This window comes from Spirillospora albida (assembly GCF_000718255.1).
Lineage (GTDB): Bacteria > Actinomycetota > Actinomycetes > Streptosporangiales > Streptosporangiaceae > Spirillospora > Spirillospora albida.
On record NZ_JOFJ01000004.1, the window covers coordinates 114,704 to 230,046 of the forward strand.

Below are 115,343 nucleotides of genomic sequence, written 5' to 3' on the forward strand. Positions count from 1 at the left end.
TGACGTTGCCGTTGCCGCCCGCACCGCCGCGGTAGGCGATGTCGACCCGGTTCGGCGCCACCGTGACCGTCTGCGACCGGGTGGCGGTGCCGCCGCGGTCGTCCGTGACGGTGAGCTTCACGGTGTACGTCCCGGCCGCCGTGTAGGCGTGCTCCGGTGCGACGCCCGTGCCGTTCCGGCCGTCGCCGAAGTCCCACGCGTACGAGGCGATCGTGCCGTCCGGGTCGGTCGAGCCCTCGGCGTTGAACGTGCAGGACAGGTCCTCGCACTGGCTGGTGAACGCGGCCGCCGGCTGCTTGTTCGGCACGTCGGCGTACAGGAACACCGCCCGGCCGCGCCAGTCGCCGGAGGCGACGAGGGTCGGGGTGCCGGACGGGACGCCCGACGCGGAGAACGCCACCCGGTACAGCCGCCCGTCGGAGTTGTTCACGTAGTAGAGCTCGTCGCCGTCGACGAACATGCCGCCGACCTGGCTCCAGCTCATGCCGGGCAGGTTCCCGACCGCCGTGAACTCCTGCGCGCCGACGACATTGTTCTCCGGCGTGAACCCGCGGTAGTACAGCGCGGACTGCCCGCGCGTGTAGTAGACGCGGCCGTTGGCGAAGAACATGCCGGTGATGCTCTGCACCTGGCTGTGCCAGGTGGACATCGTGACGAGCCGATCGCCGGTGTCGATCGCCTTCGGCTCGCCGAGCGTGGTGCCGTTGAAGGAGCGGCGGGAGAAGGCGCCGCTGGAGGAACCGTGGAACAGCTCGCCGTTGATCATGAACGCGCCGCGCACCGTCCGCCAGTCCAGGCCGGCGGTGTCGCCGTCGGCGACGGTGCCGGCGGTGGTGCCGTCGAACGAGCGGTTCCGCAGGTAGTTCTGCCCGAGCGCGGTGGTGGCCCCGCCCGAGTAGATCTTGCCGGGCAGGGCGCCGGTGTCGTTCGCGGCGACCTCGGTGCCGCCGGCGAGCGGGAACATCGCGAGCTTCATGTGCTGCTCGCCGCCCGCGATGTCGGTGTCGCTGCCCATCCACAGGCCCTCGCTGGTGGCGAGGAGGTCGAACACGCCGACGCCGCGGGTGCGGCCGGGGTTCCAGGAGTACGGCAGGCCGCTGGCGGGGTCGAGCGCGACGATGCCCTCGCGGGACACCGCGCCCTGGCCCGCCCGGTCGCCGGCGAACGGGTTGTTCGCCCAGCGGAAGTGGCCGCCGGCGTAGACGGCGGTGTCGGTGATCTCTACGGCGTAGCTGGTGTCGCCGCCCGTGACGTTGACCCAGGTGGGCTGCTGGCCGCCGCCGGTCTGGGCGGTCTCGAACCGGGCGTGCGTGTCGCACAGCTTGGTCGCGCCGCCGTAGGCGCCGGTCGTCGTGACGACGAAGAACCTGCCGTTCGGCGAGAAGTCGACGTCGCGCATGTAGGTGTCGAACGACTGCGAGCACTGGTCCGCGTAGCGGACGGTGTCCCAGTTGGCGAGCTGCGCGGACGTGCCGCTGATGTCCAGCATGACGATCTGGCGCCGGGTGGCGCCCGCGACCGAGCTGAAGTTCCCGATGCCGACGAGCTGCGAGCCGTCGGGGGTGACATCCATCTTGTAGACCTGGGTGACGCCGTCACCGGTCTGCGTGCCGGCGAAGGCGAGGTCGAGGAAGTCGTCGCGGGCGCCGGTCTGCGGGTCGATGGTCGCCAGGGCCGGCCGGGCCGCCCCGCCGACCGTCGCGAACGTCCCGGCGACGTACAGCCGGCCGCCGGCCAGGCGCAGGTCGCGGACGCGGGCGTCGAACTGCGGTTTGAACGACGTGATCGGGGCGCCGGTGTCGGCGTTCACCCGCGCCAGCACGAAGGTGCGGACGCCGTTGATGTACCCGAAGTTGCCGCCGGCGTACAGGGACTTGCCGTCGGGGGCGGGCAGCAGGACGCTGACCTCGTTCTTGTCGACGTTCGGCGTGAAGGCCGGGTCGATGGCGCCGGTGGCGGCGTCGAAGGCGAACATCCGGTTGCGGGTGAGGACCGGCTTGTTCGAGCCGGCCTCCTTCACCTGGGTGAAGGACCCGCCGATGTAGATCTTTCCGCCGATCTTGACGATCGACTTGACCTCGCCGTCCTGGATCTGGGGCGTGTGGTCCACGGGGTCCGCGCTCACCACGCGGCCGTGATCGGTCTGGGATCCCGTCTGGTCGGCGAGCGCCGGGGCCGCGACGGCCAGGCCCGTCACCGTGCCCAGTGTCAGCGCCGCCCCCGCGACCAGAGCCCCCAGCATGCGTCCGCGCATCGCGCCTCCGTGCGAAGTAGAGTTAAAACCGCCGCCATGTGCACACCAAGGCCTCCGGCACCACGCAAGCGTAGCCAGCTTCCCGAGTGGGCCGACGATTGGATCACTAACTTTTCGATTTCAACTGCGAAATAGCCGCAGGTAGTCGGTCCGACCGCAACGTATCGCAGCTCACCGGCACGTCTACCGCTTTTCGCGGGGTACGCTGCGCCATCGGGAAAGACGCATGGGCGACATCGCCGGACGACCCGTTCAGATGGCCGTATCCGGACACTGTAGAGCGTCAACGGAAAGGGCGGCCGGACGTCCGGCGGGCATCGGGGAACGGAGCGGCGAGTGACCGGGATGCGAGCGAACGCGGGCCGCGCGCCCCTCGCCACGCCGCGGCTCCTCACCGGGCGCCTGCCCGCCGGCTGGCCGCTCACCGTCGCGCTGCTCGGCTTCCCGCTCTGGTGGATCCTCGGCCTCGCCAACCTCATGCTGATCTTCATGACGGTGCCCATGGCGATGACGCTGTGGCGCCGGCGGAGCACCCTGGTGGCCCCGAACGGGTTCGGCGTCTGGCTGTTCTTCCTCGTGTGGGTCCTGCTCGGCGCCCTGACGCTGTGGGCGGACGCCCCGCTCGCCGACCCCGGCGGCGGATTCAGCCGCGTCCTGGTCTACGGCTACCGGGTGGCCTGGTACGCCGCGTTCACCGTCGTCCTGCTCTACATCGGCAACATGAGCGAGCGGGAGCTGCCGTCCGGGAAGATCGGCAGGCTGCTCGGCTTCATGTTCGTCGTGACCGCCGCGGGCGGCTTCCTCGGCCTGCTCCTGCCGTCGGTCCAGCTGACCTCGCCGATGGAGATGCTGCTGCCGGGCGGGCTGGCGAACAACGCGTTCATCCGCGACATCATCCATCCGCGCACCGCGGCGATCGAGACGATCCTCGGGTTCGAGCAGGCCCGGCCGATGGCGCCGTTCGCCTACGCCAACACCTGGGGCGCCGCGTACGCGTTCTTCCTGCCGTACTTCCTGCTGACCTGGATCATCCGCGCGCGCCGGGGCCGCCGGATCATGGGGATGGCGATCTTCGTCCTGTCGCTGTGGCCCGCGGTCTACTCGCTGAACCGGGGCCTGTGGCTGGCGCTCGGCACGATCGGGCTGTTCGGCGTCGTCAAGCTCGCCCAGGTCGGCGGGCCGCGCGTGATCGCCTGGACGGCCGGCGCGGTCGCCGCCGGGGCGATCGTGGTCGCGCTGTCGCCGCTGCCCGGCCTCGTCCAGGACCGGCTCGACAACCCGCACAGCAACAACCGCCGGGCGATGCTCGCCGAGGAGACCACCCGCAGCGCGCTGACCGGTTCCCCGCTGGTCGGGTTCGGCTCCACCCGCAACGTCCAGGGCGACCTCGGCACGGTCGCGGGCGGCGACAAGGCCGGCTGCAAGGCCTGCGGCTCCCCGCCGCTCGGCACGCAGGGCCACCTCTGGCTGCTGCTGTTCGCCAACGGCGTCGTCGGGACGATCGCGTTCTGCGCGTTCTTCGCCGTCCGGTTCCTCCGGCACTGGCGGGACCGGGGCGCCTACTCCCTCGCGGGCTGCTGCGTCCTGATCTCCTGCACACTGTTCATGATCACGTACGACATGGTGGAGGTACCCCTGTACACGGTGATGATCGCGGTGGCCCTGATGTGGCGGGCCGAGCGGGACAAGCGGGGCGAGCAGCCCCGGCGCGTCGCCGCCCGCGCCCTCACCCCCCGCGCCCTGCACGAGGCGGAGGCGCGATGAGCGCGCCGGACACCGGGCGCGCGGACGACCGGCACGCCTGGGTGGAGGCCGTCGAGGCGCTGTGGCCGGGCGCGAAGGTCGAGCCGGCCGAGCCGGGCTCCTCGGCGGGCGCGCGCCGCGAACTCGCGTTCCTGCCGAACGCCGCCCACCCGCGGCTGCTGGTCCCGGCCGGGCTGCCGGGCGCCGCCGCGTCCGCGCTGCGCCGCTACAGCCACGACCTCGGGGTCAAGGCCCGCGCGTCGCGCGGGCTCACCGCGGCCGCCGTCCGCACCGGGCTGCCGGAGCGGACGCTCCGCGACCGGCTGCGCGTCACCGGGGGCGACGCGTCGATCGAGGACCACCTCGGCGGGCTGCTCGGCCGGCCGGTCGTGGTCAGCATCGGGCTGGGCAGCGCCCGCGCCAACCGCAAGCCGATCCTGCACGTCCTGTCCCGGCAGGGCGAGCCGGTCGCGTTCGTCAAGGTCGGCGACTCCGGGACGACGCGGGGCCTGCTCACCGGCGAGGCCGAGGCCCTCACCTACCTGGGGGCGCACCGCCCCGAGGGGCTGCACGTCCCCCGGCTCCTGCACCACGGCACGTGGCACGACCTCGACCTGCTCGTCCTGGAGCCGCTGCCGACGAGCGCGCTCGGCTGGCGGCCCCGCGGCCGGGCCCCGGTCGCCCAGATGCGCGCCCTGTTCGAGGTCGGCGGCGTGGAGCGCGTCCCGCTGCGCGGCAGCGCCTTCCTGGCGGGGCTGCGCGAGGCGCCCGCCGCCCTCCTGGACGACCGGCCGCGCGCCCTGTTCGGCGAGGTCGTCGAGGCCGCCGCGCGGGCGCACGGCGGCCTCGAACTCGACTTCGGCGCCTGGCACGGCGACTGGACGCCCTGGAACATGGCCTGGCACCGGGGCGTCCTGCGCCTGTGGGACTGGGAGCGGTTCGCCCGGGGCGTCCCGAACGGCTTCGACCTGCTGCACTACCGGCTGCAGGAGGCGCTGCGCACCGCGCCCGGACCGCCCTACGCGACCTGGCCGGACGGCGCGGCCGCGCTGCTCGCCCCGATCGGGCTCACCGGCGCCGCCGCGTCGGCGACCGTCCGGCTGTACCTGCTGGAGCTGTGCCGCCGCTACCTGCTCGCCGCCCAGGAGCCCATCGGCGGGCCGCTGCGCGCCGACGCCGACCGGCTGCTCGGCCTGCTGCACGCCGCCCCGCCCCGCCCCGACACCGGGAGGACCCCGTGATCTCGCGCCGCGACGCCCCCCAGTGGGTCAAGGAGGCCGGCCGGGCCGCGACCCGCACCGGCGGCCGGCTCACCGCCGGCGCCCGCCTGCTGCCCGCCTTCCTCATGGTCGGGACGCAGCGCGGCGGCACCACCTCGCTGTTTCGCGCCCTCGCGCAGCACCCCGCGGTGGTCCAGCCGAACTTCCACAAGGGCGTGCACTTCTTCGACGTCAACTACCCGCGCGGCCTCGACTGGTACCGAGGGCACTTCCCGGTCCGGGCGCTCGCCGAGCGGAAGACGGCGCCGGCGGCGCCGATGGCGTTCGAGTCCGCCGGGTACTACATGCACCACCCGCTGGCGCCCGAGCGGATCGCCCGGGACCTGCCGGACGTGAAGCTGATCGCGCTGCTGCGCGACCCGGTGGAGCGGGCCTACTCGGCCCACAAGCACGAGCTGGCCCGCGGGTTCGAGACCGAGCCGTTCGAGCGGGCGCTGGAGCTGGAGCCGGAGCGGCTGGCCGGCGAGATCGAGAAGATCAAGGCCGACCCCGGCTATGTCAGCCACGCCCACCGGCACCACTCCTACCTCGACCGCGGCCGGTACGCCGACCAGATCGAGCGGCTGTTCGCGCTGTTCGGGCGGGACCGGGTGCTGGTGCTGTTCGCCGAGGACTTCTTCACCGAGCCGGAGCCCTGCTACGACCGGATCCTCGACTTCCTCGGCCTGCCGCAGTGGCGGCCGCCGTCGTTCGAGCGGCACAACGCCCGGCCCGGGTCGCCGCTGCCGGACGCCCTGCTGCGCCGGCTGACCGACCAATACACCCCCTGGGACGACAAGCTCGCCGCGCTGCTCGGCGAGGAACCGGCCTGGCGGCGATGAAGCGGCGCGCCCTCGGGCCGTCCAGCGTGCAGGCGGAGCCGCCGCTCGCGCCGGACTCGATACCGGTCACCCGATACGCGGCGGCGGTGCGGCGGCACCTGCCCGCGCTGCTGGTCGCGGTGCTGCTCGGCTGCGTCCTGGGCGTCGGCAAGGTCGTCCTGACCCCGGCGTCGTACACCGCCAGCGTGTCGGTCCTCGCACCGCCGGTCTCCCTGCACCCGGGCGTGCGGGCGGGCTCGGCGGAGACGGAGGCCCGCCGGCCCCGGGACGCCACGATGGACACCGAGGCGCAGCTCGTCTGGTCGGACGAGGTCCTGCGGCGGCTCTCGACGTTCCCTGGGTACCGGGGGGTGCCGCGGGACGAGCTGCGCGACCGCATCGGGCTGGCGGTGCCGAACCAGACGAAGGTCCTCACGATCAGCGTCCGGGCGCCGTCCCCGGCCACGGCGCAGAACGGCGCCCAGGTCGTCGCCGAGGCGTATCTGGAGCTGCGCCAGCAGATCCTGGGCGGTGTGCAGCAGCGCAACCGGGAGGGGCTGGAACGGCAGCTCGACCAGCTGAACCAGCGGCTCAAGGCGCTGCCGGGGGACGACTCCGTGCGCCTGACCGTCCGCACCCGCCGCCAAGCGATCATGAAGCAGATCGGCACGGTGCAAAAGGAGCTGTCCGCGCAGGACAGCAAGCAGGTCCAGCCGGGCGAGGTGCTCCGCACGGCGCAGCGGCCCACCGGCCGCGACGATCCCGGCCGCGACGTCGCGGTCGCCGGGGGCATCGGCGTCGGGCTGCTGCTGTGGGTCGCCTTCGTGCTGCTGCGCGACCGGCGGCCGCGGCGCATCCGGCGGCCCGCCGACGTCCGGCTGCACGCCCGGCTGCCGATCATGGTGGAGGCGCCCGCGTACGACGGCGGCCACCGCGAGGTGTGCCGCCGGCTCCGCAACCTGGTCTTCGACGCCGAGGCGACGACCGTCCTGGTGGCGGGGGTGCCGGGCAGCGCGGGCACCGAACTGGCCTACGAGCTGGCGGAGTTGTGCACCGAGGGCGGGTCCCCGGCGACCGTCCTGCAGGTGCGCGGGGACGGCGACGACGGCGATCCGGTCCCGGAGGGGACGCGGCGGCCGCGGAGCTTCACGGTGCGGGTCGTCCGCAGCGACGACGACCGGCAGCTGGCCCGCGCCGTCGACAAGGCGGGCCGCGAGTCCCGGATCGTCGTGATCACCACGCCCGACATCAACGGCGCCGACACGATCAGCGCCGCCGTCGCCAGCGACATGACGCTCGTCGTCGTGCAGCGGGGCCTCGCCCTCGACCGCGACGTCGCCCGGGGCGTCCTCGCCCTCGACCAGGCCGCGACACCCGCCCGCGGCATCGTCCTCACCGCCCCCGGCCGCGGCTGATCATGCCGCCCACCTCGCAGGTGATCCGCCGTGCCGCACCCGCCCGCCCTATCACACGGGATCTTCAGGAACGAAACCGGCACTTGCCACACGCAGATAAAGTCTTGACGGACACTTCGGTGCCGAATACTTGGACAATTCCGACCTGCAACGATGAGGGGGACCGTCGTGGGAGCTGACCGGCCGGCCGACCCGCAGGGTCAGCTGCTCACCACGCTGCGCCGCTACATGGTCGCGCTGCTCGCGCTGGCCCTGCTCGGCGGCGGCGCCGGGGCGGCCGCGGCGATCACCCTGCCCGCGCCCTTCAAGGCGACCGCCACCGTGCTGGTCAGCCCCCTGGAGGGCAACCCGTACTCCCCCGAGGGGCGCGGCGACGACCTCGTCAACCTGGAGACCGAGGCGCAGCTCGTCGGCACCGACACGGTCGCCAAGATCGCCCGGGACCGGCTGAAGCGGGACCTGCCCGGCGAGGTCGCCGTCACGGTGCCGCCGAACACCCAGGTGCTCAACCTGTCCTACACCGCGAGCAGCGCCGCGGAAGCCCGCTCGGGCGCGCAGGCGTTCGCCGACGCCTACCTGGAGTACCGCAGGCAGCGGGCCCAGAACGTGGTGAACAACCGGCTCGCGAAGCTGAAGGCCCAGTCCCAGCGGGTCGAGCGGGCGCTCCTGCAGACGAACCGGGAGCTCGCCACGGCGACCGGCGCCCGGCGCTCCTACCTGGCTCAGCGCGTCACCGCCTACACCAACCAGCTCGGTGTCATCGACGAGCAGTCCAACGACATCGGCAGCACCCCGATCAACCCCGGCCAGGTCATCACCCCGGCCGGGGCGCCGAGCGGTCCCGGCCAGATGCGCACCATCGTGTTCGGCGGCGCGGGCCTGGTCGGCGGCGTGCTGCTCGGCCTGGTGATCATGCTGCTGCGGGAGCGGCTGAACCAGCGGCTGCGCGACGCCGACGAGATCGAGGCCCTCGGCGTCCGGACGCTCGCCACGATCCCCGCGGGCGGTCCGGGCGGCGACACCCTCGCCGTCGTCGCCGCGCCGAAGAGCCCCGCCGGGGAGGCGTACCGGCGGCTGCGCGCCGCCGTCGTCGCGACCGCGCCGCAGACCCCGGTGGCCCTGCTCGTGACGAGCGCCACCCCGGGCGGCAGCGCCCGGCTGGCGGGCGCCAACCTGGCGGTCTCGCTCGCGTTCGCGGGCGCCAAGACCATCATGATCGACGCGAACACCGACGACGCCGACATGACCGCGCTGTTCGGCGCCCGGCCCGGCAAGGGCCTGTCGGACACGCTGCTGAGCGGCGCCGACCCCGCCACGCTGCTGATCCACACCGACTCGCAGCTCCGGCTGCTGCCGCGCGGCCCGCGCGCCAGGGAGGCCGCGCACCGGTTCAGCGGACCCCGGATGCGAGAGGCCGTGAAGGTGCTGCGCCGGCGCAGCGAGTTCCTCATCGTCAACGCGCCGAGTCTGCACGACGCGGACGCGCAGGCGCTCTGCACCTTCGTGGACGCCGTCGTCCTCGTCGTGAACCAGGGCGTCACCACCCGCGAGGAACTCCGGCAGGCGTACGTGGAGGCGGAGCGCTCCGGCGTCACCGTGCTCGGCGCGCTGCTGGAGCCGGCGGAGCCGCACGGGCAGCGGCCGCGCCAGGGCCCGTCCCGGCAGGGCTCGCCGCGCCGCCCGCAGGACGGCCGCGACGCGCGGGGCCCCGCTGTCCCGCGCGAGCACCCCGGCGAGGCGGACCTGGGCTGGGCGGAGGACGAGCCGCCGGCGGCGCCCGACGCGCGGGCCGGCGAACAGGAGTACTGGCCGGGCACGGCGCGGGGCGAGGAGGACGTCCCGGACGAGACGGCCGGCTCCACCCTGACCACCCAGGCGCTGCCGAAGGTGCCGGAACCGCCCGCCGAGCCGGGACGGCATGTCGCGCCGCGGCCGGCCATCCCGGGGCGGCTCGAGGGGCCGCGCCCGGCGCAGCCTCCGGTGCGCCCCGCGCTCGACCCGCCGGCGAAGCACGACCCACTGGCGAAGCACGACCCACTGGCGCCGCCCGACGTCGCGGACGCCGAGTCCGCCGCCCGGGACCAGAGCGACACCCTGCGGACCCAGGAGGACGTGCGGAGGTTCATCGAGGAGCCCCCGGACGCCCCCGCCGAGGACGGCGACGGCGAGATCCTGCCCCGCTACGGCAAGCAGCCGCGCAAGGCCGCACGGCATGGCGGTTCCTGAACCGGGCGCGGCCCGAGCGGCCGCCGCCGGGGCCGGCGGGACCGAGGGCACGGGCGAGGCCGGTGGATCAGGTGGATCCGGTGGGGCCAACCTGAACCGGCTGGCGCGCGGCGGTGCCCTCAACCTCGTGGGCGCCGCCGTCGCGGGCGTCCAGGGCCTCGCGCTGGTCTTCCTGATCGCCCATCTGTACTCGCAGAAGATCGCCGGGACGTTCTTCGCCGCCACGTCGCTGTTCCTCATCCTGGCGGCGGTCGCGGGGCTCGGCACCGACGCGGGGCTGCTGCGCTGGCTGCCCCGGCATCTCGCGCTCGGCGACCGGGCGGCCGCCCTGCGGACGGTGCCGGTCGCGCTCGTCCCGGTGCTGGCGACGGCCGCGGCCGGCGCGCTGCTCCTCGCCCTCACCGCGTCATGGACGGCGGGCCACATCGGCGTGGACGACCCCGGCCAGGCCGCCGGCATGGTGCGGGTGCTGGCGGTGTTCCTGCCGCTCGCGGCGGCGCAGGACGCGCTGCTGGCCGCCACCCGCGGCTACGGGTCGATGCGCCCGACCGTCCTCGTCGACAAGATCATCCGGCAGGCCGCGCAGGTCGCCGGGGTCATCGCGGCCGCCCTGTGGACCGAGGACGCCACCGCGCTGGCGCTGGCCTGGGCGGCGCCCTACCTGCCGTGCGTGATCATCGCCGCGCTCTGGTACCGGCGGATCAGGCGGGCGCACCACGCCACTTCGCCGCCCGTCCCGGCGGAACCGGTCGAGCCGATGTCGCCGCGGGCCCTCGCGGGCGGGTTCTGGCGGTTCACCGCGCCCCGCGCGGTCGCGCAGATCTGCCAGACCGCCTTCCAGCGCGCCGACATCGTGCTCGTCGCGGCGCTCAGCTCGCCCCGCGAGGCCGCGATCTACACCGCCGCCACCCGGTTCATCGTGATCAGCCAGCTGGCGACGCAGGCCGTGCAGAACGTCATGCAGCCCGCGGTGAGCCGGCTGATGGCGCTCGGCGACCGGGCCGGCGCGGGCCGCGTGTTCGCGGTGTGCGCGTCGTGGAACCTCGCCCTGGCCTGGCCGGTGCATCTCGCCGTCGCCGTCGGGGCGCCCGTCTACATCGGGGCGTTCGGCGGCGGCTACCGAGGGGACGGCGAGTTCGTCACGGTGATCCTCGCCGGCGCCATGCTGGTCGCGACCGCGACCGGCGCCCGCGACGTGATGCTGCTCATGGCCGGCCGCAGCGGGCTCAGCCTCGTGAACCAGAGCACCGCGCTCGGCGTGACGATCATGCTGAACGTCCTGCTGATCCCCCCGTTCGGGATCGTCGGGGCGGCGCTGGCGCGGGCGTGCGGGCTGCTCGTCCGGACGCTGATGGCGCTCGTCCAGGTCCGCAGGATCCTCGGCATGAGCCCGGCGGGCGCGGGGCTGGCCTGGGCGGCGGCGGCCGCGCTGACCTCTTTCGGGGCGCTGCCGCTCGCGCTGCGGCTCGCCTTCGGCTCCTCCGCCGGCACCCTGGTCTTCGCCCTGATCCCCGGAAGCATCCTCTACCTTGCCCTACTCTGGGTCGGCCGGGAACGGCTGGCCCTGACCGCCTTCGCGGCACTGCTGCCGGGACGGCGCGGCCGCGGCGCCCGCACTCCGGCGCCCGGCTCCACCGCCGGGAGCGCGGCCGACACCACAGCCGATCCGGCACCCGCCACGACATCTGCCAGGAGCGTCCATGTCCACGGGAATTGACCAAGTCCGCCGAAAGTCCCGCGCGGTGCTGCGCAAGACCGGCCTCGCACCGAGCGGGCCGGTGTACGGGCGCCTGGTGGACGCCGGCCGCTCCCTGCCGATCCCGGCCGGCGCGCGCGTCGCGGTGTCCACCGCCGTGCTGCGCCGCCCGTGGCGGGTGCCCGTCCGCTTCGACCGGCTGCTGGTCGGGGCGCAGGGCGGCTGGACGGCCCGCGAGTTCGCCGACCGCACCGGGGACCTCCTCTGGCCGTCCACCCCGTTCCTGGAGGGCCCGCACGTCGGGCTCCTGCGGCTCGCCGACGAGTACGGCGAGCTGTCGGACGAGCAGATCCTCGACAGCGGCTACGGGCGGCTCGGGCTGCGCTGCATCGAGGCCGGCGGCAACTACTTCGGCGGCACCGACGAGGCCGGCGTCCTCGCCGCCGCCCGCGCGTTCATCGCCCGCTACCGGGGCGAGGCCGCCCCGGACGGCGCCCCCCGCCCGCAGCAGAGCGGCCCGCAGGACCCGGTGCTCGTCGCGCCCGTCCGCGGCTCCGACCGGTTCCAGATCCTGGACGGCCACCACCGGCTCGCGATCGCCGCGATGGGCGGCGCCACCGGCGCGCACGTCGTGGCGAAATGGCTGCCGGTCACCACCCCCCTCCAGGACCTCCTGCTCAAGATGAGCTGGCTGGACGGCACCCACGAGCTCTACCAGCCGATCGACGCGCCCGAGCTGCGGTCCGGCTGGACGACCGTGCGGCGGTGCACCGACCGGCTCGACAAGATCACCGCGTTCCTCGGCGAGCGCGGCCTCACCGGCGGCCGCTACCTGGACGTCGCCAGCTGCTACGGCTGGTTCGTCGCGCAGATGGCCGCGCGGGGCTTCACCGCCGAGGGCATCGAGCGCGACCCGCTCGCCGTCCCGCTCGGCCGGGCCGTGTACGGCCTCCCGGACGGGGTGATCACGTCCGGCGACTGCGTCGACTTCCTGAACGGCCATGACGCGGGCCGCTGGGACGTGGTGTCGTGCTTCAGCCTGCTGCACCACTTCGTCCTCGGACGGGGCGCCGTCAGCGCCGAGGAGCTGATCCGCCTCCTCGACCGCGCCACCGGCCGGGTGCTGTTCTTCGACACCGGCCAGGACAACGAGGCCTGGTTCGCCGAGTCGCTGCGCGGCTGGAGCCCCGCCCGGGTCGAGGCGTTCCTCCGCGAGAACACGACGTTCGACGAGATCATCGACCTCGGCCCGGACGACGACGCGCGACCGCCCTACGAGGACAACTACGGGCGGCACCTGTTCGCCTGCGTCCGCTCCGCATGATCGCCGCACGCCGTTCCATCGTCGCGCTCCTGGTCCCCTCCCTGGTCCTGACAGCGGCGGCGTGCGATCGAGGCAAGATCGAAGAGCAGCGGGTCGCGCCGCCGCCGTCCGCGCCCCCCGCGGGCTCGGCCGGCGGCCAGAGCGGCATCGTGTGGTCGAGCGGCCTGAACGGAAACGGCCAGCTCGGCCGTAAGGCCGCCGACCTCGACCCCTCCCTCGCCCCGGTCACGGGGCCGGACGGCAAGACGCCGCTCGGCGGCGTCGTGGCGATCGCCGGCGGCGGCCGGCACTCCATCGCCGTGCTGTCCGACGGCAATGTCGTCGCGTGGGGCGCCAACGACCGCGGCCAGCTCGGCAACGGCACCACCCGCGACAGCGCGGTGCCCGTCCCGGTCCGCGCCCCGGCGGGCGAGCCCGGACGCCTCGGCCAGGTCGTCGCCATCAGCGCCAACAGCGACTTCTCCATGGCGCTGCGCCGCGACGGCACGGTCGTCGCCTGGGGCGAGGGCGGCTCCGGGCAGCGCGGCGACGGCCGGATGAAGACCACCCCGCTGCCGAACCTCGTCCGCACACCGGACGCCAGGCGGCCGCTCACCGGCATCACCGCGATCGCCGCCGACGGCCGCACGGAGCTCGCGCTGCGCCGCGACGGCCGCGTCTTCGCCTGGGGCGCCAACAAGTTCGGCATGGTCGGCGACGGCACGGTCAAGACCCGCCCGCTGCCGGTACCGGTGCGCGGCCAGGGAGGCACGGCCCCGCTCGGCGGGGTCGCGCGGATCGCGATCGGCGGCCAGCACGGCCTCGCCCTCCTGCGCGACGGCCGCGTCCTGGCCTGGGGCCGCAACGAGAAGGGCCAGCTCGGCGACGGCTCCGGCACCGACCGGCGGCTTCCCGGGCCCGTCAAGGGCGTCCGGGGCGCCGGGCGGCTGTCCGGCGTCATCGCCATCTCGGCGGCCGAGAAGCACAACTACGCCCTGCGCAAGGACGGCACGGCCGTCGCGTGGGGCAACAACACCGCCGGGCAGCTCGGCGACGGCACCCTCACCCAGCGCGGCGTCCCCGTCGTGATGGTCAGCGGGCACGGCCCGACGCTGCGCGGCGTCCAGCAGGTGCACGCGGGCGAGGCGTACGGGGCCGCGATCTTATCGGACGGGACCCCGATGACCTGGGGCGCCGGCGGCCGCGGCCAGCTCGGCTCGGGGAACCGGGTGGCGCGCAGCCGGCCGGGCCCGCTGGTGATGACCCACGGCGCCACACCCGAGAAGGTGCTGACGGCGGCCGTGGGCGAACGTCACCTGCTGCTGCTGATGCGGCCCTAGCTCTTCTCGCCGTCCTGCCCCGGGGTTCCGGGCGCCTGCGGGGCGTCCGGCTTCGGGGCGTCCGGGGCGGGGGCCGCCGGGGCGGGAGCGCCCGGCCGGGGCGCCTCGGCGCCGGGGCCGGCGGGCGGTCCCGCCGGGGCGCCCGCGGGAACGGCCTGCGCCGGTGCGGGCGCGGCCTGCTTGCGGCGCCGCATCAGCAGGAAGCCGCCGCCCGCGCCCGCGAGGACCACCACGGCACCGCCGGCGAGGAGGTAGCCGATCGGGAGGCCGTCGTCCTTCTTCGCCTCCTTCTCGGCCTTCGAACCGGTCGCGGGACCGGTCGGCTGCGACTCGGCGAGGGTGCGCTCGATCGGCTCCTCCTCCGGCGCGGGCTTGCCGTCGTTGCTCCGCTTGGTGGCCTGCGGCGGGGCGTTCTTCGAGACCGGCAGCGTCCGGATGAAGGCGATCAGCGCGTGGTCGGGCTTGCCCGGGTACGCCTTCACCGCCTTGCCGTAGGCGGTGTTCACCTGGGTCTTCGGCAGCGTGGTGGACGCCACCCGCAGCTGGTCCCCGGCGAGGACGGCGTAGGTGCCCTTGCGCTCCAGCCGGCCCGGGAGCTGCGCCAGGATCCGCGCGGCGTCGTTCCCCGCGGGGACCACCACGACGAACACCGGCACGGCCCGGCCCTGCGCGGTGCGGAGCAGGTCGAGCGCCCGGTCCGTCCGCAGGTACCTGGCCTTGGAGTCGACGTGGTAGCCGCTCTCGGTGACGTCCTCGACGATCGCGTCGAGGTCGACCTCCGCCTGAGCGGGGCCCGCGGCGAGGCCGAGCGTCGCCGTACCGACGGCCAGGGCGAGGGTCCCGGACGCGGCGATGCGGCGGGGAGTGGATTTCACGGGCTGGGCTCCTTTGACACGCGTGCGGAAGGCGGAGGGTCGGGCGGGGCGGGGGCGGGCGTCAGATGCCGCGCCCCCGGGTGTGGAGGGCGAGCAGGACCCGTTTGCCCGAGACCGCGCCGGAGGCGACGGCGAGAGCGAACGGGACGCGCCGCTCGGCGGGGTTGGCCCTGAGGGCGCGGGCGGACCAGCGGAGGGCGTCCCGGCGGCGGCCGACGGTGGCGCAGCCGAACGCGAGCTGGCCGTAGACGCGGGCGGCGGCGCCGGGGACGCGGGCGATCTCCGGGTAGTGCTCCAGGAACCACTCCAGGGCGGCGACCTTCGTCTCCCACGCCTGCGCGTAGTAGGAGGTCAGGCCCCACAGGACGCGGACGTACGGCTCGTCGACGTTCAGGACGGGGTGGCGGCGGGCGGCGCGGAGGGCGAGGTCCCAGTCCTCACCCTGGGCGCCGGGGATCGACTCGTCCACCATGCCGATCTCGATCAGCGGCGCGCGGCGCGCGACGTAGGTGGAGGAGTGGACGCTCATCATCCGGTCGCGGATCAGGGCGTCGTAGGTGACGCGGCCGGTTCCGGCCAGCCGGGGCAGCTCCCGGCCATCGAAGTCGATCATGATTCCAGTGCTGCACAGCACGGCGTCCGGCTCGGCCTCCAGGGCCGCGACCTGGGCGGTCAGCTTGCCGGGCAGCCACTGGTCGTCGTCGTCGCAGAACGCCACGAGGTCGGTGTCGAGGGCCTGGATGCCGCTGTTGCGGGCGCCGGCGAGGCCAGGACCGCGGGTGTTGGCGATCACCGTGACCCGGTCGGACGCGAGCCCCGGGTCGGGCTCGGCCCGGTCGAACACGACGACGGCCCGCAGGTCGCCCGCGTATTCCTGGGCCAGGACGGACTCCAGCGCACGGCGGAGCAGCTCCGGGCGGTCGTGCGTGGGGAGCACCACTCCGACGGATGGTGGCATGACACCTTCCCTGCTGTTGATCGCGTCCTGGGGGCTGCGCGCCGCCTGTGGCATTGTCGCGCGTCCGGAGCCCCCGGACATCAAAGGTACCTATTCGTTAGGTACGCCCCGTCCATGGCGACCTGCGGTGATCACCCGCTTCGGCCGTCGTCCTCGGCGCGCTTCTTCAGCGGCTCCCACCAGGTGCGGTTCGCCGCGTACCAGCGGATGGTCTCGGCGAGGCCGTCCTCGAACGCCACCTCCGGGACGTACCCGAGCGCCCGGACCCCGGCGTCGGACAGCGAGTAGCGGCGGTCGTGGCCCTTGCGGTCCGGGACGCGCTCCACCATGTCCCATCCGGCGCCGAGCGCGTCGAGGATCCGCCCGGTCAGCTCCAGGTTCGTCAGCTCCGCCGTCCCGGCGATGTGGTAGATCCCGCCCGGTGCGCCCCGCTCCGCGACCGCCTGGACGCCCCGGCAGTGATCGGCGACGTGGATCCAGTCCCGGACGTTGCCGCCGTCCCCGTACAGCGGGACGGCCCGGCCGTCCAGCAGATGCGTGACGAACAGCGAGATGATCTTCTCGGGGTACTGGTGGGGCCCGTAGTTGTTGCCGCAGCGCGTGATGCTGACCGGCAGGCCGTGCGTGCGGGCGTAGGCGCGGGCCATCAGGTCGCCGCCCGCCTTGGACGCCGCGTACGGCGAGTTCGGAGCGAGCGGGGCGTCCTCGCCCCAGGAGCCCTTCTCTATGCTGCCGTAGACCTCGTCGGTGGACACCTGGACGACCCGCGGGGTCCCCGCCTCCAGGCATGCCTGCAGGAGCGTCTGCGTCCCCAGGACGTTCGTCCGGGTGAACGCCCCGGCGCTCTCGATCGACCGGTCGACGTGCGACTCCGCCGCGAAGTTCAGCACCGCGTCGTGGCCCGGCACGATTTCGGCCAGCAGCCCCGCGTCGCATACGTCGCCGTGCACGAACGCGTACCGGCCCTCGGCCGGCTCCAGGTTCGCGAGGTTCCCCGCGTACGTCAGCGCGTCCAGGACGGTGATCTCGGCGCCGGCCCATGCGGGGTACTCCCCCGCCGCGAGTGCCCGGACGTACTGTGAGCCGATGAAACCGGCGCCGCCCGCCACCAGCACGCGCGGGACGGAACGCCTGCTCACGGGGCCTCCAGAGGTGCCGATGCCGGGTTTACCCAGACATTACCGGCACCTACCGGAGGCTCCGTCCCGTCCCGTCAGCGCGCGCCGGTGATCATCCCCGCCGCGACCGTGTTGTTCGTGGTCTCGTCGATCAGGACGAACCCGCCGGTCAGCCGGTTGCGGCCGTAGTCGTCCACGAACAGCGGCTGCGTCACCCGCAGCGAGATCCGCCCGATCTCGTTCAGGCCCAGCTCCACAGCGTCCTCGTCGCGGTGCAGGGTGTTCACGTCGAGGCGGTAGTGCAGGTCCTTGACCAACGCCTTCGCCGTCCGCGTCGTGTGCTTGATGATCAGCTTGGAGCGCGGTGTGAGCGTGCGGTCCGGCGTCATCCAGCAGACCATCGCGTCCAGGTCCTGCGCGACCTCCGGCCGGTTGTTCGGCCGGGCGATCATGTCGCCGCGGGAGATGTCGATGTCGTCGGCCAGCCGCAGCGTCACCGACATCGGCGCGTACGCCTCCGCCACCGGCCCGCCCGGACCGTCGATGTGCGTGATCGTCGTCGTCAGCCCGGACGGCAGGTGCACCACCTCGTCGCCCGGCTTCAGCACACCGCCCGCGACCTGCCCCGCGTAGCCCCGGTAGTCGTGCAGCTCCGGGTCCGTCGACTTGTGCGGCCGGATCACGTACTGCACCGGGAACCGCACATCGATCAGGTTCCGGTCGGACGCGATGTGCACGTGCTCCAGATGGTGCAGCAGCGACGATCCCTCGTACCAGGGCATGTTCACGCTGCGCTCCACCACGTTGTCGCCGTGCAGCGCCGACAGCGGGATGAACGTCAGGTCCGACACGTCCAGCTTCGACGCGAACGCCGTGAACTCGTCCACGATCCGCTCGTAGACCTCGCGGTCGTAGTCGACCAGGTCCATCTTGTTGATCGCCACGACAAGGTGCGGCACCTGCAGCAGCGTCGTCAGGAACGCGTGCCGCCGCGACTGCTCCAGGATCCCCTTGCGGGCGTCCACCAGGATGATCGCCAGGTCGGCCGTGGACGCGCCCGTCACCATGTTCCGCGTGTACTGGATGTGGCCGGGCGTGTCGGCGATGATGAACTTGCGGCGCGGCGTCGCGAAGTACCGGTACGCCACGTCGATCGTGATGCCCTGCTCCCGCTCGGCCCGCAGGCCGTCGGTCAGCAGCGCCAGGTTCGTGTACTCCTCGCCCCGGTCGGCGCTGGTGCGCTCCACCGACTCCAGCTGATCCTCGAAGATCGACTTGGAGTCGAACAGCAGCCGCCCGATCAGCGTCGACTTGCCGTCGTCCACCGAGCCCGCCGTGGCGAACCTGAGGATGTCCATCTGCTTGCCGTGCCCGGCATCGTGCGAGGCCATCAGAAGTAGCCCTCCTTCTTGCGGTCCTCCATGGCGGCCTCGCTGGCCCGGTCGTCGGCGCGGGTCTGCCCCCGCTCGGTGATCCGCGTCGCCGCGATCTCCTCCATGACCTCGTCCAGCGTCACCGCGTTCGACTTCACCGCCCCCGTGCAGGACGCGTCGCCGACCGTCCGGTACCGGACCGTCGCCTCGAACTCGGGCTCGTCGTCGCCGCGGTTCGCGAACCCGGTCTGCGCGTCCAGCAGCATCCCGTCCCGCTCGAACACCCGGCGGGTGTGCGCGAAGTAGATCGACGGAAGCTCGATCCCCTCACGCCGGATGTAGTCCCAGATGTCCAGCTCGGTCCAGTTGGACAGCGGGAACACCCGGACGTGCTCCCCCTGGTGGATCCTGGTGTTGAACAGGTTCCACAGCTCCGGACGCTGGTTCTTCGGATCCCACTGCCCGAACTCGTCCCGGAACGACACGACCCGCTCCTTGGCGCGGGCCTTCTCCTCGTCCCGCCGGGCCCCGCCGAACGCGGCGTCGAACCGGTGCTCCTCCAGCGCGTCCAGCAGCGCCGTCGTCTGCAGCCGGTTCCGGGACGCGCGGCGCCCCTTCTCCTCCACGACCCGGCCCTTGTCGATCGCCTCCTGGACGGACGCCACCACGAGCCGCACCCCCGCGTCCGCGACCTTCCGGTCGCGGTACTCGATCACCTCGGGGAAGTTGTGGCCGGTGTCGACGTGCATCACCGGGAACGGGATCGGCGCCGGCCAGAACGCCTTCTTGGCCAGGTGCAGCATCACGATGCTGTCCTTGCCCCCCGAGAACAGCAGGACCGGCCGCTCGAACTCGGCCGCCACCTCCCGGAAGATGTGGATGGACTCGGCCTCGAGGACGTCTAGCTGGGACAGCAGGTAATCACAACGCTGCATGGTCTCGGACTCTCTCCACGCTGGTCTGGCAGATGCACCGATGGCTCGCGACGAGTCCGCACAGGGTACGGCCCCTCCACCGGTAGGAACGTCGGCACCCGGGTGTTCCATCCCACCCGGGCGGGGCGGGGATCACGCCGGCAGGGCGTCGGACACATCCCGGATGCCGGTCAGCAGCGTCGACGCCGACACGGGATGGCACACCAGGATATCCGGCAACCGGGGATCCTCACGGTTGTAGGCCAGCACCGACCCGTCGATCCGGGTCGCGTGCGCCCCCGCCGCGAGCGCCACCGCCGCCGGCGCCGCGGAATCCCACTCGTACTGGCCGCCCGCGTGCACGTACGCGTCGACCTCGCCGAGCAGCACCGCGGAGATCTTCGCCCCCGCCGAACCGATCGGCACCAGCTCGACCTCCAGGTCGAGCCTCTCCGCGAGCCGCTGCACGAACGCCGGCGGCCTGGTCCGGCTCACCGCGATCCGCAGCTTCCCCGCGTCCGGCGCCGGCGCGTGCAGCGGCACCTCGCCCGGCTGGTCCGCCGGGTCGTCCCGGACGAGCAGCGCCCCGCCCGTCGCGGACGTCCGCAGCGTCAGGCCCTGCGCCGGCAGCGCCACGGCCCCCGCGGCGAGCCGGCCCGCGCCGGTCTCGTCCCGCGTCCACAGCGCCACATGGACCGCCCAGTCGCGGCGGCCCGCCTCGGAGAACTCGCGCGTCCCGTCGAGCGGATCGATGATCCACACCCGGCCGGCGGACCGCCGGTCGGCGTCGGAGGAGTTCGCGGTCGGCGCCCGGTCGTCGCCGTCCGACCGCTTCGCCGCCACCGACGAGCGGCCCTCCTCGGAGAGGACGGCGTCACCGGGACAGCGCTCGCGCAGGGCGGCCATGAGGTACTCGTGCGACCGCAGGTCGCCGGTGTCCTTGAGGTTCCGCGCGTCGGCGAAACCCACCTCGGCCCGCACGCCCAGCAGCAGCCCGCCCGCGACCATGGCGAGCTCGGCCGCCAGGGCGTGGTCGTCCGCCGTCTTCTCCGTCATATGCGCATTTCCCTACTCGACTGGTCTGCTCGGTCTACTTTCTCACGATGACCAGCGCCGCCGCAGGATCAGGTCCCACCGGGGGTGTGATTCTTTCCTCCGGCACGACCCCGGTCAGTACGCTCCCGAACCCCGGAACACCGCCGACCACGTCTTCCAGATGATCTGCAGGTCGAGCGCCAGTGTCCAGTTGTCCACATAGCGCAGGTCCAGCCGGACCGACTCCTCCCACGACAGGTCCGAGCGGCCGCTCACCTGCCACAGCCCCGTCAGCCCCGGCCTCACCACCAGCCGCCGGTACACGTCGCCGCCGTACTGCGCGACCTCCTCCGGCAGCGGCGGACGCGGCCCCACCAGCGACATCTCGCCCCGCACCACGTTGAACAGCTGGGGCAGCTCGTCCAGCGAGTACCGGCGCAGCGTCCGCCCCACCCGCGTCACCCGCGGGTCCCGGCGGATCTTGAACAGCACACCGTCGGTGTCGCTCGCCTGCAGCAGCTCCACCTTGCGGAGCTCCGCGTCCTGCACCATCGTCCGGAACTTGAAGACCGTGAACTCCCGGCCCCCGCGCCCCACCCGCGTCTGCCGGAACAGCACCGGCCCGTCGCGCCCCACCTTGATCAGCACCGCGATCAGCAGCAGCAGCGGGCTCAGCACCAGGATCGCGCTGAGCGCGGCCACCCGGTCGAACAAGCCCTTCACGAGCTTGCGGCCGCCGTCCAGCTCCGGATGCTCCACGTGCAGCAGCGGCAGCCCCGACACCGGACGGATCGAGATCCGCGGACCCGTCACATCCATCAGGGCCGGCGCCACCACCAGCTCGATATCGTCCCGCTCGATCTGCCACGCCAGCCGCCGCAGCGCCACCCCGTCCATCTCCGGACAGGCCAGCACCGCCACCGAGTCCGCGCCGATCCGCTCCGCGACCGCCGCCGCCTGCCCGAAGTCGCCCAGCACCGGGACGCCCTCCACCTCCGCGACCGCGTCGTCACCCGACACCAGCGCCGACGGCAGGCACACGGCCGCGATGTCCATCCCGTGGTACTTCTTGCGCCGCAGCAACCGGATCAGATCCGACACCGACGTCCGGTGGCCCACCGCGACGACCCGCCGCATGTACACCCCGTCCCAGCGGCGCCGGTGCAGCCACTTGCGCAACCGGTACCGCGCCACCACCGCGAGGAACGTCCCGAGCGGCAGCGCCATCACCACGTACCCGCGCGCCACCTCGGTCTTCGTCGCGTACGCCACGATCGCCACCGACGCGGTCAGGATGAACCCCGCCCGCAGCACCCGGTGAAACTCCTCGTACCCCACCCCGATGTACCGCGGCTGGTACGCCCGGCAGGTCATCAGCACCGCCAGCCACAGCAGCGGCAGCGCCACCGTCAGCACCACGTACGGAACGTTGCCCTCCTGGGGCACACCCGGGAACCGCAGCACGAACGCCACACCGCCGGCCAGCAGCATCGCGAGGAAGTCGAGCGTCCCGGCCATCCGCCGATACCGCACCGTCCACTGCTGTGGCTGCGACCGGCGCGGCGCGAGACCGATCGAAGACTCGGCTTGAACCTGGTCGACGACGGCCATGAACCCACCCATCCCCTGTAACACGGGCTCCGTAATGCACGATTCACACCGAAGACGGCTGAAGGTCGCTCCAGGTTCACACGCCGCTTGAACCTCTTCGGGCCTGCATCTTACGTGCAGTTTGCCGTCGTCACGGCCATACCGCACGCATCGCCCGTACCTCCCTCGCGCGCCGCTCCCGCACCGGCCGAATCACCGCGACCGACCACGAAAACGCCCCCGGCGCCACCACGCCACCCATTGGCCGGATCGGGCCACATCCAGCCCCATGTCCCACCGGCCCGTCACGGAGCGTGGAAACGGTTCTGGGCGGGCTCCAGCCCCTCCGTCAGCAGAACCTCCACCGCGTCCGCCGCCCGATCCAGCTCGAGCGGCAGATCCCTCCGCTCCACCGCCGCGAAGTCCTTCAGAACGAACGCCGCCGCGTCCATCCGGCCCGGCGGACGCCCCACCCCGAACCGCACCCGCGGATACTCCTTCGACCCCAGCGACTTCGTGATCGACCGCAACCCGTTGTGGCCGCCGTCGCCGCCCCCCACCTTCAGCCGCACCGCGCCGAACGGGATGTCCAGCTCGTCGTGCACCACCACCACCCGCTCCAGCGGAACCTTGTAGAAGTCCCGCAACCCCTTCACCGGCCCACCCGACTCGTTCATGAACGACCGCGGCTTCGCCAGCACCACCCGCACCCCCGCCAGCCGCCCCTCCACGACCTCCGCCCGCGCCCGATGCGCCTTGAACCGCGCCCCGGCCCGCCCCGCCAGCTCGTCCAGCACCATGAACCCCGCGTTGTGCCGATTCCCCGCATACCCCGGCCCCGGATTCCCGAGCCCCACCACCAGCCACAGATCCCCGCTCACCACACCCTCCTCCGCCTCGGAGAACAACGACGGCCCCCGCCGGTGCGCACACCGGCGGGGGCCGTACCAAGAACAACGCGATCGGACGGCCGGGCTACTCGCCCTCGGCCTCGCCCTCACCCTCGGCGGCCTCCGCCGCACCCTCAGCCTCACCGGCCGGCTCCGTCGACACCGTCGCGTCCACGATCTGGACGATCAGCGTCTCCTCGTCGGCCTGCAGCGTCGCGCCCGACGGCAGCTTCAGGTCCTTCGCCAGAACCTGCGTGTCGACGGCCAGACCCGTCACATCGACATCGACCGACTCCGGAATGTGCGTCGCCTCGGCCTCGATCGACACCTGAACCTCGGCCTGCACGATCCGGCCGCCCGGGACCACGTCGCCGACCACGTTCACCGGCAGGTCGACGACGACCTTCTCGCCCCGCTTCACCAGCAGCAGGTCGACGTGCTCCAGGAACCCCTTCACCGGGTCCCGCTGCACGTCCTTCGGCAGCGCCAGCTCCGTGCCCGAACCGAGGCCGTCCAGCGTCAGCAGCACGTTCGGCGTCTTCAGCGCGAGCATCAGCTCGTGCCCCGGCAGCGCGATGTGCTGCGGGTCGGTGCCGTGACCATAGAGGACGGCGGGCACCTTGCCGGCCCGGCGGGTCCGCCGCGCGGCCCCCTTACCGAACTCGGTGCGCGGTTCGGCGGCGATGCGTACCTCGGACACGGCGAAAACTCCTCGTTGTTGCGATCCACGGCCGTCCGGCATTGGACGTCCGCTACGGACAAGCGAATCAGGCGATGCTCGATGCGTCGGGCGCCTCGAAGATTCTTTTGCGTTCCCCGGGGAGCACGAGACCTGTGCCGGAACCGCACTGAACGACCCGGGGCATACGCTGATTCGCCAAGTCTAGCCGATCGCCGCAACGCCCGACGCCAGCGGGGGCGGACGCGCACGTGCCCGGCACCACCCCGCGGCGGCACCGGGCACGTGAACGGACGGCGAACCTCAGCTGTGCCCGCCGAACAGGCTCGTCACCGACCCGTCGCTGAACACCTCGTGGATGGCCCGCGCCACCAGCGGCGCGATCGACAGCACCGTCAGCTTGTCGAACTGCTTCTCCTCCGGGATCGGCAGCGTGTCCGTCAGGACCACCTCCGAGACCCGCGAGTTCTTCAGCCGGTCCACCGCCGGGCCCGACAGGACCCCGTGCGTCGCCGCCACCACGACCTTCGCCGCGCCCTGGTCGAACAGCGCGTCCGCCGCCTTCACGATCGTCCCGCCGGTGTCGATCATGTCGTCGACCACCACGCAGGTCCGGCCCTTCACCTCGCCCACGACGTCGAAGACCTTCACCTCGTTCGCCACGTCCGGGTCGCGCTTCTTGTGGATGATCGCCATCGGCACACCGCCGAGCCGGTCGCTCCACCGCTCCGTCACCCGCACCCGGCCCGCGTCCGGCGCCACCACCGTCACCCGCGAGGTGTCCAGCCGGCTCTCGAAGTGCTGCGCCAGCAGGTCCAGCGCGAACAGATGATCCACCGGCCCGTCGAAGAACCCCTGGATCTGCGCCGTGTGCAGATCCACCGTGATCAGCCGGTCCGCCCCCGCCGTCTTGAACAGGTCGGCCATCAGCCGCGCCGAGATCGGCTCCCGCCCGCGGTGCTTCTTGTCCTGCCGGGCGTAGCCGAAGAACGGCGCCACCACCGTGATCCGCTCCGCCGACGCGCGCTTCAGCGCGTCCACCATGATCAGCTGCTCCATGATCCACTGATTGATGGGCGCGGTGTGGCTCTGGATCACGAACGCGTCGGAGCCGCGCACCGACTCCAGGAAGCGCACGAACGTCTCACCGTTCGCGAAGTCGTACGCGGACGTCGGCGTCAGGTCGACGTGAAGCTCGTCGGCCACCGCCTTCGCCAGGTCCGGGTGGGCTCGGCCGCTGAAGAGCATCATCTTCTTCTGGCCACTCGCCTTGATCCCACTCACCTCTGACAACTCCCCCTCAATGGAACGGTGTTACACACGTGGGCCGAATGTCCCCACTCCCCGGGCAGCACGAGAATCGTCTCCACCGCACGGGACGTCTGTTGTCAATGGGGGACGCCGGTGTCCCGCCACACCCCGCCGAACGGCGGGGAGATCTCGATGGCGGGCGCACCCGCCCGCCGCGCCGCCCTCAGGCCCCACCCGGGGCGCCGTCGCCCGGCGTGTCCTCACCCGCGGCGCGCGCCCGGCGCGCCGCCTCCGCCGCCGGCGACCCCGGCCGCTTCCGCTCCACCCAGCCCTCGATGTTCCGCTGCCGCGCCCGCGCCACGCCCATCGCCCCCGGCGGGACGTCCTGGACGATCACCGAGCCGGCCGCGGTGTACGCGCCGTCCCCGATCTCCACCGGCGCGACGATCATGTTGTCGCTGCCCACCTTCACATGCGACCCGATCACCGACTGGTGCTTCTCCACACCGTCGTAGTTCACGAACACCGAACTCGCGCCGATGTTCGAGTACTCCCCGATCTCGGCGTCCCCGACGTACGTGAGGTGCGGCACCTTCGTGCCCTCGCCGATCTCGGCGGCCTTCGTCTCCACGTACGTGCCGACCTTGGCCTTGCGCCCGAGACGCGTCCCAGGTCGAAGATAGGCGAACGGGCCGACCGAGGCGTCCGGCCCGATCTCCGCCTGGACGCACACCGCGTTGATCACCACCGCGCCCGCGCCGACCCGCGTATCGGTCAGCGTGCAGTTCGGGCCGACCCTCGCGCCCGCCTCGACGCGCGTCGCCCCGTGCAGCTGCGTGCCGGGCAGGATCTCCGCATCCGCCTCCAGCGTCACCTGCGCGTCCACCCATGTGGACGAGGGATCCACGACCGTCACCCCGGCCCGCATGTGGGCCTCCAGGATCCGGTCGTTCAGCTGCCGCCGCGCCTGTGCCAGCTGCACCTTGTCGTTCACGCCCTGGGTCTCGACCCAGTCGGCCACGAGGTGCGCCCCGGCGCGATGTCCGTCACCCCGGACGATCGCCACCACGTCGGTGAGATACTCCTCACCGTTCGCGTTATCCGTGGTCACCCGCTTGAGGGCGTCGGCCAGCAGCGCCCCGTCGAACGCGTACATCCCGACGTTGATCTCGCGGATGGCCCGCTGCGCCTCGTCGGCGTCCTTGTGCTCCACGATCGCCTGCACGGACCCGTCGGCCCCGCGCACCATGCGCCCGTACCCGGTCGCGTCCGGCATCTCCGTGGTCAGGACGGTCGCCGCGTTCCCCTCGGCCTCATGCGTCCGGACGAGGTCGGCGAGGGTCTCCCCCCGCAGCAGCGGATGGTCGCCGTTGGTGACCACGACGGTCCCCCGCAGGGCGCCGACCTGCTCCAGGACCATCCGGACCGCGTGCCCCGTACCGCCCTGCCGCTCCTGGACGACGGTCTCCGCGTCCGGCGCGTGCTGCGCCAGATGCTCGACGACCTGCTCGCGCCGGTGCCCGACGACCACGAGCGTCCGCTCGGGCTCGAGCCCGGCCGCGGCGGCCAGCACGTGCCCGAGCATCGACCGCCCGCACAGCTCGTGCAGGACCTTCGAGGTACGGGACTTCATCCGGGTGCCCTCGCCGGCGGCGAGGACGATGACGGCAGCCGGGCGGCTAGCGCTCACTAGGAGGCTCCTCGGCATCGCGAACGGGATCGTCGGAAGGGCGCCCACCTGCCACGTCGGGGCACGACAGGCCCGGCACACCCACACCGGAAGGATACCGCCCGCCCCCACCCCCGCATCCCCCGCCCCAGGAAGGGGCAAATCGGGCAGCTCCGACGCCAGGACTCGAACCTGGAATATGGGGACCAAAACCCCAAGTGTTGCCAATTACACCACGTCGGACTAAACGGACATCTCCGGTGAGTCCCTGACACGCCGGAGCGCCCGGGCGTTCGCCCGGGCGCTCTCCAACATACCGAACAGACGTCACGGCCCTGCACTGGTTTCCGGCAGGCGGTGACGGCGGGCGGCCATCGCACGGATGGTCTCATCGGACCTGCTGTCGAGACGCGCGTGAGCCGCATCCGCGCCAAGCATCGTGCCGTAGGCCCAGCCCTCGATGCGCCTGTAGAGCTCGGCGCTCCGACGGACGCTGATCTGCAGGCACCCCCGGTACCCGTCGACGAGGTTCTTCCGAGTGGTTCGAGGGTTGTGCCGCTTGATGGTCGGCTTCCGGAACCTCTCGACCGGAGCATTGACCAACTCCGCCCAGAACCTGGTCGCGCCCTCGATATCGGCCGTCACGTGAATACTGACCCGGAAGTCGATGTCATCGGGCGGCACACCTGCGGCCGCAAGGAAGCGCAGGAAGAAGATCACCAGAGCCGGATCGCTGTTGATGAACTTCACGACCTCGGTTCGGCGGTAGATCTTGTCTTTCGTTCCTTCGCACCAGTACACCAGCGCACCGATGATGTGGATCTGCTAGGGCTCCCACCGTCCTCTCCATGCGTTGGCCACGCGCTCCTGGGAGTAGCCCTTGCGCGGCGGGGCGGGGATGTCCCGGAGCCACAGCGAGCAGGTGCTGATGGAGATGTCGAGGGAGCCCGCGATCTCGCGGTAGGTCCAGCCCTGGCGGCGGAGTTCGATGGCCTTCGGCTTGAGTTCGTCCCGGACTTCGTCCGGCATTGGTCCCGTCATGAGTCGCACACCAGTGCGAATCTTGACTCACCGCTGTTGTTTCATTACTCAATGCAATTTGCCCTGATTCGTCGGAGATTTCCGCGCGTCCCTGGGTAGTGCTCTGCCAGGACGTCCATGACCCCGCCGGCATCGCGAAGCGAACTCTGGACGGTGGAGACGTTCGTTCCGAATTTACCTGGGTACGGGTACTAACCTACGCGACCGTAGGTTACGGTGGCGTAGGTATGACCCCCTAGTCGCAGGAAGCGGTGACCTATGACGACAGCCCCTACCGTCGAGTCCGCGAGACCACAGAAACGTCCGGAGATCGAGGCCGAGAAGCGCGGCAACGCCGAGCGCGTGCTGATCGGCGTGTTCACGGGTGTGCCGTTCCTGGCGCTGTTCGCGGTGGTGCCGCTGGCGTGGGGCTCGTTCCTCGGCTGGACGGACGTGGTGCTCACGGCAGTGTTCTATCTGCTGTCGGCGGGCGGGATCACGGTGGGGTACCACCGGTATTTCACGCACGGGTCGTTCAAGGCGAAGCGGCCGCTGAAGATCTTCATGGCGCTGGCGGGGGGCCTCGCGATGGAGGGGCCGGTCATCACGTGGGTGGCCGATCACCGGCGGCACCACAAGCACTCCGACAAGGAGATGGACCCGCATTCGCCGTGGCGGTTCGGGGACGACTGGAAGGGCCTCGCGAAGGGCCTGGCGTGGGCGCACTACGGATGGCTGTTCGACGCGAACCGGACGTCGAAGGAGCGGTTCGCCAAGGACCTGCTGAATGACAGGGACCTCGTCCGGATCCATAAGGCGTTCCCGTGGCTGGTGGCGGTGTCGTTCCTGCTTCCGGCGGCGATCGGCGGGCTGGTGACGATGTCGTGGGCCGGGTTCCTGACCGCGCTCTTCTGGGCGGGGTTCGTCCGCATCACGCTGGTCCACCATGTGACGTGGTCGATCAACTCGATCTGCCACACGTTCGGCGAGGAGCACTTCTCGGTGCGGGACAGGTCGCGGAACGTGTGGTGGCTGGCGATCCCGTCGCTGGGCGAGTCGTGGCACAACCTGCACCACTGCGATCCGACGTGCGCGCGGCACGGGGTGCTGAAGGGGCAGGTCGACATCAGCGCCCGGATCATCTGGGCGTTCGAGAAGGCGGGCTGGGCGTCGGACGTCCGGTGGCCGGACCCGGAGCGGCTCGCCGCGCGACGGACCGAGCGCGCCGCTTGACCGTCACAATTGATGGCGTGACAGAACCCGCGCCCCGGACCCGCAGGAAGCGGATGACCGGCAAGGAACGCCGCGAGCAGCTGCTGGACATCGGGCGGACGCTCTTCGCCGAGCGTGGCCTGGACGGGACCTCGGTGGAGGAGATCGCGTCGGCGGCCGGGGTGTCGAAGCCCGTGGTGTACGAGCACTTCGGCGGTAAAGAGGGCTTGTACGCGGTCGTGGTGGACCGGGAGTTCGAGCGGCTGCTGGCCCTGGTCACGGAGTCGCTGACCTCGGCGCGGCATTACCGGGGGAAGCTGGAGAAGGCCGCTCTGGGGCTCCTGGAGTACATCGAGGTGCATCCGGACGGGTTCCGGATCCTGGTGCGCGACTCGCACGGCGGGACGGGGACGGGCAGCTACGCGAGCCTGCTGAGCGAGATCGCCGGCGAGGTGGAGTACATCCTCGCGCAGGAGTTCGACCGGCACGACTATGACGACAAGTTCGCGCCGATGTACGCGCAGATGCTGGTCGGGATGGTGGCGCTGACCGGGCAGTGGTGGCTGGACGTGCGCAAGCCGAAGCGCGAGGAGGTGGCGGCGCACGTGGTGAATCTGGCGTGGAACGGGCTTTCCGGATTGGAGCCGCGTCCGTCGCTGGATCCGCGCCGGCGGCGCAAGGAGCGGGAGCGGCTGAAGCAGCGGGCGGAGAAGGCGGCGGGCAAGGCGCTGAAGGCCGAGGAGAAGGCGGCGGCGCGGGCGGAGAGGGCGCAGCGGAAGAGGGGCCCGGAGGTGGAGCCGTTCCTCGGCGAGGCGGGGCCGGTTCTCGGGAGCGGGGCGGATCCGTCGGTGTGACCCGGAAACCGGTGGCCGTCCGGAGTTCGTCCGGGCCGGCCACCGGCCGGGGTCGCCGGTCTCGGGTCGCGAGCCGGGGTCGTACGGGAAGGCCGCCCGCCTTCGGAATCGCGCACCGCAGGGGAACGAGTCGCTTCCTCCGGCGGGCGGGCGGCCCCCCGGTCTAGGGGCTCTTCCGGCGGGCGATGACGAAGACGCGCCGGAAGGGGAACACGGTGCCGTGGTCGGTCGGGGGGTAGGCCGCGCGGAGGCGGTCGCGGTAGTCGTCGACGAATTCCCGGGCCTCGGCGGGGTCGAGGGCGGTGAGGATGGGGCGCAGTGCGGTGCCCTTGGCCCATGCGAGGACGGGGTCGTCGCCGGTGAGGAGCTGGGTGTAGGTCGTTTCCCAGGTGTCCACGGTGCAGCCGTGGCGGTGGAGGATGTCGAGGTACTCGGCGGGTTCGAGGACGGTCTGTGCGCCGATGCCGCTGAGCCTGGCCCGCCATCGCGGGGATTCGCAGAGGTCGCGGAGGGCGGTGTGGCTGGGGGCGTTCTGGTTGCCGGGGACCTGGAAGGCCAGGTGGCCGCCGGGCGCCAGGGCTGCGGCCCAGTGCGGGAGCAGGGCGGGGTGGCCGGGGATCCAGTGCAGGACGGCGTTGGAGACGATGAGGTCGACCGGCTGGTGCGGACGCCAGGTCGTGACGTCCGCGACGCGGAAGGCGAGCCGGCCGGGGATCTCGTGGGCCCTGGCCTTGGCGATCATCTCGGGTGCGGAGTCGATCGCGTCGATGACGGCGTCCGGCCACCGCTCGGTCAGGGTGGCGGTGAGGGCGCCGGTGCCGCAGCCGAGGTCGGTGATGCGGCGCGGGTCGGCGGCGCGGATCCGTTCGACCAGGTCGGTGAACGGCCGGGCGCGCTCCGCACTGAAGATCCCGTACTGCGCGGGATCCCACCGGGGCTCGGCTTGTCTCGACATCAAGAGAGAGCATGCCCCGCTTCTCTCTTGATGTCAAGAATCTTGAGATCAAGCTGCCGAACGTCCGGCACGCCCGGCCGGCCCAGGAGTCTCGATATCAAGACATGTAAGGTGTGCGCATGAAGGATGAGGTCGACCGGCTGGTCGAGGCCTGGAACGCGGAGCGCCCGGACCTCGACGTCCGGCCGCTGCACGTCCTCAGCCGGGTCTCGCGGCTGGCGCGGCACCTCGACCGCGCGCGGCGGTCCGTGTTCGTCGACCACGACCTGGAGTCGTGGGAGTTCGACGTCCTGACGGCGCTGCGCCGCGCGGGCGCGCCCTACGAGCTGAGCCCGGGGCGGCTGCTGCGGGCGACGCTCGTCACGTCGGGGACGATGACGAACCGCATCGACCGGCTCGCCGCCGCCGGGCTGGTGGAGCGGCACCCGGACCCGCAGGACAAGCGGGGCGTGCTGGTGCGGCTCACGCGGGCGGGGCTGACGCTGGTCGACGCGGCGTTCGCCGACCTGCTCGACCGGGAGTACGCGATCCTGGACGCCCTGAGCCCGGACGAGCGGGACGTGCTGGCGAACCTGCTGCGGACGCTGCTGATCCCGTTCGACACGGAGTCGAGCCCGCCCGTCTAGCCCGGTCCCGGCGGGTGGTCAGTCCACGTCCTCGGCGAGCATCAGCCACTGCTCCTCGACCTCGGCGGCCTCCGCCTGGAGTTCCCTGAGGCGCCCGTCCAGCTCCTGCAGCCGCCCGTAGTCGGTGGCGTGCTCGGCGAGCCGCTCGTGCAGTTCGGCCTGCTGCGCGGCGAGCTTCTCCAGGCGGCGTTCGAGGCGGTCGAGTTCCTTGCGGGCCTTCCAGTCCTGGCCGCCCTTGGGTTTGGCGGCGGGTGCCGCCGGTCGCGCCGCCGCGGAGCCGCGCGTGGGCGCGGCGGCGGCGCGGATGGACGCGGTACCCGCGGCGCGGCGCTCGAGGTACTCGTCGACGCCGCGCGGCAGGTGGGTGACCTTGCCGTCGCCGAGGAGGGCGACGACGTTGTCGGTGATGCGCTCCAGGAAGTACCGGTCGTGGCTGACGACGATGAGGGTTCCGGGCCAGCCGTCGAGGAGGTCTTCCAGTTCGGTGAGGGTCTCGATGTCGAGGTCGTTGGTGGGCTCGTCGAGGAGCATGACGTTGGGTTCGCCCATGAGGAGGCGGAGCATCTGGAGGCGGCGGCGCTCGCCGCCGGACAGGTCGCCGACCGGCGTCCACTGCCGGTCGCCGGCGAAGCCGAGGCGTTCGAGGAGCTGGCTCGCGGTCCACTCGCGCTTGCCGACGGTGATGCGGCGCTGGATCTCCTCCACCGACTCCAGGACCCGGCGGGCGGGGTCGAGTTCCTCCAGGTTCTGCGACAGGTGCGCGAGCTGGACCGTCCTGCCCTGGACGACCTCGCCCGACACGGCGCCGACGGTGCCGTCGAGGAGGCGGAGCAGGGTGCTCTTGCCGCTGCCGTTGACGCCCACCAGGCCGACGCGGTCGCCGGGGCCGATCCGCCAGGTCATGCGCTCGAACAGGGCGCGGCCGCCGACCTCGACGGTGACGTCCTCGATGTCGTAGACGGTCTTGCCGAGGCGCGCCGCGGCGAACCGGGTCAGTTCGACGGAGTCGCGCAGCGGCGGCTCGTCCGCGATCAGGGCCTGGGCGGCGTCGACGCGGAACTTGGGCTTGGACGTGCGGGCCTGGGGGCCGCGGCGCAGCCAGGCGAGTTCCTTGCGCAGGAGGTTCTGGCGCTTCGCCTCGGTCGCGGCGGCGATCCGGGCGCGTTCGGCCTTCGCGAGGACGTAGGCGGAGTAGCCGCCCTCGTAGCGTTCGACGCGGCCGTCCACGACCTCCCAGGTGCGGTCGGTGACCTCGTCGAGGAACCAGCGGTCGTGGGTGACGACGAGGAGCGCGACGCGGCGGCCCCGCAGGTGGCGGGCGAGCCAGTCGATGGCCTCGATGTCGAGGTGGTTGGTGGGCTCGTCCAGGATCAGGAGGTCGGACTCGGGGACGAGGAGGCACGCGAGCGCGACGCGGCGCCGCTCGCCGCCGGACATGCCCTCGATGGGCGCGTCGAGGTCGAGGTCGCCGAGCAGCCCCGCGAGGACGTCGCGGACGCGCGTGTCGCCCGCCCATTCGTGTTCGGGCCGGTCGCCGATCACGACGGACCGGACGGTGGCGTCCGGGGGGAACTCGTCGCGCTGGGTCAGGTGGCCGAGCCGGACGCCGCGGGCGTGCGTGACCCGTCCGCCGTCGGGTTCGGTGCGGCGGGCGAGGAGGGACGCGAGCGTGCTCTTGCCACCGCCGTTGCGGCCGACGACGCCGACGCGGTCGCCCTCGTCGATCCCGAGGGACACCGCGTCGAGGAGCGGCTTCGGGCCGTAGGCCTTGGTGACGTTCTCAACATTGATCAGGTTCACGACGCCTCCAAGGTTAGGGCCACCCGTGAACACCTCGGACACCGCCCGGACGGCCGCCGCCCCGTCCGCCCGGGAATGCGCGGGAGATCAGAGCGGGGTCGCGCCCGGGACCGGCCCGGTGGCCCGGAGGACCTGCGCCGCGACGTCCGCCGCGTCCAGGGCCGCCGCGACGTCGTCGGCGTCCTCCCCGGAGCCCGCGAGGAACGCGCAGGTCGGCCCGGAGCCCGACACGAGGGCGCCGAGCGCGCCCGCGTCCCGGCCGGCGGCGAGCGTCCGGGCCAGGGACGGGCGCAGCGACAGCGCGGCGGGCTGCAGGTCGTTCGCGAGGGCCGCGCCGAGGGCCTTCGCGTCGCCGGTCGCCAGCGCCGCCATCAGCGCGTCCGACACCGCCGGGTCGGGGGCGGGCTCCCCCGCCGCGTCGCGGAGCCGGTCGCACTCGCCGTAGACGGCGGGCGTGGACAGGCCCCCGTCGGCCGTCGCGAACACCCAGTGGAACGGGCCGCGCGCGAGCGCCGGAGTGAGCCGCTCGCCGCGCCCGACGCCGACCGCGGTCCCGCCGAGCAGCGCGAACGGGACGTCGCTGCCGAGCTCGGCGCCGAGGGCGAGGAGGTCGTCGCGGGTGAGGGCGGGGGCGTCCCGGTCGTCCCAGAGCCGGGCGCAGGCGACGAGCGCGGCGGCGGCGTCGGCGCTGCCGCCCGCCATGCCGCCCGCGACGGGGATCGCCTTCCGGATCAACAGCGACACGTGCGGTTCGACGCCCAGCCGCGCCGCGACGAGCCGCGCGGCGCGGGCCGCGAGGTTGCCGTCGCCCACGGGGACGCCGCCGATGTCGACGCGGGACCGCGGCGCCGCCCGGACGGTGATCTCCAGCCGGTCGGCGGGCGCGGCGGTCACCTCGTCGAACAGCGACACGGCGTGGAACACGTTGACGAGGTCGTGGTACCCGTCGCCGCGCAGCGGCCCCACCGCGAGCTGCAGATTGACCTTGGCGGGGACGCGAACGCTCACTGCGGAAGTCACGTGCAGCAACCCTAGGGCAGGTCCGGCACCGCTCCGGGCGGCGCCCCCCGGAGGCCGGTCAGCCGCTCGTCACCGGCAGGTTGCGGGGGTTGAAGTACGGGGTGGTGGCGAACTCGCGGAGGGCGGAGACCGCCTGCGCGTCGCCCGTCACCGCGTACATGCGGCGCTTGTCGCGGGGCTCCTCGGCCTGTTCGTCGGAGTTGAAGTAGACGACGGCCTTCACCTGCGGGTCCTGGAGGGTCCGGGCGGCGGCGCGGAGCCATTCGGCGCGGCGGCGGTCGTAGGACTTCGGGACGCCGAACTCGGCGATCATGATGGGCTTGGGGCGTTCCCGGGCCCATTCCAGGAACAGCTTCATCGCCTCGGACAGGTCACGGTAGTCGTAGTTGCCGCCGGGCTGGGCGTCGGCGCAGATCCAGTCGACCTCGCCGTCGCCCGGGTAGTAGGCGGGGGCGTTGCGGGAGCCGAAGCCGCCGGCGCTGGGGCACCAGACCCACGCGACGTTGTCGACCCGCTCCGCCTTGAAGATCGCGCGCATGTGCTTCCAGGCGGCGACGAACGCGGCCGGGGAGTGGACGCGCTTTTCCTGGCTCTCCTTGTCCATGTCGCGGGACCAGCGCAGGAACACCGGCTTGCCGGTGGCCTTGATCGCGCGTGCCCGCTCCCGGATCAGGCCGTCGTGGGCGCCCCGGACGATCTCCTCGGTATCGGCACCCGCCCAGGTCAGCAGCAGGTACCGGTCGCTCGCGAGGACGGACGCGTCGAACCGGGACGGGAACGACGACTTCCAGCCCCGGTAGCTCTGCGCGATGTCGAGGCGCCGTCCGAGCTCGCCCTCGAAGGCGGTGAGCGGCGCCATGCCGGGCCTGCCGGCCTCCTCGCCGTCCCGGCCGCCGGAGGGGCTCGCCGACGGGCTCTCCGCCGGCCCGTCCTCGCGCGGGGCGTCCGCCGGCGGCACCCAGGCGCCGAAGTAGGCGCCCTGGACGGGCGGGGTCGGCGCCACGCCCGCGCGGGCCGTCGTGGTGATCTTCGGTGTGGCGCCCGCGCCGCTGCCGCAGCCCGCCGCGGCCGTCGCCACGGCGACCAGCGCCCCGGCCGCGAGCAGCGCCACCGTGACGATCGGTGCCCTGCCGGGCCGCACCGTCCGCGCACGCGCCTTCAGCATCGTTCTCCGCATCTTCGGGATTTCCGCAATCGTCGGGAGTGGGGAGGCGGCCGCCGCGCGCGGCCGCCGGGGATCATCGCCCTCGGCCTGCCCGACCATACTCGGCGATGCGCGCGAAGGCGGCCACGTCGAGGGCTTCGCCTCTGGCGCGCGGGTCGACGCCCGCCGTGCGGAGGGCGTTCTCGGCCTCCGGAGCCGACCCGGCCCAGCCTGCCAGCGCGGCGCGCAGCGTCTTGCGGCGCTGCGCGAACGCGGCGTCCACGACGGCGAACACCGCCTCCCTCGTCGCGGAGGTGGCGGGCGGTTCGCGGCGGGTGAACGCGACGAGACCGGAGTCGACGTTCGGGGCGGGCCAGAACACGGCGCGTCCGACGGGACCGGCCCGGCGGGCGTCGCCGTACCAGGCGAGCTTCACCGACGGCACCCCGTAGATCTTCGAGCCGGGCGCGGCGGTCATCCGGTCGGCGACCTCGGCCTGCACCATGACGAGCGCCGTCCGCAGCGACGGCAGCGCGGCGAGCAGGTTCAGGACGACGGGGACGGCGACGTTGTAGGGCAGGTTCGCGACGAGGGCCGTCGGCGCCGGGCCCGGCACGTCCGTGATCCGCATCGCGTCGGCGTGGACGACCTCCAGGCGCCCCGCCAGGTCGGGCTCGCGCGCGGCGGCCGTGGCGGGCAGTTCGGCGGCGAGCACCGGGTCGATCTCGACCGCGACGACCCGCCGCGCCTCCGGCAGCAGCGCCAGGGTGAGGGAGCCGAGCCCCGGGCCGACCTCGATGACGACGTCGTCGGGTGCGAGGCCGGCGGACCGGACGATCCGCCGGACGGTGTTCGCGTCGATGACGAAGTTCTGCCCGAGCGCCTTCGTCGGCCGGACGCCGAGCCGCGCCGCGAGTTCGCGCACGTCGGCCGGCCCGAGCAGCCCCTTGGAGTCCCCCACGGACCCGATTGTCTCAGCCGGAACCGGCCCGAGGGGGGACGACCCCCCACACACGCCAGTGTCTGCATGGAGAACTGTTGAAGTGCTCTCCCGCGTGAACCGCGGGAGATTCCGGCCTACCTTGCGGTGGTCGGCTTGACGCGTCTGGCGTGCCTTGCGACTGCCCCTCCGGCAGCCGGGACGAGCGCGTGGCCCGTCCGGTACAGGTGCAAGACGTTGCGGGCGGCGTTGAGGTCGGCGTTGCCGTCCCAGCCGCACACGGTGTTCTTGCACACGAACCTGGCCTGATCCTGTCGGCTGCCCGGCGTGGTCACCCCGCAGGCGTGGCAGGCCAGGGAAGTGCCAGGAGCGGGTACCTTGTGCAGCCGGCCGCCGCGCTGGGCGGTCTTGTAGGCCAGCATTGCCGCCGTGCGGCCCCAGGCCTCTTGGCTGATGGAGCGGTTCAGCCCTGCCTTGGCCGCGACGTTCTTGCCCGGCTCGTCGATGGTTCCGCGGGCGGATCTGACCATGTTCTCGATGTTCAACTGCTCCACCACGATTACGCCGTAGGTGCGGGCGAGGGCTGTGGTGGTCTTGTGCTGCCAGTCGGTCGCCCTGCGCTTGGCTCTCGCACGAAGGCTCGCGATCTGGTCATACGTTCGCCGCAGCCGGTTGGAGGTCCTCTCCCCGGGCTTGCGGAAGCTCTTGCGGTGCGCGGCCCGGCGTTCCAGCCGCAGCAGCGTGGCCTTCTCGTCAGCGTTCAGCCACTTGTCCCGGTCGGCCTTCCCGTCCGGGAGCCGGGCCGGACGGCCGTGATCCTGGTGGTTGCCGTCCGACAGGGCGAGCGGGATGGTCACCCCGGCGTCGATCCCGACCTCGGGCCCGGGGTGCGGCGCAGGCTGTGGTTCCAGGGTCTGGATCCGGAAGGCGATATGCCAGCCCAGCGGGTCCTTGACCAGCCGCGCCCCGGTGATCCGATTCTGCTCGTTCGCCCGCTTGCCGACGGGGAGGTTCTTGGTCCAGCGGAACCTGACCCGCCCGAGCTTGGGGATGTTCACCATCCCCCACCGGCGATGCACCCGCTTGACGTGCAGGTGGCCGCCTTGCGGGATGTCCACCGCCATGGCCGACCGAAACCGGGTCTTGAAGTTCGGCGCGCCGGCGCGGCCTTCCCAGCAGTTGATCCACGCCCGGTGATAGGTCTTCAGCACCGATTGGGCAGCCTGCGCGGGCAGCACGGCCAGCCAGTCGACCTCCTTGCGGGCCTGACGGATTGCCGCATCGGCGGCCTGGAGGGAACGGTGCCCCTGCGGCATCATCGTCCACCACTCGTGCAGCAGGTTCCACATCGCCCTCGCTGCGTGCGCTTGGGCGTCCAGCACGGCGACCTGGCCGGGCGACAACCAAAGCCGGGCACGATGCCCGGACCGCCCCTCGACTACGGTGTCGCCGCTCATGCCCCCGAGCATGTCATGCGATCCATGTCACCAAGGGTGGTTTCCGAAATGCGAAGTGCGCACCAACTATTGCGTTGGCTCCACGTTGTACGGGCCGTCCGGCGAGCCGTTCCTGCTCGTGGACCTCGACATCCGCCGGACGTTCGAACCCGACTACGTGCTGACGGACACGTCGGGGGCGAAGCGGCTCCTGATCCGGCGAACGAGCCCGCATCCCCGCGTGTACGAACTGCTCCCTCCGGACGGCCCGAAATATCCGGCCGGCCGGACGCATTGACCGGCCTGGCCGGCGTGGTGCCGGGGCGCGAGCCGGGGTACTGGAGGTCCGAGACGCCGACGGCGGGTTCGCGGCGACCATGGCGTCCCGGGGGCGGTCGTGGGTGCTGCGGGTTGAGCCCGGCGCAGCGCCCCCGCTGCGGGACGCCGCGCTCGTCATCGCCTTTCTCCAGCACCGCCTCGGCGACTGAGGCGGTCGCTCACCAGGGGCCGAAGAGGCGTTTGCCGTTCTCGGCGATCGCCGTGCAGAGGTCGGCGACGTCCACGCCCTTGATGTCCGCCATCGCGCGCACGGTGTACGGGATCAGGTAGGACGCGTTCGGCTTGCCCCGGTGCGGGACGGGGGTGAGGAACGGCGCGTCCGTCTCGACCAGGACCAGGTCGAGGGGCGCGGCGCGGAGGGCCTCGCGGAGGGGCTCGGCGTTCTTGAACGTGACGTTCCCGGCGAAGCTCATCGCGTAGCCGCGTTCGGCGCAGACCTCCGCCATCGCCGCGTCGCCGGAGAAGCAGTGGAAGACGACCTTCTCCGGCGCGCCCTCCTCCAGCAGGATCGCGAGGACGTCGTCGTGCGCCTCGCGGTCGTGGATGACCAGGGCCTTCCCGGTGCGCTTCGCGATGCCGACATGGGCGCGGAACGAGCGGTGCTGGTCGCTCTTCGGCGCCCAGTCGCGGTAGTAGTCGAGCCCGGTCTCCCCGATCGCGACGACCTTCGGGTGGGCGGCGAGGGCCTCGACGTCGTCCAGGACGGCGTCGGAGATCCCCGTCGTGTCGTTCGGGTGGATCGCGACGCCCGCGTACACGTCGTCGAACTCGGAGGCGGTCTCCACCGCGACGCGCGACGACGGCAGATCGGTGCCGATCGTGACGATCCGGGCGATCCCCGCCGCCTTCGCGGAACGGAGCTGCTCGTCGACGGGCGTCTCGACGATGTCGAGATGGCAGTGGCTGTCGAAGACGTCGACGGGCAGCCGGTCCGGCAGCGACGGGAACGCGCGCGGCGCCACGCCGCTCACGGCCGCTCCAGGCGGGCGAGCTCCTCGTCCACGACCGAGGTGTCGAGCTTCTTGAACAGCGGCGTCGGCTTGGCGAGCGGGACGCCCGGCCGGATCGGCGCCGACTCCCAGCGCGCCCGGGTGTCGTAGTCGCCGGTCAGGACGCTGTAGTCGGGGCCGCCGTCCTCCGAGACCTCCTGGATCTCCGGCATGCCGCTCCACACGCCCTCGCCGCCGAGCATCTCGTACACCTTCTGCGAGGAGTTCGGCAGGAACGGGGTGAGGAGCGTCTTCGCGTCGTCCACGACCTGGAGCGCGGTGTAGAGGATCGAGCGGACGCGGTCGGGGTCGTCCTTCAGCTTCCAGGGGGCCTGGTCCGACAGGTACCGGTTCGCGTCCCGGACGACGTCGAGCGCCTCGGTCGTCGCGTTCTTGAAGCGGGACCGGCCGAGCTCCGCGCCGACGGCCGCGAACGCGTTCCGGCTGCGCTCCATGAGGGCGCGGTCGGCGTCGGTGAGGTCGCCCGGCTCCGGGATCGCGCCGTAGTTCTTCGCGGCCATGTTCACCGACCGGTTGACGAGGTTGCCCCACGCGGCGACGAGCTCGTCGTTGTTGCGGCGGACGAACTCCGACCAGGTGAAGTCGGTGTCCTGGTTCTCCGGCCCGGCGACCGCGACGTAGTACCGCAGCGCGTCGACGTCGTAGCGCTCCAGGAAGTCCTTCACGTAGATGACGACGTTGCGGGACGAGGAGAACTTCCTGCCCTCCATCGTCAGGAACTCCGACGACACGACCTCGGTCGGGGTGTTCAGCGCGCCCAGCGAGCCGGGCGTCCCGCCCTTGTCGCCCTGGCCGCTGTAGCCCAGCAGCATCGCCGGCCAGATCTCGGCGTGGAAGACGATGTTGTCCTTGCCCATGAAGTAGTACGACAGGGCGTCCGGGTCCTGCCACCAGGCGCGCCACGCCTCCGGGTCGCCCGACCGGCGGGCCCACTCCACGGACGCGGAGAAGTAGCCGACGACCGCGTCGAACCACACGTACAGCTTCTTCGCCGGGTTGTCGCGCCACCCGTCGAGCGGGATCGGGACGCCCCAGTCGAGGTCGCGGCTGATCGCGCGGGGCTGCATGTCGTCCAGCAGGTTCAGCGCGAACTTCACCACGTTCGGCCGCCACTCGCCCTGCCTGCCGCGCAGGTACCGGCCGAGGACCTCGGTGAACGCGGGCAGGTCGAGCATGAAGTGCTCGGTCTCGACGAACTTCGGCGTCTCGCCGTTGATCCGTGATACCGGGTTGACCAGCTCGACCGGGTCGAGCTGGTTGCCGCAGTTGTCGCACTGGTCGCCGCGCGCCCCGTCGTATCCGCAGATGGGGCAGGTGCCCTCGATGTAGCGGTCGGGGAGGGTCCGGCCGGTGGACGGCGAGATCGCGCCCATCGTCGTCTTGGGGAAGATGTAGCCGTTGTCGTACAGGCCCTTGAAGATCTCCTGGACGACCGCGTAGTGGTTGCGCGTCGTCGTCCGGGTGAACAGGTCGTACGACATGCCGAGGCCGTGCAGGTCCTCCGCGATGACGCGGTTGTAGCGGTCGGCCAGCTCGCGGGCCGTCAGGCCCTCCTTGTCGGCCTGCACCTGGATGGGCGTGCCGTGCTCGTCGGTGCCGCTGACCATCAGGACCTGGTTGCCCGCCATCCGCTGGTAGCGGCTGAACATGTCGGCGGGCAGCGCGAACCCGGAGACGTGCCCGATATGGCGGGGCCCGTTGGCGTACGGCCAGGCGGGCGCGGTCAGGATGTGTCGGCTCGACGAGGACATGCCCTCAAGGGTAGAGGCCCCGGCCTCCCCCGAGCGCATCCATTACCCGGGCCATCACGCGGCAGGGCTCCCACCCTGGCATGATCTGTGCCGATGGACCACTCACCCTTCGCCGCCCTGCTGCTCGCGTGCGGTCTCGCGCTCGCCGTGCTGGCCCAGCGCCGCCACTGGCGGCCGTCGCCGGCCGTGACGCTCGCCGTCGCCCTCGGCTTCCGGGCGGTCCTGCTGATCATCGCGGCGGGCAGCGGCTGGCAGCCCGTCGACTTCGAACAGGGCTTCCAGCCCGCCGGCGAGGCGATCCTGGACGGCCGCGACCCCGTGCTGAGCACGAACGGGTCCTGGCACTTCCTGCCGTTCGTCCCCTACTTCTACGCGCTCGGCCTCGCGGTCGGCCTGCCGTGGGAGATCGCCGGGCGCATCTGGACGGTCCTCGCCGACCTGGTGCTGGTCGCCCTGGTGGGGCGGCTCGCCGGGCCGCGCACCGCGGCGCTGCGCCGCTTCCAGTACGCGTGCAACCCGGTCGCGCTGATGGTCGCGGTGATCCACGCCCAGGTCGAGCCGATCTCCCTCGTCTTCCTCGTCGCCGCCTACCTGGTGGCGCGGAAGGCCGCGGAGGAGACCGGCCGCCGCGCGGCGGGGTCCGCCGTGGCGGCGGGCGCGCTGTTCGGGCTGGCGCTGTCGGCGAAGAGCTGGCCCATCATCCTGCTCCCCGTCGTCCTGGCGATGCTGCCGGGGTGGCGCGTCCGGTTCTACGGCCTCGTCGCCGCCGGCGCGGTGCCGCTGGCGTTCCTCGTCACGCTGCCGCTGGTCGTGGACACCGACTGGGAGGCCATCACGAACGTGTTCGGCTACCTCGGCGGCGTCCGGCCCATCGTCGGGGAATGGGGCTGGACGGCCCTGCTGACCGGTGGCGACTGGGCGCTCGTGCCCGCGTACTCGCGGATCGGGCAGATCATCCTCTACACGACGCTGGGCGTCGTGGCGTGGCTGTGGCGGCGCGCCGACAAGGTCGACATGACGACGGCGATGCTGCTGGCGTTCCTCGTCGTCACGCCCCGGATGGGGGCCCAGTACCTGATGTGGTTCATGCCGTTCCTGGTGGCGCGCCCGACGCGCTGGGCGACCGGGGCCATCACGGCGGCGGCCCTGTGGGCGGGCAGCGGCTACCTGCTGCTCACGCAGTTCGACGAGAGCACCTGGTGGACGATGCACTCCTGGTGGTCGCGGGCCTCGATCCTCGTCATCCCGTGGCTGGTGCTGGCGATGCCGTGGGAGCGGCGGACGCCCGCGGCCACGGCTCCGTCGCCGGCCCCGGAGTCGTCCACCACGCCGGTCTGACCCGGAAGGCGGGGCCTGATCCGGAAGGCGGGTCCCGACCCGCGAAGCGGATGGGCCCGGCAAGCGGCCAGGCCCGGAGGACACGAGCCCGGAAAGCAGATGAGCCCGGACCCTCCGCGGGTCCGGGCTCGCTCCGTCTGGACGGGATCAGTCGGTGCCGACCGCCGCCGCGTCCTTGTCGGCGGCCTCGGCGGCCTGCGCCTTGCGCTCGTCCGCGACCTTCTCGGCGGCCGCGTCGACGACGCCCGCGGCCTCCTCCGCCACGTCCGTGATCGGCGGGTGCTGGCGGCGGCGGATGCCGAGGATGCTGACGAACAGCGACGCGAAGATCGCCTGGAAGCTCATCACCAGCGCGGTCGCCGCCGGGACGACCATGCGCAGCGAGTGCCGGGGGTCGAGCTCGCCGAAGCTGTTCACGCGCCAGTGCATGAGCGAGGCGACCAGGCCGGCGAGACCGGCCGCGGCCAGCAGCCCGCCGAGCAGCAGGCCCCGCTCCAGGCTCCACCAGTCGATGATCTTCTGCACCCTGCGGTCGTGCGGCAGGAAGCCCTCCTGCATCGCGTAGACCTTCGTGAGCAGCGCGAACAGCACCGCCTGGAAGCCGATCACGAGCGCGGCACCGGCGCCGACGAGGGTGTCGACGTCGAACGCCACCTTCCCGACCGTGACCGGACCGGTCGACAGTGCGATCCCGGCGACCAGTCCGAGCGTCATGAAGACGAGACCCGGGATCAGGAAGAGCCAGCGGGGGCTGTAGAGCATGAGGAAGCGCAGATGACGCCATCCGTCGCGCCAGGTGTTCAGGTGCGGGGCGCGCGTCCGGCCGTCCGGCGACAGCGTGGTCGGGACCTCGCGGATGTCGTACTTCTGCAGGGTCGCCTTCACGACCATCTCGCTCGCGAACTCCATGCCGCCCGTCTGCAGCCCGAGCCGCAGGATCGACTCCTTGTTGAAGGCCCGCAGCCCGCAGTGGAAGTCGCCGATCTTGCTGCCGAAGAACAGCCGGCCCACGAAGCTCAGCACCGGGTTGCCGAGGTAGCGGTGCAGCGGCGGCATCGCGCCCGGCGCGATCCCGCCCTTGAACCGGTTGCCCATCACGAGGTCGGCGCCGTCGCGCAGTTCGTCCAGGAACGGGCCGAGGGTGGTGAAGTCGTAGGAGTCGTCGGCGTCGCCCATCGCCACGTACCGGCCGCGCGCGGCGCGGATGCCGCCCATGAGCGCGTTGCCGTAGCCCTTGTCGGCGACCGGCACGACCCGCGCGCCGGCGTCCCTGGCGAGCTGCTGGCTGCCGTCGGTGCTGCCGTTGTCGGCGATGACGACCTCGCCGTCGATGCCCTTCTCCTCGAAGAAGCCGATGGTCTTGCGGACGCAGGTCTCGACCGTCTCGGCCTCGTTCAGGCACGGCATCACTACGGAGAGTTCCACGCGATCTCCTTTGTCACTGCTGGTGACCGTCTGCGGTATTTTCCACTACTCTCGTCGTGTTCCGCCGACCGGCCCGTCGTAGCTCATGATGCCTGCCGGGGACGGGCGATGTCGGCCGCTCCCGAGAAGAGCCGCCGTATCGTGTTGCGGACTCGCAACCGAAACGCCCTCTCGGGCACGGTCGCGCGCGGCAGGCTGAGCACGACAAGCATAGGGGCACTGCGGCCCGGAAAGGCAGGGTCGCGGTGACGCGTGCCGGAGCAGGACGGGTGCCGGGCACCGAAAGGGGAGGTTCGGTAGTGGCTGACGACACGTCCGGGGCGGCGGCCGTCGCACGGGTCCGGGAGAGGGGCGCCGCGCTGTGGGCACTGGCCCGCCGGCACCCCGTGTTCACTGTGATCATTGTCATGGCGGCGGTGCTGCGCGGCCTGGCGATGGCCGGCTACCGGCCGGTGATGTTCTTCAACGACAGCTTCGACTACCTGCACGTCGCGATGGACCCGTTCCCGCACCCGCTGCGGCCGGACGGCTACTCGTTCCTGCTGATCCTGCTGAAGCCGTTCCACAGCTTCGCGCTCGTCGCGGCCGTCCAGCACCTCATGGGCCTGGCCATGGGCGTGATGATCTACGCGCTGCTGCGGCGGAAGTTCCGGCTGCCGGGCTGGGGCGCGGCGCTCGCTGCGGCGCCGGTGCTGCTGGACGCCTACCAGATCCAGCTGGAGCACCTCGTCCTGTCGGACACGATGTTCACGTTCCTGGTGATGTCGGCGGTCACGCTGCTGCTGTGGCACGACCGGCCGACCTGGAAGATCGCGGCAGCGGTCGGCCTGATCATCGGGATGGCCTGGCTGACCCGCTCGGTCGGCATGCCGGTGCTGGTCGGCGTGCTGGCCTACCTGCTGATCCGGCGCAGCGGCTGGAAGATCCTCGCGGTCACGATGGCCGCGTGCGCGCTGCCCGTCCTGTCCTACATGGGCTGGTACAAGGTCGACAGCGGCAAGTTCGCGATCACCGAGAGCAACGGGATCTTCCTGTACGCCCGGGTCTACAAGTTCGCCGACTGCCACAAGATGAAGGACCTGCCGGTCAGCGAGTACCCGCTGTGCACCGAGCCCGCGAACCGGCTGCCGAACTCGCAGGACGGCATCTGGAACGCGGGGTCGCCGCTCAACCGCTACACCGGCAAGCGGTTCAGCCCGGAGAACAACAAGCTGGGCAACGACTTCGCCAAGCGCGCGATCACCTCGCAGCCCGGCGACTACCTCCAGGTCGTCGCGCACGACTTCTTCCGCGTCTTCCGCTGGGAGCGGACCGTCTTCCCGGACGAGGCGACGTACGCGCAGTACGAGTTCCGCGAGGAGGGCAACCCCCTGCCGGACTGGCGGATGGGCGCGCACGCCACCGCGTCCGGCGAGGCCAGGGAGTACGAGAACGGCGACGCGCAGACCCGGGTCGCCGAACCGGTCGCCGGGGTGATCCGCGGCTACCAGGACGTGTTCTACCTGCGCGGGACGATGGTCGGGATCATCCTGCTGATCGGTCTCGGCGGGCTGCTGCCGCTCTGGCGGCGGCTCGGCGGCCCGGCGCTGCTGCCGTGGACGCTCGCGACGGGCCTGCTGCTCGCGCCCGCCGCGACCGCCGAGTTCGACTACCGGTACGTCCTGCCGGGGGTCCCGCTGGCCGCGCTGGCCGCGGGGATGGCGTTCAGCCCCGAGGTGCGCCGGTCCCTGGCCGGCCTGCGGGGCCGGTTCCGCGGCCCGGACACCGGGGAGGGCGCGCCGTCCGACGTGCCGGTGGAGCCCGCCGCCCGGCGGATCCCCGAGGTCGCCGCGAAGTAGGGCCCCGCGCGGGCCGCTCGCGGGGGCTACCAGGCGTGCAGGCGGCGCAGCCGGAACACCAGTTCCAGCTCGTTGCCCCGCCGCGCCTCCGGGACGATCGGGTGCCTGCCGAAGGCGCCCGCCACCGCCTTGACGTTCTGGGCGCCGCAGCGCGGGCAGACATGGTCGCTCCAGGGGGTCATGCAGCGCTGCCCGTGCCGCTCGTACGCGACGCCGTCATGGCTGTGCCCGTCGTCGGAATGGCGGACCTCGAACTGCTCGTTCCAGATGTGCTCGCAGTGCACGCACTCGTAGACCCACGCCTCGTGGGTCGACCACACGTCCTGCACGGTCCTCACCCCCCACGGCGGCGCCCCCGCGACGCCACCCGCTCGATTCACGCGCCGTACGGTCCGTCTCGCGGGGCCCTCTTCCATGATGGCTCCGCGCGGGTTCCCTCTTGGGGTTTGTTCCCGCAAAGTGTGCGTTGCATCGCACCCGGTCACATGTCGTCCCATGACCGTCACCATCGCGGCGCGGTTTGGGCGGCTAACGGGTGGCGGCGACGACCGCGTCGTAGACGTCCCGTTTCGGCAGGCCGTTCTCCTTGGCGACCTCGGAGATGGCCTGCTTCCTCGGGGTTCCGGCGGCCTCCCGGGCCGCGACGGCGGCGACGAGGTCGGCGGGCTCGGAGAGCCCCTCCGGTTCCGGTGCACCGGCCACCACCAGGGTGATCTCACCCCGGACGCCGTCCTCCGCCCAGGCGGCGAGGCCGGCGAGCGGGCCGCGGCGGACCTCCTCGTAGGTCTTGGTCAGCTCCCGGCACACCGCGGCCGGACGGTCCGCCCCGAACGCGTCCGCCATCGCGGCGAGGGTCGCGGCGAGCCGGTGCGGCGCCTCGAAGAACACCATCGTGCGGGGCTCGCGGGCCAGCGCGTCCAGCCGGCGGGCCCGCTCCCCCGGCTTGCGCGGCGGGAACCCCTCGAAGCAGAACCGGTCGGTGGGCAGGCCCGACACCACCAGCGCGGTCGTGACGGCGGACGGCCCCGGCAGCACCGACACCGGCACGTCCGCGGCTACGGCCGCCCGCACCAGGCGGTACCCGGGATCGGACACCCCGGGCATCCCCGCATCGGTGATCACCAGGACGTCCCGCCCGGCGAGGAGCTCTCCGAGGAGCTCCTCCGCGCGGGCCCTCTCGTTCTGGTCGTAGTACGACACGATCCGGGCGGCGAGGGCGACGCCGAGGTCGGCCGCCAGCCGGCGGAGCCGCCGGGTGTCCTCGGCCGCGATCACCGGCGCGTCCGCCAGCGCGGCGCGCAGCCGCTCCGACGCGTCCCCGGGCCGCCCGATCGGCGCCGCCGCCAGCAGCAAGGTCCCTGTCACGCCGCCATTCTCGCACCGCCGGGAGCCGTCCCACCTCCCGCGTAAGGCGCCCGCCCCGGTCGCGGAGGCGCGCACCCGCCCTTCCGCCGGCGCCGGCCGGCGCCTTTACGATGGCGAGATGGCGACCACGGATCTGGCACCCGCCCCGTCCGACACGGCGGGGGCGCGGCGGCATCCGCTGCGCGACCGGCTCGCGCCGCCGCTGCCGGACGGCCCGCTCTGGTCATGGGTGGGCGCGCTGCTGGTCACCGCGTTCGCGGGGTTCCTGCGGTTCGACGGCCTGGGCACGCCGAAGGCCGTGGTCTTCGACGAGACCTACTACGCCAAGGACGCCCTCGCGCTGCTGCGGTTCGGGTGGGAGCACGACACCGTCGAGGGCGCCGACAAGAAGCTGATCGCCGATCCGCACGCCGACATCTGGGAGGGCGGAGCGACGTTCGTCGCCCACCCGCCGGGCGGCAAGTGGATGATCGCGATCGGCGAGCAGCTGTTCGGCGCGACCCCGTTCGGGTGGCGGTTCATGCCCGCGCTGGCCGGCACCCTCGCCGTGCTGATCCTGTGCCGGCTGGCCCGCCGGATGACCGGGTCGACGCTGCTGGGCTGCGCCGCCGGCCTGCTCCTCGCCGTGGACGGCCTCGCGTTCGTGACGAGCCGGACCGCGCTGCTCGACATCTTCGTCATGTTCTGGGTGCTCGCCGGGTTCGCGTGCATCGTGAACGACCGGGACCGGTCGCGGCGGCTCCTCGCCGAGAGGCTCGAGCGGGGCGACGCGTCCCCCCATGGGCCGTTCCTCCCGCACGGATGGCGGTACCTGGCGGGCGTCTGCCTCGGCCTCGCCTGCGCCACCAAGTGGACGGGCGTGTTCTACATCGCCGCCTTCGGGATCATGGTCGTGCTGTGGGACCACGGGGCGCGGAGGGCGGCCGGCGTGCGCAGGCCGCTCACCGGGACGCTGCTGCTGGAGGCCGGCCCGGCGTTCGGGCAGCTGGTCGTGGTGGCGGGGGTCACCTATCTGGCGTCCTGGTCGGGGTGGATCTTCAAGGCGGGCGGCTGGGGGCGCGGCGAGGTCGCGTCCGGGTGGCTGTCGCGGCCGTTCGAGGCCATGCCGGACCTGTGGCGCTACCACACCGAGATGCTCGACTTCCACAACGGCTTGGACACCAGCCACCCGTACCAGTCGTGGCCGTGGGACTGGCCGGTCCTGCGCCGCCCGGTCGCGTTCTTCTACACCGAGCCGAAGGGCGCCTGCGGGTCGGGCGAGCGCTGCTCCCGGGAGATCCTCGGCATCGGGACGCCGGTGCTGTGGTGGGGGGCGCTCGCCGCGCTCGTGGCCGTCCTGGTGATCTGGCTGCTCAAACGGGACTGGCGGGCGGGCGCGATCGTCCTCGGGTTCGCCGCGGGCTGGCTGTCGTGGTTCCCGTCGGCGTTCGCGGACCGGACGATGTTCCTGTTCTACGCGACGCCGCTCATCCCGTTCATGGTGCTGGCGATCGTCCTGGCCATGGGGTACCTGGTCGGCCCGGCCGCCTCGGGCGCGCACGGGCACGCCGCGCCGCCGGGGCCGCGGCGGGTCGCCGGAGCGGCCGCCGCCGGGGCGTTCGTCCTCGTCGTGCTGGCGAACTTCGCCCACTTCCACCCGATCTGGACCGCCGACACCCTCACCTACGACCAGTGGCGCGACCGGATCTGGTTCGACACCTGGATCTGATCGCGGCCCGGTCGCGTCAGGCCCTCGCCGCGACCGGCTCGCAGACCGGGTCGGGACGCAGCGTCCGCGTCCCCGCCAGGCACAGCAGCAGCGCGAGGACCCCGCCGAGACCCGCCCCGGCGAACGCGCCGGGGACGCCCGCGACCTCCTCGCCGACCCCCGCGACGGCCGAGCCGAGCGCGCTGCCGGCGCCGACCGCGGCGACGACCCACGCGAACGCCTCGGTGACGGTGCCGGCGGGGGCGAGCCGGTCCACGAGCGCGAAGCTGCAGGCCAGGACCGGCGCGAGGAACACCCCGCTGACGAACGCCAGGACCGACATCGCGACGAGCCCCGGCGCGAGGACGAGCGGGACGTACCCGGCGGCGAGCGCGGCGAGCAGCGGCGGCAGCCGCCGGTGCGGCTCGCCGGGCCAGGGCCGGGCGCCGTAGAGCAGGCCGCCGGCGAGGGCGCCCGCCGACATGCAGGCCAGCAGCAGCCCGGACGCGAGGTCGGAGCCGTGCTCCTCGGCGTAGGCGACGACGGCGACCGCGTAGACGCCGAGCGCGATCCCGGCGCACGCCAGCGACGCCAGCAGGACCCGCAGGCCGGGTGAGCGGAGCGGCCCCGCCCATCCGGTGGTGCGCGGTTCGCCCCGCCAGCGGCGGGACGGCCCGGACAGCGCCACGACGAGCGTGCCCGCGACGCCGAGCGCGCCGGTCAGCACCAGCGCGGTCTCGGTGTTCACGGCGGCGGCCCCGACGACGAGGAGCGGCCCGACGGTGAACAGGATCTCCTGCGCGGCGGCGTCGAGCGCGTACGCGGCGTGGACCTGGGCTGCGTCGTCGAGGACGTCCGCCCAGAGCGCGCGCAGCCCCGCCTCCAGCGGCGGCGTCGCGAACCCGGCCACGGTCACGGCGGCGACGGCGACCGGCAGCGGGCCGGCGCCGCACCAGGCGAGCGCGGCGAACCCGGCGCCGGAGACCAGCGCCCCGGGAAGCAGCACCCGGGGCTGGCCGTAGCGGTCCATGGCGCGCCCGAGCACGGGCTGCCCGGCGGCCATCGCGAGCCCCAGCAGCGCGGCGAGCGCCCCCGCCAGGGGGTAACCGCCGCCGTCGGCCCGGATGTGCAGGACGACCGCGAGCATCGCCATCCCGTTCGGCAGCCGCCCGAGCAGGGTCCCGCCGAGCAGGCGCCCGGCGTACGGCCTCCGCAGGAACTCGACATACCCGCGCACCCGATCGTCTCCCCGCTTGGTCATACGTATTACTAATCCGAGCATCATACGCACCCACCCCGTTCCCGTCCCCCCGTTTTCCGGCCCCCGCCTCAGGCGACCGGACTCCCACGGAAACGGAGACCGACCGAGCACACGATCGACCGGGTGCGGGGCGGGTGGGCGGGGCGGGCGGCTCTACGCTGGGCTGCGGTGGCAGGAGGTGTGCATGACGGGCCGTCCGACGAGCCGGGACGTGGCCAGGGAGGCCGGGGTCTCCCAGTCCACGGTGTCGCTCGTGCTGGGCGGCAAGTGGACGGGCCGGGTGTCCCCCGCGACCGCGGCGGGAGTCCGCGCGGCCGCCGCGCGGCTCGGCTACCGGCCGAACCGGGCGGCCCGGAACCTGCGGCTCGGCACGACCCGGACCGTCCTGCTGATGGTGCCGTCGCTGACCTCGCCGTTCTTCGGGCCGGTCTACCGGGGCGCGGCGCGGGTCGCGGCCCGGCACGGGTTCGGCGTCGTCGTCTACGAGTGGCCGGACCTGCCCGGACCCGCGGGCAGCCCGTTCGCGGCGCCGCACGAGGCGATCGACGGGATCCTCGCGTCGTCGATGGCGGTGGAGGCGGTCGGCGGGTTCCCGGGCACGCCCGCCGTGATGCTCGACAGCGACCCGGACGGGCCCGTCCCGTCCGTCGGGCTCGGCGTCGCCGACGGGATGCGGGCGATCATCGCGCACCTGGCCGCGCTCGGCCACACGCGCTTCGGGCATGTCGCCGCCGACGTCGACCAGTGGACGTTCCACAGCCGCGCCGACGCCCTGGCCGCGGCCGTCGGCGCGGTGCCGGGCGGGGCGCTGGTGCGGGCGGGCTGCGCGATCGACGTGGCGTCGGCGAAGGCCGCGGCCGGCCGGCTGCTGGACGGCCCGCACCCGCCCACGGCGCTGGTCTGCGACGACGACCAGATCTCCGCGGGCGCCTACAAGGCGGCGCGGGCACGCGGCCTGGACGTTCCGCGCGATCTGTCGGTGACCGGGTTCGACGACGTCCTGCTGGCGACCGCGCTGGAGCCGGAGCTGACCACGGTGCGGCTGCCCGCCGAGGACCTCGGCGCGGCGGGGATGGCGGCGCTGCTGGAGCTCCTCGACGGGGGCTGCCCGGCACCCCGGACGCTGCCCGGGGAGCTGATCGTCCGGTCCTCGACGGCGGCTCCTCCGCGAGGCACCCGGTGATCACCCGTCCGCAAGGGGTATAAGGGGGCCCATGGCACCCCACCCCTCGGAAACCGACATCGACGCCTATCCGGACAATCGGATCGGCTCGGCGCCGCCCCGCACCCGGGCCTGGCGCGGCGGCGAGATCATCGCGCAGGGCTTCCCGGTCGCGGACGTGAGCGACTACCTGGAGATGCCCGACGTGGTGGTGTGGCTCGACCTGTGCGCGCCCCGCCACGGCGACCTGCGGGTGATCAGCGATGAGCTGGGGCTCGACCACGTCGCGGTCGAGGACGCCGTGTCCCGCCACGAGCGCGCCAAGCTCGACCGGTACGACGGCTACGCGTTCCTGAACGTCTACGTCCCCGAGGTGGGGAACGGGGACATGGTGCTGCACGAGCTGTCGGCGTTCGTGACGGACCGGGCGCTCGTCACCGTCCGGCAGGAGACCGGTGTCGACGTGGACACCCTGATCCGCCGCTGGGACGACGCCCCCACCGACATGGACGGGTCCGGCGCCGGGTTCCTGCTGTACGGGCTGCTCGACATGGTCATCGACCTCCAGCTCGCGGCCGTCCAGGCCCTGGACTCCGAGGCCGACGAGGTGGAGGAGCTCGTCTTCGACGACGACCTGCCGGTCCGGGAGATCCAGCAGCGCAGCTACAAGCTGCGCAAGAACCTGGTGGCGCTGCGGCGGGTCGCGCTGCCGATGCGCGAGGTCCTGAACACGCTGCTGCGGCGGGACGTCCGGCTGATCACGCCGGAGCTCACCCCGTACTTCCAGGACGTCTACGACCACACCCTGCGCATCGGCGAGTGGACGGACGGCCTGCGCGACCTCGTCGCCAACCTCGTCGACACCCGGATCGCCCTGCAGGGCAACCGGATGAACGAGGTGATGAAGAAGGTCACCAGCTGGGCGGCGATCATCGCGGTGCCGACCGCCATCACGGGCTTCTACGGGCAGAACGTCCCGTATCCGGGATCGCAGCAGCACTCGGGCTTCGTGGTGAGCATGACGCTGATCATCGTGTGCAGCGGCGGCCTGTACGCCCTGTTCCGCTGGCGCGACTGGCTCTGAGCCCGGGGGCGGACCGGTCGCGATCCGGCCGGAGGACGCCCGGCATCCCGTCCGGAAACGTAGGCTGTACCTCTGCTTTGTTCTGCCTTGGAGGAACGCTTGCGGCTGCCGGACCATCTGGAGCCACTGCTCAGCGACGAGCCGGTGCTCGACGTGTACGCGTACGGCCCCTGGCGGGTGCCGGACGGCCTGTTCGCGGAGATCTCCGAGCGGATCGACGCGCTCGCGGCCGACCCGCGCGCGGCCGGGCTGACCACCGACGAGCACAAGCTGCTGACGCTGCCCGCCTCGCTGGTCACGGCGGAGGTCTTCGGCATCCTCGCGTTCCTGCCCGGCGGCGGGGCGATCAAGGCGGGTTCGTGGTCGCAGCTGCCCGAGCGGCTGCTGCACCGGCACCTGGCGAACCCCGCGCCGCTGAGCACCCGGATGACGCGCTGGGACGCGCCCGGCGGCCGGTGGCGGCCGCCGATCGACTGGCTGGTGGAGGCGCCCGACCGGGAGCTCGCGATCGAGCTGGCCCGCGAGTGCCTGGACGCCCTCGCGGGCATCGAGCCGCTGGAGGAGCGGCGCTCGGCCCTGCTGCGGCTGTACGACGCGCCGCCGCCGTGCGACGTGAACCTGCCGAAGATGGAGCTGCGGGAGCACTGGCACGCGCACGCCCCCGAGGACGTCCTCGCGGCCGTCCCGGAGCTGCTCGGGCCGGTCGGCTACCTCGACTGGGCGACGGCGGGCCTGATCGCGGCGTTCGACGCCCTGCGGGCGGCGGCGCCGCGTGAGGAGACGCTCGAGTCGCACCTGATCCAGCTGCTGCTGCAGGGCAGCATGGAGCACGTCCCGGCGGAGCTGGCCGCGGCGGTCGGCGAGGACCGGTACGCCGACCTGCTGCGGCGCTTCCCGGGCGAGCGCCGCGGGTTCAAGGCGGGCGCGTGGCAGGAGCGGACCCGCGCGTGGCTGCTGCAGGCCCTGGTCGCGGGCGCCGCGGACGCGTGCCGCGCCTGGCTCGACATGGCGATGCGGTTCGTCGCGGTCGTCCAGGGGCTGCCGGGCGACCCGTGGTTCCCGAAGGCCGAGTGGATCCCGGTCGGCCAGTTCCAGACGGACCTGCGCCGCCTGTACGCGCCCCGCCGCCGCATCGTGAACCCGCTCGGCGAGAAGCTCGCCGCCGTCCCCGCGCCCGCGGCGGCGCCCGCCGCGCGGCCGGATCTGGTCACGACCCTGGTGGAGCAGCCCGAGGTGACCGCGGCCCTGGACGAGCTGACCCGGGCGGGCGGCCCCGTCCGCCTCATGCTGGCCGGGCCCGAGGGCACCGGCAGGCGGGACGCGGCGCGGGAGCTGGCCGCGTCCCTCGCCCTCGGCCGCGACCCGCTGTGGGTCACCGCGAACCTGTTCGCGGGCCAGCGGCTCCCGGACGCGGTCGCGAAGCTGCACGCCGACGTCCGCGACTGCGGCGCCGACCGGCTCCTGGTCATCGAGGGCCTGGACGGCGTCATCGCCGAACCCGGCAACGGGGAGGCGCTCGCCGACGAGCTGCACCGGCTGCTCGCCGTCCATCCGGAGCTGAACGTCGTCGCGCTGTGCGGGCCGGGCGGCGACGAGCGGATCCGCGACGTCCACCCCGTCCTGCCCGGCCGGTTCCGGATCGCCCGGACGCATCCGTTCAGCGCCGCCGGGCACGCGGAGCTGTTCCGCCGCGCCCTCACCGCCCGCGGGGCGCGCGCCACCCGGCAGGCCCTGGACGCGGCGGGCGCGCTGCTCGCCGCGACCCCGCCCATGCAGCAGCTCCGCAACGCGCGCCTCGCGCCCCATCTGGCCGACCAGCTCGTCGCGGCCGCCCGCGCCCGCACCACGGGCGAGCAGGGCGGCGGGCTCGTGATCCGCAAGCAGGACGTCCCGGACACGCTCGACACGGCGCCGTCCGCCGGGAACCCCCTCGCCGAGCTGCGGGAGCTCACCGGCCTGGAGACCGTCAAGCAGGAGATCTCGCTGCTGATCGCCGGCACGCACGCGGCCCGGCTGCGCGCCGACACGGGGCTGCGGATCACCCCGCCGACGCGGCACATGGTGTTCACCGGCAACCCGGGCACCGGAAAGACCATGGTGGCGCGGCTGATCGGCCGGATCTACAAGAGGCTCGGGGTGCTGTCGTCCGGGCACCTGGTGGAGGCGTCCCGCGCGCATCTCGTCGGCGAGTACATCGGCCAGACCGCGCCGCGCACGCGCCGGCTGGTCGAGCGCGCGCTCGGCGGCGTCCTGTTCATCGACGAGGCGTACACCCTGACGCAGTCCCCGCTGCGCGGCGACTACGGCCACGAGGCCATCGCCGAGCTCGTCAAGCTGATGGAGGACCACCGCGACGACCTCATCGTGATCGTCGCCGGGTACGAGCAGGAGATGGCGGAGTTCCTCGCCGCGAACCCGGGCCTCGACTCCCGGTTCCCCAAGCAGCTCCACTTCCCCGACTACACCGACGAGGAGCTGATCGCGGTGTTCGAGCAGCTCGCCGCCGCCGACGGCTTCCGCCTCGCGCCCGGCACCGCCGGCACACTGGCCACGATGCTGCGCAGGGCGCCGCGCGGCCCGTCCTTCGGCAACGGCCGCCTGGTGCGCAACCTTCTCGACATCGCCGTGGCGAACCAGGCCGACCGTGTCGCCTCCGCCGCCCTCGACGCGAAGCGCCCCGCCGCGAAGAGGAAGCCGCCGTCCAAGCGCGAACTGGTCACGCTGAAGCCGGTCGACCTCCCGCCCCTGCTGGAGCACCCCGAGGAGTTCTACGGCCTCTACCTCTGAGGTCGCCTTCGCGCTCCCCCGATCACACGGGCGCTTTCAGCCCTGGTGAAGGCTTTCGACTTGACGCATCCGGCGTTTAGCCTCGATGGGGTGACCGCGACGACGGCCGGCGCCGACCGGGCGATGATCTGCTCGGCCGATCGGCGCGCGTCCTCGGCCGGGCTCGCGATCCTGCGGTCGGGCGGCTCGGCGGCGGACGCGGCGATCGCCGCCAACGCGGTCCTCGCGGTCGTCGCGCCGCAGCGGTGCGGGCTGGGCGGCGACCTGTTCGCGCTGGTCCACGACCGTCCGGGGCCGCCCCTGGCGCTGAACGCCTCGGGCCGGACGGGGTCCGGCGCCGACGCGGAGGGCCTGCGCGCGGAGGGGCGGCGGCGGATGCCCGTCCGGCACGACGTCCGGTCGGTGACGGTGCCCGGCTGCGTCGACGGGTGGCTGATGCTGCACGAGCGGTTCGGGCGGCTGCCCCTGTCCGAGGTGCTGCGATCGGCCGTCCTGCACGCCGAGCGCGGGTTCGCCGCGACGCCCGGGTTCGTCGCGGCGGGGCGGGACGCGGCGGGCGCGCCGGGCACGGACGGGCTCGCGTGGCCGTCCCGTCCGGGCGAGCGCGTCCTGCGGCCGGGCACCGGCCGGGCGCTGCGCGCCGTCATCGCCGGCGGGCGAGCCGGGTTCTACGAGGGCGAGTTCGGCGCGGGCCTGCTGGACCTCGGGCGCGGGCTGTTCGCGCCGTCCGACCTCGCCGCCCCGGACGCCGCGTGGTGCCGTCCGCTGGGGCTGAGCGCGTTCGGCCACGACGTGTGGACGGCGCCGCCGAACTCGCAGGGGTACACGCTGCTGATGGGGCTCGCGCTCGCCGACGGCCTGGGCCTGCCCGCCGTCCCGGACGAGCCGGCGTGGGCGCATCTGCTGGCGGAGGCGGCGCTGGCGGCCGCCGACGGCCGCGACGAGGTCCTGCACGAGCACGCCGACGGCGACGCGCTGCTGCGCCCGGAGCGGATCGCGGCGCTGCGCGCGTCGATCGACCCGGTCCGGCACGGGCCCCGGCGCGGCGCCGTCGCGGCGGGCGACACCACCTGCGTGTGCGCGGTGGACGAGCGCGGCATGGGGGTGTCGCTGCTCCAGTCGAACGCGAGCGGGCTCGGCGCGCTGCTGTTCGAGCCCGGCACCGGCATCAACCTGAACAACCGGGCCGCCGCGTTCGGGCTCGCGCCGGGCCGGCCCGCCGAGTACGGGCCGCGCCGCCGTCCCCCGCACACGCTGGTCCCGGTGCTCGCGACCCGCCCGGACGGGACGCTCCGCGCGGTCCTCGGCGCGACCGGCGGCGACATCCAGCCGCAGATCACCCTGCAGCTCGCCGTCCGGATGCTGCGGCACGGGCAGCCGCCCGACGCGGCGCTCACCGCGCCGCGGTGGCGGCTCGCGTCCGGGGTGGGGTCGTACGACGCCTGGCAGGCCCGCACCCCGATCCGGCTGGACCTGGAGCCGGGGGCGCCCCCGGCCTGGGGGCGTGAACTTCCGGGCTACGGGCATCTCGTCCGGGTGGCGACGGAGGACGACGACTTCGGCGCGGCCCAGGCGATCGACGCGCCGGCCGGCGGAGGGCTGCGCGGGGCGGCCGAGCCCCGCTCGGACGGCGCCTGCGCCCTCGGTTATTGATCTCGGTCGCGAAGAGGACCTTGGGCACTGGTTGCCCTCGGTTCATCCAGGGGAGGTTGTGAAACATGACCGATGACGACGTGCGATTGATCGACGCCTACTGGCGGGCGGCGAACTACCTGTCCGCCGGCCAGATCTACCTTCTCGACAACCCGATGCTGCGGGAACCGCTCTCCCCCGGGCACATCAAGCCGCGGCTCCTCGGCCATTGGGGCACCACGCCCGGTCTGAACTTCTGCTACGCGCACCTCAACCGGGTCATCCGCGCGCGCGACCTCGACATGATCTACATCATGGGGCCGGGGCACGGCGGCCCGTCGGCGGTCGCGAACGCGTGGCTGGAGGGCACCTACAGCGAGGTGTACCCGGACGTGTCGCGGGACGAGCCCGGGATGGCCCGGCTGTTCCGGCAGTTCTCCTTCCCCGGCGGCGTCCCGAGCCATGTGGCTCCGGAGACGCCCGGGTCGATCCACGAGGGCGGCGAGCTCGGCTACTCCCTCGCGCACGCCTACGGCGCCGCGCTCGACAACCCCGACCTGGTCGTGGCGTGCATCGTCGGCGACGGCGAGGCCGAGACCGGGCCGCTCGCGGCGAGCTGGCACTCCAACAAGTTCCTGGACCCGGTGGCCGACGGGGCGGTGCTCCCGATCCTGCACCTCAACGGCTACAAGATCGCTAACCCGTCGCTGCTGGCCCGGATCCCCGAGGAGGAGCTCGTCCAGCTCCTGGACGGTTACGGCTACCACCCGTTCCTCGTCAGCGGCGACGAGCCGGAGTCGATGCACCGCAAGATGGCCGCCGCCCTGGACGCGGCGCTCGACGAGATCTCCGCGATCCAGCGGCACGCCCGCGAGGACGGGGCCACCGCGCGCCGCCGCTGGCCGATGATCGTCCTGCGGACCCCGAAGGGCTGGACGGGGCCGAAGGAGGTCGACGGCCTCCCCGTCGAGGGGACGTGGCGTTCCCACCAGGTCCCCCTCGCCGGGGTCCGCGACAACGACGCGCACCGCGCGCAGCTGGAGGAGTGGCTGCGCTCCTACCGTCCGGAGGAGCTGTTCGACGACGCGGGGCGCCCCCGTCCGGAGCTGCTCGGCCTCGCCCCGGACGGCGACCGGCGGATGTCGGCGAACCCGCACGCCAACGGGGGGCTGCTGCTGAAGCCGCTCCTCCTGCCCGACTTCCGCGAGCACGCGGTGCCGGTCGACAAGCCCGGCACCACGTACGCGGAGCCGACCCGGGCGCTCGGCGGGTTCCTGCGCGACGTGGTGCGCGCCAACCCGACCAACTTCCGGATCATGGGCGCGGACGAGACGGCGTCGAACCGGCTCGGCGACGTGTTCGAGGTGACCGACCGCGTCTTCCAGGGCGAGCGGTATGAGACCGACGAGCACCAGGCGCCGAGCGGCCGGGTGATGGAGATCCTCAGCGAGCACCTGTGCCAGGGCTGGCTGGAGGGCTACCTCCTCACCGGGCGGCACGGGCTCTTCAACAGCTACGAGGCGTTCATCCACATCGTGGACTCGATGTTCAACCAGCACGCGAAGTGGCTGAAGGTCACCCGGGGCCTGCCGTGGCGGCGGCCCATCGCGTCGCTGAACTACCTGCTGTCGTCGCACGTGTGGCGGCAGGACCACAACGGATCCACCCACCAGGACCCCGGCTTCCTCGACGTCGTCCTGAACAAGAAGCCGGAGATCGTCCGGGTGTACCTGCCGCCGGACGCCAACACGCTGCTGTCGGTCGGCGACCACTGCCTCCGCTCCCGCGACTACGTCAACGTCATCGTCGCGGGCAAGCAGCCCGCCCTGAACTGGCTGTCGATGGACCAGGCGATCGCGCACTGCACGCGCGGCATCGGGATCTGGGAATGGGCGTCCACGGACGGCGGCGCCGACCCCGACGTGGTGCTCGCGTGCGCGGGCGACATCCCGACGCTGGAGACCCTCGCCGCCGTCGACCTGCTCCGCCGGCTGTTCCCCGAGCTGCGGGTCCGGGTCGTGAACGTGGTCGACCTGATGCGGCTGCAGCCGGAGATGGAGCACCCGCACGGCATGACCGACGCCGCGTTCGACGCGCTGTTCACCACCGACAAGCCGGTGATCTTCGCGTTCCACGGGTACCCGTACCTCATCCACCGGCTCGCCTACCGCCGGACCGGGCACGCGAACCTGCACGTCCGCGGCTACAAGGAGGAGGGCACGACCACCACGCCGTTCGACATGGTGATGCTGAACGACCTGGACCGGTTCCACCTGGTCATCGACGTGATCGACCGCGTCCCGTCACTCGGCGGGCGGGTCGCGCACATCCGTCAGCAGATGGCCGACCGGCGGCTCCAGCTGCGCGCGTACACCCGCGAGTACGGCGAGGACGCCCCGGAGATCCGCGACTGGACCTGGCCGTACTGACGCGATACCCGCCGATGGAGCCCCGCCGATGCGCGTCCTGACGATCAATCCGGGTTCGAGCAGCCTGAAACTGAGCCTGCTCGACCCGGACGGCACGCTCCTCGCCGAGGAGTCCGGCCCCGGCGGCGCGGTCGCGTCGCTGGTGGCCGGGCTGCCCCGGCCGGACGCGGTCGGCATCCGGTTCGTCCACGGCGGGACCGCGTTCACCGAACCGTCCGTCGTCGACGAGAAGGTGCGGCGGCGGCTCCGCGACCTGGCCGACCTGGCGCCCCTGCACCAGCCCGCGTCGCTGCGCGCCCTCGAGGAGGCGACGCAGGCGCTGCCGGACATCCCGATCGTGGCGTGCTTCGACACCGCGTTCCACGCCACGCTCCCGGAGGCGGCGGCGACGTACGCGCTGCCCGCCGCGTGGCGGGAGCGGTTCGGGCTGCGCCGCTACGGATTCCACGGGCTGTCGTTCTCCTACGCGGCCCGCCGCGCGGGCGAGCTGCTGGGCGGCGTCCCGCCCCGGATGCTGATCTGCCATCTGGGGTCGGGCGCGTCACTGTGCGCGGTCGCGGACGGCGTCTCGGTCGACACCACGATGGGGTTCACGCCCCTCGAGGGCCTCGTCATGGGCACCAGGCCGGGGAGCATCGATCCCGGCATCCCGATGTGGCTCATCAAGCACGGCATGGCGCCGCCGGACATCGAGCGCGGGCTGGAGCGCGAGTCGGGGCTGCGGGGCCTCACCGGCACCCCCGACATGCGGGAGATCCGGAAGCGGGCCGAGGCGCGGGACGTGCCCGCCCTCGCCGCGCTCGACGTCTACCACCACCGGCTCCGCGCGTGCGCCGCCGCGATGGCCGCGTCCCTCGGCGGGCTCGACGCGCTGGTGTTCACGGGCGGGGTCGGCGAGCACGACACCGCCGTGCGGGAGAGGCTGGGGGCCGACCTCGCGTTCCTCGGCGTCCGCGTCGACACCGCGCGCAACGCCGCGGCCTCCGGTGACACCGACATCACGGCCCCGGGCGCCGCCGCACGCACCCTGGTGATCCGGGCCCGCGAGGATCTGGAGATCGCGACGGGCGTCCGCCGCGCCCTCGCGTGACCGCTCAGTCGCAGCCCTCGAACTGCGGCACCTCGATCGTGGACGATTCGAGCCCCGTCCCGCCGAACCACTTGCGGATGAGCGTCGCGGCCGTGCCGTCCTGGTACATCCGCGTGACGGCCCGGTTCAGCGCCTCGCAGCCGTCCGGGTCGCCGTGCCGGATGCCGATGGCGGTGCCCTGCTCGCTGAACTTCGCGTTGATGAGCCGGTACCCGCCGCCCTCGCGCCGCATCAGACCGGCGAGGATCACGTCGTTGGTGGTGATCGCGTCGATCGCCCCGGCCCGGATCTTCGCCATGCACTCGTCGTAGCTCGCGGCCTCGACGATGGTCGCCGCCATTCCGTGCACGGCCAGCAGCCGGTCGCGCGTGTTGGTGCCCCGCACCGAGCAGAACCGGCGGCCCTTGAGGTCCCGGACGCCCGCGGCCTTCTCGTCCGCCCGCACCAGCACGTCCTGGAACGACAGGTGGTAGGGGCCCGCGAACGCCACCTGCGTCTTGCGGTCGGGGGTCACGGACAGCATCGCGAACACGGCGTCGGCCTTCCCCGACCGCAGCAGCGGGATCCGGTCGGCGGCGAGGGCGGGAACGAAGCGGACGTCCTTTCCGAGGCGCCCGGCCACGTACCGGGCGACGTCCACGTCGTATCCCTCGAAGGAGCCGTCCGGCCGCCTCAGGCCGATGCCCGGCAGGTCGGGCCGGACGCCGACGACGAGGGTGTCCTCGTCGAGCAGCGATCCCGAGCCCCGCTCGCCGCACGCCGCGGCCAGCGGCAGCAGGATGAGCGTCAGGACGATGACGGCGAGCAGGCGCATCCGCCCTCCAAGGACCCGATCCGATGGTGAGACCGATCATTCCGCCTCCGCCCGGGGAGTCAAGTCCGGGACCGTCGCATCACAGCGCCCGTCGCACCACAGTGCCGTCGCACCACAGTGGGCATCTCCTCCGGAAAGAGATGCCCACTGTGGTGGGGGCGGATGGACGAACCGGGCCTTCTGCGCGGGCCCGGGTCAAGGTTTCGTCCTCGCCCGGCTCAGACGGTCATGTTCCGGCGACCACTTCCGTTTCCTTCTCTCGGACGGACGGGACGGGCCGGGGACGGCGCGGGGTCATGCCGAGCGCGGCGAGCGCGGCCACGACCAGGAGCACCGCCACCACCAGCCAGGCCTGGACGAAGGCGCGATGGGCGTCCGCGTAGCCCTGCGGTGTGCCGAGCACCGCGACGGCGACGCTGACGCCGAGCACGCCCCCGATCTGCCGGCTCATGTTGACCACGGCACTGCCCGTCGCGAAGCGGTGGTCGGGCAGGTCCGCGGCGGCGGCCGACAGGATGGTGGGAAGGGCGAGGCCCACGCCCGTCCCGCCGATGAGCCAGCCCGGCAGCATCTCCGTCGCGTACGCCGGGGTCTGTCCGATGCTCGAGCCCATCAGGACGACCCCGGCGGCGCACAGCGAGCAGCCGAGCGCGGTGACGAGCCCCACCGGGACGCCCCGCGCCACCATCCGGCCCGCCACCAGCGCGAACAGCGGGACCATCAGGGGGCCGGGGGCGACGCACAGCCCGGTGCGGATCGCCGAGTACTGCCAGATCTGCTGCATCCAGAGGATGCCGACCAGCAGGTTGGCGGCGAACGCGACGGTGAACAGCAGGATCGCAGCGTTCGACCAGCCGAAGGTGCGCACCCCGAGCAGCGCCGGCTCGAGCACCGGGGACGGGTGCCGCTGGGAGCGCAGCCAGAACCAGAGCAGGATCAGCAGCGACGTGCCGACCACGACCGCCGTCTGCCGTCCCGTCCAGTCGCCGGCCTCCACGATGCCGAGCGCGAGCAGGGCGATCGCGGCGGTCAGGATCGCGGCGCCGGCCAGGTCCGGGACGCGGCTGCTGCGGCCCTCGCGCGAGTCCGGGACGTACCGCAGCGCGCACGCCAGGACGAGGATACCGATGGGGACGTTCACCGCGAACACCCAGCGCCAGGACAGTTCGACGAGGACGCCGCCCGCCGCCGGCCCGGCCGCGGCGGCGACCGCGGCGGCGGCCGACCAGATCCGCACCGCGCCGGCCCGGCGGCGCGGCGGGTACGCGGCGAGGAGCAGGCCGAGGCTGGTCGGGATCAGCGCCGCCGCGCCCGCCGCCTGCGCGACCCGCGAGCCGATCAGCCAGCCCAGCGAGGGGGCGGCGGCGCAGGCGAGGGAGGCGGCGGTGAAGACGGCGAGACCGAGCAGGAAGCCCGCCTTGCGGCCGTACCGGTCGGCGAGCCGGCCGAGCGGGACGAGCAGCGCCGCGAACACGATCGCGTACGCGTTCAGGACCCAGGACAGGTCCGCCATGGACGTGCCGGCGAACTCGCGGCCGATGTCGGTGAAGGCGACGTTGACGATGAACAGGTCGAGTCCCGCCATGAAGCTGGCGACGCAGAGCACCGTCAGCAGCAGCCCCGGGGAGACCTGACTTTGTTTCGCCATAGTCAGGGAGGCTAGGCGAACCACCTGACTTTGGTCAATAGAAGTCAGCTGTTTTCTCTCGTATACTCCCCAAGGTGACAATCACACTTGGCGGGCACTTCGCGGACCGCGACACCTGGTCCATGCAGAACTGCCCGGTCGCCCGGACACTCGCGGCCCTCGGCCCGCCGTCGGCCGTGCTCGTCCTCAGCGAGGCGTACTTCGGCACCAGCCGGTTCGGGGACTTCGTGCGCAACCTCGGCATGACCGAGTCGGCCGTCACCGCCCGCCTGCGCCACCTCGTCAAGGCCGGGCTGCTCAGCCGCGAGCCCTACCAGGAACCCGGGCAGCGCACCCGCTACGAGTACCACCTGACCAAGATGGGCCTCGACCTCGCGCCCACCCTCGTCGGCCTCATGGAGTGGGGCGAGAACTACCTCCCGCACGAGGACGGCCGGCAGGTCATGCTCACCCACGCGGGCTGCGGCGCGGACGTCGTCGCCGAGGTCCGCTGCGCCGACGGGCACACCGTCGGCGTCGGCGACATCGTGATGCGCGCCCCGTCCGACGCCGTCGACGGCGGCGCCGAGGCGGTCTGACGGGCCGTCTCAGCCGTCCTGCGTGAAGGCCGGAGCCGTCGCGGGACGAGGCGGAGGGCTCGGCACCGACCGCGCCGCCGCCAGCCGGAGCGCGTGCTCCACCAGCACGACCAGCACCTGCTTCGCCGATCCGGCCCGCCGCGCGTCGCACATCAGCACCGGCACGTGCGGGCCGATGTCGAGCGCCCCCCGGATCTCCGCCGCCTCGTACCGGTCGGCGTGCTCGAAGCAGTTCACCGCCACGACGAACGGCGTCCCGCGCTGCTCGAAGTAGTCGATCGCCGCGAACGACGCCGGCAGCCGCCGCGTGTCGGCCAGCACGACCGCGCCGAGCGCGCCCCGCGACAGCTCGTTCCACATGAACCAGAACCGCTCCTGGCCCGGCGTCCCGAACAGGTAGATCGCGACGCCGTCCCGCAGCGTGATGCGGCCGAAGTCCATCGCGACCGTCGTGGTCCGCTTCGCCGCGACCCCTTCCAGGTCGTCGACGGCCGCGCCGACGTTCGTCAGCGCCTCCTCCGTCTGCAGCGGCCGGATCTCGCTGACCGCGCCGACGAGGGTCGTCTTGCCGACCCCGAACCCGCCCGCGACCAGGATCTTCAACGCGACGCGCGGGCCGTCGTCCCGGTCGTCCACGTCGTCGGGGGCGAGCGGGCCGGGTTCGGGCGGTTCAGAGCGCACGGAGCTCATCGAGCACCCTCCTGAGCAGGTTCGGGTCGTTGTGCGGCTGGACGGACGGCGTGGACCACCGCTGGATGCCCACGAGCCCCGAGTCGATCAGGTCGCCCGCGAGGACGCGGATCACGCCGAGGGGCAGCCGCAGCTCCGAGGCGATGTCCGCCACGGCGTGCGGCCGCCGGCACAGCGCCAGCAGCCGACGCTGCTCCCGCGTCAGCCGGCCGGGCTCCGGCGCGGGCCGGCCCGTCGCGACCAGGATCGCCACGATGTCGAGCGGCTCCCCCCGGGGCCGGGTCCGGCCGCGCGTCACCGCGTACGGCCGGACCACGGGACCGGCGGCCTCGTCCAGCCACCGCTCCCCGCCCGGCCCCCGCGGGGCACCGGGAACGCTGGGATCCATGGGCGATCACCCCGGTCCCGCTCCCGGCACCTCCTGGCGAAGGCCCGTGGACAGCTGCCGGCCGACCCGCTTCACCAGCATCGTCATCTCGTACGCGACGAGCCCCGCGTTCGCGCCCGCCTCGCTCAGCAGCGCGAGGCAGCTGTTCGCCCCGGCGGGCACCACGAAGAACAGCCCCTCGTCCATCTCGATGAGGGTCTGCCGCACCTCCCCCGACTCCAGCTGCGGGCGCGCGCCGACCGCGAGGCTGTGGAACCCGGCCGACAGCGCCGCCAGGTACTCCGCGTCCTCGCGGCCGACGCCGCGGGAGGCGCCCATCACCAGGCCGTCGCGCGACAGCACGACCACCTTCCGGACCTGCGGGACCCGGGCGACCAGATCGTCCAGCAGCCAGTTCAGATCCGTCCCCACTCCCTGCCGCGTCATCAGGTTCCTTTCGTGGATGCCCCTGCCTTCAGGCTGGGAGGAAACGAAACCCCTGCCGAGCGGGTCGAAAGCAGCCGATCCGCAGCCAAGGCGGATAGGCGGCTCAGCCGAAGACCGGGGCCGGGTTCGAACAACCGTGCTATCTTGCGGAAAATGACCAAGCGTGTGAAGCGTGCGTTCAAGTACCGCTTCTATCCGACACCGGAGCAGGCGGATCTGCTGAACCGGACGTTCGGGTGTGTGCGCAAGGTCTACAACCTGGCACTGGAGACCCGCACCACGGCCTGGCACCAGCGCCAGGAACGCGTCAACTACAACGCGACCAGCGCGATGCTGACCGCGTGGAAGAAGTCCGCGGAACTGGCGTTCCTGAACGAGGTGTCCTCGGTGCCGTTGCAGCAGGTTCTGCGACATTTGCAGAGCGCGTTCAACGCGTTCTTCGACAAGCGCGCCGGGTACCCGCGATTCAAGTCCAGGCACCGCTCCCGGGCCTCGGCCGAGTTCACCCCGTCGGCGTTTCGCTGGAGCGACGACGGTCGGCTGACCCTGGCCAAGATGACCGAGCCGCTGCGCATTCTCTGGTCGCGGCCGCTGCCCGAGGGGCAGGAGCCCTCGACCGTGACGGTGTCGCGTGACTCCGCCGGCCGCTGGTGGGTGTCCCTCCTGTGCCAGGACACTCCGGTTCCAATGCCCGCCACCACGGCGGTCGTCGGCATAGACGCCGGTCTTGAGCATCTGGTCGCGTTGTCCACCGGGGAGAAGGTCGCCAACCCCCGGCACGAGCGCGCCGACCGGAGCCGCCTGTCCAAGGCGCAGCGGGAGCTGGCCCGTAAGGAGAAGGGTTCGGCGAACCGGGCCAAGGCCCGGCTCAGGGTGGCGCGGATCCATGCCCGGATCGCCGACCGCAGGCGTGACGCCCTGCACAAACTGTCCACGAGGCTCGTGCGTGAGAACCAAACGCTCGTGATCGAGGACCTGTCCGTCCGCAACATGGTCGGCAACCACAGGCTGGCCCGTGCGATCAGCGACGCGGCCTGGCGTGAGCTGCGGAGCATGCTGGAGTACAAGGCCGACTGGTACAGCCGGGACCTGGTGGTGATCGATCGCTGGTTCCCTTCGTCCAAGGCCTGCTCGGCGTGTGGTGCGCTCGCTGAGAAGATGCCGCTGAACGTGCGTGCGTGGACCTGTCCCTGCGGGGCGGTTCACGACCGTGATGTGAACGCGGCGCGTAACCTTCTGGCCGCCGGGCTGGCGGTGACGGCCTGCGGAGCCGGTGTGAGACCTCAACGGGACTCCTCCCGGACGGGGCGGTCGGCGGTGAAACAGGAACACCCGAGGGCGACCAAGGGAGTCCCTGTCCTTGAGGACGGGGAGGATGTCAAGATGACGGTCCCCTTCCCATGAGGTCGGACGGTCCTTCGTCCTCGTCCCGGCCGCGGAGCCAGCCCGCCTGCAGCGACGCGAACAGATCGCGCGACGCCTCTGCGGACCGGTCCTCCCAGGCGGCGACGGCGTCCGGCGGCGGAGGCTCCCGGTAGGCCGCCTCCGAGTACGGCGCGCCCTGCTCGTCGCCGCGCAGCTGCGGCGCGAGGCTCGCGCGCTTGACGCGGCGCGGCAGCGGAGCCCGCCCCTGCGGACCGGCCCCCGGCGGCGGCCCCGCCGGCGGCCCGCCGAAGTTCGGCGGCGTGTCGTAGGCGGGCGGCATGTCGAAGCTCGGCGGCGCGTCGTAGCCCGGGGGGCCGTCGTGTCCCGGCGGTGCCCCGCGACCCGGCGGCGCGTCGAACGCCGGCGGGGAGTCGAGCGAGGCCGGCGCGTCGAACGACACGGTCGCGCCGGGCGGCGGCGCGTCCATCACCGGCGCGTTGAGCATCGCCGTGGACTGCGACTGCCCGCCGGTGCCGTTGCCGGTCCCGTTGGCGCGCGCCTGCCCATCGATCCGGAACGGACGGACGGCCGGCGCCGCGCCGTCGCCCTTCGCGGGCTCGTCCTCCGGCGAGTCCACGTCCACGATCAGGGTGCGCGGGATCAGCACGACCGCGCTCACCCCGCCGTACAGCGACGGCTGCAGCGCGACCCGGATGCCGTGCCGCCCCGCGAGCCGCGCGACGACGAACAGCCCGAGCCGGTCGGTGACCGCCAGGTCGAACTCCGGCGGCCGCGACAGCCGCAGGTTGAGCGCGTCCATCTCGGCCGGGTCGAGCCCGATGCCGCGGTCGATGATGTCCACCGCGAACCCGTTCGCGCCCATCTCGCCCCGCACCAGCACCTCCGTCGGCGCGGGCGAGAACACCGTCGCGTTCTCGATCAGCTCGGCGAGCAGATGGATGACGTCCGCGACCGCCTCGCCGATCACGGCGGCCTGCCCGCCGACCACGACGACCTCGACCCGCGTGTAGTCCTCGACCTCCGCGACCGCGGCGCGGAGCACGTCCTCCACGTGGACGGGCCTGCTCCACCCGCGACCCGCCGCGGCCCCGGACAGGATGACGAGGCCCTCCGCGTGCCGCCGCATGCGGGTGGTGAGGTGGTCGAGCCGGAAGAGGTCCTCCAGCGCCTTCGGATCGGACGCGTTCCGCTCCATCTCGTCCAGCATCGCCAGCTGCCGGTGCAGCAGCGACTGGCTCCGCCACGCCACGTTCAGGAACACCCGCGAGATCCCCTCACGCAGGTACGCCTCCCGGACCGCCGTCTCGATCGCCGTGTGCTGCACCTTCGTGAAGGCGTCCCCGACGCGCGCGACCTCCCGGCTCCGCCCGATGTCCAGCGGCGGCGCCTCGGCCCGCACGTCCACCTCCTCACCGCGGCGGAGCCGCGCGACGACGGCGGGCAGCCGGTCCTCCGCCAGGTTCAGCGCGGCCCGCTGCAGGTCCCGCAGCTCCCGCGCCAGGCTCCGGCCCGCGAACAGCGACAGCGCGACGGACGCGACCACCGCCAGCAGCCCGAACCCGCCGACCAGCACGAGCCGCCGGACGATCCGGTCCCCGATCGGCTTCGCCATCTCGTTCAGCGCGAGACTCGCCTGGGTGACCTTCTGGTCCCATGCCTGCCCCAGCAGGGTGGTGTTCTCGGACCAGTCGGCGGCCTCGGCCGGCAGCCTTCCGTCGCGGGCACCGACGATCGCCGCCTCCGCCGCCCGGTACCGCCGGAACCCGTCGGACGCGGCGAGCTGCTGCAGCGGCGGGCGGATGGCGTCGTTCAGGTCGGCCATCCCCGCCTCGAAGTCGGCCCGTCCGGCGGCCGCCCACTGCACGAACGCCGTGTGCTCATCGGTCGTCATCCGGCCGCCGCGCACGCCCGCCGCCGTGACGAGGGCGTCCTGGCGGAGCATGGAGCCCCGCGCGTTGCCGATCCTGATCAGCGCGCGGCCCTGCTCGAAGATGTCCAGGTCGTTCACCGACACGATGCCGCTGAACATCCGGATGACATCGTCCAGGACGGCGCTGTAGGACTCGATCACGTCGAGCACCCCGGCCTGCCCGGAGTCGACCTGCGCGCGCAGCTGCGGCAGGCGGTTCAGTGACGTGACCGCCTCGCTGAGCCGCTTCTTCGTCTCCGGCCGCGCCGCGTCCCGCACCTCCGCCGTCAGAGCGGTCTTGCGGAACGACGCCTGGACGGCGTCGACCCGGGCACGCTGGGCACCGAGCCGCTGCCTCTCCTCGGACCTGCGGGTGCTGATCGCGGCGGCGCTCAGGGATCGCTCCCGCTGCAGCTGACCGACGAGGAAGATGCCGGGCAGGCCGGCCTTCTCGTACGTCGTCGAGAAGTCGTACTTCTCGTCCGCCGCGCCGAGCGTCAGGTTCGCGGCGAACCCCCAAACGGTGATCAGTGAGATCAGGGGGACGAGCAGCAGCGCCGTGATGCGCAGGCGAATCGGCCGCCTGCGCCCTTTTCGCTTTCCGCTCCGTCTTTCGTCGGCGACCATTCAGATCACCCTTCTCATGAGCGCGCCCCGTCCAGCGCCGCCCGGGCCATCAGGCCGCGCAGCCGGTCCGTGATCATCGCGACGGCCTCGGCATGGCCGCGCATGGCACGTTCCCGCGTGGAATAGCGGCCGATATCGGCGTGCATCGCCAGATCGGACACGATGGTTTGCCATAGCAAAGGTCTTCCGTTCGCCGCGAATCCGAGATCGATCACGGTGAACCAGGTGGAAACGACCACCACGACACCGCCGACCCGGATGACGTCCTGCGCCAGCAGCCGCCCTCGCACGTCCAGCAGGAGCCGTTGTGCCTCGTCGGAAGTGGCGGGTCTCCCATCCGCCCGGTAATAGTCCACGGACATCGCCATCCCCATCGCCGCAGTACGGCAGAAGACCGCGGTATTCATCCCGTCCCGGGAATCGCGGTCGGGTCGTCTTCCCGGTCGGCGCACGGAACCGCCGCGCGGGCCGGCACGCGTTTCCGGGCGCGCCGACGGGCGCGGGCGGCCATCGGCGGTGCGATCGCCGCGTGCGGTGATCAGTAGGCGGGCTGCCGGTCCGGCGGCCAGGCGCGCAGCTCGCACCACACCGACTTGCCGGACGCGGTGTGCTCCGTGCCGTGGTGCTCGGCGATCACCGCCACGAGGAACCAGCCGCGGCCGGTCTCCTCCAGCAGATCGATCCGCCTGGGGTGCGGGACGGCCGGGCTCGGATCGTGCACCTCGACGCGCAGCCGGTGGCCCACGCGCAGCAGCCGCAGCCGCAGCACCGCTCCGGCGACCGTCGCGTGCTGGACGGCGTTCGTCACCAGCTCGGAGACCAGCACCTCCACGTCGTCGCGGACGTGTGCGATGCCCGAGGCCGTGATGACGGTCCGGCTGAAGCCCCGCGCGTGCGGGACGGACGACGTCGCCGCCGGCAGGTTCACCTCGCCGAGCAGCACCCCGGCGCTGCCGGAGGCGGTGGCGACCAGGGGTTCGGGGACGAGGGTGGCGACGGCAGGCGGGGCGGCCGCCGTCGTCATGGAGTCGGGGACGAGGGAGTCGGGGACGGTGGTGGACGTCCCGTGGCCGGGCGCCCTGCTACCGGGCGCCTGCGTGGACAGTTCGATCGTGTGGTTTTCGCCCGACATGATGAACGCCTCCTTGACTAAGGCGTAGGGGGAACCGATGCCGCCGCCGTCCGGGCACGCGGTGGCACGGTGCCGGCGGGACTCCGCCCGCCGTGTTCGGACCGGTGGAGAACGTCATGCCGACGTCTCCCCCTCGGCCTGGATGCCCGCCCTCATGCGCAGCAGCCGGGCGGTGCTCGTGAACCACTCGTAGTTCTCCTGCTCGAACCTGCGGCCGCGCAGGCAGGTCAGATACGGCCCGACCGGGGAGGCGTTGCGCAGGTACTCCTCCTCGTCCAGGTCGCCGCGCAGGTGCTGGAGGGTGCGCTCGAAGAGCTCGACCTTGGCGGCCGCGACAAGAGCGCGGCTTTCGAGTTGCGTGATCACCGCGGGCGCCGAGATATGGTCCACGGCCTGCACCATGACGAGCAGGTTCTCGCGGATGATCCCGGGTTTGGCGGGAACGGCGGCGAACCTTTCGAGTTCGTCGATCCCCGCCGGGGTGACCGTGTAGACGCGTTTGTTGGGGCGGTCGTGCTGGATGATCTGCCGTCCGCTGATCAGGCCTTCGGTCTCCAACTTCGCCAGCTCCGAGTAGAGCTGCTGCGGAACGGCATGCCAGAAGTTGGAGACCGACAAATCAAAGATCTTGGCGAGCTGGTACCCGCTGTACTCCCCATCGAGCAGCGCCGCGAGTACCGCATGACGGAGCGCCATCGGCAGTTTCCCCCCGCTTGACTCAGGGTGGACCCTGAGGCTAGCAGGCAGCGACATGATTAGTCAGCATTTTGACTAGGATTGTTCTGAATTCCATCGCTGGAATTCACCGCCGTGCCGCCGCGATGCCGGTTTCTAGATCACTTGCGAGTTCGGTGATCTCGCCGGCCAGGAAATCATCCCTGGTGAGACGGCGTTGCATTTTCCCGCTCGTCGTCCGGCGCACCGTGCCCCGGCCGGTGAGCACCACGCTGAGGTGGGGCAGGTCGAACGCGGCGGCGACCTTCGTCCGGACGAGACCCGCCAGCTCGTCGAGCGGCATGCCCCTGGCCTCCCGGACGCTGACCTCCTGGACGAGGACGACCTGCTCCCGCCCGTCATCGACCACGAAGGCCGCGCCGATGCCGGCGGCCGGATGCACGGCACACGCGGCCTCCTCGATGTCGTGGGCGTGGATGTTGCGCCCGTTGACGATGATGAGGTCCTTGATCCGCCCGTTGACATAGAGCTCGCCCTCGACGACGAACCCCAGGTCTCCGGTGCGCAGGAACGGCCCGGTCCCGTCGGCGGTGACCGCGCCGAACGTCTCCTTCGTCAGCTCGGGGCAGTTCCAGTACCCCTGGGCGACGCTGCCGCCGCGCACCCAGATCTCCCCGGTGCGCCCTTCGGGGAGGGGCGTGCGGGACTCCGGATCGACGACCCGGACGTCCAGCGTGACCGGGCGGCCGCTCGACACCAGCCGCCGCACGGACCCGGCGGGTGCCCCGTCCCGGACGACCGCCCTGTCGCGCGTCAGCTCCTCGGCGTCGAAGTCGCGGACGGCCGCGCCCTCGTCGAGCGGCGCCGCCGTGATGAGGAGCGTCGTCTCCGCCATGCCGTAGCACGGCATCCACATCTCGGGACGGAACCCGACCGGGCCGAACCGCTCCACCATGCGCTCCAGCGTCGCGGCGCGGACGGGCTCGGCCCCGTTCTTCGCGATCCGCAGCGACGACAGGTCGATCCCCTCCAGCTGCGCATCGGTGACACGCCGCAAGGCCAGTTCGTAGCCGAAGTTGGGCGACAACGTGATCGTGGCCCGGTACTCGCTGATCATCTCCAGCCACAGCACGGGCCGCTTGATGAAGGTGATCGGCGACGTGAACACATAGCAGCAGCCCAGATAGAGCGGCTGGAGGAACTGCCCGATCAGCCCCATGTCGTGGTAGTGCGGCACCCAGCCGACACCGACCGTGCCATGGGTGCCCTCGATCCGGCGTTTGATCTCCTCCCCGTTGCAGAGGAGGTTGCCGTGCGTGACCATGACGCCCTTCGGGGTGCTGGTCGAGCCGGACGTGTACTGCAGGAACGCCAGCGTGTCGGTGCCGATGTCCGGTCGCGTCCAGGCGTCCGGGTCGGCGCGCTCACCGCCGGCGGTGTCCAGGCACGCCACCCGGCCGGCGAGACCGCGGTTCACCAGCCACTTGTCCAGCGCCTCGCGATGCGCGGTGTCCGTCAGGATCCAGGTGATGTCGGCGTCGGCGATGATGCGGCCCGTCCGCTCGAACCGTCCGGCGTCGAGGTCGGGAAGCGGCGCGGGGACCGCGACCACGCGCGCGTACAGGCAGCCGAGGAACGCCGCAAGGAAGTCGAGACCCTCCGGGTAGAGGAGCAGGACGGCCCGGTCCCGCAGGCCGCGCGCCTCGAGGCGCACGGCGATCTCACGGGCCCGGCGGTCGAGCTCCGCGAAGCCCAGGGCGTCGTGGCGGTAGGCCCGCCCCGGCCCGCCCTCCTCGCTGACGAACGTGAAGTGCCGCCGGTCTCCATGCGTGCGCACGTGCTCCCGCACCACCGTCAGGAAATCGCTCTCGGGACGCATCGGACGTCACTCCTCCGAAGGCCGGACCGGCCGGTCGTCCTCGGCCAGCGACAGCAGGGAGAACCAGCGCCGCTCGTCGAAGGTGCGGAACATCGCCTCCTCCAAGGAGGGCAGGAACTCCTCGGAGAGCACGGTGTCGGGCTGGGTGCGCTGCAACAGCCTCTGCAGGCACAGGACGAGCCACGCCCCGTCCGCGAACGGGCCGCCGAAGTCGCGCCGGTTGTGCAGCCACGTGCGCATGCACGAGACCATCGCGTGGATCTCGCAGTACCGCCGGGCCCGCGCGAGCGCGGCCACCGACGAGGTGTCGCCCTCCGCGGCCCGGATCCCCGCCACCAGCTTGGCGCGCAGGCCGGCGATCCCGCCGATCAGCTCCTTCAGCTCGGCCGCGACACCCGGCGCCGCGTGCGTGCTCGCGGCGGTGAGCACCTCCTCGGCCGTCGCCTCGAAACGGCGGCCGATCTCGTCGAGGCCCTCATTGGTGAGCTGGAGGATCCGGCCGTCGGGCTCCCAGGTGGGGGGTGTCCTCGTCCACCGGAACAGGTCGTCGAGCAGTTCCTCCGCCTGATCGTCCTCGGCCTCCTCGCCGTCGGACGAGCCGATCAGGAAGGGGAGCTGGCCGGCGACGTTCGCCAGATTCACATGCGTGGTGCCCTCGAAGATGCTCGCGATCGCGTGGTCGCGCTGGAGCTTCTGGAACACGCCGTGCGCGACGCCCTCCCGCAGGTACCCGCGGGCGGCCAGGACCGTTCCGATGTTCGCGACGACCTCCTCCCCCATGACGGGGACGAAGTACTTCACGATCGACGACCACAGGCTGAGCCGCCCCGGCGCGACCGTCAGCGCCCGCGTCACCGGGATCGCGACGCACTCCGCGATCAGCAGATCCAGATGCGCCTTGACGAGATGATCACGGATCACCGGGATGTGGTAGATGTCCGTGCCGTACAGGGTGCGGTGCCGGGAGTACTCCATCCCGATCCGCACGACCGCGTCGATCGTGCCGACCGACAGCGCCGCGATCGCCGTCCGCGTGATCTGCAGCGTCTTCAGGGTCTGGACGAGCCCGGACCCGCGCCGCCCGATCACGCAGTCCGCCGGGACCCGCGCGTCCATGAACATGACCCCGCTCAGGTCGTGGCCGCGCAGCCCGACCGTCCGCACCGGCGGAAGCACCGACCAGCAGTCGGGCGCCAGTTCCCGCTTGTCGACCAGCAGCAGGGAGAAGTCGCGCGAGCCCGTCTTGGCGTAGGTGGTGACGAACCGTCCCCGCGTGGCGTTCCCGACCGGCCACTTCGTCCCGTTCAGCAGGAGGTCGTCCCCCTCCTGGTCCGCCTGCGACTCGGACGCCATGACGTCGCTGCCGTGATCGGCCTCCGACACCCCGAAGCAGGCCAGGTCGCCTCTCAGCAGCCCGTCCGCCACGGTCGCGCGCTGGCGCTCGCTCCCCCAGAGCCACACCGGGTTCACCGCCAGCAGGCCCGACCCGTACATCACGGCGACCGTGACGCTGCGGCGCGAGATGCCGCGGGTGACGAAGAACAGCTCCTCCAGCGTGGTGAGCCGCCCGCCGAGGCGGCTCGGCACCAGGTAGGCGGGAAACCCCCACGCCCGGACGGCGTCGACCGCGCCGGCCGGGATCTCGTCGCGCTCCTCGGCCTCGACGATCGCCTTGTAGGAGAACGGCCCGGCCTCGTCGTCCATCGGGTCGCCGAGGTAGGCGTCAAGGTCGGCGGCGATCCGATGCGCCGGCGACAGCTCTGCGGGAACCTGTCTTTCCATCTTTCCGACTCCATGTCGCGGGGCAAGGTCGCGGGGTGGGGTGTAGCGGACGTCAGACGTGGGCGGTCGGACCCTCATCGATCCGCTTGCCCACCACCCGCGCGAGGGTCATCGCGGCGGGCAGCGGGCGGACCATCACGGTCAGGCCGGTGACGAGGCCCGTGTCACCGAACCTGACGAGGTCGAGTCCCTGTACGGCCTTGCCCGCCACCCGGGCGCGGAAGATCAGCGCCTGGGCGGGCGGGCCGTCCGCGTGGCCATAGCGGACGGTGCCGACCAGTTCGTCGGTGTAGTGGAACTCCTCCAGCACTTCCAGGAGAACGCGGAGCAGTGCGGCGACCGGCTCGCGGCCCAGGTAGGGCTTCGGCATCACCGGGCTGTCGAACACGATCTCCGGGGCGAGCGCCTCGGTGATCGCGGCGAGGTCCTTCGCCTCCACGGCGTTCCGGAACGTTCCGGGCACGGTCGTCCGCACTGTTCTCCCCTCTCCCTCTGTTTCTGCGTCCGGGCGCCTCACCGCGCCGCGGGCCGGTACTCCATCCGCGGGGGGACGGCCTCGGCGAGGTCTTTCGCCCAGGCCCGGTAGCCGTCCGCCGACGGATGGAACCCGTCGGCGGCGAACAGCCGGCGGTCGCGCGCCATCTCCTCGTCCATCGGCACGTGGACCGCCCCGTTGGCGCGGGCCACCTCGCGCGTGATCCGGTCCATCGTCCGCGCTCGGGCGCCGAGCACGGACCGCAGCGGCTGCGGGATCGCGGGGAACCGGTGCACGGGCGGCATCCCCGCGATGACCACCATCGCGCGGGGGTACCGCAGGTGCAGCGTGGCGATGAGGTGCGTGACGTCGTCCGCCCACTGCGGGAGGCGGCGCATCCTCGTCAGGTCGTTGATCCCCACCGTCGCCACGACCAGGTCGGGGAACGGCGGGTCGAGCGCCGGAACGATCTTCCTGGCGACCCGCCGGGCGGACGCGCCGCTCTCTCCTCCGACCGCCCAGCCCACGCACCGGTGGAGGCGCTCCGCCAGCTCTTCGGCGATGTATCCCGGCAGCGCCTCCGCGTGCTCGGCCGCGCCCACGCCGACGGCCGTCGACTCACCGATGACGACGACCGTGAACTCCGGGTCCGTACCTCCGGTGACGCCCTGCTCGTCCCCGCTCGCGGGTTCGAGCCGGGGGGTGTCGCGCGCCATGCGCCGGGCCTGGACGAGCAGGATCGGCGCCAGCAGGAATAGCATCAGCCAGTGCGAAACACGGGTGACTTGGGCGAATAATGGTCTCTTCATTCGCTTACCCCAGACGTTGACACGTCCCCCGAGGCTTCAGATCGCCTGCTCCCTCGGCAGGCTTCTGGCAAGGTGCGCTATCACCTCCGCCACATAGGCGTGGCCGGCCGAGTTGAGATGGATTCCGTCCGAACTCCACATCGACGGGTCTCCGACTCTCGCAACCGATTCACGAGTGGGGAACGGCATGCCGTAATTTTGCGACGCCGCGCCGAGTTCCGCGTTGAAGTCCTGGATTCTCTGCAGCACCCGCTTCTTTCGGAACTGGGAGATCGGAGACCGTTCCAACAGCGGTGGACGCGGCACCGGGACGGCGAGCGCCACCGCGCCCGATCCGCGCGCCCAGCCGAACAGCTCGGACAGCCGCGCGGCCGCCGCCTCCCGTTCGAAACCGTTCAGGGCGTCGTTCATGCCGCAGCCGAGAATGACGACCGCCGGACTCAGGTCACGGGCCTTGGGCAGCTGATCGCGGACCACGTCCTCGATCGTCGCCCCGGGCTCGGACAGGTTGACGACGTCCCGCCGCGGGATGCCGAGGTGGTCGGCGAGCCGGCCCGCCCAGCCCAGCCAGCCTCCGGCCGGGTCGGGATCGTCCTGCCCCTCGGCCACGCTGTCGCCGAGCACCACCATGGAGCGGGCGCCCATCACCCGGTGAGTTCGAGCAGGTAGTCGGTCAGCGCGGTCACGGTCTCGCGCTTGCGCGCCTCGGCGACGTCGACCTCGACCTGGAGGTGGTCCTCGATGTCGCTGATGATGCTGATCGCGTAGACCGAGTCGATGCCGTAGCGGGCGAGTTCGACGGTCGGGTCGATGTTCTCGGGCGGACGGTCGAGATAGAAGGCGATCCGGTCAACAAGCCACGCCTGCAACTCGTCGTGGGAAATTGTCACCGATCCGTTCACCGCAGTCCTCCTTTTGTCAGGGGTCTTGTTCGAGTCTGCGATATTCATCGGTTGACGACCGTCCCGCAACATACCGGCAAATGGTCGATGCGCACCAGGGGTCGTTCCGACCGATTGAACCCGGGATGTCACCGTTCCGTACATCAAGTCAGCGACGCCGTAATGCGGACAACGGGATATCGTCCGCACCGGCCGCCGTAAGGGACCCAGCACCCCGTGATCAATAACCGGAACCCCTGCCGCCACATTGATCTTTTTCTCTCTCCGGCACCGCCCGGGCAACGCGACCTGCACCATTTCCACCATGCCCCCCGAAGGGCACCGCCCCACCCCTCTCACCCCACTCCCCGAACGAGGACGCCCCCGGGGTATTTGGGACAATCCGCAGTCGCCTCCACGTCCGACACCGTCGGACACGCTCCGTCCGCAAGAGCCTTATACATCTGTCCTCTCGGCTATAGCCACGACCCCCGCCCCGCCCGGCACCCGGCAGCGACCTCGCGGCGCACCGGGGCCGATGACGACGGGAGGGCAGAGCACCACTTGCCGGTGCGGTGCCGGCGCCTGCGCTCCGGCACAGTGGGCTCCCTGCCCCGTCCGCCGCTTGACCGTCCGGGTCAGGGGCGGGCTCGCGGCAGGTGATTCGGGCGGGAGCGACGACGATCAAGGCTGCGGCGGCCGCCGACTCGGCCGCGGACGCCCTGCCGCGCCGATCATCGTCGGACGCGGGGTCCCTTCATGACCGCCGCAACGATCTGATCGCCGTCGATCGTGCGATCTCCGGTCTCAATACGGGCGCTACATGGGCGGCTCGCTCCCGAATTGGACCAGCCTGCCCGATGCTTCGCAATTCGCGGCGGCACCCCCGGGACCGTGATGGTCCCGGGGGTGGGTTCTCCGGAATGGCCATGTGCGACCGGGATCATTCAGCGGGGTTTGTGGATATCCCGATCTGCGCTAGCTCCAGAGTTCGGCGAGGGAGGCGGAGGCCGCCACCGCCTCCCTCTTCCGGGTCATGGATACCGCGGTCAGCAGTACCGCCATGACCCTGTCGAACCCCACGAGCAGCTGTCGGCGAGCGCGCCGCTCGGGTAGCGGAGGTGGGCGGTGTCGCCCGTGTTGTTCCACACGTACTGGCTCCGGCCCCAGTAGCGGTGTGCCGAGCCGTTGGCGCCGCTGCCTGTGTGGACGATGACGGAGCGGCGGCCGCCGAGGACGTAGGAGCCGAACCGGTAGGTGAAGCCCGTCCTGTCGCGCAGGGTGTAGCCCCTGAGTTGCCGGGACTTCGTGGAGCGGTTGAACAGCTGGACCCATTCGCCGTTGAGCGACCGGTTCGAGCCGGTATCCTTGCCTGGCGAATCGTAATAGACGCGCGAGATCTGAATTGCGCTCGCGGCCTCGGCCGGTGCGGCGAACAGCGTCGCCCCGAGTGCTCCCGCGGCGATCGCCGCTCCTGCGGCATGATGCTTTCTCACCACAAACCCCTTTCTCTTTCGTGAGTCACAATCGTACGGTTTTCGGCCGGTCACGTCGGTTATGAGTGGGTCATGACCTGGTCAGGGAGATTTGCCGATGGCCCTTTCCCGGATACCGACCACGATCCGCCGCACATACCCGCCGGCCTGCATGCTCCGTCGGCGTTCACCTGGGCATGAGATCCGGCACCGGTGTCGTCCGACGCCCACCGCGGGTGATGGGAGGGGAAGTGCCGTGATCGAGATCGTTTCCATCGAGACGCCGACGCTCGGCGACCGGAGTTACCTCGTCGGCGACGGGGAGGTCGCGTTCGCCGTCGATCCGCAGCGCGACATCGACCGGGTCATGGAGCTGGCGGACCGGCGCGGTGAGCGCATCACGCACGTGTTCGAGACCCACGTCCATAACGACTATGTGACGGGCGGGCTCGCGCTCGCCCGCGCCGCGGGGGCGGAGTACCACGTCCACGCGCGGGACGAGGTCGCGTTCGCGCGGGTCCCCGTCGAGGACGGCGACGAGGTCGCGGTCGGGGCGATGCGCGTGCGGGCGGTCGCGACACCCGGGCACACGTTCGACCACCTCGCCTACGTGCTGGAGGCGTCCGGGCGTCCGCCGGCGGTCTTCACCGGCGGGTCGCTGCTCTACGGCGCCACCGGACGGCCCGACCTGCTCGGGGCCGAGCACACCGACGAGCTGGCCAAGCTGCAGCACGCGTCGGCGAACCGGCTGGCGGTGGAGCTGCCCGACGAGACGGAGATCTTCCCCACGCACGGGTTCGGGAGCTTCTGCTCGTCGGCCCAGACGGAGGCGAGCTCGTCCACGCTCGGACGGGAGAAGCACAACAACCCCGTGCTGACGCTGGGCGCGCACGACTTCGTCGAGTCGCTGCTGAGCGGTCTCGGCGACCACCCCGCCTACTACGGCCGCGTGCGCACGCTGAACGAGGCGGGCCCGGACGCGCCCGACCTCTCCGCGCCGCACCGCGCGGACGTGGCGGAGGTGCGGCGGCGGATCGAGGCCGGCGAATGGGTCATCGATCTGCGGACGCGGACGGCGTTCGCGGCCGGGCACGCGCCGGGCAGCCTCAGTTTCGGCCTGGACGGGAGCCTCGCCGTCCACCTCGGCTGGCTGGTCCCGCCAGGGACTCCGGTGACGCTGCTCGGCGCGACGGAGGGCGAGGTCGCGCAGGCGCAGCGCGAACTCGTCCGGATCGGGATCGACCGGCCCGCCGCCGCCGCGACCGGAGGGCCGGAGCGGTGGACGGACGGCCCGCCGCGAACCCTGCCGGTCGGCACGTTCGCCGACCTCGCGGACGTCCGGCACGGCCGCGACGTCGTGGTCCTGGACGTCCGGCGCGACGAGGAGTGGGGCGACTCGCACCTTCCGGGCGCCGTCCACATCCCGCTGCATGAGCTGCGGGCGCGGATCGGGGAGGTTCCGGCCGGGGAGATCTGGGTGCACTGCGCGTCCGGATACCGGTCCGCCATCGCGGCGTCGTTCCTCGCCGCCGCGGGGCGGCAGGTCGTCCTCATCGACGACCGGTACGACGCCGGGGAGAGCCGCTGACCGGACGAACGCGATGGACCGGCCCGCCGGCCGCTCTCACTCGCGGGGCGCGAGCCGGACGTCGTGGTCGGCGTCCGGTGCCGTGAACGCGAGGAGCGCCGCGGCCTCCGGTCCGATGTCTGCGGTGAGCGGCTCGAACGGCGCGACGGTCAGGACGGCCTTCGCCGCCTTCCGGTCGTGCCTCAGCTCCCAGGTCGCCTGGACGCGGCCGTCCACGAGGAGGACCGGCTTCGTCTCCGACCCGATGCAGACCGCCGCGCGCCTCTCCGGCGTCATCAGCCGGGACCGGTCCGCGTAGGCGAGCACCAGGTTGTCGAAGTCGGGGAGGAACCGGACGGGGGCGTGGGTGTCCGGATCGGGCAGCGGGCCGTCCGGGACGTCGAAGAGCTCCGCGCCGTTCTCGTCGCGGAAGACCCGCAGGGTGGGGCGGAGGCGTTCGAAGTCGGCGGCCGTGCGCCGCAGCCCCGACCAGGTCTGGAAGTCCTTGACGGACGCGGGGCCGAACGCGGCGAGGTAGCGGCGGATGAGGGCGTCCGGCGCGGGGTCCGGGTGGAGGGGAGCGCCGATCCAGTCCTCGGCGAGGGCGAGCGTGACGGCACCGAAGGTGTTCCATGTCCGGCCGGGCGGAGGGTGGACGACGGGGACCAGCGCCTGGACCGTCCAGCCGAGGGCGGTGACGTCGCGGCCGGGCCAGATCTCGGTGAGCGCCCGCGCGAGCTGGGGGCGGGTGAGGGTCTCGGTGCTCAGCAGCCGGACGGCCTCGGCGGCGAGGGCGTCCAGGTCCCAGTCCCGGGTGACCCGCCCGAAGGCGCTCTGCCGGGCGCTGAGCAGCCGCGCGTGGACGAGGGGACGGATCCACAGGTAGTCGTCGGCCGCCGTCATGTGCTGCGTTCCCCGCAGGAGCGCGGCCCGGACCACCGACCGGTCGTGGAGCAGGCCGGTGAGGTCGTCCTGGCGGAAGGTCTCGAGGCGCGTCCAGAGGGCGTGGTAGGGGGAGTTCGGCTCCTGCGCCTGGACGGCGACGAGGTGCCGGACGGCCTCCGGCGCCGACATGCCGGATCGGCGGAGGAGGAGCTGGCGGTCGAGGGCGGCTCGGTTCAGGGTGCGGGTGTCGAGCGTGCGCATCGGCCCCTCAATGGAAGAACGAACTATTCCGTTCCACCTTAGCCGGTCCGCTCCCGATATGCGGCCACCGCGTAGCGTAGCCGGGCTCCGACGAGAAGGGCCTCGTCCTCCGGGCACCCCATCAGCCGCGCGACCAGCTCGACGAGCTGGTCGTCGGTCAGATCGGGCTCGCGCGCCGCGACCCGTCCGACGAACTCGACCAGTTCGTGCCGCTTGTACGCGGCGATCGACCGGCCGCGCCGGATCTGCGCCGGGGCCGGATCCTGCGCCCGCCCCGGATCCGGATCCGGCCGGGGCTCGGGCTGCGGCTCGGGAACCGCCCGCGAAGGCGGCCCGGATTCCGGCCTGAGCGGCCCCGGCGCGACATGCGACTCGCGCGCTCCGGCCCCCGGCGCAGGCTGCGAACCCGGCGCGCCATGCGGCCCCCGCGCGGCCTCCGGCTCCCGTTGGACGTGCGCCCCCGGCGCGGTCTGCGGCCTCGGTGCCGGCTGTGGCCCCGGCGCGGCGCGCGGCCTCGGCGCGGCCTGCGGCTCTCGTTCGGCATGCCGCCCCGGCGCGGGCTGCGGCTGGGGGGCGACGTGCGGCTTCGGGGTGGTCTTCGGTTTCGGGGTGGCGGGCGGCTGGGGCGGCGGGGTGAGAAGCGCCGTGAAGAGGGTGGTCTCGGCCGTGATGGCGCTCGGGGGCGGGGCCTCGCCGTCCGGGGCCGGGGGGTCCGCGCCGGGCGGGCCTACCAGGATGGTCCGGGGGGCCAGCCAGAGGAGGAACAGCGCCTCCGCGCCGGCGCCGTGCTCGCCGTCCACGATCACGACGTCGAACGAGTCGGGACGGGGCGGCAGGATCTCAGGGATGCGCCACAGCGGCAGGATCCAGGCCGGGATCACCTCGGACGGGACGGCCGATTCCGGGCGGGTGAGGACGGCGCCCCAGGCGCGGGCCTCCGCCAGTTCGGCGCGGACCGCGTCCAGGCGCTCGCGGGCCTGGGCCACGTCGGCGCGGAGGCGGTCCACCTCGGGTGCGCGGGCGGTCGCGGCGAGGCGGCCCGACGCGCGCGCCCACGCCCATGCCTCGTCCCAGCGCTCGATGCGCTGCCGCCAGGCCTCGTCGCCGTCCGTCGCGAGCATCAGGTTGGCGAGGTCCGGGTGGACGGCGCGGACCCGTCCGATCAGTTCCTCGCAGCGGAGCTGCGCGGCCCGCTCGCGCCGGGCCGCCGCGAGGGCGTCGAGGGCGCGGGCGTAGGCGTCGGCGTCGCGGGCGTCGATCGCGGCGAGCGCCGCGTGCAGTTCGGGCGGGTCGTCGGCGGCGGGCGGGGCGTCGCCCGGGGGCGCTCCGATCGCGTCGCGGAGCGCCTCGACGTCGGCGGTGGCCCGGCCCGCGCCGAGGCCCTCCAGGGCGCTCGACAGGGCGGCGGTGTAGGCGTGCCACTGGTGCGGGTCGTCGAGGGGGACGGCGGCGCCGATCCGGTCGAGGAGCCGCCGCGTCTCCTCGACGGCGGGGACCGCGTCGTGGACGCGCGCCAGCCGCGCGTGCGCGCGGACGAACCGGGCGACGCGGTCGGCGTGCGGCGGGTCGGCGGGGAACGAGATCCCGGCGGCCTCCCACACGTACTGGAGCTCCCGGCAGGTCAGCCGCAGCATGATCTCGGTCTGGACGATGTCGAGCAGTTCGGGGGTGGTGGGCGCGGCGCCGTCCACGGTGGTGTCGTGCAGGAGCGGGTCGGCCTGCCGCTGCACGGCGGGCTTCAGCGGCCCGCGCTTGAGGGCGCCGCCCTCGCCCAGGTAGTCGCGGAGGTCCTGGGCGATGCCCGCCAGGCCGCGCAGGTCGCGGTCCCCTTCGGGCAGGACGACGCGGTGCCCTTCGAGGTCGCGCAGCGCCCGTTCGGCCCACCGGGCGCGGGACGTCATGTCGGCGACCCGCGACCAGATCAGCGGACGGCGGTGCGCGAGCGCGTCGGCGAACGCGCGGACGGCCAGATCGGCGGTGTTCCAGCCGCCGGGATGCCCGTCCAGGCCGAGGTCGCGGAGCGCGGCGGCGACGATGGACGCGGCGCCGTCCAGCCGGGCGAGGACGGTGACGTCGCCGTCCCGGAGGCGCCGCGCGAGGCCGGACTCGGAGCGGGCCGCCCGTTCGATCGCGGCGGCCTCCGCCTCGATCAGGGTCCGGACGTAGGGGCCGCTGGGCAGGGTTCCGGGATCGACGTCCCGCAGGCTCGTGCGGGCCTTCCGCTCGGCGGTCTCGTCGGCCAGCAGGACGACGAGTTCCGCGGCCTCCGCGCGGGAGATCGGCGGCCCCGGCGGCAGGTCGGGGGCGACCGGCAGCCAGGACAGCTCGGGCGCCTCGGCGCGGAGCCGGCGGGTGAGCTCGCCGCGGCCGCCCCGGTAGCCGGGGCCGAGGTCGGCGGCGTCCCGCGCCTCGGCGTCCTCGAGCCGGGCGGTGAGCTCGGCGAGGTCCTGTTCGGCGGCCGCCTCCCGCTCCCCCATCAGGACGAGCGCGACGCCGTGGCGGCGCCGGTCGTGGGCGGCGGCGCGGGTGTGGACGGCGCCCATCGCGGCGGCGGCCGCGGCGGGGTCGGCGACGGTGAGGGCGGCGAGGCCGGGCGGGAGCGCGGCGCGCAGCGTCCCGGACGCGGTGGCGCCGGACGTCGCGACCAGCACCCGGTGCCCCCGGACGAGCAGTCCCGCGACGATGTCCGGGACGGTCCGCGGTTTCCGGTCGGCGATGTGCAGGATCTGGGGGCGTCCCGCGAGGAACCGGGCGAGTCCGGACGGCACGGGTGCGCCGCCGCGCAGCAGGTCGATGAGGCGGTCGTGGTAGGCGGCGACGGCCGTCCGGCCCTGGGGGCGGGCGACGAGCGCGGGCGCGAGCCGCAGCCGGGGGACGGCCGGCGCCTGCGTCGCGGGCTCGGCCGCCCAGTCCTCCCGGTAGGCGACGGGTTCGGCGCCGTCCTGCGGGGCGTCCGGGACGCCGTCGGGGAACGCGGCCGCGCCCCATTTGCGCAGGACGTCGCCGACCGAGGCGTTCAGCCCGAAGCCCTGCCCGGCGCGGACCGCGTCCGCCAGCCAGTCGGCGGGGCGGTAGCCGGGGCGTCCGGCGAGCAGGTCGCGGTCGCGGAGTTCGGCATGGCCCTGGAGGACGACGTCGATGCGCCCCGTCCGGTCGTCCACGACGATCCGGACGGGCGTGTTCAGCAGGTGGTCGCGGACGGGCGGCCCGGCGGGGGGCCGCCACGCGAGCAGGCCGGCGGCGAGCACCACGTCCTGCGCCTGCTCGGCGAGGTCGCGCAGGGCCCGGTACCAGTGCCGCAGCGCGAGCCAGCCGTCGAACTCCTCCAGGACGGCGGGGGGCGTCAGCGGGATGACGGGGACGCTGAACAGGACGTCGCCGGGACCGGCGTCCGCCTCGACGTACACGTCTCCCGGCAGGTCGGCCAGCCAGTGGACGCGGTCGTGCTCGGCGAGGTCGCGGGCGGGGCGCCGGGAGCGGGCGAGGTCGCGCAGATGCCCGAGCAGGCGGACCGCCCGCTCGAGGTCGCCGCCCTCCTCCGGCACCGCGGCTCCTTCCGGATCGGTCTGCCCCGATCTAACACCGCGAGGCCGGTCCCGGCCAAGGGGGGCTGATGATCTTGGCTCAGCGGTGGCCGGCCATGGAGCGGTCCTCGTTCGGGAGCATCGCCCAGAGCACCAGGTAGACCACGAACTGCGGGCCGGGCAGCAGGCAGGACAGGACGAACAGAAGCCGCACGACACCGGCCGACAGGCCGAAGCGGCGGCCGAGGCCGGCGCAGACACCGGCGATCATCCGCTCATCGCGGGGACGGTACAGGCTCGTCATGGTCTTCTCTTTCCGTTCGTCGGATGGTTCTTCGTTACCCACGCTACGAACCGGACACCATGCTCTACATCACTCTCCAGTGCCGTTCAACTCCCTACCTGGGACGTAAGGGATGCCCCTTAGGGGACGGTCCTCCGACGTCCAGGTGGCGGCTTCAGCGGACCGCCCGCGCGTTGTAGGCCGCGAGCAGATCCGGAAGGCCGGTCAGCTCGTCCAGGACGAAGAGGCAGTCGGCCAGGGCGCCGGCGTCCTCCTGGATGTGCCCCCAGGGGCCGCGGCGCAGGAACGCGGAGCGCATCCCGTAGGCGACGGTCGGGCGGACGTCGTTGTCGATGCGGTCGCCCACGTACAGGACGCGGTCGGGCAGGACGTCGGCGAGCTGGGCGCAGCGCTCGAAGAACTCCGGGTCGGGCTTGCTCACGCCCCAGATGTCCGAGATGCCGATGGCGTCCGCGTCCAGATCGAGGGCGGCGATCTGCTCGGCGGCCTCGACCGGCTGGTTCCCGGCGATCCCGACGTACAGGCCCTGGGCGCGGAGGGCGGCCAGGCAGGGGCGGGCGTCGGGGTACAGGTCGTCGGCGCCGAATCCGTTCGGGACGCCCGCCTCGGCGCGGCGCCGCTCCTCCGCCACGAGGTCGAAACCAGGACGGAAGTACTCGAACACATCCATGTGACCGCCGCCGGTGGCGAGGACGGCGCCGAGCTTGGTGAGGAACGTGTGGCGCGGGACGCCGAGCCAGTCGGCCCAGCGCATGTAGATCCCGCCCTCGTTGACGAGGGTCTCGCCGATGTCGAAGAAGACCGCCTCGACGGCGCGCACGGAGGAGTGGGCGGGCGAGGTCACACGTCTCCCAGTTCCACCGAGTCGCCCGGCAGCAGGCGGCGGAAGTCCTTGCCGAGCTCCTCGCCGGCCTTGCCGACGTGGTTCATCATCACGGTCAGGCCGATGTCGTTCAGCAGCCCGTCGTGGACGACGAACGCGCGCTCGGGCGCGACCTCCCGCGCGTACGCGTACAGCTCGGGGACCTTCATCCAGGGCGCGTTGCCGGGCAGGCACAGCGTCCGGACGGGTTCGGACGGGACGGTCAGCGCGTCGCCGGGGTGGAAGACCTCCCCGTCGATGAGGAAGCCCGTGTTCGGGATCGGCGGGACGTCCGGGTGCAGGATCTCGTGGTCCTCGCCGTAGACGTGGACGTCGAAGCCCGCGATCTCGACGGCGTCGCCGTGCCCGACCTCGTGGACGCGGGATCCGAGGTCGGCGAGGTTCCCGGCGACGGTCCGGGACGTCCACACCTCCAGGAGGGGGTCCGCGGCGAGGGCCTGGCGGAGGGCGTCCTGGTCGAAGTGGTCGAAGTGCTCGTGGGTGATGAGGACGGCGTCGGCGCCGACGAGGGCGCCCGCCGCGTCGCTGAACGCACCGGGGTCGATGACGAGGGACCGGTCGTCCTTGTCGATCCGGACGCAGGCGTGTCCCAGCTTGGTGAGGCGCATGTCCCGATCTTTTCACGGTGCCCGTCTCGCACGGGCGCCCCGGGGCGGCCCGGGGCCGCCCCATTGACCGGCCCGCCGCCCGTTGATAGAACACGTTCTACTTACGGGACCGCGGGTCCCGAGCGTGCGAGGAGGCGGCGATGCCCGTTCCCGATCAACGCGATCCCGAGATCACCCTGGCCACCCTGACCCGCTGGCTGGACGGGCACCGTCCAGGCGTGCGCATCACCCGGCTCGACACGCCCCAGACCAGCGGGTTCTCCAGCGAGACGCTGCTGTTCGACGCGGAATGGACCGATCCCGCCGCCGCCGCGACCGGCCGCTACGTCGCGCGCGTCGCGCCGGAGCACTACCAGATCTTCCCCGAGCCCCGCTTCGAGGAGCAGTACCGCCTCATGCGGATCCTCGACGCGGACACCGACATCCCCGTCCCGCCCATCCACTGGTACGAGCCGACCGGGTCCGTCCTCGGCGCCCCGTTCTTCGTGATGGAGCGGATCGACGGCCGCGTCCCGACCGACATGCCGCCGTACCACATGGACGGCTGGGTCACCGAGGTCCCGGAGGCGGAGCGGGCCGCGATGTGGTGGTCCACGCTGGAGATCATGGCGCGGCTGCACCGGCTGGACGTGGACGCGCTCGGCCTCGGCTTCCTCGACCAGCCGCACTGGGGCGCGGTGGGCCTCGACCAGCGCCTCAACTACTACGAGCACTATCTCGGCTGGGCGTACAAGGGGCCGCAGGAGGTCGCGCTGGAGGCCCTCGGATGGCTGCGCGCCAACCGTCCGGACGAACCCGGCGCGCCCGCCGCGCTGTGGGGCGACGCCCGCATCGGCAACGTCATCTTCCAGGACGGGACGCCCGCCGCCGTCCTGGACTGGGAGACCGCGATGCTCGGCGCCCCCGAGGAGGACCTCGCCTGGTTCCTGTTCCTGGACCGGCACCACTCCGAGGGCATCGGCGCCGAGCGACTCCCCGGCTTCCCGTCCGCCGAGGAGACCGTCGCCCGCTACGAGCAGCTGCTCGGACGGCCCATGCGCGACATGGCGTACTACGAGATCCTGTCCGGCTTCAAGTTCTCCGTGATCATGGCCCGGATCGGGCAGGCGATGATCGACTTCGGCTGGATCGACGCGACCAGCGACTTCCCCCACGACAACAACTGCACGCAGCTGCTCGCCCGCATCCTCGACGGGCGGTGACGCCCGGCGGCATGCCGCCGGGCGTCACCCCGTTCACCTCTCGGTCCGCCGTCAGGTCACGGTGCCATCGGCGATCGTGAACGCCACGTCGCCCTGCGGATCGACCTGCGCGTCGAGGGTCTTGTCGTCGAGCAGCTCGGCGACGGCGGACTCCAGGTACACCTTGGCGCCGGCCTCCTCGACGACCTGATCACCGGCCTCCGGAGCCGGCGCGACCGACAGCCGCAGCGCGTCCGAGCCGTTGATGCCCGGCTGGATGCGCAGGCCGGTCTCCGGCGGCAGGTCGGGGCTGGCGGTCACGGTACGGATCACCTGGACGGCGTCGCTGGTCAGGGTGAGCACGATCGGCTCCTCACGTCTCGGTGTTGCGGAATCGATCGCCCCACCCTGCCCGGCGACCGGACAGGGCAAACATCGGCTGGAGCGGCGAGCGGCGGAGCGAGGAACGAGTGAGCAAGCGAGCGCGACCATGGAACACCGCGCGGAGCCGCCCCGGTCAGCCCGCGCTGGGGGCCAGCGCCCGGACCGCCTCCAGCGGCGACAGGCCGCCGCCAGGGACGACCGCGAGCACCGGCGTGGTGAGCCCGGCGTCCATGTACTCGCGGATCCGGACCCGGCACGCCGCCGGGGAACCGTGCACGATCAGGTCGTCCACGACCTCGTCCGGGATGACCTCAAGGGCCTTCTTCCGGTCGCCCGCGGCCCACGCCTCGTTCATCGGGGCGAGCGCGTCGCCGCGGCCGAGCCACTCGTGGAACGCCCGGTACACCGGCACGGTCATGTACGCGGCGATCATCCAGCGGCCGATCGCGCGGGCCTCGTCGGCGTTGTCCGTCGGGCAGACGAACAGCCGCGCGATCAGCTCCGGCGCGTCGCCGAGCTCGCCGCGGACCGTCCGGACGTCCTTCGGCGCCAGCCAGTTCGTGATCGCGCCGTCGGCCTCCCGCGCCGCGAGCCGCAGCATGCCGGGGCGCAGCGCGGCCAGGACGATCGGCGGCGGCGTCGCGGGCGCGTTGTCCAGCTTGAAGCCCCTGACGGCGAAGGTCTCGTACTCCTCCTTCACCTTCTCGCCCGCGAACGCCTTGCGGAGGAAGCGGAGGGTGTCGCGCGTCCGCTTGTAGGGCTCGTCGAACGGGATGCCGTTCCAGCGGCTCACGATCGTCTCGGACGAGGTGCCGATGCCGAGCACGAACCGTCCGGGCGCCAGCTCCGCGATGGTCGCGGCCTGCTGCGCGAGCAGCGCCGGACCGCGCGTGTAGACCGGCACGATCGCGGGGCCGAGCCGCAGCTCCGGCGCCCACTGCGAGGCCAGGGCGAGCGGCGTGAACGCGTCCGTGCCGTTGGTCTCGGCGGACCACGCGTCGGTGTAGCCGAGCGACGGCAGCTCCGCGACGATCTCGCGGTGCTCGCCGAGCGCGACCCCGGTCAGCGGAATGGTGAGTCCCCAGCGTGCCATGTCTCTGTCTCCCCTAGGCGATCGAGGGCCGGATGATGGAGCCGCCGTCGACCACCATGGTCTGGCCGGTCATCCAGGACGACGCGTCGCCAGCGAGGAACACCGCCGCCTTCGCGATGTCCTCGGGCTCCCCGAGCCGGCCGAGCGGCATGTACTTGCTGATCTGCTCCTCGTTCTCCTCCCACAGCGCGCGGGCGAGGGCCGTCTTCACCAGGCCGGGCGCGATGCAGTTGACCCGCACCCTCGGCGCCAGCTCCATCGCGAACTGGCGGCTGAGGTGGATCACGGCGGCCTTCGTCGCGTTGTAGTACCCGATGCCGTGCTCGGTGACCAGGCCGCCGACCGAGGCGATGTTGATGACCGCGCCGCCGCGCTCTCGCATCGACTTCTTCCACGCGAGCTGCGTCCACAGGACGACCGCGAACTGGTTGACCTGGACGGTCTTCTCCGCGGCGGCCGGCTCGATCTCGGTCATCGGGCCGAAGTGGGGGCTGGTGCCCGCGTTGTTGACCAGGACGTCCAGCCCGCCGAACTCGGCGACCGCCGCGTCCACGCACGCCTCCGCCTGCTCGGGGTCGCCCACGTGCGCGGCCTTCGCCAGCACCCCCACGCCGGGGTACTCCGCGCGGATCTCCTTGGCGACCTCGTCGAGCGCGTCCTGCTTGCGGGACGAGAGCACGACGTTCGCGCCCTCGGCCGCCAGCGCGACCGCGGTCGCCTTCCCGATCCCCCGGGAGGCCCCGGTGACCAGGGCCGTCTTCCCCTGCAGTCCAGTCCGCATCCGCAACGCTCCTCATCCGGCCGATCGGCGAACAGAATCCGACTCGGTCACTGTATCCAAGTGACTGACGAGTCAGTTAGGTCGCCCCCGGCCGTTTCCTCCCGCCCACCGGGACGGCCCCGCCGGACGGGGCGCCCCGTCGCTACCCTCCGCCGGGTAGGCGACTGATACGGGAGGCCGCGTGAGTACGACCGGCGTGAGTACGGGCAGGGAGCGCCGTCCGGCGATCCAGGGCTGGTTCACCGGCGCGGACGGGGACGTGCGCCTGCTCGGCACGCGCTGCGCGTCCTGCGGGACGCCCTACTTCCCGCGCAACGAGCTGGCCTGCCGCAACCCGCGCTGCGCCGGCCCCAGGGACGGGTCGGAACTGGAGGAGTACGCCTTCTCCCGGCGCGGCCGCGTCTGGTCCTACGCGGACTCCCGGTACAAGCCGCCCGCCCCCTACGTCTCCCCCGACCCGTTCGTCCCCTACACGGTCGCGGCCGTGGAACTGGAGACCGAGCGGATGGTCGTCCTCGGCCAGGTGGTCCCCGGCGTCACCGTGGACGACCTGGAGGTCGGCATGGAGGTCGAGCTCACCGAGGGCGTCCTCTACACCGACGACGACGCCGAGTACACCGTGTGGATGTGGAGGCCGGTCAATTGAGCACCCGTGACATCGCCGTCCTCGGCGCGGGCATGCACCCGTGGGGCAAGTGGGGGCGCAACTTCGTCGAGTACGGCCTCGCCGCGGCTCGCACCGCCCTCGCCGACGCCGGGCTGACCTGGCAGGACGTCCAGTACGTCGCCGGCGCCGACACCATCCGCAACGGCTACCCGGGCTTCATCGCGGGCGCGACGTTCGCCCAGGCGCTCGGCTGGTCGGGCGCGCAGGTGTCGTCCTGCTACGCCGCCTGCGCGTCCGGCGCCCAGGCCATCGCGAACGCGCGCGCCCAGATCCTCGCGGGCCTCTGCGACGTCGCCCTCGTCGTCGGCGCCGACGCCGCCCCGAAGGGCTTCTTCAAGCCGGTCGGCGGCGACCGCCCCGACGACCCCGACTGGCTGCGGTTCCGCCTCCTCGGCGCCACCAATCCCATCTACTTCGCGCTCGCCGCCCGCCGCCGCATGGCCGTGCACGGCGCGACCCTGGACGACTTCGCCGCCGTCAAGGTGAAGAACGGCCGGCACGGCCTCGCCAACCCCAACGCCCGGTACCGCAAGGAGGTGACGCTCGAGGACGTCCGCGAATCCGCCGTGGTCGCCGACCCGCTGCGCCTCCTCGACATCTGCGCGACCAGCGACGGCGGCGCCGCCCTCGTCCTGACCTCCATGGACTTCGCGAAACGGCACGGCATCACCAAGCCCGTCCGCATCCCCGCCTTGTCCACGGTCACGCCGACGTTCCCGAAGACCGTCCTGGACCTGCCCGACTTCGCGACCGACTCGGCGATGGCCGTCCCCGAACCCGACCGTCCCTTCCGCTCCGCCCTCCCGCACGCCGCCTACGAGGAGGCGGGCATCGGCCCGGAGGACCTCTCCCTCGCCGAGGTCTACGACCTGTCCACCGCCCTCGAACTCGACTGGTACGAGGACATCGGCCTGTGCGAGCCCGGCGGCGCCGAAGACCTCCTCCGCTCCGGCGCCACGACCCTGGGCGGCCGCATCCCGGTCAACCCCAGCGGCGGCCTGGCCTGCTTCGGCGAGGCCATCCCCGCCCAGGCGATCGCCCAGGTATGCGAACTGACCTGGCAGCTGCGCGGCCGGGCGGAAGGCCGCCAGGTGGAGAACGCCCGAGCCGGCATAGCGGTCAACCAGGGCCTCTTCGGCCACGGCTCCGCCGTGATAGTGACGGCATGAACCGCCCCTGACCGCGGTCCCCGACCGGCGCCTAAGGCGCTTTGCGCCTGACGCCAAGGGCACTGCGATTGACTACGCGCCTTCGAAGCCGTCGCAGCCTATGTAGTAGGCGTCGCCGTTCGGGTGGACGTGGAGCCAGATGACCGTCCACTCGCCGCGGTCGATGGGGTATCCCCGGTCCGACGGGAAGTCGGCGGGGTAGCGCAGCGTCGCGTCGTCGCCGTCCGTCGGGAGCTTGACGGGTCTGCTGAGGGTCTCGCCGTTCGAGGCGTTGCCGAGCATCCACACCGGCGGGCGCACCAGCGCGGCGATGTAGTAGTCCTTCGGTCGGGAGTACTTGAAGCGTGCGGAGAGTTCCACCGGGTCGTTCTTCGCGACCGGTTGGCGCGGGGCGCTCGTCTGCAGGTCCTGCGGGGAGCCCGGCTCGCTGCGGACGGCCGGGAGGCAGATCATGCCCTTCTTGGTCCACCTCGTCGTCTGGAAGTCCTGGTCGGGCTGCTTCACGAAGGGTTCGCCGGTCGGGGGTCCGGTCCGGGGCGCGCTCCCGGTCGGTGCGCCTCCGGGGGACGCGGTGCCCGCCGGGCGGGTGGTGCTCGTGCCCGCGTCGGCCTTCGCTCCGCCTTCGGGGCCGTTCAGGACGGTCCGGGTCACGACCGCGGCGGTCAGCACGACGGCGGCGACCGCGGCGGCGGCGAGGAGCATCGGTGCCCGGGAGCGGGACGGGCCGCCGCCGGTCCGGGTGCGCTCGCGCGGGAGGAGACCGGCGGTGGCGGCCTCGCCGACGCTGAGCGGGGCCTGCGGGATCGCGCCGACGAGGCGGTGGTAGGCGGGGTCCTGGGCCGGGTGCCCGAGGGGGCCGACCTCCTGGAGGACGTCCTGCGGGGTGATGCGCCGGGCGGGGTCCTTCGCCGCGCACCGGGTGAGGATGCCGGCCAGCCGGGTGTCGACGCCGGTGAGGTCGAGGTCGCCGCTGAGGGTGCGGTGGATGATGGCCTCGATGGGGCCGCCGCCGAACGGGGGGCGTCCGGTCGCGGCGTAGGCGACGGTCCCGGCCAGGGAGAACATGTCGGACGCGGGGACGGGGGCCTGCTCGCGCAGCACCTCGGGCGCCACGTAGCCGGGGGTGCCGTTCCACGCACCGGTCTGGGTGATCTGCGTCTGGTCCTCGCCGCGGGCGATGCCGAAGTCGATGAGGCGGGGGCCGTCCGGCGCGAGGATGACGTTGCCCGGCTTGAGGTCGCGGTGCTGGACGCCCTGGGAGTGGATCTCCATGAGGCCCTGGGCGAGGGCCGCGAGGAGCCGCAGGCAGGTGTCGGGCGGGAGCGGACCATGCTGCACGACGGCCTGCCGGAGGGTCGGGCCGGGGATGTACTCGGTGGCGAGCCAGTACGGGGGCGTTTCGAGCCCGGCGCCGACGAGCGCGGCCGCGCACCGGCTGCGGACCCGGCCGACGGTCTGCACCTCGCGGCGGAACCGGGCCAGGGCCTGCGGGCCTTCGAAGTCCTCGCGGATCACCTTCACCGCGATGTGCCGGCCGCCGCCGGTGAGGCCGAGGTAGACCTGGCCCATGCCGCCCGCGCCGAGCCGCGCGAGCACGGGGTAGCCGCCGATCTCCGGGGGGTCTTCAGGACGCAGCGCTTCCATGATGGCCTTGATCATGCCATTTTCCGGGGCTCCGAGCGGCTTGCTACGGTTGCGGGCACGCGTGCGATGCCAGGAACTCGACGCCCGGGGGGGAAGCATGAGCGACGGCGGCGGAGGCACCTCCCGGCAGGCCGGCGGGGTCGCCCGGCTGCCGTCGGGGCGCCACAGCCTCTCCCGGGACTTCGTCGCGCAGCACCAGATCGCGCGGATCCTGACCGCCGTCACCGAGGTCGCGGCGGCGAGCGGATACGCGCAGCTGACGGTGGATTCCGTCATCGGCCGCGCCGGCGTTTCCCGAGCGACGTTCTACGTTCATTTCAAGAACAAAGAGGACGCTTTCCTGCGGGCGTTCGACGCGAACGTCGCGGATTTGATGGACCATGTCACGCGCGCGTATCAGGACGAGGCGGAGGCGCTCGGCCGGCTGCGGGCCGGCGTGGGCGCGTTCCTCGAATTCCTGGCCGACCATCCGGACAGCGCGCGGACCTGCATCGTGGAGTGCCTGGCGGCCGGGCCGGCGGCGGCCGCGCGGCGGGACGAGGCGAAGCAGGCGTTCGCGCAGATCGTCGTCGACAACATGCGGGAGCTGTTCCCGCACTATCCGGAGCCGGAGCTGCTCGGCGAGACCCTCATCGGAGGGATCTACGAGGTGGCCTACACGCGCATCCGGCGCGGGGAGACGGCGGAGCTCCCACGTCTGCTCAACGGTCTGATCGCCGTCTTCGCGATCCCGGACACGGAGCGGTGGGGGCCGGACGCCCCGCCGCCGGCCTGACCGGTCGCGGCCACGCCGATCGCGACCGCCGGGGGCGCCGGATCCGGGTGACCGGATCCGGACACCCGGGAACCGGTCTCGGTGACCTCTGGTCAGCAGTCACTTACGTGAGGTGCCGCACAGCCTACCTGCGCGGCCGTACCGACCGTGACGGACTTCACAGTCACCGTGACGCTCTTATGGCCGCTCTCAATGGCATCGGACGGCATTACCGAATGGGCCAATGCCCTTACCGACTCCTTCCGCTCCCTTGATGAACACGGTCATTCATGGTTCCGTGCAGGTGCCATGGATCGCCGTTCGGTTGTGGCCAGGCCGACCCGGCGATCAGGTTCATTCCCGCATTCCCACCCCGAAGCGAGACAGGAATGAAGAAGCTCCGCCGCATCGCAGTCCCCGCGCTGGGCGCCACCGCGCTCGTCATGGCCTCGGCCACGGCGGCACTCGCGTCCGCCACGATCACCTCCAACGGCGTCGCCTACTCCGGCGACGTCCGCGCGAGCAACCTGGGCAACGCCACGATCAGCGGCGTCAGCACGCTCGGCGCGATCATCACGACGTGCACGAGCGCGACGCTCGACGCGTACATCAACTCCAACGGCACCGGCGGCGTCCTCAACGGCGTGACCATCTCCGGGTGCACCAACAACAAGGGCGGCACGACCACCATCACCGCCCTGAACCTCCCCTACTCCGGCGGCACGGTGAACCACGCGCCCGTCGCCGGCGGACGGGACGCGACGCTCACCATCCCGCCGAACGCCCCCTCCCACGTCCAGGCCGTGCTGACGCTCCCGAGCCTGGGCATCCCGTCGCTGACGTGCCACTACACGCTCACGACGACGCTCACGCTGGACCTCTACAACCACAACAGCGCGAACAAGCCGGTGGCCGGCAACGCGCAGGCGCAGGGCAAGCTGAACGGGCAGTCCCTGCAGCGCAGGACGTCGCCCGCCCCCGACGCTCGGTGCCCGGCCTCGGTCGCGGCCAACGGCAACTTCCAGATCGTGCCGACCCCGACGGCCGGTCTCCTGGCGGTCGGGCCCTGATCCGGGCCTGACCGGCACGTCCATCCTCCCTCCGGGCGCGGTCCACCCCCCGCGCCCGCGACGACGGGCCGCCCCCGCCCGGGGCGGCCCGTCACCGTCGCCACCTTCTTCTTCCTGTGGAGCGCACCATGAGAGCTACGTTCCGGCGCCGCCTGCTGGGAACGGCCTCCGCACTCGCCGTCACCGCCGGCGTCCTCGGCGCTGCGACGGCCCCGTCCGCGGCCGCCGAGGAGATCCCGAGCATCGGCTTCGCCGACTGCCCCGACCTGCCCGCGGGCGCCGACCCCGCCTTCTGGCTCTGCAACGTCGCGGTGACCACCGGCGGGACGTTCAAGCTCGGGAAGCTGGACCAGCCCATCACCAAGCCGATCACCCTGACCTACGCCAACGGCTTCGACCCGGTCACCCTGGAGGAGAAGGTCGTCTTCGGCTCCTTCAAGGCCGACAAGATGCTCGTCCAGCCGGGCCTCTTCGGCGACCCGTTCGTCACCGCCATCTACGCGAAGCCGCGGTACGCCGGGCACATCGGCCTGGAGAACGGCAACCTGCGGCTCGACCTCAAGGTGGACGTGCAGAACCCGCTGCTCGGCTCGTACTGCACCATCGGGACGAACGACGACCCGATCGAGCTGGCGCTCACCGTCGGCACGACCAGCCCGCCGCCGCCGAACACGCCCATCTCCGGCTCGGCGCCCGAGGTCGTCCAGGAGGACCCGCCGGTTCTGAAGACGACGGTGGTCGACAACGCGTTCGCGGTGCCGCGGTCGCGCTCCTGCGGGCTCGGCGGCTCCCTGAACTGGGCCGTCAACCTGTACTCCGGCCTGCCGGCGGCGGCCGGGAACAACACCGCGATCTTCAAGCAGTACGTCGGTTTCAAGACCTACACCGACCTGGCGAACTGACCGCCGAATCCGAGCCCCGCTCCATCGCACTCAACCGGCGCGGTGCGCCGCGCCCCAGGTCCGCACGGTTCGCGTCCGCGAACCGTGCGGACCACGACCCTTCCGGGAGCACAAATGAGAAGACCGTTCAACCGGCGGCGCACGGCGGCGGCCGCCGCCGTGGCCGCGAGCGCCCTGGCGCTCACCGCCCCGGCCCCGTCGGCGTCCGCCCGGGACGCGGCGCCGATCCCGCCGGAGGTGAACCTGAACGACTGCCCGACGCTCGCCGAGCTGCCCGAGGGCTCCGACCCGAACTTCTGGCTCTGCAGCGTGGTGGTGATCACCGGCGGCAGGCTCCAGATGGGCAAGATCGATCAGGCGATCACCAAGCCGATCTCGCTCACCTACGCGAATGGCTTCGACCCCAGCACCCTGGAGCAGAAGTTCGTCTTCCGCTCGCTGAAGGGCGAGCCGATCCGGGTGACGGGCGGCGTGTTCGGCATCCCCGGCACCGATGTGCTCCCGCTCCTGCAGCTGCACGCGCAGCCGCAGTTCGCGGCCGACCCCGAGGTCGCCCCGGCGGACGACCCGAACATCGCCTACCGGATGAAGCTGAAGATCAAGACGATCAACCCGCTGCTCGGCGACACCTGCCACGTCGGGAGCGCCGCCGACCCGATCACGCTCAACCTCACGTTCCTCACCACGAACCCGCCGCCGCCGAACCAGCCGATCAGCGGCAAGCCCATCGAGGCGCACCCGGACAACCCGCTGGTGTTCGCCTCGACGGTCGTGGACAACGCGTTCGGCGTCCCGAAGGCGTCGGGCTGCGGCCCGTGGAACCTGTTCAACCCGATCGCCGACCTGCGCGCGGGCCTGCCCGCCAAGGCCGGCACGAACACGGCGATCTTCGAGACGATGGCCATGTTCCGGGGCTACACCGAGGCGTCGGCGCTGAACCTCGCCAAGGTGCGCACCCTCCAGCAGAAGATCAGGGCGAAGGCCGCCGCCGAGTGACGGCCCGGCACCCGCGCGCCCGCCGGTTCATCGGCGGGGGCGCGGGTGTCGCTCGTCTACTCGGACGAGCGGGCGACGTGGAGGGCCCAGCCGATGAGGGGCGCCTGGAACGGCAGGCGGCCGTAGGCGGCCGCGCGCAGCGGAAGGGGGCGCTCGCGCCAGTCGCGGGCCATCTTGACGTTGGCGGGGAAGACGGCCGCCATCAGCACGGCCGTGGCGATGGCGCCCTTGCGGCGGGTCTTCGGGTACGCGACGGCCGCGGCGCAGGCCAGCTCGGCGACGCCGCTGAGGTGCGTCCAGGTGCGGGGGCTCCCCGGCAGGCTCTCGGGAATGAGCGCGTCGAAGGGCCGCGGGGCGATGAAGTGGGCGGCGCCCATCCCGGCCATCAGGGTGACCAGGCGTCGAGTGGCGCGCGAAGAGTCCGTCATGCCGCCCAGTCTGGCAGATCGGACACCGAGTCCAATAGCCCGGTTCGGCCAGGGCGGAACACGGGATCCATGTGACCCACGTCACGTCCGCGACCGGTGTGATCGGCGGCGAAACGGTCACGTGTCAGGGGTCACCGCCTCGACGGGCGGGCCGCCTCGACCACGCGCGCGGCAGCGCGTGCGAGCAGCGCGCAAGCCACGCGTGCGAGCAGAGTCGGCGCAGGATTCGCACCAGGGCGCACGGACGCGCCGGACTCGCCCAGGCCCGTCGATCTCGACCCCAGGGGCGGTCGCCACGGCCGGGGGGACCGAGGCGGCCGCTTCTGGGCCCCGCGGCCGGAGCCGCCCCGGGACGCAGAGGGGCCGTCCCGGGGCGGTCACGTCCCGCCGGCGAGCCTGGTCCGGTCAGGCGCCGGGGCCCTTCCCCGCGACCTCCTTGGCCCAGCGGTAGTCGGCCTTGCCCGCCGGGGAGCGCTTCATCTCGGGAACGAACGCGTAGGAACGCGGCACCTTGTAACCGGAGAGCTCCTTGCGGCAGTGCGCGTCGAGCTCCTCGGGAGAGGGGGCTTCGCCCGACGGCTGGATCACCGCGGCGACCCGGTTGCCCCACCGCTCGTCCGGGATGCCCGTCACGACCGCGTCGTAGACCCCCGGGTGGCCCTTCAGGACGGCCTCGACCTCTTCGGGGAAGACCTTCTCCCCACCGGTGTTGATGGCCTGCGAGCCCCGGCCGTACACGGCGATCGTGCCGTCCTCCTCCACGGTGGCGATGTCCCCGGTGAGGAGCCAGCGCCTGCCGTCCACGACGGGGAACGTCCGGGCCGTCTTCTCCGGGTCGTTGTAGTACCCGTGGGCGATGTGGCCGGTGCGGGCGACCTGGCCGAGGACGCCGGAACCCGGCTTGACGGGCTGGAGCGCGTCGTCCAGGACGGTGACGTTCTCGACGTCCGGCGCGAACTTCAGGCCCTTCTCCGGGGTGGAGCCCGCGGTGGCCTCGGCCGTCGAGCCCGACTCCGTCGATCCGAACCTGTCCAGGATCATCGTGTTCGGCAGCAGCCCCTGGAGGCGGTCGCGGACCGTCCCCGTGAAGATCGCGCCGGTCGACACGAACGCCAGCAGCGAGGACGTGTCGTACCCGCCGCGCGCCAGCTCCTCCGCCATCGGGATCGCCATCGCGTCCCCGGTGATGGTCAGCGAGTTCACGCCCTCGCGCGCGATCGTCGCCCAGATGTCGGCCGCGTCGAACTTGCGCGCGTACACGATGGTGGCGCCCATGAACCAGCCGATCCACGTCGCCATCTGCGCGGCGCCGTGCATCAGCGGCGCGATCGGCATCATCACCATGGGGCCGCCGCCGGCGGCGAGCGCCACGACGTCCTCCGGCCGCCGCGGACGCGGGAACGTCGGGTTCCAGAACGCGAACAGCATCTGCTCGGTCGACCACATGACGCCCTTCGGCATCCCGGTCGTCCCGCCCGTGTAGACGATGTAGGTGTCGTCGGGCGAGCGCGGCGGGAAGCCCCGCGTGCCCGGCGCGCCCGCCAGCGCCTCGTCGTAGGCGACGGCGCCGGGAATCGACGGACTCCCGCCCACCGCGACCAGGTGCCTCAGCTCCGGGACCTCGGGGGCGGTCGCCGCGACGCGGTCCTCGAACTCCACGTCGTACAACAGGGCGACGCTGTCGGAGTCGCGGTAGACGTAGAGCAGCTCGCTCTCCACGTACCGGTAGTTCACGTTGATCGGGACGGCCCGGATCTTGAGCGTCGCGAGCAGCGCCGCCGCGTACTCGATCCCGTTGTAGAGCTGGACGGCGACGTGCTGGCCGGGCCGCACGCCCGCCGCCTCGAGGTGGTGCGCGAGGCGGTTGGCGTGCTCGTCCAGCTCGGCGTAGGTGAGGCGCCGGTCGCCGCAGACGACGGCGACGCGCTCCCCGATCGCGTCCGCGACTCCCTCGAACAGGTCGGCGTGGTTGTACTCCATCGGACACCCTCCGCGGGGGGTCGGTTGGGGGGTCAGGGCTTCTCGCTGCCGACGATCCACATCGAGAAGAACTGGGCGCCGCCGCCGTAGGCGTGCCCGAGAGCGCGCCTGGCGCCGTCCACCTGGTGCTCGCCGGCCTGGCCGCGCACCTGCAGCGCCGCCTCCGCGAACCGGATCATCCCGGACGCGCCGATCGGGTTGGACGACAGGACGCCGCCGGACGCGTTCCACGGGATGTCGCCGTCCAGCGCGGTCGCGCCGGACTCCGTGAGCTTCCAGCCCTCACCCTCGCCGCAGAACCCGAGGTTCTCCAGCCACATCGGCTCGTACCAGGAGAAGGGGACGTACACCTCGGCGCAGTCCAGTTCGCGGCGCGGGTCGGTGATGCCGGCCTGCCGGTACACGTCCGCGGCGCAGTCCTTGCCGCCCTGCGGGCTGACGGTGTCGCGGCCCGCGAACATCATCGGCTCGGAGCGCATCGCCGTGCCGTGCACCCACGCGGGCCTGTTCGGCGCCTTCTTCGCCGCGTCCTCGGAGGCGAGGACCATCGCGCAGGCGCCGTCCGACGACGGGCACGTCTCCAGGTAGCGGATCGGCTCCCACAGCATCGGCGTCATCTCGACCATCTCTCGGGAGATGCCGGGGATCTTCAGGTGCGCGTACGGGTTCTTCAGCGCGTTCTCGCGGTCCTTGACCGCGACGAGCGCGCCGATGTGGTCGGGGGCGCCCGACCGGCGCATGTAGGCGCGGATGTGCGGCGCGAAGTAGCCGCCGGCGCCGACGACGAGGGACGTCGTGAAGGGCGAGTTCACCGTCAGCGCCCACGTCGCGTTCGACTCCGACTGCTTCTCCCACGCGATCGTGAGGACCCGTTCGTGGACGCCGCCCTGGATGAGGCTCGCCGCGACGATCGCCGTCGAGCCGCCGACGGAGCCGGCGGTGTGCACGCGCATCAGCGGCTTGCCGGTCGCGCCGATCGCGTCGGCGAGGTACGGCTCCGGCATCATGACGCCCTCGAACAGGTCGGGCGCCTTGCCGACCACGACGGCGTCGATGTCCTTCCAGGTCAGCCCGGCGTCGTCGAGGGCGCGCCGGGCCGCCTCGCGCAGCAGCCCCGCCATGGAGACGTCCAGGCGCTTGGTCTTGTAGGCCGTCTGCCCGATCCCGATGATCGCGCACGCGTTAGCCATTGTTCTCTCCAGACAGGACGCAGACGAGATTCTGCTGCAGGCACGGGCCCGACTGGGCGTGGCCGAGCACCTTGGACGCGCTGCCGTCATGGATGCGGGACGCGGCCTCGCCGATCCGGATCAGGCCCGCGGCCATCGGCGGGTTCGCCGACAGGGCACCGCCCGACGGGTTGACGTCCACGTCCTCGCCGAGGCCGAGGGCCTCCCGCAGGATCAGCTCCTCGTGGCTGAACTGCGCGTGCAGCTCCGCAATCTCGATGCCGGCGGCGCCCGCCCTCTCGCCCGCGAGCCGCGCCGACGCCGAGCGGCTCAGGTCGCGGACGCCCGGCGAGTGCGCTTCGCTGCGGTGGTCGATGCCGGTGATCCACGCGGGCCGCTCGCACAGCTCCCGCGCCCGGTCGCCCGCCGCCAGCACGATCGCGGCGGCGCCGTCGGTGATCGGCGCGACATCGTGCGGGTAGAGGGGCGCGACGTCGTACTCGTCGCCGTCCTCCGGGTCGGGCAGGTGCAGGGCGAACGGGTTGTCGCGGCCGGACGCCCGGGAGCGGGCCGCGATGGCGCGCAGGTCGTCCTCCTTGGCGCCCGAGCGCTCCATGTAGGCGCGGGCCTGGAGCGCGGCGAGCGACACCTGGTCGACGCCGAGCGGCGCGAGCAGGTACGGGTCGAGCTGCTGCGTCATGATCGTCCGCAGGACGCCCTGGGTGCTCTTGCCGAATCCGTACACGAGGGCGGTGTCGATCTCGCCGTGCTGGAGCTTCACCCACGCCTCGTACAGGGCCCACGCCCCGTCCATCTCGACGTGGCTCTCCGAGATCGGCGGCCACGCGCCGAGGACGTCCAGCGCCGACACGAACGAGAAGGGCGCGCCCTGGAAGTAGTCGCAGGAGCCCGAGCAGGTGAACCCGAACCGGCTCAGCCCCGTCTTCTCCTTGATCTCGGTGATGACCGGAGCGAGGATCTCCGTCTCGTGCAGGCCCTGGTCCTCGCCGCTGTGCTGCGTCTGGACGAAGGCCACTACTGCGATCTCGCGCATCACGTGTAGTCCTTGATCGCCTCGAAGGGGAGGTCGGGCTCGTCGAGAGGCTCGAACCACTTGATGTTGTTCATGGTCCGGCCCCACTCCTCGCGCGGGCGCCAGGCGGCCTTGACCCGCATGCCCATCCGGACCTGGTCCGCCGGGATGCCCGCGACGAGCGTCAGCATCGTCAGACCCGCGCCGTCCAGCAGCACGTAGGCGGAGACGAACGGCACCTCGGGGGCGCGCGGGTCCGGGATGTTGTTGACGGCGAAGGTGGTGACGGTGCCGGTGTGCGGCAGCTCCACCTCCTCGGTCGTCGGGACGCCGTCGCGCGGGCAGATGCCCTTCATCGGGACGATGACCTGCTCGCACACCGGGCACCTGTCACCGAGGATCCGGCCCTCGGACACGCCCTCCAGGAACCGCTGGAGCGTCCGGCCGCCCTTCATCCGGTACTCGAGCCGCGTCGGCGCGTTGATCATCGTGACCTCGGGGAGGAAGCACTCGATGTCGCCGATCCCGCCGGTCCGCTCGTCCCGCCACTTCGGCCGGACGCGCATGCCCGTCTTCAGGAACTTCGGGGGCTTCGCGCCCTCCTCGAACACGCCGACGTCGAGGGCGTGCAGCAGCGCGGTGTCCGCGCCGTCCGGGCGGATCAGGGCCCACGCGAACGGGCGGTCGAGGGGGTGCTCCTTCAGCGGGCGCGGCACCCACGACCACGTCGTGACCGTCCCCGCCGGGCCGACCTCGACGTACTCGCCGGTCGTGTCCTCGCTGGTCTCCGGGTCGTACTCGGCGGGCGGGACGAGCACCTTCCCGGCGGCGGTCCTCACGCCGGTCAGCCGGCCGTCCCGCAGATCGCTGAAGAACCGGCCGATGACCGGGCCCACCGAGCGCGTGTACCCGCCGGGGAACTCGAGAATGTGGTTCGGCTCAGATGGCAACGTCGCGGTCCTTCCAGAACGGGTCCCGCAGCTTGCGCTTGAGGAGCTTGCCGTTGGGCTCGCGCGGCATGGTCTCGATGAAGTCGATCGACTTCGGCCACTTCATCTTCGCGAGCCGCCCCTCGAGGGACGCGAGGATCTCCGCGGCCAGCTCCGGTCCGGCCTCGGCGCCCTCGGCGGGCTCCACGACGGCCTTGATCTGCTCGCCCCACTCGTCGTCGGGGATGCCGAACACGGCCACGTCCGCGACCTTGGGATGCATCGTGATCTCGTTCTCGATCTCGGCGGGGTAGATGTTCGCGCCGCCCGAGATGATCATGTCGGCCTTGCGGTCGGACAGGAACAGGAACCCGTCCTCCGTCAGGTAGCCGATGTCGCCGACGGTGAAGTAGTCCTTGAGGCGGTTCTTCTCCGTCTTCTCCTTGTCGCCCTTGTACTCGAACTCGACGCCGGCCATCTTCATGTAGATGGTGCCGTGCTCGTTCGGGCCGAGCGGCTCGCCGTCGTCGTCCACGATGAGGAGCTCGCTGATCGGCCAGGCGTTGCCGACGGTGCCGGGGTGCGCGCGCCAGTCCTCGGGGCTGGCGATCGTGCCGCCGCCCTCCGTGGCCGCGTAGTACTCCCAGATGCAGTCGCCCCACCACTCCAGCATCTGCTGCTTGATGGGCACCGGGCAGGGCGCGGCCGCGTGGATCGCCCACTTCATGGACGAGACGTCGTACCGGTTCCGGACGTCCTCGGGCAGCGACAGCAGCCGCTTGAAGTGCGTCGGCACCATGTGGGTGTTGGTGATCTCGTACTTCTCGATGGCGCGGAGGGTGTCCTCCGGGGTCCACTTGTCCATGTAGACGAGCGTGTGGCCCATCTGCAGCGCCGTCCCGCCGAACTGGGTGACGGCCGTGTGGTAGTTCGGGGAGGTGATGAGGTGCGCCTGCGGCTCGCCGCCGGCCGGCGTCCCCGGCGTCATGCCGAACATGCCGAGCAGGAACGTCATCAGCTCGGCGCTGTCGTCGGGGTCGATCCCCATCAGCGCGCGCTTCACGCCCTTCGGCCGCCCGGTCGTCCCGGAGGTGTAGTGCATGGTGGCGCCGTTGCTGCGGTCGTCCGGGAGCGTGTCCGGCTGGTCCGCGACCAGCTCGGCGATGGGGCGGAACCCCTCGACCTTCCCGTACGCGAACCGGCGGCGCGGGTCGAGGCCCGCCTCCTCCGCCGCGCGCACGCCCTCGCCGGCGTACCGCTCGTGGACGAAGAACGCCTTGGCCTCGCTGTCGGCGACGATGTACCCGATCTCCGGACCGGTGAGGTGCCAGTTGATCGGGGTGTAGTACCAGCCGGCCTGCAGCGCGGCCAGGTAGAGGACGAGCCCCTCCACGCCGTTCGGGACGAGGCCGCAGATCGCGTCGCCCTTGCCCAGCCCCATCCCCCGGAGGCCGTGGACGAGCCGGTTCGCGCGGGCCAGCAGTTCGCCCGCGGTGTACTCCGTCCCGTCCGGATCGACGGCCGCGACCCACTCGGGCTCGGCCTGAGCCAACCGCCAAAAGCCCAACGACCCCATCGGATCTCCACTTCTGATCGACGGTGAGCGCCGTCACACGGCGGCGCCCGGCGAGCAAAGTAGATCACGTTCTCGTTTTGCGAAGCAAGACCTGTTGGGAACGCATCCGCTTAACTAGAATCTGTTCTTGTTTCTGCTGCGATGGAGGAGAACCATGGCGGACCTGCTGGACATCAGCACCGAGCACTGCACCGTCGAGCGCGACGGCCACGTCGTCATCGTCACGATGAACCGGCCGGAGGCCCGCAACGCGCTGAGCTCGAGCATGCTCGTCGGGCTCGCCGACGCCTGGGCCTACATGTCGGACACGCCCGAGGTGCGGGTGGGCATCCTCACCGGCGCCGACGGCACCTTCTGCGCGGGCGCCGACCTGAAGGCGATGGGGCAGCAGCCGACCGACCCGCGCGTCCGGGAGCGGATGCAGCAGATCCCGGACTTCCACTGGAAGGGCCTCCTGCGCGATGGCCGGCCCACCAAGCCGCTCATCTGCGCCATCGAGGGGTACGCGGTCGCCGGAGGCACCGAGCTGCTCGTCGGCACCGACCTGCGGGTCGTCGCCGAGTCCGCCACCCTCGGCCTGTTCGAGGCGAAGCGCGGCCTGTTCCCGATGGGCGGCAGCGCGATCCGGCTCACCCACCAGATCGGCTACGCGAACGCGATGGACATCCTGCTCACCGCCCGCGCGGTCACCCCGGCGGAGGCCCTGGAGATGGGCCTCATCAACAAGATCGTCCCGGACGGCCAGGCGCTCGCCGCGGCCCGCGAGCTCGCCGACCAGATCGCCGACTGCGGCCCCCTGGCCGTCCAGGGCATCCTCCGCACCGTCCGCGAGACCGCGCACCTCCCCGAGGAGGAGGCCCTCAAGATCTCGGACGAGATCGGCTGGCCGATCATCGGCTCCGAGGACGCCAAGGAGGGCTCGCGGGCGTTCAAGGAGAAGCGCCCCGCCGTGTTCGAGGGCAAGTAAGCACAGTGTTCGAGGGCAAGTAGGCGCCGTGTTCGAGGGCAAGTAGGCGCCGTGTTCGAGGGCAAGTAGGCACAGCGTTCGAGGGCAAGTAGGGGCACGACCGGTTAACGGGCCGTCCGAAATTCGACCCGACGTTTCGGACGGCCCGCCCTGCGGGATCCCGTGGTCGCATACGGAACCGCAGAAGGAGTGACCGGTCATGGCCCTGCACCTTGGACGCACGAAGACCGACACCGCCGACACCGCCGGCGCGCCCGCCCCGGCCCGCCGCTCGTGGCGGCCGAGCCTCCCCCGCCGCGGCGCGCCCCCCGCCGACGAGACCGGGCGGACCGTGGTCGTCGACCGCCGGCCGCGCCGCCGGTGGCTGCGCAGCCGGCACAACCCGGTCAGCGCGATGATCCTGGCCGCGGGCTGGGCCGCCGCCGTGATCCTCGCCCTCGGCATGCTGCTGACCTGGGGCGAGGCGAACCCGGGCAACACGCTCGTGGACGCCACCCTCGACACCGGCCGCTGGCTCGCCACGCCGTTCCACGACGTCTTCACCCGCAGCGACCCCGACGAGCAGCTCTACATCAACTGGAGCATCGCGGCCGTGGTCTACTACCTCCTCGCGCGCGCCTTCTCGTGGATGACGCGATTCTGACGGCCGACAATCCGGATCCGGCGGCATAGCCGCGGGGGCCTCCCGGCGTCTGTAGGTGTGACACCGAGGGAGGTCTCCGTGAACCGACAGGCACGCGAGGACTTCACGCAGTTCGTCGCGGCACGGTCGGCCCGGCTCATCAGGACGGCGTACGTCCTGGCCGGCGACCAGCACGCCGCCGAGGACCTGCTGCAGACCGCGCTGACCAGGACGGCCGCCCGCTGGCGGCACGTCCGAGGCGACCCGGAGGCGTATGTCCGCCGGGTCATGTACAACGAGCAGATCAGCCGCTGGCGGCGGCGGGGACGCGAGTCGGCGATGGCCGACGTCCCCGACCTCGCCGTCGCCGACCGCTCCGGCGAGGTCGACCTGCGGCTCGCCCTGCAGCGGGCACTGCTGGCGCTGCCGCCGCGAAAGCGCGCCGTGCTCGTCCTGCGCTACTTCGAGGATCTCCCCGAGAAAGAGGTGGCCCTGATCCTCGGCTGCTCGGTCGGCACGGTCCGCAGCCAGACGCACAAGGCGCTCACCCGGCTCCGCGACATCGTCCCCGATCTGGCCACCCGACTCGAGTTCGCCGGAGGTGCGGCATGACCGACCAGATGCTCAAGGACGCGCTGGAGGGCATCGCCGACCGCGCCGAACCGGTCGACGGCATGGCCGAACGCGCCCTGAAGGGCGCCCGCCGCCGCCGGACCGTCCGGCTGTCGGGGGTCGCCTCCGCCGTCGCCGTCGCGACCGCCGCCGCGATCGCGGTCCCCATCGCGGGACAGCCGGACGGCGGCCGCACACTCGCGGGCCCCAGGGACGGGACCACGGCGAACACCGCCGCCGAGCGGGCCCTCGCGCGGGCGTGCCTGCGCAACGGGCCGCCGGCGGGCCACATGGGGCAGGACCGTCCCGACATCGGAAAGGCCCGGGACTTCTGGCTGCTCGTCGCCGTCAAGGAGAACAGGCGCCACCTCGCCCTTGTGGGCGGCACCAGCGGTTTCGTCCTCTGCTCGGGCAGCGACGCGACGGGGAACGCCGACCTCCCCACGTTCCATCGCTGGACGAAGGCGTTCGAGGGCGCGCTCAGCGTGGACGCGATCGGGCACCTGCAGGCGGCCTCGCCGAAGGGCGTCCGCGACGACGGTCATGGCATCGTCTTCGCCGTGGCGGGCCGGGTGAAGCCGCAGGTCTCCCGCGTCCAGGTCACCTGGACCGGCGGGCGCACCGTGTGGGCCACCGTCGACAACGGCTACTACATCGCGGGGACGCCGGGCAGGCGGATTCCCGACAAGGGGGCGACCGGGCCGATGTCCGATGGGGCGATGAAGGACGAGGATAGGAAGGTCACGTCGGTGACGGCCTACACGGCCGGCGGCGGGGTGGTCGATCGGTGGCGGGCGGGGCCCGGAGAGGGCGGGATGTTCTTCCACGAGGACTGCCCTCGCACCACGAGCACGTCCCTCTGCTGACGTGGAATGCCCCTGCCGCTTCCACGGCAGGGGCATTCCGAGGCCGTACGAGGTCAGCCCTCGGTGATGGTGTTGAGGCGCTCGATGGCCTCGACGTACTCCTCGATCAGGTCGTAGACGACCTGGGCGGCCGGCTTGACCTGGTTCATGGAGCCCACGATCTGGCCGACGGGGAACGTGACCAGTTCGCCGTCGCCGGACCGCTGGATGCGCGGCAGGGCGTCCGCGATCAGCATGAACTGCATGGGCATCGGCAGGTAGCCGGGCGAGTTCTCGCCCTCCCACGCCTCCGTCCACGCCGTCTTGAGGAAGCGGGCCGGCTTGCCCGTCCAGGCGCGGGACCGGACCGTGTCGCGGGAGGTGGCCTGCAGCAGCTTCGGCAGCGCCCGCTCGGGGGTGTCCGCCTCGTCCACGGTCAGCCAGATCGAGCCGGTCCAGACGCCGTCGGCGCCGAGGGCCATGCCCGCCGCCATCTGCCGGCCCCGGCCGATGCCGCCCGCCGCGAGGACGATGGTGTCCTCGCCGACCGCGTCGACGACCTCGGGGATCAGGACCATCGTGGCGACGTCGCCGGTGTGGCCGCCCGCCTCGGTGCCCTGCGCGACGATGATGTCGACGCCGACCTCGACCTGCTTCCTCGCGTGCCGGGCGTTGGACGCGAGGCCCGCGACCTTGACGCCGTGCTCGTGGGCCTGCGCGACGACGTCCGCCGGGGGCGGGCCGAGCGCGTTGGCGAGCAGCGCGATCGGGTGCTTGAGCGCCACCTCGACCTGGGGGCGGGCCGTGGCGTCCGTCCAGCCGAGCAGCGCCTTGCCGGCCTGCTCGCTGGGCGGGTCGACGCCGTGCTCGGCGAGCAGGTTCTCCAGGAACTCCTTATTCTGCGCCGGGATCATGCCCTGGAGCTTGCCGAGGAGTTCCTCGGCGTCGCCCATGTCGGCGCCCTCGTACTTGGCGGGCATCACGACGTCCACCCCGTAGGGCTTGCCGCCGCAGTGCTCGTCCAGCCATTTGAGCTCGAGTTCGAGCTCCTCGGGGGTGAAGTGGAGGGCGCCGAGGACGCCCATGCCGCCCGCGCGGCTCACCGCGGCGACGACGTCGCGGCAGTGACTGAACGCGAAGATCGGGTACTCGATGCCGAATAGTTCGGTGACTCGTGTCCGCACGCCCCCGACCCTAAGCGCGCCGGAACAAAACTGCAACAGGTTCTAGTTAGCGATTTGCGCCGATGTCCCGAGACCAGGACGAATCGCCTTGAACACAGCTAGAACAGGTACCAGTGATCACTCTGGACGCGCGAAGGCCCCCGTCCCGGAAGCTTCCGGGATGGGGGTCTTCGCGGAAGGAGTCAGCGGCCTCGGCCGGTGCCCTGGGGGCGGCCCTTCGGGTCGCCGATCCGGCGCGGGCGGTTCGGGCCCGGCTTCTGGGCCTGCTTCGGCGCCGGCGGCCGGCTCCCCTCGCGTGCGGGCGGCGCCGCCGGCTCCGGCTCCACCGGGGGGACGTCGCCGAACTTGCCGTCGGAGCGGCGCGGGGCGGGCGGCGCGGGCGGGGCGGCGGGGGCGGCGCGCAGGCCGATCATGGAGCCGATCACGAGGAGCAGCAGCCCGATGAGGACGCCGCCCAGCGGGATGAAGCTGCGCACCAGGTTGATCTGCAGGGCCGTGCCGTTCGACATGTCGACGAGCTTCTTCTGGTCCTCGTCGATCGTGATCAGCTCGGCCTGCGCGACGATCATCTTGCCGCGGCCGTCGGGGGTCTGGACGGTGCTGCGGATGTTCTGGCGGTGCTTGACCGGGATGCCGGTGCGCGGGTCCACCCAGACGGAGTTGTACGCCTCGGTGTAGCGGTCGACCCTCTGGTCCGGCTCCGTGGCGGCCATGCCGAGGAGCCGGGCGGGGACCTTGGTGTCCAGCGACGCCGTCTTCGTGAGCGGGATCTCCTGGGTGAACCGGTAGGCGGTGATCCCCTTGATCTTCTCGGCGCCGTTGTACCGCATCGGCGCCGGCCGCCGCGTCGACATGTCGAAGAACGGGTAGTCGCGCTTCTGCACGTTCGCGATCGGGAACAGCAGCCCGTACCCGGACATGTGGACGCTGCCGTCGCCGTCCACGTTCGTGCCGCAGCAGTTGGTGAGCTGGCTCGTCCGGCGGTCGAACGCGATCCGGTAGCCCTGGATCTGGACGGGCTTGTCCGGGTTCGCCGTGTCGAAGATGTTGGTGGAGGAGTCCCAGACGGCGATGTCGTCGTTGCCCTCGTTGGCCCGGACGTCGCCGCGGACGGTGTTGATCGCCCTGAGCGTCGCACCGGTCTTCTGCTTGAGCGTCGCGGTGTCGAGGTAGGTGGCGTTCCGCGCTTCCAGCCGCGTCATGTTGTAGCGGTTCAGCGGCGCCCTGACCATCTGGTCGGCCACATAGAACCGCACGAGGGGCGCGAGCGTGAGGAAGAACGCGCCCAGGCAGATCAGGATGGCGCCGACCGGTCGCCGCATGGAAAACCTCCGGAGAACAGCCGTCGATTCCCGACCTAAGGGTCGGATCCGGCATGTCCGGTCACTTTACAGGACCCCTTGAAATGCCCGTCCAATAGCTTCACCGGCCCCCGCCCCGGCGGGCCGCGCTCTTGCCTCCGCGCCGCCACCTGCGGGTAGGCTCCGCGCATCCTGCGGAAGACGGACGGCCGGGAGGTCATGGCATGAGGGTCGCGGCTCCCCCGATCTCGGGTCATCAGAACACCCTCGACGGCCTGCGGGCGGTCGCCGCGCTCGCCGTGCTGGTGTACCACGTCTCCGCGGACGCGGGGTCGCTGACGAACCCGGACGGGGCGCGCTGGCTTTTCAACGGCGGGCAGCTCGGGGTGCCCGTCTTCTTCGTGCTGTCCGGGCTGCTGCTGTACCGGCCGTGGGCGGCCGCGGTGCTGGACGGCCGGCCGAAGCCGGGAACCGGGTCGTACCTGTGGAAGCGGGCGCTGCGGATCCTTCCCGCCCTCTGGGTGCTCGTCCTCGTCTACATGGCGACGCTCGGGCGCGGCCACATCGACGATCCGGTCACGTGGGCCGCGCTGCTCACCCTCACCCAGACCCTCATCCCGGACCAGTGGTGGCCGCCGCTCGGCCCGCCGGAGCTCGGCCAGCTCTGGAGCCTCGCCGTCGAGGTCGGCTGGTACCTGCTGCTGCCCGCGACGGCGTCCGTCCTCGGCTGGTGGGCGCTGCGCACCCGCAGCCCGGACGTGGGGGTGCGCGCGAAGCGGCTGCTGATCGCCATCGGCGCGTACGGCGCCCTGTCCTTCCCGTACACGGTGCTGATGTTCTGGCCGGGGCACCGGCCCGGTCTCGGCATGTGGCCGCCGCGGTACTTCGCGTGGTTCGCGATAGGGATGGCGCTCGCGGTGGTGACCGTCTGGGCGCGGCTGGACGAGCGGCGCCCGGTCGCGGAGCTGTGCCGAGCCGTCTCCGACTCGTGGGCGGCGTGCTGGACGGCCGCCGCGATGTTCTTCGTGATCGCGGCGACCCCGGTGACCGGGCCGCTGTGGCTGGCCAAGGACCTGTTCTGGACGTCCGTGCTCGACCTGGTCTTCAGCGGGCTGTGCGCCGCGGCGCTGGTCGCGCCGGTCGCGCTGGCCCCGGCGGGGCATCCCGCGCTCGGCGCCGTCCTCGGCAACCGGGTGATGCGCTTCCTCGGCCGGATCTCCTACGGCCTGTTCCTCTGGCAGCTCATCATCATCCACCCTTGGTTCGTCCAGACGAACCGTCTGCACCAGGGCGATATGGCGCTGGATCTTCCGCTTCTGACGGTGGCGACCATCGCAGCGGCGGTGGTGAGCTACTACCTGGTGGAGTGGCCGGTGCAGCGGTGGTCCCGGAGGCGGGCGGAGCGGCGGGCCGGGCGGCCCGCGGAGCGGCGGGAGAGGGTCCCGGCCGCGCCGCGTCCCAGCTGAGCTCGATCCGGCCCCGGCCGCCCGGCCGCCACAGCTCGACGGCGATCCGCGCGGCGATGGCGACGCCGAGCAGCTGCGGGACGAGTTCGGCCGCGACCCCGGAGGGGCTCGCCGGGTTGTCGATCGCCTTCAGCCAGTGCGCGGCGGCGAGCGAGCCCGTCCCGGCGAGCATGAGCAGCGCGATCGTCCACGGGGACGCGATCGCCCGCACCACGGCGGAGCGGCGGGTCCGGGCCCAGCCGCTCAGGACCGCGACGGCCCCGCCGACGGCGAGGCCGGGCAGGCCCGCCGTCCAGACGGCGAGAGCGGCGGCGAGGCCGAGGGCGGCCCAGGCGGGCCAGCCGGTGCCGGCGACCAGCGCGCGGCCGCTCCCGCCCCGGTCCCGGCGGCCGGCCGGCCACACCGCGGCGAGCAGCAGGAGCAGCAGCAGGTTGAGGCCGATCACGACGGCGAGCCGCTGCGCCCGGTCGGGTCCGTAGGCGAGGGTGACGACGCCCTTCGTCCCGGCCGGGACGATCCACGCCTGCTTCCACCCGTCGAGGCGGACGGCCCGCAGCTCCCGGCCGCCGACGGTGGCGCGCCAGCCCTTGTTGTGGTTCTCGTTCACGGTCAGGAACGACGTGGCGGCGGCGTCCACCTCGACCTTCCGGGACCCGGCGCCCCAGCTCAGCACCTTGACCGGCCGCGGCGCGGCCGTCTGGTCCCGCGCGGCCGCGCCGATCAGGACGCCGTCGACGCGGTAGCTGTCGAACGGCACGGCGGTCAGCCGGTTCTCGCCCGCCGCGACCGACGCCCTGCGGCACGCCGCGAACCGGATCGGGCGCCCGTCGAGCAGGTCCCCGAACGTGCCGGTGGCCTGCGTCTGGACGTCCGTCCCGCCGAGCCGGAGCTTCGGCCCGAACCCGCACGGCAGCCGCAGCGCGACGCCCCGGACGTCCGGCAGCGGCTTGACGCCGGGCACGGTCAGGTCGGTGACCTGGATGGGCGAGAGGCGCCCGTCACGGCGGAAGGTGAGCGTCACCCGGTCGGTGGTCATCGGCGCGAACGCGAGCCGCCCCCGGTTGTCGGCGAGGACGTCGCGGACCTCGCCGCGCGCCCCCTCGACCCGGACCCGCAGCGGCCCCCCGACGGCAGGGGGACGCGTGAACGACAGGGAGGACACCTGCTTCGCGCCACGCCACCGCACGGTCAGCGTCGGCGCGTTGTCCTTCTCCCCCGCGATCCAGGTCGTCGCGGGGTCGGCGTCGAACGCGGAGCGGGGCTGGTCGGCGGGGTGCTCGGAGAGCACGGAGTTCGCGGCGACCACCGCCTGCCCGGGGAAGGACGTGTAGCGCTCGATGAGCCGGGGGTCGGTGAGGACGGCCGTCCCCGTGATCGGGACGCGGCCGGCCGGGGCGGCGGTGAACACCCGGTCGAAGTCGGCGCCCTCCTCGTCGCGGGCGCCGATGCGGGGGTCGCAGACCCACCGCTCGCTGCCCTTCATGCACTGCGCCAGCGCGCCCGGCGCCCGGGTCAGCGCGTGCACGGACGCGCCCGCCGCCCGGGGTGTCGTGTAGGTGCGGGTCGCCCTGATCCCCGGGACGGTGAGCTCGGCGATCGCCGCGCGGGCCATCACCCGGATCGCGGGCTCGGACGCGAGGGCGGTGATCCGCACCCGCACCCACCGGGTGGGGCCGGGCGGGGTGCGCAGCGCCTGCGCGTCCGGGACCGCCCGCACGGACTGCTCGAGCCGTCCGCCCTCGGTCTCGACGGAGACGCGTGCGACGGGCGGGCCCGGCTCGCCGTTCTGCACGAACACGGCCGACAGGCCGCCGATCTCGCGGGAGGACTCGAAGTCGACCCGCAGCCACTCCCCGACCGGGCCGGACCAGCCGCCGGTCTCCCACGCGGTGAACGGGTCGCCGTCGAGCGCCGCGTACGGGATCGCGCCCGGCTTGCGGGCCTGCGGGATCGCGTCCTCGCCGCCGCGCGACGCCGACGCGGTGACGTTCCGGACGCCGCCGCCGTACGTCGCGGTCGTGGCGTACCGCTCCCAGCCGTCGTCGAGGACGTCGGAGGCGCGCTTCTTCTCGGCCGCGGTCAGCGTCGGGGACGTCTGGTGCAGTTCGCCGAAGTTGCGGCGGACGAGCCGGAGCGTGTCGGTCCCGAGGACGGGGCCGCCGCTCAGTTCGGTCGCGTCGTCGTTCAGCAGGACGGGCCCGGCCGGCAGGGCGCCGAGGTCGGCCAGTGCCAGCAGCGACTCCGGCCCCCCGTGCACGCGGGCGGGCGCGGCCGCGTCGGCGAGGCTCGCGACGGCGGCGGCGCCGGCGACCTCGTACACCTCCAGCGCCGGGTACTTCTGGTCGACGGCCGACACCGCGTCGTCGTGCAGGTCGCCGCCGGTCGGCTCGCCGAACGCCGCGACCCTCCGCAGCCCGGACGCGCCGTCCAGGGCCTGGTGGAGCCGGGCCGGCCAGCCGCCGCGCAGCGCCTCCCGCCGCAGGTCGTTGCGGACGAGCACGAACCGGACGCCCATCCGGCCGAGGTAGGCGCCGAGGCCCGGCGACGTCCGCCCGGTCCGGACCGTCTGGTCGATCGCGTCCATGGCGCGCGTGTACCCGGGCGAGCCCGCCGGGACGAGCTGCCGGACGCCCCACCGCGCCGACAGCAGCGGCTGGACGATGTCGTCCATCGGGCGGCCCCACAGGTACTCGCCGAACGGCGTCCCGGGGACCGCGAGGACGGCCTGCTGCCCGGCCCGCGCGTTGAGCCAGGACGCCGCGTCCCGCCAGTGCTTCGGCACGTCGGTGAACGTGCCGGGGCCCGCGAGGCCGTGCGAGAAGGCGGTGGCGCCGATCCCGCCGAGCGCGACGGCTGCGGCGACGGGCAGGCTGACGACCGCGCGGGCCCGCAGGCGCCAGGCGGGCACGGCGTCGACCCCGAGGCTCCGCACCGCGCCCGCCCTCCTGGCCTCGTCCGCCTCCCTGCGGTGGCGGACGGCGGCGGCGAGCAGGTGCGCGATGCCGAACGCGAGCGGCAGCCGGATCACCGCGTCGAACTTGTGGACGTTGCGCAGCGGGGCGAGCGCCCCGTCCAGCAGGTCCCGGGTCTGGCCCGCGAACGGGCCGGGGACGTCGCCGATGTGCCCGGCCGACATGATCGCGAGCCCCGCCAGCAGCGTCAGCAGCAGGAACGTGCGCTCGGGCAGCAGCCGGGCGAGCAGCCCCGCCAGACCGAGGGCGGCGACGACCCCGGTGCAGATGATCGCGACGGGGCCGGTGGACAGCGCGTGCCCGACCGGCCACCAGACCTGGCCGTCCACATACAGGTAGTTGACCCAGCGCTCCCCGCCGCGCAGCACGTTGATCAGCCCGGTCGGGCCGGTCGTCGTCGCGGCCTTCTCGGTGTAGGTCAGCCAGGAGAACCCGTACGTGCCGGTGAGCAGCAGCGGCACCAGCCACCAGGCGGACGCGGCGGCGGCCGCCACCGACCACCAGGCGGTGAGGCGCATCCGGTACGCGCCGCGCGGCCGGGTCAGCAGGAAGACGGCGGGGACGACCAGCACCGCGACGGTCGCGGTCGCGTTGATCCCCCCGCAGCAGGCGATCGCGAGGCCGGACCGGGCCGCCGCGCGGATCCGCCCGGTCCCGCCGGTCGCGGCGGTGGCCAGCGGCAGGATGATCCACGGCAGCATCGCGACGGGCAGGTACTCCGAGGAGATCTGGCCCAGGGTGGCCAGGCCGTTCGGCGCGAGCGCGTACGCCATCGCGGCGAACATGCGGGAGGCCGGGGTGCCGATGGCGAGCCGTTCCGCGAGCCGCCGCGTCCCGGCGAACGCGAGGCACATCAGCAGCGCCAGCCAGAACCGCTGGGTGATCCACGGCGGCATCCCGGCGAGGTCGCCGAGCGCGAAGAACGGCCCCATGGGGAAGAGGTAGCCGACGGCCTGATTCTGCAGCTGCCCGAACTGCTCGGGATCCCACAGGTGCAGCGCCCGGCCGAGGAACCCGAGCGGGTTCACCGCCATGTCGATCTTGGTGTCGGCGAGGATCGCGCCGGGCCGGGTGCCGAACGCGAGCGCGGTCAGCGCGAGGCAGCACGCGAGCGAGCGCAGCCGCTCCCGCAGCCGGGCGACGACCTCCTCGGCGCGGGCTGCCGGGCCCGGAGCCGTGACGGGCCGGCGGGGGGCATCGGACCGCGACGGGTTCGCCTCGCCCACTGCCATACTCGCGCTCCCCTTCTCGTGGGCCGCCCCTACCGGGCCCTCGCCCGGACTCCGGGCCTCCCGGTCATTCCGGGCGGCCGAGGAGGCGCTCCCCCGGGGTCGCGACGCGGGGGGCGCCGCGCAGCCCGCCGGGGTCGGCGAGAAGCTCGTCGCGCGCCGGGCCCTCCACGACGCGCGGGTGCTCGTCACCGTATACGTGGACGACGTGTGCCCCGTCACCCCCGGACGCCGCGGATCCGGTGCGGACGGCCGCGGCGAGCAGCACCGCCATCCGCTCGGCGCTGCGGGCCCAGTCGAACTCTCCCGCCCAGGCGCGGCAGGCCGCCGCGATCTCGCCGCGGCGCGCGGGGTCGTCCAGCTCCTTCAGGGCGCGTTCCACGATGTCGGCGAGGTCGTCGCCGGATCGGGTGAGCCAGCCCGTCTCCCCGTCCCGGACGGCGTCGCGGAGCCCGTCGACGTCAAAGGCGACCGTCGGGACGCCGAGCACCGCCGCCTCGATCACGCTGAGCCCCCAGCCCTCGCCCTGCGACGTGCTGAGGTGCAGCCGGGCGCCCGCGACCAGCGCGTTCTTCACGTCCTCGGGCACGTAGCCGTGGGCGATGACCGTCCCGCCGAGGCCGCGCCGGTCGATGTCCGCCGCGAGCGCGGCCGCTTCCGGCCCGTCGCCGACGATGTGCAGCCGGGTGCCGGGCCGGCGGTCGGCGAGGCGGGCGGCGAGGTCGAGCAGCCGGTCGACCCGCTTGTGCGGGACGAGCCGCGTCACGCAGACCAGGTCCTCGCCGCCGCCCGGGGCGGCGACGTCCGGAACCGAGGAGCCGTTGGGGACGATGTACGTGGACCCCGTCCAGCCGAGCCGTTCCCGGACGGCCCGCATCGTGGACGGCGACACCGCCACGACGGCGTGCCGCCGGTACGTCCAGCGGGTCACCGGCCCCTCCAGCAGGCGGCCGAGCCAGGCCAGCCACGCGGGGAAGTACAGCCCGAACTGCCCGTCGTGGACGTGGTGGATCACGCAGAACACCGGGACGCGGCGCCGCAGCGCCCACGGCGTGAAGAACGGGATGCCGTTCTGGCAGTCGACGACCGCGTCGAACGACCGGCGGTGCGCCAGCGTCCACAGCAGGACGAGGGGGTACACGGTGAACCGGCCGCCGAGCCGCACGAAC

Annotated in this window: 96 protein-coding genes, 1 tRNA gene and 1 pseudogene (2 of these 98 running past the window's edge); 36 read left to right on the plus strand and 62 right to left on the minus strand. The window is 72.7% G+C overall.

The window, feature by feature from the left end; translation table 11 throughout:
* Positions 1-2,254, minus strand: the 5' portion of a protein-coding gene (locus IE99_RS0107025; protein ID WP_030165423.1) for a PKD domain-containing protein. 584 nt of this gene lie to the left of the window's left edge; the window shows 2,254 of its 2,838 coding nt (coding positions 1-2,254); the start codon lies at positions 2,252-2,254; its stop codon lies off the left edge, out of view.
* 345 nt (positions 2,255-2,599) lie between these two features.
* Here IE99_RS0107025 and IE99_RS0107030 point away from each other — a divergent pair, with 345 nt between their 5' ends.
* From IE99_RS0107030 to IE99_RS0107065, 8 genes are all read left to right on the plus strand, one after another.
* Positions 2,600-4,018, plus strand: a complete 1,419-nt coding sequence (locus IE99_RS0107030; protein ID WP_051712248.1) for a hypothetical protein — start codon at positions 2,600-2,602, stop codon at positions 4,016-4,018.
* On the plus strand, positions 4,015-5,238 hold the full coding sequence (locus IE99_RS0107035) for a hypothetical protein (RefSeq protein ID WP_051712148.1): 1,224 nt from the start codon (positions 4,015-4,017) through the stop codon (positions 5,236-5,238). Before IE99_RS0107030 ends, IE99_RS0107035 begins: the two co-directional genes overlap by 4 nt.
* Complete coding sequence (locus IE99_RS0107040; RefSeq protein WP_030165433.1) at positions 5,235-6,098, plus strand: sulfotransferase domain-containing protein; 864 nt, start codon at positions 5,235-5,237, stop codon at positions 6,096-6,098. The genes IE99_RS0107035 and IE99_RS0107040 overlap by 4 nt, the downstream gene beginning before the upstream one ends.
* A complete protein-coding gene (locus IE99_RS0107045) occupies positions 6,095-7,492 on the plus strand; it encodes a YveK family protein (RefSeq protein WP_030165436.1) in 1,398 nt (465 codons plus the stop codon). The genes IE99_RS0107040 and IE99_RS0107045 overlap by 4 nt, the downstream gene beginning before the upstream one ends.
* A 168-nt stretch (positions 7,493-7,660) precedes the next feature.
* Positions 7,661-9,718 (plus strand): CpsD/CapB family tyrosine-protein kinase, encoded by a 2,058-nt coding sequence (locus tag IE99_RS0107050; protein ID WP_030165439.1) that lies wholly within the window; start codon positions 7,661-7,663, stop codon positions 9,716-9,718.
* The gene (locus IE99_RS0107055) at positions 9,705-11,435 is read left to right on the plus strand and encodes a lipopolysaccharide biosynthesis protein (RefSeq protein WP_084219337.1); all 1,731 of its coding nucleotides are present in this window, start codon (positions 9,705-9,707) and stop codon (positions 11,433-11,435) included. The genes IE99_RS0107050 and IE99_RS0107055 overlap by 14 nt, the downstream gene beginning before the upstream one ends.
* A complete protein-coding gene (locus tag IE99_RS0107060; RefSeq protein ID WP_030165445.1) occupies positions 11,419-12,738 on the plus strand; it encodes a methyltransferase domain-containing protein in 1,320 nt (439 codons plus the stop codon). Before IE99_RS0107055 ends, IE99_RS0107060 begins: the two co-directional genes overlap by 17 nt.
* The gene (locus IE99_RS0107065) at positions 12,735-14,057 is read left to right on the plus strand and encodes an RCC1 domain-containing protein (RefSeq protein WP_084219338.1); all 1,323 of its coding nucleotides are present in this window, start codon (positions 12,735-12,737) and stop codon (positions 14,055-14,057) included. Before IE99_RS0107060 ends, IE99_RS0107065 begins: the two co-directional genes overlap by 4 nt.
* Here the strand turns inward: IE99_RS0107065 and IE99_RS0107070 are convergent.
* The 14 genes from IE99_RS0107070 to IE99_RS30100 form a co-directional block, all read right to left on the minus strand.
* Entirely contained in the window at positions 14,054-14,932 is an 879-nt protein-coding gene (locus tag IE99_RS0107070) for a hypothetical protein (RefSeq protein WP_030165453.1), read from the minus strand. The genes IE99_RS0107065 and IE99_RS0107070 overlap by 4 nt on opposite strands.
* 61 nt (positions 14,933-14,993) lie before the next feature.
* Positions 14,994-15,890, minus strand: coding sequence for a glycosyltransferase family 2 protein (locus tag IE99_RS0107075; protein WP_030165456.1), 897 nt, complete (start codon positions 15,888-15,890; stop codon positions 14,994-14,996).
* 131 nt (positions 15,891-16,021) lie between these two features.
* Positions 16,022-17,029: a dTDP-glucose 4,6-dehydratase gene (rfbB, locus tag IE99_RS0107080; RefSeq protein ID WP_030165459.1), complete on the minus strand. Its 1,008-nt coding sequence runs from the start codon at positions 17,027-17,029 to the stop codon at positions 16,022-16,024.
* Positions 17,030-17,103: 74 nt separating this feature from the next.
* Entirely contained in the window at positions 17,104-18,366 is a 1,263-nt protein-coding gene (locus tag IE99_RS0107085) for a sulfate adenylyltransferase subunit 1 (protein ID WP_030165461.1), read from the minus strand.
* Between the two features lie 32 nt (positions 18,367-18,398).
* Positions 18,399-19,316, minus strand: a complete 918-nt coding sequence (gene cysD, locus IE99_RS0107090) for a sulfate adenylyltransferase subunit CysD (RefSeq protein ID WP_030165463.1) — start codon at positions 19,314-19,316, stop codon at positions 18,399-18,401.
* A 132-nt stretch (positions 19,317-19,448) separates the two neighbouring features.
* Entirely contained in the window at positions 19,449-20,351 is a 903-nt protein-coding gene (locus IE99_RS0107095; protein ID WP_030165466.1) for a 3'(2'),5'-bisphosphate nucleotidase CysQ, read from the minus strand.
* 114 nt (positions 20,352-20,465) lie between these two features.
* Complete coding sequence (locus IE99_RS0107100) at positions 20,466-21,941, minus strand: sugar transferase (RefSeq protein WP_030165469.1); 1,476 nt, start codon at positions 21,939-21,941, stop codon at positions 20,466-20,468.
* 284 nt (positions 21,942-22,225) lie between these two features.
* Positions 22,226-22,801, minus strand: a complete 576-nt coding sequence (pth, locus tag IE99_RS0107105) for an aminoacyl-tRNA hydrolase (RefSeq protein WP_425423801.1) — start codon at positions 22,799-22,801, stop codon at positions 22,226-22,228.
* Between the two features lie 94 nt (positions 22,802-22,895).
* On the minus strand, positions 22,896-23,510 hold the full coding sequence (locus IE99_RS0107110; RefSeq protein WP_030165476.1) for a 50S ribosomal protein L25/general stress protein Ctc: 615 nt from the start codon (positions 23,508-23,510) through the stop codon (positions 22,896-22,898).
* Between the two features lie 282 nt (positions 23,511-23,792).
* Complete coding sequence (locus IE99_RS0107115) at positions 23,793-24,773, minus strand: ribose-phosphate diphosphokinase (protein ID WP_030165479.1); 981 nt, start codon at positions 24,771-24,773, stop codon at positions 23,793-23,795.
* Positions 24,774-24,963: 190 nt separating this feature from the next.
* Positions 24,964-26,430, minus strand: coding sequence for a bifunctional UDP-N-acetylglucosamine diphosphorylase/glucosamine-1-phosphate N-acetyltransferase GlmU (glmU, locus tag IE99_RS0107120; protein WP_030165482.1), 1,467 nt, complete (start codon positions 26,428-26,430; stop codon positions 24,964-24,966).
* Positions 26,431-26,580: 150 nt separating this feature from the next.
* Positions 26,581-26,652, minus strand: a tRNA-Gln gene (locus IE99_RS0107125).
* A gap of 84 nt (positions 26,653-26,736) precedes the next feature.
* Positions 26,737-27,210, minus strand: a complete 474-nt coding sequence (locus IE99_RS30095; RefSeq protein WP_157610102.1) for a hypothetical protein — start codon at positions 27,208-27,210, stop codon at positions 26,737-26,739.
* 24 nt (positions 27,211-27,234) lie between these two features.
* Positions 27,235-27,438, minus strand: a complete 204-nt coding sequence (locus IE99_RS30100) for a helix-turn-helix domain-containing protein (protein WP_051712155.1) — start codon at positions 27,436-27,438, stop codon at positions 27,235-27,237.
* A gap of 270 nt (positions 27,439-27,708) precedes the next feature.
* On the opposite strand from IE99_RS30100, the gene IE99_RS0107135 reads away from it, so the two are divergent.
* Both IE99_RS0107135 and IE99_RS0107140 read left to right on the plus strand, forming a co-directional pair.
* Complete coding sequence (locus tag IE99_RS0107135; protein WP_030165486.1) at positions 27,709-28,662, plus strand: acyl-CoA desaturase; 954 nt, start codon at positions 27,709-27,711, stop codon at positions 28,660-28,662.
* Positions 28,663-28,679: 17 nt separating this feature from the next.
* Positions 28,680-29,495 (plus strand): TetR/AcrR family transcriptional regulator, encoded by an 816-nt coding sequence (locus tag IE99_RS0107140; protein ID WP_245623092.1) that lies wholly within the window; start codon positions 28,680-28,682, stop codon positions 29,493-29,495.
* Between the two features lie 163 nt (positions 29,496-29,658).
* Here the strand turns inward: IE99_RS0107140 and IE99_RS0107145 are convergent, their stop codons facing one another.
* Positions 29,659-30,450 (minus strand): trans-aconitate 2-methyltransferase, encoded by a 792-nt coding sequence (locus tag IE99_RS0107145; protein ID WP_030165492.1) that lies wholly within the window; start codon positions 30,448-30,450, stop codon positions 29,659-29,661.
* Between the two features lie 119 nt (positions 30,451-30,569).
* Here IE99_RS0107145 and IE99_RS0107150 point away from each other — a divergent pair, with 119 nt between their 5' ends.
* Positions 30,570-31,076 (plus strand): MarR family winged helix-turn-helix transcriptional regulator, encoded by a 507-nt coding sequence (locus tag IE99_RS0107150; protein ID WP_030165495.1) that lies wholly within the window; start codon positions 30,570-30,572, stop codon positions 31,074-31,076.
* A gap of 18 nt (positions 31,077-31,094) precedes the next feature.
* Here the strand turns inward: IE99_RS0107150 and IE99_RS0107155 are convergent, their stop codons facing one another.
* The 5 genes from IE99_RS0107155 to IE99_RS0107175 form a co-directional block, all read right to left on the minus strand.
* Entirely contained in the window at positions 31,095-32,876 is a 1,782-nt protein-coding gene (locus IE99_RS0107155) for an ABC-F family ATP-binding cassette domain-containing protein (protein ID WP_030165498.1), read from the minus strand.
* Between the two features lie 87 nt (positions 32,877-32,963).
* Positions 32,964-33,902, minus strand: coding sequence for a 4-(cytidine 5'-diphospho)-2-C-methyl-D-erythritol kinase (locus IE99_RS0107160; RefSeq protein WP_245623112.1), 939 nt, complete (start codon positions 33,900-33,902; stop codon positions 32,964-32,966).
* A 52-nt stretch (positions 33,903-33,954) separates the two neighbouring features.
* The gene (locus tag IE99_RS0107165) at positions 33,955-35,061 is read right to left on the minus strand and encodes a glycoside hydrolase family 26 protein (protein ID WP_051712160.1); all 1,107 of its coding nucleotides are present in this window, start codon (positions 35,059-35,061) and stop codon (positions 33,955-33,957) included.
* A 73-nt stretch (positions 35,062-35,134) separates the two neighbouring features.
* Positions 35,135-36,001 carry a 16S rRNA (adenine(1518)-N(6)/adenine(1519)-N(6))-dimethyltransferase RsmA gene (gene rsmA / locus IE99_RS0107170; RefSeq protein ID WP_030165503.1) on the minus strand — a complete coding sequence of 289 codons (867 nt, stop codon included), beginning with the start codon at positions 35,999-36,001 and terminating at the stop codon, positions 35,135-35,137.
* A gap of 116 nt (positions 36,002-36,117) precedes the next feature.
* Entirely contained in the window at positions 36,118-37,437 is a 1,320-nt protein-coding gene (locus IE99_RS0107175; protein ID WP_030165505.1) for an RNA-guided endonuclease InsQ/TnpB family protein, read from the minus strand.
* A gap of 55 nt (positions 37,438-37,492) precedes the next feature.
* On the opposite strand from IE99_RS0107175, the gene IE99_RS0107180 reads away from it, so the two are divergent.
* Positions 37,493-37,714 (plus strand): hypothetical protein, encoded by a 222-nt coding sequence (locus tag IE99_RS0107180; protein WP_157610107.1) that lies wholly within the window; start codon positions 37,493-37,495, stop codon positions 37,712-37,714.
* Positions 37,715-37,913: 199 nt separating this feature from the next.
* Here the strand turns inward: IE99_RS0107180 and IE99_RS0107190 are convergent, their stop codons facing one another.
* Both IE99_RS0107190 and metG read right to left on the minus strand, forming a co-directional pair.
* Positions 37,914-38,717: a TatD family hydrolase gene (locus IE99_RS0107190; protein ID WP_030165519.1), complete on the minus strand. Its 804-nt coding sequence runs from the start codon at positions 38,715-38,717 to the stop codon at positions 37,914-37,916.
* A 5-nt stretch (positions 38,718-38,722) separates the two neighbouring features.
* On the minus strand, positions 38,723-40,516 hold the full coding sequence (gene metG / locus IE99_RS0107195) for a methionine--tRNA ligase (protein ID WP_030165522.1): 1,794 nt from the start codon (positions 40,514-40,516) through the stop codon (positions 38,723-38,725).
* 93 nt (positions 40,517-40,609) lie between these two features.
* Here metG and IE99_RS0107200 point away from each other — a divergent pair, with 93 nt between their 5' ends.
* Positions 40,610-41,854, plus strand: coding sequence for a glycosyltransferase 87 family protein (locus tag IE99_RS0107200; protein ID WP_030165526.1), 1,245 nt, complete (start codon positions 40,610-40,612; stop codon positions 41,852-41,854).
* A 147-nt stretch (positions 41,855-42,001) separates the two neighbouring features.
* Here IE99_RS0107200 and IE99_RS0107205 read toward each other — a convergent pair whose 3' ends face one another.
* Complete coding sequence (locus IE99_RS0107205) at positions 42,002-43,279, minus strand: glycosyltransferase family 2 protein (protein WP_030165529.1); 1,278 nt, start codon at positions 43,277-43,279, stop codon at positions 42,002-42,004.
* 299 nt (positions 43,280-43,578) lie between these two features.
* Here IE99_RS0107205 and IE99_RS0107210 point away from each other — a divergent pair, with 299 nt between their 5' ends.
* Positions 43,579-45,117, plus strand: coding sequence for a glycosyltransferase family 39 protein (locus IE99_RS0107210; protein ID WP_245623093.1), 1,539 nt, complete (start codon positions 43,579-43,581; stop codon positions 45,115-45,117).
* 26 nt (positions 45,118-45,143) lie between these two features.
* Here IE99_RS0107210 and IE99_RS28930 read toward each other — a convergent pair whose 3' ends face one another.
* Together IE99_RS28930 and rsmI are read right to left on the minus strand one after the other, a co-directional pair.
* Positions 45,144-45,497: a hypothetical protein gene (locus IE99_RS28930; protein ID WP_157610109.1), complete on the minus strand. Its 354-nt coding sequence runs from the start codon at positions 45,495-45,497 to the stop codon at positions 45,144-45,146.
* A gap of 148 nt (positions 45,498-45,645) precedes the next feature.
* Positions 45,646-46,482, minus strand: coding sequence for a 16S rRNA (cytidine(1402)-2'-O)-methyltransferase (gene rsmI, locus IE99_RS0107220; RefSeq protein ID WP_030165534.1), 837 nt, complete (start codon positions 46,480-46,482; stop codon positions 45,646-45,648).
* A 118-nt stretch (positions 46,483-46,600) separates the two neighbouring features.
* Between rsmI and IE99_RS0107225 the strand changes: the two genes are divergently transcribed.
* Positions 46,601-48,190 carry a dolichyl-phosphate-mannose--protein mannosyltransferase gene (locus tag IE99_RS0107225; protein ID WP_030165537.1) on the plus strand — a complete coding sequence of 530 codons (1,590 nt, stop codon included), beginning with the start codon at positions 46,601-46,603 and terminating at the stop codon, positions 48,188-48,190.
* Positions 48,191-48,206: 16 nt separating this feature from the next.
* Here the strand turns inward: IE99_RS0107225 and IE99_RS0107230 are convergent, their stop codons facing one another.
* A complete protein-coding gene (locus IE99_RS0107230; protein ID WP_211258745.1) occupies positions 48,207-49,406 on the minus strand; it encodes an MFS transporter in 1,200 nt (399 codons plus the stop codon).
* A 208-nt stretch (positions 49,407-49,614) separates the two neighbouring features.
* On the opposite strand from IE99_RS0107230, the gene IE99_RS0107235 reads away from it, so the two are divergent.
* The 6 genes from IE99_RS0107235 (at position 49,615) to IE99_RS0107260 (ending at position 59,614) form a co-directional block, all read left to right on the plus strand.
* A complete protein-coding gene (locus tag IE99_RS0107235) occupies positions 49,615-50,613 on the plus strand; it encodes a LacI family DNA-binding transcriptional regulator (RefSeq protein ID WP_030165544.1) in 999 nt (332 codons plus the stop codon).
* Between the two features lie 31 nt (positions 50,614-50,644).
* Positions 50,645-51,676 carry a magnesium transporter CorA family protein gene (locus tag IE99_RS0107240; protein ID WP_030165547.1) on the plus strand — a complete coding sequence of 344 codons (1,032 nt, stop codon included), beginning with the start codon at positions 50,645-50,647 and terminating at the stop codon, positions 51,674-51,676.
* Between the two features lie 99 nt (positions 51,677-51,775).
* Positions 51,776-54,463 carry an AAA family ATPase gene (locus tag IE99_RS30105; protein ID WP_051712166.1) on the plus strand — a complete coding sequence of 896 codons (2,688 nt, stop codon included), beginning with the start codon at positions 51,776-51,778 and terminating at the stop codon, positions 54,461-54,463.
* Positions 54,464-54,553: 90 nt separating this feature from the next.
* Positions 54,554-56,116 carry a gamma-glutamyltransferase gene (locus IE99_RS0107250; RefSeq protein WP_030165554.1) on the plus strand — a complete coding sequence of 521 codons (1,563 nt, stop codon included), beginning with the start codon at positions 54,554-54,556 and terminating at the stop codon, positions 56,114-56,116.
* Positions 56,117-56,181: 65 nt separating this feature from the next.
* Positions 56,182-58,524, plus strand: coding sequence for a phosphoketolase family protein (locus tag IE99_RS0107255; RefSeq protein ID WP_030165557.1), 2,343 nt, complete (start codon positions 56,182-56,184; stop codon positions 58,522-58,524).
* Between the two features lie 28 nt (positions 58,525-58,552).
* Positions 58,553-59,614 carry an acetate/propionate family kinase gene (locus IE99_RS0107260; RefSeq protein WP_030165561.1) on the plus strand — a complete coding sequence of 354 codons (1,062 nt, stop codon included), beginning with the start codon at positions 58,553-58,555 and terminating at the stop codon, positions 59,612-59,614.
* A 4-nt stretch (positions 59,615-59,618) separates the two neighbouring features.
* Here IE99_RS0107260 and IE99_RS0107265 read toward each other — a convergent pair whose 3' ends face one another.
* Complete coding sequence (locus IE99_RS0107265) at positions 59,619-60,428, minus strand: transporter substrate-binding domain-containing protein (protein WP_030165564.1); 810 nt, start codon at positions 60,426-60,428, stop codon at positions 59,619-59,621.
* A gap of 226 nt (positions 60,429-60,654) precedes the next feature.
* Positions 60,655-62,076, minus strand: a complete 1,422-nt coding sequence (locus IE99_RS0107270; RefSeq protein ID WP_051712167.1) for an MFS transporter — start codon at positions 62,074-62,076, stop codon at positions 60,655-60,657.
* A gap of 74 nt (positions 62,077-62,150) precedes the next feature.
* Between IE99_RS0107270 and IE99_RS0107275 the strand changes: the two genes are divergently transcribed.
* Entirely contained in the window at positions 62,151-62,654 is a 504-nt protein-coding gene (locus tag IE99_RS0107275) for a winged helix-turn-helix transcriptional regulator (protein ID WP_211258747.1), read from the plus strand.
* 9 nt (positions 62,655-62,663) lie between these two features.
* On the opposite strand, the gene IE99_RS0107280 is transcribed toward IE99_RS0107275, so the two are convergent.
* Genes IE99_RS0107280 through IE99_RS0107290 form a run of 3 tightly spaced genes read right to left on the minus strand, consistent with a single transcriptional unit; the run spans position 62,664 to position 64,158 of the window.
* Positions 62,664-63,344 carry a GTP-binding protein gene (locus IE99_RS0107280; protein ID WP_084219340.1) on the minus strand — a complete coding sequence of 227 codons (681 nt, stop codon included), beginning with the start codon at positions 63,342-63,344 and terminating at the stop codon, positions 62,664-62,666.
* A complete protein-coding gene (locus tag IE99_RS0107285) occupies positions 63,325-63,732 on the minus strand; it encodes a DUF742 domain-containing protein (RefSeq protein WP_051712171.1) in 408 nt (135 codons plus the stop codon). Before IE99_RS0107285 ends, IE99_RS0107280 begins: the two co-directional genes overlap by 20 nt.
* Positions 63,733-63,738: 6 nt before the next feature.
* Complete coding sequence (locus IE99_RS0107290; protein ID WP_030165581.1) at positions 63,739-64,158, minus strand: roadblock/LC7 domain-containing protein; 420 nt, start codon at positions 64,156-64,158, stop codon at positions 63,739-63,741.
* Between the two features lie 153 nt (positions 64,159-64,311).
* Here IE99_RS0107290 and IE99_RS0107295 point away from each other — a divergent pair, with 153 nt between their 5' ends.
* The gene (locus tag IE99_RS0107295) at positions 64,312-65,562 is read left to right on the plus strand and encodes an RNA-guided endonuclease InsQ/TnpB family protein (protein WP_030165583.1); all 1,251 of its coding nucleotides are present in this window, start codon (positions 64,312-64,314) and stop codon (positions 65,560-65,562) included.
* Here IE99_RS0107295 and IE99_RS28935 read toward each other — a convergent pair.
* The 11 genes from IE99_RS28935 to IE99_RS0107350 all read right to left on the minus strand — a co-directional run bounded on the left by IE99_RS28935 (position 65,537) and on the right by IE99_RS0107350 (position 77,209).
* Complete coding sequence (locus IE99_RS28935) at positions 65,537-68,080, minus strand: sensor histidine kinase (protein ID WP_051712173.1); 2,544 nt, start codon at positions 68,078-68,080, stop codon at positions 65,537-65,539. The two genes, IE99_RS0107295 and IE99_RS28935, sit on opposite strands and share 26 nt — an antisense overlap.
* 14 nt (positions 68,081-68,094) lie before the next feature.
* Positions 68,095-68,442, minus strand: a complete 348-nt coding sequence (locus IE99_RS0107305) for a hypothetical protein (protein ID WP_157610110.1) — start codon at positions 68,440-68,442, stop codon at positions 68,095-68,097.
* Between the two features lie 176 nt (positions 68,443-68,618).
* Positions 68,619-69,212, minus strand: coding sequence for an ATP-binding protein (locus tag IE99_RS30110; RefSeq protein WP_051712175.1), 594 nt, complete (start codon positions 69,210-69,212; stop codon positions 68,619-68,621).
* Positions 69,213-69,326: 114 nt separating this feature from the next.
* The gene (locus IE99_RS0107315) at positions 69,327-69,908 is read right to left on the minus strand and encodes a PadR family transcriptional regulator (protein ID WP_030165595.1); all 582 of its coding nucleotides are present in this window, start codon (positions 69,906-69,908) and stop codon (positions 69,327-69,329) included.
* A gap of 106 nt (positions 69,909-70,014) precedes the next feature.
* Positions 70,015-71,766: a fatty acyl-AMP ligase gene (locus tag IE99_RS28940; protein WP_037558854.1), complete on the minus strand. Its 1,752-nt coding sequence runs from the start codon at positions 71,764-71,766 to the stop codon at positions 70,015-70,017.
* Between the two features lie 6 nt (positions 71,767-71,772).
* Positions 71,773-73,548 (minus strand): acyl-CoA dehydrogenase family protein, encoded by a 1,776-nt coding sequence (locus tag IE99_RS0107325; RefSeq protein WP_030165596.1) that lies wholly within the window; start codon positions 73,546-73,548, stop codon positions 71,773-71,775.
* A 52-nt stretch (positions 73,549-73,600) separates the two neighbouring features.
* Entirely contained in the window at positions 73,601-74,023 is a 423-nt protein-coding gene (locus IE99_RS0107330) for a nuclear transport factor 2 family protein (protein ID WP_030165600.1), read from the minus strand.
* A 38-nt stretch (positions 74,024-74,061) separates the two neighbouring features.
* Positions 74,062-74,784, minus strand: a complete 723-nt coding sequence (locus IE99_RS0107335; RefSeq protein ID WP_030165605.1) for an SGNH/GDSL hydrolase family protein — start codon at positions 74,782-74,784, stop codon at positions 74,062-74,064.
* A gap of 84 nt (positions 74,785-74,868) precedes the next feature.
* A complete protein-coding gene (locus IE99_RS0107340; RefSeq protein ID WP_169744401.1) occupies positions 74,869-75,462 on the minus strand; it encodes an SGNH/GDSL hydrolase family protein in 594 nt (197 codons plus the stop codon).
* Between the two features lie 14 nt (positions 75,463-75,476).
* Positions 75,477-75,734: an acyl carrier protein gene (locus IE99_RS0107345; RefSeq protein WP_030165608.1), complete on the minus strand. Its 258-nt coding sequence runs from the start codon at positions 75,732-75,734 to the stop codon at positions 75,477-75,479.
* A gap of 1,028 nt (positions 75,735-76,762) precedes the next feature.
* The gene (locus tag IE99_RS0107350; RefSeq protein WP_030165610.1) at positions 76,763-77,209 is read right to left on the minus strand and encodes a lamin tail domain-containing protein; all 447 of its coding nucleotides are present in this window, start codon (positions 77,207-77,209) and stop codon (positions 76,763-76,765) included.
* A 235-nt stretch (positions 77,210-77,444) separates the two neighbouring features.
* On the opposite strand from IE99_RS0107350, the gene IE99_RS0107355 reads away from it, so the two are divergent.
* Positions 77,445-78,776 carry an MBL fold metallo-hydrolase gene (locus IE99_RS0107355; RefSeq protein ID WP_030165613.1) on the plus strand — a complete coding sequence of 444 codons (1,332 nt, stop codon included), beginning with the start codon at positions 77,445-77,447 and terminating at the stop codon, positions 78,774-78,776.
* A gap of 36 nt (positions 78,777-78,812) precedes the next feature.
* Here IE99_RS0107355 and IE99_RS0107360 read toward each other — a convergent pair whose 3' ends face one another.
* The 5 genes from IE99_RS0107360 to IE99_RS0107380 form a co-directional block, all read right to left on the minus strand.
* The gene (locus IE99_RS0107360; protein ID WP_030165615.1) at positions 78,813-79,901 is read right to left on the minus strand and encodes a winged helix DNA-binding domain-containing protein; all 1,089 of its coding nucleotides are present in this window, start codon (positions 79,899-79,901) and stop codon (positions 78,813-78,815) included.
* 38 nt (positions 79,902-79,939) lie between these two features.
* Positions 79,940-83,446: a hypothetical protein gene (locus tag IE99_RS0107365; RefSeq protein ID WP_051712178.1), complete on the minus strand. Its 3,507-nt coding sequence runs from the start codon at positions 83,444-83,446 to the stop codon at positions 79,940-79,942.
* A 79-nt stretch (positions 83,447-83,525) separates the two neighbouring features.
* Positions 83,526-83,729, minus strand: coding sequence for a PspC domain-containing protein (locus IE99_RS0107370; RefSeq protein ID WP_030165619.1), 204 nt, complete (start codon positions 83,727-83,729; stop codon positions 83,526-83,528).
* 154 nt (positions 83,730-83,883) lie between these two features.
* Complete coding sequence (locus IE99_RS0107375) at positions 83,884-84,573, minus strand: HAD-IA family hydrolase (RefSeq protein WP_030165621.1); 690 nt, start codon at positions 84,571-84,573, stop codon at positions 83,884-83,886.
* Complete coding sequence (locus IE99_RS0107380; RefSeq protein ID WP_030165623.1) at positions 84,570-85,220, minus strand: MBL fold metallo-hydrolase; 651 nt, start codon at positions 85,218-85,220, stop codon at positions 84,570-84,572. Before IE99_RS0107380 ends, IE99_RS0107375 begins: the two co-directional genes overlap by 4 nt.
* Before the next feature lie 140 nt (positions 85,221-85,360).
* On the opposite strand from IE99_RS0107380, the gene IE99_RS0107385 reads away from it, so the two are divergent.
* Positions 85,361-86,422, plus strand: a complete 1,062-nt coding sequence (locus IE99_RS0107385; RefSeq protein WP_030165626.1) for a phosphotransferase family protein — start codon at positions 85,361-85,363, stop codon at positions 86,420-86,422.
* Positions 86,423-86,473: 51 nt separating this feature from the next.
* On the opposite strand, the gene IE99_RS0107390 is transcribed toward IE99_RS0107385, so the two are convergent.
* The 3 genes from IE99_RS0107390 to IE99_RS0107400 form a co-directional block, all read right to left on the minus strand.
* On the minus strand, positions 86,474-86,764 hold the full coding sequence (locus IE99_RS0107390) for a Fe-S cluster assembly protein HesB (protein WP_030165628.1): 291 nt from the start codon (positions 86,762-86,764) through the stop codon (positions 86,474-86,476).
* A 154-nt stretch (positions 86,765-86,918) separates the two neighbouring features.
* Positions 86,919-87,878 carry an LLM class F420-dependent oxidoreductase gene (locus IE99_RS0107395; RefSeq protein ID WP_030165630.1) on the minus strand — a complete coding sequence of 320 codons (960 nt, stop codon included), beginning with the start codon at positions 87,876-87,878 and terminating at the stop codon, positions 86,919-86,921.
* A 13-nt stretch (positions 87,879-87,891) separates the two neighbouring features.
* Complete coding sequence (locus tag IE99_RS0107400) at positions 87,892-88,659, minus strand: SDR family oxidoreductase (protein WP_030165635.1); 768 nt, start codon at positions 88,657-88,659, stop codon at positions 87,892-87,894.
* Between the two features lie 181 nt (positions 88,660-88,840).
* On the opposite strand from IE99_RS0107400, the gene IE99_RS0107405 reads away from it, so the two are divergent.
* On the plus strand, positions 88,841-89,305 hold the full coding sequence (locus IE99_RS0107405) for a Zn-ribbon domain-containing OB-fold protein (RefSeq protein ID WP_245623094.1): 465 nt from the start codon (positions 88,841-88,843) through the stop codon (positions 89,303-89,305).
* 32 nt (positions 89,306-89,337) lie between these two features.
* A complete protein-coding gene (locus IE99_RS0107410) occupies positions 89,338-90,495 on the plus strand; it encodes a lipid-transfer protein (RefSeq protein ID WP_030165639.1) in 1,158 nt (385 codons plus the stop codon).
* Positions 90,496-90,567: 72 nt separating this feature from the next.
* Here the strand turns inward: IE99_RS0107410 and IE99_RS30115 are convergent, their stop codons facing one another.
* Entirely contained in the window at positions 90,568-92,154 is a 1,587-nt protein-coding gene (locus tag IE99_RS30115; protein ID WP_051712180.1) for a serine/threonine-protein kinase, read from the minus strand.
* A gap of 82 nt (positions 92,155-92,236) precedes the next feature.
* On the opposite strand from IE99_RS30115, the gene IE99_RS0107420 reads away from it, so the two are divergent.
* The 4 genes from IE99_RS0107420 to IE99_RS0107435 all read left to right on the plus strand — a co-directional run bounded on the left by IE99_RS0107420 (position 92,237) and on the right by IE99_RS0107435 (position 95,861).
* Positions 92,237-92,914, plus strand: a complete 678-nt coding sequence (locus IE99_RS0107420) for a TetR/AcrR family transcriptional regulator (RefSeq protein ID WP_051712182.1) — start codon at positions 92,237-92,239, stop codon at positions 92,912-92,914.
* 368 nt (positions 92,915-93,282) lie between these two features.
* On the plus strand, positions 93,283-93,963 hold the full coding sequence (locus tag IE99_RS0107425) for a hypothetical protein (RefSeq protein ID WP_030165648.1): 681 nt from the start codon (positions 93,283-93,285) through the stop codon (positions 93,961-93,963).
* Positions 93,964-94,091: 128 nt separating this feature from the next.
* Entirely contained in the window at positions 94,092-94,865 is a 774-nt protein-coding gene (locus tag IE99_RS0107430; protein ID WP_030165651.1) for a hypothetical protein, read from the plus strand.
* 114 nt (positions 94,866-94,979) lie between these two features.
* Positions 94,980-95,861: a hypothetical protein gene (locus IE99_RS0107435; protein WP_030165653.1), complete on the plus strand. Its 882-nt coding sequence runs from the start codon at positions 94,980-94,982 to the stop codon at positions 95,859-95,861.
* A 56-nt stretch (positions 95,862-95,917) separates the two neighbouring features.
* On the opposite strand, the gene IE99_RS0107440 is transcribed toward IE99_RS0107435, so the two are convergent.
* The 6 genes from IE99_RS0107440 to IE99_RS0107465 all read right to left on the minus strand — a co-directional run bounded on the left by IE99_RS0107440 (position 95,918) and on the right by IE99_RS0107465 (position 102,976).
* Positions 95,918-96,289, minus strand: a complete 372-nt coding sequence (locus IE99_RS0107440) for a DoxX family protein (protein WP_030165655.1) — start codon at positions 96,287-96,289, stop codon at positions 95,918-95,920.
* Between the two features lie 405 nt (positions 96,290-96,694).
* Positions 96,695-98,269 (minus strand): acyl-CoA synthetase, encoded by a 1,575-nt coding sequence (locus IE99_RS0107445; protein ID WP_030165663.1) that lies wholly within the window; start codon positions 98,267-98,269, stop codon positions 96,695-96,697.
* A gap of 32 nt (positions 98,270-98,301) precedes the next feature.
* Positions 98,302-99,459, minus strand: a complete 1,158-nt coding sequence (locus IE99_RS0107450; protein WP_030165664.1) for a thiolase domain-containing protein — start codon at positions 99,457-99,459, stop codon at positions 98,302-98,304.
* Positions 99,452-100,492 carry a thiolase domain-containing protein gene (locus IE99_RS0107455; protein WP_030165666.1) on the minus strand — a complete coding sequence of 347 codons (1,041 nt, stop codon included), beginning with the start codon at positions 100,490-100,492 and terminating at the stop codon, positions 99,452-99,454. Before IE99_RS0107455 ends, IE99_RS0107450 begins: the two co-directional genes overlap by 8 nt.
* A complete protein-coding gene (locus tag IE99_RS0107460; protein WP_030165672.1) occupies positions 100,492-101,421 on the minus strand; it encodes a Zn-ribbon domain-containing OB-fold protein in 930 nt (309 codons plus the stop codon). The genes IE99_RS0107455 and IE99_RS0107460 overlap by 1 nt, the downstream gene beginning before the upstream one ends.
* On the minus strand, positions 101,411-102,976 hold the full coding sequence (locus tag IE99_RS0107465) for an acyl-CoA synthetase (protein WP_030165674.1): 1,566 nt from the start codon (positions 102,974-102,976) through the stop codon (positions 101,411-101,413). The genes IE99_RS0107460 and IE99_RS0107465 overlap by 11 nt, the downstream gene beginning before the upstream one ends.
* A 154-nt stretch (positions 102,977-103,130) precedes the next feature.
* Here IE99_RS0107465 and IE99_RS0107470 point away from each other — a divergent pair, with 154 nt between their 5' ends.
* The 4 genes from IE99_RS0107470 to IE99_RS0107490 all read left to right on the plus strand — a co-directional run bounded on the left by IE99_RS0107470 (position 103,131) and on the right by IE99_RS0107490 (position 106,043).
* Positions 103,131-103,943, plus strand: a complete 813-nt coding sequence (locus tag IE99_RS0107470) for a crotonase/enoyl-CoA hydratase family protein (RefSeq protein ID WP_030165676.1) — start codon at positions 103,131-103,133, stop codon at positions 103,941-103,943.
* A 199-nt stretch (positions 103,944-104,142) separates the two neighbouring features.
* Positions 104,143-104,586 (plus strand): hypothetical protein, encoded by a 444-nt coding sequence (locus IE99_RS0107480; RefSeq protein WP_030165678.1) that lies wholly within the window; start codon positions 104,143-104,145, stop codon positions 104,584-104,586.
* Between the two features lie 78 nt (positions 104,587-104,664).
* On the plus strand, positions 104,665-105,177 hold the full coding sequence (locus IE99_RS0107485; protein WP_030165681.1) for a SigE family RNA polymerase sigma factor: 513 nt from the start codon (positions 104,665-104,667) through the stop codon (positions 105,175-105,177).
* Positions 105,174-106,043 carry a hypothetical protein gene (locus tag IE99_RS0107490; RefSeq protein WP_030165684.1) on the plus strand — a complete coding sequence of 290 codons (870 nt, stop codon included), beginning with the start codon at positions 105,174-105,176 and terminating at the stop codon, positions 106,041-106,043. The genes IE99_RS0107485 and IE99_RS0107490 overlap by 4 nt, the downstream gene beginning before the upstream one ends.
* A 53-nt stretch (positions 106,044-106,096) precedes the next feature.
* Here IE99_RS0107490 and IE99_RS0107495 read toward each other — a convergent pair whose 3' ends face one another.
* Both IE99_RS0107495 and pgfA read right to left on the minus strand, forming a co-directional pair.
* Positions 106,097-107,206 (minus strand): NAD(P)H-dependent flavin oxidoreductase, encoded by a 1,110-nt coding sequence (locus IE99_RS0107495; RefSeq protein ID WP_030165688.1) that lies wholly within the window; start codon positions 107,204-107,206, stop codon positions 106,097-106,099.
* 182 nt (positions 107,207-107,388) lie between these two features.
* The gene (gene pgfA, locus IE99_RS0107500; RefSeq protein ID WP_051712186.1) at positions 107,389-108,528 is read right to left on the minus strand and encodes a cell envelope lipid trafficking protein PgfA; all 1,140 of its coding nucleotides are present in this window, start codon (positions 108,526-108,528) and stop codon (positions 107,389-107,391) included.
* Between the two features lie 203 nt (positions 108,529-108,731).
* Between pgfA and IE99_RS32955 the strand changes: the two genes are divergently transcribed.
* The gene (locus IE99_RS32955; RefSeq protein ID WP_084219344.1) at positions 108,732-109,973 is read left to right on the plus strand and encodes an acyltransferase family protein; all 1,242 of its coding nucleotides are present in this window, start codon (positions 108,732-108,734) and stop codon (positions 109,971-109,973) included.
* Between the two features lie 1,012 nt (positions 109,974-110,985).
* Here the strand turns inward: IE99_RS32955 and IE99_RS32960 are convergent.
* Both IE99_RS32960 and IE99_RS0107515 read right to left on the minus strand, forming a co-directional pair.
* A pseudogene (locus tag IE99_RS32960) lies at positions 110,986-114,177 on the minus strand (alpha-(1->3)-arabinofuranosyltransferase domain-containing protein); the annotation flags it as partial.
* 64 nt (positions 114,178-114,241) lie between these two features.
* Positions 114,242-115,343, minus strand: the 3' portion of a protein-coding gene (locus IE99_RS0107515; RefSeq protein ID WP_030165699.1) for a glycosyltransferase family 4 protein. It continues 194 nt past the right edge of the window; 1,102 of the gene's 1,296 nt are visible here — the last part of the coding sequence; its start codon lies off the right edge, out of view — the gene reads right to left on this strand; the stop codon is at positions 114,242-114,244.

Coding starts and splice junctions, on each gene's coding strand:
- IE99_RS0107030 (WP_051712248.1), top strand. CDS start 2,600: ATGCGAGCGAACGCGGGCCGCGCGCCCCTCGCCACGCCGCGGCTCCTC.
- IE99_RS0107035 (WP_051712148.1), top strand. CDS start 4,015: ATGAGCGCGCCGGACACCGGGCGCGCGGACGACCGGCACGCCTGGGTG.
- IE99_RS0107045 (WP_030165436.1), top strand. CDS start 6,095: ATGAAGCGGCGCGCCCTCGGGCCGTCCAGCGTGCAGGCGGAGCCGCCG.
- IE99_RS0107055 (WP_084219337.1), top strand. CDS start 9,705: ATGGCGGTTCCTGAACCGGGCGCGGCCCGAGCGGCCGCCGCCGGGGCC.
- IE99_RS0107060 (WP_030165445.1), top strand. CDS start 11,419: ATGTCCACGGGAATTGACCAAGTCCGCCGAAAGTCCCGCGCGGTGCTG.
- IE99_RS0107065 (WP_084219338.1), top strand. CDS start 12,735: ATGATCGCCGCACGCCGTTCCATCGTCGCGCTCCTGGTCCCCTCCCTG.
- IE99_RS0107075 (WP_030165456.1), bottom strand. CDS start 15,890: ATGCCACCATCCGTCGGAGTGGTGCTCCCCACGCACGACCGCCCGGAG.
- IE99_RS0107085 (WP_030165461.1), bottom strand. CDS start 18,366: ATGGACATCCTCAGGTTCGCCACGGCGGGCTCGGTGGACGACGGCAAG.
- cysD (WP_030165463.1), bottom strand. CDS start 19,316: ATGCAGCGTTGTGATTACCTGCTGTCCCAGCTAGACGTCCTCGAGGCC.
- IE99_RS0107095 (WP_030165466.1), bottom strand. CDS start 20,351: ATGACGGAGAAGACGGCGGACGACCACGCCCTGGCGGCCGAGCTCGCC.
- IE99_RS0107100 (WP_030165469.1), bottom strand. CDS start 21,941: ATGGCCGTCGTCGACCAGGTTCAAGCCGAGTCTTCGATCGGTCTCGCG.
- IE99_RS30100 (WP_051712155.1), bottom strand. CDS start 27,438: ATGCCGGACGAAGTCCGGGACGAACTCAAGCCGAAGGCCATCGAACTC.
- IE99_RS0107135 (WP_030165486.1), top strand. CDS start 27,709: ATGACGACAGCCCCTACCGTCGAGTCCGCGAGACCACAGAAACGTCCG.
- IE99_RS0107145 (WP_030165492.1), bottom strand. CDS start 30,450: ATGTCGAGACAAGCCGAGCCCCGGTGGGATCCCGCGCAGTACGGGATC.
- IE99_RS0107150 (WP_030165495.1), top strand. CDS start 30,570: ATGAAGGATGAGGTCGACCGGCTGGTCGAGGCCTGGAACGCGGAGCGC.
- IE99_RS0107165 (WP_051712160.1), bottom strand. CDS start 35,061: ATGCTGAAGGCGCGTGCGCGGACGGTGCGGCCCGGCAGGGCACCGATC.
- IE99_RS0107175 (WP_030165505.1), bottom strand. CDS start 37,437: ATGAGCGGCGACACCGTAGTCGAGGGGCGGTCCGGGCATCGTGCCCGG.
- metG (WP_030165522.1), bottom strand. CDS start 40,516: ATGTCCTCGTCGAGCCGACACATCCTGACCGCGCCCGCCTGGCCGTAC.
- IE99_RS0107200 (WP_030165526.1), top strand. CDS start 40,610: ATGGACCACTCACCCTTCGCCGCCCTGCTGCTCGCGTGCGGTCTCGCG.
- IE99_RS0107225 (WP_030165537.1), top strand. CDS start 46,601: ATGGCGACCACGGATCTGGCACCCGCCCCGTCCGACACGGCGGGGGCG.
- IE99_RS0107235 (WP_030165544.1), top strand. CDS start 49,615: ATGACGGGCCGTCCGACGAGCCGGGACGTGGCCAGGGAGGCCGGGGTC.
- IE99_RS0107240 (WP_030165547.1), top strand. CDS start 50,645: ATGGCACCCCACCCCTCGGAAACCGACATCGACGCCTATCCGGACAAT.
- IE99_RS0107255 (WP_030165557.1), top strand. CDS start 56,182: ATGACCGATGACGACGTGCGATTGATCGACGCCTACTGGCGGGCGGCG.
- IE99_RS0107260 (WP_030165561.1), top strand. CDS start 58,553: ATGCGCGTCCTGACGATCAATCCGGGTTCGAGCAGCCTGAAACTGAGC.
- IE99_RS0107265 (WP_030165564.1), bottom strand. CDS start 60,428: ATGCGCCTGCTCGCCGTCATCGTCCTGACGCTCATCCTGCTGCCGCTG.
- IE99_RS0107270 (WP_051712167.1), bottom strand. CDS start 62,076: ATGGCGAAACAAAGTCAGGTCTCCCCGGGGCTGCTGCTGACGGTGCTC.
- IE99_RS0107280 (WP_084219340.1), bottom strand. CDS start 63,344: ATGAGCTCCGTGCGCTCTGAACCGCCCGAACCCGGCCCGCTCGCCCCC.
- IE99_RS0107285 (WP_051712171.1), bottom strand. CDS start 63,732: ATGGATCCCAGCGTTCCCGGTGCCCCGCGGGGGCCGGGCGGGGAGCGG.
- IE99_RS0107290 (WP_030165581.1), bottom strand. CDS start 64,158: ATGACGCGGCAGGGAGTGGGGACGGATCTGAACTGGCTGCTGGACGAT.
- IE99_RS0107295 (WP_030165583.1), top strand. CDS start 64,312: ATGACCAAGCGTGTGAAGCGTGCGTTCAAGTACCGCTTCTATCCGACA.
- IE99_RS28935 (WP_051712173.1), bottom strand. CDS start 68,080: ATGGTCGCCGACGAAAGACGGAGCGGAAAGCGAAAAGGGCGCAGGCGG.
- IE99_RS0107305 (WP_157610110.1), bottom strand. CDS start 68,442: ATGTCCGTGGACTATTACCGGGCGGATGGGAGACCCGCCACTTCCGAC.
- IE99_RS30110 (WP_051712175.1), bottom strand. CDS start 69,212: ATGTCGGGCGAAAACCACACGATCGAACTGTCCACGCAGGCGCCCGGT.
- IE99_RS0107315 (WP_030165595.1), bottom strand. CDS start 69,908: ATGGCGCTCCGTCATGCGGTACTCGCGGCGCTGCTCGATGGGGAGTAC.
- IE99_RS28940 (WP_037558854.1), bottom strand. CDS start 71,766: ATGCGTCCCGAGAGCGATTTCCTGACGGTGGTGCGGGAGCACGTGCGC.
- IE99_RS0107325 (WP_030165596.1), bottom strand. CDS start 73,548: ATGGAAAGACAGGTTCCCGCAGAGCTGTCGCCGGCGCATCGGATCGCC.
- IE99_RS0107335 (WP_030165605.1), bottom strand. CDS start 74,784: ATGCTATTCCTGCTGGCGCCGATCCTGCTCGTCCAGGCCCGGCGCATG.
- IE99_RS0107340 (WP_169744401.1), bottom strand. CDS start 75,462: ATGGTGGTGCTCGGCGACAGCGTGGCCGAGGGGCAGGACGATCCCGAC.
- IE99_RS0107360 (WP_030165615.1), bottom strand. CDS start 79,901: ATGCGCACGCTCGACACCCGCACCCTGAACCGAGCCGCCCTCGACCGC.
- IE99_RS0107370 (WP_030165619.1), bottom strand. CDS start 83,729: ATGACGAGCCTGTACCGTCCCCGCGATGAGCGGATGATCGCCGGTGTC.
- IE99_RS0107380 (WP_030165623.1), bottom strand. CDS start 85,220: ATGCGCCTCACCAAGCTGGGACACGCCTGCGTCCGGATCGACAAGGAC.
- IE99_RS0107385 (WP_030165626.1), top strand. CDS start 85,361: ATGCCCGTTCCCGATCAACGCGATCCCGAGATCACCCTGGCCACCCTG.
- IE99_RS0107395 (WP_030165630.1), bottom strand. CDS start 87,878: ATGGCACGCTGGGGACTCACCATTCCGCTGACCGGGGTCGCGCTCGGC.
- IE99_RS0107400 (WP_030165635.1), bottom strand. CDS start 88,659: ATGCGGACTGGACTGCAGGGGAAGACGGCCCTGGTCACCGGGGCCTCC.
- IE99_RS0107410 (WP_030165639.1), top strand. CDS start 89,338: ATGCACCCGTGGGGCAAGTGGGGGCGCAACTTCGTCGAGTACGGCCTC.
- IE99_RS30115 (WP_051712180.1), bottom strand. CDS start 92,154: ATGATCAAGGCCATCATGGAAGCGCTGCGTCCTGAAGACCCCCCGGAG.
- IE99_RS0107420 (WP_051712182.1), top strand. CDS start 92,237: ATGAGCGACGGCGGCGGAGGCACCTCCCGGCAGGCCGGCGGGGTCGCC.
- IE99_RS0107425 (WP_030165648.1), top strand. CDS start 93,283: ATGAAGAAGCTCCGCCGCATCGCAGTCCCCGCGCTGGGCGCCACCGCG.
- IE99_RS0107430 (WP_030165651.1), top strand. CDS start 94,092: ATGAGAGCTACGTTCCGGCGCCGCCTGCTGGGAACGGCCTCCGCACTC.
- IE99_RS0107435 (WP_030165653.1), top strand. CDS start 94,980: ATGAGAAGACCGTTCAACCGGCGGCGCACGGCGGCGGCCGCCGCCGTG.
- IE99_RS0107440 (WP_030165655.1), bottom strand. CDS start 96,289: ATGACGGACTCTTCGCGCGCCACTCGACGCCTGGTCACCCTGATGGCC.
- IE99_RS0107445 (WP_030165663.1), bottom strand. CDS start 98,269: ATGGAGTACAACCACGCCGACCTGTTCGAGGGAGTCGCGGACGCGATC.
- IE99_RS0107450 (WP_030165664.1), bottom strand. CDS start 99,459: ATGGCTAACGCGTGCGCGATCATCGGGATCGGGCAGACGGCCTACAAG.
- IE99_RS0107455 (WP_030165666.1), bottom strand. CDS start 100,492: ATGCGCGAGATCGCAGTAGTGGCCTTCGTCCAGACGCAGCACAGCGGC.
- IE99_RS0107465 (WP_030165674.1), bottom strand. CDS start 102,976: ATGGGGTCGTTGGGCTTTTGGCGGTTGGCTCAGGCCGAGCCCGAGTGG.
- IE99_RS0107470 (WP_030165676.1), top strand. CDS start 103,131: ATGGCGGACCTGCTGGACATCAGCACCGAGCACTGCACCGTCGAGCGC.
- IE99_RS0107480 (WP_030165678.1), top strand. CDS start 104,143: ATGGCCCTGCACCTTGGACGCACGAAGACCGACACCGCCGACACCGCC.
- IE99_RS0107490 (WP_030165684.1), top strand. CDS start 105,174: ATGACCGACCAGATGCTCAAGGACGCGCTGGAGGGCATCGCCGACCGC.
- pgfA (WP_051712186.1), bottom strand. CDS start 108,528: ATGCGGCGACCGGTCGGCGCCATCCTGATCTGCCTGGGCGCGTTCTTC.
- IE99_RS32955 (WP_084219344.1), top strand. CDS start 108,732: ATGAGGGTCGCGGCTCCCCCGATCTCGGGTCATCAGAACACCCTCGAC.